Genomic DNA, 113678 nt, shown 5'->3' with positions numbered 1-113678 from the left:
CCTGCTGATGTTCTCGAACATGTCGATGAACACCGGGACCGTCATGGTGAAGGCCAGCACCTTCGGTCTCCTGGTCGACCTGAGGGACGCCACTCAGCGCACGGTCCAGTTCGACATCAACAACGGCTGGACCTGGGGCGGCGGGGCCTGGGGGCATTCCGTCCAGCCCAACGCCAACCTCCTGCCCCTGCTGATCCAGACCTCATGACGCATGCCTGAGCGGGCTATTGGGCCCGCCACTCCGGCCCGACCACCTCGAACCCGCGGGCGACGAGGTTGTCCAGCACGCCGCCCTCTTCGGCCAGCAGGCGGACCGGGGCGACGCCCATGGTCGTGCCGGGCGAGATCATGGAGGTCTCCACCGCCGCCGCCCATTGCTGGTGCAGTTGCGGCGCCAAGTCGGGATCGCCCCACGGCCAGCAGACATTCAGCGCCTGTTCGATCGGCGAGTTGACCACCTCCGGCACGCGGAAGGCCCGCCAGTCGATGGCCCGTTCGCGTGACGATTCAGGCCCGGCTTCGGCGGCGGCGATGGCCCGTTCGGCGCAACGCACGTGGACGGTCTGCGGCGCATTGATCAGGCTGTCGATCATCTCGTCGCCGCGCACCGTGCCGACGGGGCGCATGTCGATGCGGGCGCGGCGGCCTGCGCGGCGCACCACGTCCACGGCGTCCTGCGCCTCGCCGCCGGCGCGGAAGCCCGCCTTGTCCTGCATCAGGTCCAGGCTGGTGAACAACAGGCTCTGGCCGCGCCAGTTCTGGTTCCGCTCGCCCGCCATCAGGGCTTCCAGCCGCGCCTGATAGTCGGGCGACAGATAGGTGGCCGAGGTCTGGCCCTGCGGCATCCGGCCGATGGTGCGCGCGCGCCAGATGACCCGTAGGATGTCGCTGAACGACGCCCGCCCCTCCTGCGGCAACAGGATCAGGTCCGCCTTGGCCGCCGCCTGCTCCAGGGCGTCCGGCTGCCAGGTCACGTCGCGCGGGATGGCCCGGATCGAGCCGACGAGGATCAGGGTCGAGTCGCCCCGCGTCACGGTCCACATCGGCGCGCCGGACCGTCGAGCCAGCACCACCACCTCATCCAGTTGCGCCACGTCCTGCGCGGCGTCAGCGGCGGTCTGGGCCGGGGCGGATGTCGCCACGCCCGACAGGGCCAGAACAACAGCGGCGATAATGGCGACGGATTTCATTCTATGGCCCGTTAGACTTGATGAACGTCAGTATAGCGCAGACAAGATCAGAACACGAAGATGACAACGCTGTAATGATGTCATCGATTTAATCCACCTGTCTGTCTTGTAACTGGAGACAGGCAGTCCGTGCGGTCACACCTCTCGTCACACGACGAGGGGAGTTTCGCAATGACCAGAACCATCCTGATGGCCACGACAGCACTGTTGCTGTCCGCAGGCGCAGCCGCCGCACAGACTCCGCCTTCGCCCACCACCGCCCCGCAAGCCGAGGCCGGACAGCAGGGCGTGCTGGTCTTCCAGCCTGAATTTTTCGCCGACCAACGCCCCACCACCGCGCTGGACATGGTCAACCGGGTGCCCGGCTTCAGCGTCTCCGACGGCGACGGCAGCCGCGGCTTCGAAGGGTCGGTCGGCAACATTCTGGTCAACGGGTCCCGCCCGGCGTCCAAGAACGATTCGGGCTCCAGCGTCCTGGGCCGCACCCTCGCCGCCAACGTCGAGCGCATCGAGCTGATCCGCGGCGGCGCCCCCGGCATCGACATGCAGGGCTTCTCGGTCGTGGTGAACGTCATCACCCGCAGCCAGTCCAGCCAGCAGACCATCGTCACCGGCAACGCCGTCCTGTTCGAGGGCGGACAGGACGTCTACGGCGGCTCGATCCAGTTCACCGCCAAGGACGGCGAGCGGACCTGGGGCTTCACCCTCAGCGACGGCCTGTCGATGAGCGACTCGAACGGCGTCGGCCCGGTTATCCGCCGCGACGGCTCGGGCGCGATCCTCCGCGACGAGAGCTTCTTCAACGACCAGACCGGCGGCGGCCAGTCGGCCCGCGTCAACTACGCCAGCCCCTTCGCCGGCGGCAAGATCGACCTGACCGCCCGCTACGGCGTCAACGACTTCGCCAACATCAACCTGCAGACCTCCCCCACCGTGCGCCGCGAAAGCCGCTATGCGGAAGACGGCAGCAGTGGCGAGTTCGGCGCGGTCTACACCCGTCCGCTGAGCGGCCGGTTCAATCTCGAGACCCGCTTCATCCACGAGTTCAGCGACTACACCGGCGTTTCGACGAACCGCACGACCCTGTCGGGCGTCGACAGCCCGGAACAGCGCTTCGAGTCGGACGGCAATGCGTCGGAAACCATCCTGCGCAGCCTGGTCCGCTTCGAGCAGTCGCCCCGGCTGACGTGGGAGTTCGGCGGCGAGGTCGCCTACAACATGCTGGAGACCGACCAGGCGTTCAGCATCGGCGGGACGAATGTCCCGCTGCCCTCCGCCTCCGTGAAGGTCGAGGAGACCCGCGGCGAGCTCTTCGGCAAGGGCACCTGGCGGCTGCGCGACGACCTGATGGTCGAGGGCGGCCTGCGCATGGAAGCCTCGACCATCACCCAGTCGGGCGACGCCGATCAGGAGAAGAGCTTCTTCTTCCCCAAACCGCGCCTGCTGGCGACCTGGACGCCGATGGCCAACAACCAGTTCCGTCTGCGCTTCGAGCGCGAGGTCGGCCAGCTGGACTTCGGCGACTTCGCCGCCTCGGCCGACCTGGAGGACGAGAATGTCTTCGGCGGCAACATCGACCTGGAGCCGGAGCAGCGCTGGGTCAGCGAACTGACCTATGAGCGGCGTTTCCTGGGCGACGGCATCGTCAGCATCGGCCTGCGCCATGACGAGATCGTCGACGCCATCGACGTCATCCCGCTGGACGACGGCCTGTCGGCGGTCGGCAATATCGGCGACGCCACCCTGGACCAGCTGGCGGTCAACATCCTGGTCCCGATGGACTGGGCCGGCTTCACCGGCGGCCGTCTGGGCTTCCGCAACACCTGGAACAAGACCGAGGTCACCGACCCGACCACCGGCGAGACGCGTCCGATCTCCAACGTCCGGCCCACGCAGGCCTCCGTGACCATCGCCCAGGACATCACGTCGTGGAAACTGCAATGGGGCGGCGCCTGGATCCCGCTGCTGGGTCAGACCAGCTTCGATCCGGACCAGCGCTTCAGCTGGCGCGGGCACGACTATTTCGAGCTGTGGGCCGAGTACAAGCCGACGCCGACCCTGTCGGTGCGGGCCCAGGTCACCCTTTGGGACGACTTCTACCAGGAGCGCATCGCCTATGAGGACCGCGTGACCCGCCCCATCGCCTATGTCGAAACCCGCGCCATCGACCCGCGCACCTTCTGGCAGCTGCGCCTGCGCAAGACGTTCTGAGTTCGGCTCCGGTCCTGTCGCCCCACAGCCGGCCGGAGATCCGATGGCGGCGGAGGTCCCTTACCCTCCGCCGCCCCTCACGGGGCCAAGGGCTCCGACGCCGAGCGGCCGCGCCGCCAGCCTTACCGCCCCGAAAAGCGCCCAAAGAAAAAGGCGGAGCCGCGAGGCTCCGCCTTTTCCGTTTTCAGTGGTCGCCCGTTCAGCCGGTCGTGGTGGCCGAAGGATTGGCGACGTTGCCGTCTTCACGACCCGCGTCCGTCAGCGACGGCCCCGGGTGGTTGCCGGGCTCGTTCACCCCGTTCGACCACTTCGAGATGAAGAAGCTGATCAGGATGAAGAAGACGCCGATGCCCACGCCCCACAGGCCGATGGTCTGGAAGGTGTCCAGCGAGGTCTGCAGCGCGGCCTCGGGATTGGTCACCTGACCACCGACGGTCTCGGTGCCGGCGCGTTTGGCGATCTCGCCCCCGATGAAGTGGGCGATGGCCGAGGCCATGAACCACACCGCCATCATGAAGCTGACGATCGAGGGGACCGACAGCTTGGTGATCTCGGACAGGCCCACCGGCGACAGGAACAGCTCACCCGTCGTGTGCAGCATGTACAGCAGGCCCAGCAGCACCAGCGGGGTGCGGAAGGCGTCGTCCACCATGCCCGAGTTGGCGCCCCACACCACGACCAGGAAGCCGAGGCCGACCTGCATGATGCCGAGGCCGAACTTGATGACCGGGTTCGGGTCCAGCCTGCGCTTGCCGAGGAAGGCCCAGAGGGCCGCGAACACCGGGGCGAAGATCAGGATGTAGCCGGCGTTGAACGACTGGGTCTGGGCGGCGGTGATCGAGGTGTCGATCCACAGGCCCGAGCCGGTCGCAATGCCCGCGGCCGCCAGCTGGGCCGGGGTGCCGTAGGGAATGCCGAACAGCGTGCCCGCCGTGGCGGTCAGCGACAGGTCGACGTTCCGGTCGGCGAACAGGTTCAGCGACGACCCCGCCTGTTCGAACAGGGTGAAGAACACCGCCGAGCCGAAGATCAGCACCATGGCCAGCATCATCCGCTCACGGGCGACCTTGTCGCCGCGCAGCTTGAACACGATGAACCATGTGATGAAGCCCAGCGCCAGAATGGTCGAGGCCAGCAGGCCCTGACCGACGAGACCGTGGTTCGGCACGATGAAGTACAGGGCGCCGACGCCGACGAAGGCCAGCAGATAGATGATCAGTTCGCGGTTCAGGAAGCCGGCGACCGGCTTCTTGATCAGCTCCGGGTTGGGGCTTTCACCCTTGCCCTGCAGCAGCGGCTTGCCGAGCCAGAAGACCACCAGACCCAGCGCCATGCCGATGCCCGCCAGACCGAAGCCCCAGCCCCAGCCGAAATTCTGACCGAGGTAGCCGCACAGCACGGCGGCCCAGAAGGCCCCCAGGTTGATGCCGTAATAGTAGAGGGTGAAGCCCGAATCCCGGCGCGGATCGCCCTGCGGATACAGCTGGCCGACCAGGGTCGAGATGTTCGGCTTCAGGAAGCCGACGCCCATGATGATCAGCGACAGCGCCAGGAAGAACCAGTTCTGGCCCGACGACTTGATGATATCGACCTTCAGTTCGCCCGGAGCGGCGGTCGCCAGCGGCGAACCGGCCGGAGCGCCCGCGACGGTGATGTGGCCGTCCGGCGTCGAGGCGTAGTCATAGCCCTGACCGTCCACGACGACCTGACCGACCTTCTGCTCGCCGCGATCGACGATCTGGACCGGATAGGACTGGCCGCCGACGTTGACGACCTGACGGGCCGGGCTGCCTTCGAAGGCCATCAGGCCGTGGCCCATGACCAGCAGGACCGCGCCGAACATGATCGCCTTGCGGGTGCCGATGTAACGGTCCGCGACGATGCCGCCGATCAGCGGCAGCAGGTACACTAGCGAGCCGTAGGTGCCGTACTGGCCCGACGCCTGGGCGTCCGGGAACAGGAAGTGCTGGGTCAGATAGAAGATCAGCAGACCGCGCATGCCGTAGAACGAGAACCGTTCCCACATCTCGGCGAAGAAGCAGATGATGAGGCCGCGGGGGTGGCCCTTCAGGATCTGAAGAAGCACGGGGATCCCCGTGGCGAGGGTGATGAACACCCCCAGCAAGATGACGATATTCATGCGTGTCCTTTAACTTGCGGGGTGCGATACCCGTTTGCACCGGGCGCGCCTGCGCGGCCCCGCCTCCCCTGACGAAGCCGCGATAGGACCACCGAGCGTATGGGTTTACAAGCCGTAACCCTGTGTGAGAGCGGACGGAAACGTCGCAGGAGTTGATTCCCGGATGCTGACCCGTCGCGCGACCCTCGCTCTCGCAGCCGCCGCGGGCCTTGCCCCCGCCGCCTGTCTGCGCGCGCCCGCACCGCACCGCGGCGACGTGCTCGCCGCCGGCCAGCCCGCCGCCTTGCTGATCTGGGCCGTGGCTCCGGAGCGGATGGCCGGCTGGCCGCGCAAGCCTCCGGCCGAGGCCCTGGCCGCCCTGCCCGCCGCCGCCGCCGCCCTGCCGGAACTGGGCGGGCTGGCGGGGCCGGGACGACAGGCGGACCTCGAGGCCGTCGCCGCCCTCAAGCCCGGCCTGATCCTCGACTATGGCGACACCGACCCGCAGAAGATCGCACTGGGACAGCGGGTGCAGGCGCGCATCAATGTGCCGTGGACTCTGGTCGACGGCGCCCTGACCCGCATTCCCGACGCCTTCCGGCAGGCCGGACGACTGCTGGACGCGGGCGCCCGCGGCGACTCCCTGGCGCAGGAGGCCGAGACGGTGCTGGCGCGCTGGCGCGCCGCGCCGCCGGGACCCGCCTTCTACTATGCGCGCGGCGCCGACGGCCTGGAGACCGGCTTCCGCGGCGCGCTGGCGACCGAGGTGCTGGAGGGCGCCCGCTGGACCAATGTCGCCGTCGGCGGGTCCGACATCGGCCGGGTGTCCCGCGAACAGGTTGTCGCCTGGGACCCCGAGGTTCTGGTCACCCTCGATGAGGGTTTCGCCCGCATGGCGTTGAACGACACGGTCTGGCGTCGCCGCCCGAACGGAGCCCTGCGACGCATCCTGCTGCTGCCGGATCGGCCGTTCGGCTGGATCGACCGGCCGCCCTCGGTGAACCGCCTGCTGGGCTGCGCCTGGCTGGCCTCCCCCGACGACGGCGCGGTGGCCCAGGCCATGCTCAGCCGCCGCCTCTACGGCCTCGCACCCGCCGAGGTCCGCCGCCCGCAATGGCTGCGCTAGGGCCGGTTCCGTCCCGGCTGGTCGCCGCCGGGCTGGCGCTTCTGGCCCTGGTGGTGGCCGCTTCCGTCCTGTGCACCGGCCCGCTCGCGGTCGCCCCCGGCGATCTCGCCGCCGCCCTGTTCGGACGGGGCCCGCCCGAGGCCGAACTGGCGCTGGCCCTGCGCGGGCCACGGCTGCTGGCGGCCCTGACCTGCGGCGCCGCCCTGGCCGGCGCGGGGGCGGGCTTCCAGATCCTGTTTCGCAATCCGCTGGCCTCGCCCGACCTGCTGGGCGTCTCGTCCGGGGCGGGTCTGGGCGCGGCGATCGCCCTGCTGTTCGGCGCCGGCGTCTTCCTGATCCAGACCGCCGCCTTCGTCGGAGGCCTGGCCATCGGCGCCCTGGCCGTGGGCTGCGCGGCCCTGACCCGCGGTGGCGACGGGCGACTGGCCCTGATCCTGTGCGGGGTCGTGGCGGGCGCCCTGGCCTCCGCCGGCCTCGGTCTGGTGGTGACGATCGCCGAGCCCTATTCGCAACTGCCCGCCATCACCTACTGGCTGCTCGGCTCCTTCAGCCGGGCCACCCTGTCGGAGGCCGGCCTGGCCCTGATCCCCGCCGCCGGCGGCGCCGCCGTGCTTCTGTGGCTCGGCTTCCGGCTGGACGTGCTGTCGCTGGGCGATGAGCAGGCGCGGTCGCTGGGCCTGCCCGCCCGTCCGCTGCGGATCGTCGCCCTTTGCGCCGCCGCCCTGATGACCTCGGCGGCCGTGGCGGTGGCGGGCCTGGTCGGCTGGATCGGCCTGCTGGCGCCCCACGCCGCCCGTCTGATCGTCGGTGATCAGGCGGGACGATTGATCCCGTCCGCCATGGCCATGGGCGCCCTGTTCGCGGTGCTGATCGACCGGCTGTCCACGGCCTTCGGCGCGGCGGAACTTCCGGTCGGACTGCTGGCCGCCGCCGTCGGCGCCCCGGGCTTCCTGATCCTGTTCATCGTCAATGCGAGGCGGGCATGAGCCTGATCCTCGAACAGCTTGTCGCCGGGCGGCGCGGCTTCCGCCTGCCGTCGCTGGACCTTGTCCTGGAGCCCGGTCAGGTCGTCGCCCTGATCGGCCCCAATGGCGCGGGCAAGACCACATTGCTCAAGACGCTGGCCGGTCTTCTGGACCCGCAGGATGGCCGGATCAGCCGCTCCGGCGCCGCCGCCTGGTTGCCGCCGCCCGGCGCGGTGTCGGCGGGCTTCTCCGCCCTGCATGTCGTCGCCCTCGGCCGGGCCGGACGTCGGGTCTGGTCCGCCGGCCTGACGCCCGATGATCTCGACGCCGCCCGGGCCGCCCTCACCCGGCTTCAGGTCGCCGGCCTCGCCGACCGCCCCTTCGACCGTCTGTCCAGCGGCCAGCAGCAACTGGTCCTGATCGCCCGCCTGTTCGTGCAGGACGCCGCCGTCTGCCTGCTGGACGAGCCCCTGGCCCTGCTCGATCCCGCCCATGCGCAGCAGGTCGAGACGGCGATCCGCGCCCTGGCGGCCGAGGGTCGCGTCGTCATCGCCTCCACCCACCACCTGCCCTTCGCGGCCCGCGCCGACCGGGTGCTGTCGCTCGGCCCCGACTGGATCGAAGCGGCCACGCCCGCCGCCGCCCTCGCGCCCGACCGGCTGCGCGCCCTGTTCGGGGTCGAGACGACCGGCTGCCCCTGCTGCGGCCACGCCGTGAGCCAAGGGACGGAGGTTCAGACCTCGACCAGATCCAGCCGGCGCTCGACGCGCTCCAGCCGCTGATCGAAATTATCCATGCGGCGGTTGAGGCTGTTCACATTGGCTTCGACGCCGGTCAGCCGCACCTTGATGTGGTGCATGTCTTCCTTGATGTTGGTCATGTCGGTCTCGATACGTCCAAGCTGCGCCTGGATGTTCTGAAGCACCGGAACGACGATGTCGGTCACCTCTGACATGGACGGAACATAGCGTGAAAATGGAGCCTCGCCAATGACACGCTCGATAGCGGCCCTCGCCGCCGCCCTCGCCCTGATCGCCGCGCCCGCCATGGCGCAGGAGCCGCCCCGCTGGTCCTTCGCCATCCACGGCGGCGCCGGCGTGATCGAGCGCGACAGCCTGACGCCCGAACAGGACGCCGCCTATCGCGCCGCCCTGCATCGCGCGCTGGAGGCCGGACAGGCCGTCCTGTCCGGCGGCGGCTCGGCCATGGACGCGGTCCAGGCCGCGATCCAGATCATGGAGGACGATCCGCTGTTCAACGCCGGACGCGGCGCCGTCTTCACCGCCGAGGGCCGCAATGAGCTGGACGCCGCCATGATGGACGGCGCCACCCTGAACGCCGGGTCAGTCGCGGGCCTGACCACCACCCGCCACCCCATCGCCGCCGCCCGCGCGGTGATGGAGCAGTCGCCCCACGTCATGCTGATCGGCCCCGGCGCCGACAGTTTCGCCGCCTCGGTCGGGCTGGAGCAAGTCGATCCGGGCTTCTTCTTCACCGAGCGCCGCTGGCAGGGGCTGGAGCGCGAGTTGCAGCGCCTCAACCTGCCCATCCCGCCGCGTCCCGCCGGCGCCGCGCCGAGCGCCATGGCCGACCTGCCCGCCCCGCCCCTGAACGAGCGCAAATTCGGCACCGTGGGCGCCGTCGCCCTCGACAGTCAGGGCCGTCTCGCCGCCGGCACCTCCACCGGCGGCATGACCGCCAAGCGCTGGGGCCGCGTCGGCGACGTGCCGGTGATCGGCGCCGGAACCTACGCCTCCAACGCCGACGGCTGCGCCGTCTCCGCGACGGGCTCGGGCGAGTATTTCATCCGGGCGACGGTGGCGCGGGACATCTGCGTCAGCACCCGGGCGGGCGCGACCGTGCAGGCCGCCGCTGATACCGAGATCGCCGATGTCGGTTCCATCGGCGGGGACGGCGGCGTGATCGTCATGGGCCGGGACGGAACGCCCGCCTTCGCCCTGAACACCTCCGGCATGTACCGCGGCTCCATCTCCAGCACCGCGCCCGCCGCTGTCGCCATCTACGGCGACGAGGAACTGCGGCCGTGAGCCCCGCCCCCGACCGTCCCGGCATTCCGGTCCCGCCGCCGCTGATCTATCTCGGCTTCATCCTGATCGGCTGGGGCCTGACCCATGTGGTAGCCGACCCCGGCGTCGGCGCGGGCTGGGACGTGCGCCGCTACATCGCCTTCGCCCTGATTGTCGGCGGCTTGCTGCTGGACGGCGCCGCCGTGCAGGGTTTCCGCCGCAAGGGCACGTCGCCCGAGCCGTGGAAGGAAGCCACCGTGCTGGAGACCGAAGGCCCGTACCGGTTCAGCCGCAACCCCATCTACCTCGGCTACGCCATCGCCTACGTCGGCGTGGCCGTGGCGATGAACAGCCTGATCGCCCTGTCGCTGCTGATCCCCTGCATGGTCGTCATCGACCGCTTTGTGGTTCTGCGCGAGGAACACTATCTGTCGCGGAAATTCGGCGCCGCCTATGACGCCTATCGAACGAAGGTGCGGCGATGGCTGTGAACGACGACGAACTGTCCGAAATGGCCATCGAGGAGCTGGACGCCGCCTGCGCCCTGCCCTGGCCCGACATGAAGGCCGTCACCCCCTGGGGCGACAGCTTTGAGGGCGTCGCCCCGTCGGGCCGCGATGTCGAGGTGGAGCGCCGCTATCTGTGGGCACACCAGCCCGAGGGCGCCATCGCCGTCGAGGTCGAGGTGCGCCTGATCGGCGGCCGCGACGGCGCCGAGGCCAAGGCCCTGATCCACCCGCCCGGCTGAATTCCGGGCGCCGTTAACCTTTCCCGTTGCCAAGCGGAGCCGTCCGCGCAGAATGACGTTCGGTCATTCAGCGGGAGCCTCCATGTCCTACGGCGCAGACTTCAGCGCGGCCGATCCGGCCAACGCCCCGCTCGACGCCCCGATCTATCTGGGCGCGGACCCGGTGCTGTGGGGCGCCCTCATCCTGCTGCTGATCGCCGCCGCCCTGCTGGGCTGGTACCTGCGCGGCCAGTCGGGCCCGAAGACGGGCGACGCCTCGTCCTCGATCTGGAAGGCCATCGACGAGGCGGCCAAGGACGCCATGAAGGCCGACGACAATGCGCTCAGGGGCCGGGCCGAGCATCTGCTGGCCGTCATCCGCGGCCGTCTGGGCGCCACCCTGTCGCTGGCGGGGGACGAGACGGGCCTGGCCGCCTGCGTCGTCGCCCTGCGCAAGGCGGTCGCGGGCCAGCGGGCGGACAGGCACGACGACCACGGCGGGCACGCCGACCACGGCCCGCACGACGCAAAGCACGGTGACGCCCACGACGAGGCCCCCGGCAAGGACGGGCACGGGCCGACCTCCAGCGTCGGCGCCGCGGCGGCCAACATCACCATCAACGTCGCGCCGTCCCCGCCGGAAAAGCCCGCCAAGCCCGACCACGGCGGCCATCCGCCGCATCCGCCCAAGGCCCTGACCGTGCGCGAACAGACCGACGCCCTGCGGCTGGCCGTCGCGGCCTTCAACGAGCACTGGCGCCACCGGGACGCCCGCACCGGCGCGCTGCGAGCCGCGCTGGCGGAGCTGTCCGGCGGCTCCGGCGGCCCCCGCCTCAGCCACGACTGATCCGCCACAGACACGGCGCCCGGTTCCTTCCCGAGCGGAAACGGTTTAGGCCTGAGGCATGAAACTCGCCTCGCTCAAGCATGGCCGTGACGGCCGTCTCGTTGTCGTTTCCAGCGATCTCGCCTGGTTCACCGACGCCTTCCTGATCGCCCCCACCCTGCAGGCCGCCCTCGATGACTGGGACCGGGTCGAGCCCGACCTGCGCGCCCTGGCCGAGAGCCTCGAGCACGGCGGCGTGCCCCAGGGCCGCTTCCATGAGCGTGACGCGGCCTCGCCCCTGCCCCGCGCCTACCAATGGGCCGACGGCTCGGCCTATGTGAATCACGTCGAACTGGTCCGGAAGGCGCGCGGCGCCGAAATGCCCGAGAGCTTCTGGACCGACCCCCTGATGTATCAGGGCGGCTCGGACAGCTTCCTCAGCCCCCGCGATCCCATCCCGCTGGCGGACGAAAGCTGGGGCTGTGACCTGGAGGCGGAGATCGTCGTCGTCACCGGCGACGTGCCCCAGGGCGTCACCCGCGAAGAGGCGCTGGCTCACATCCGCCTGGTCGGGCTGGTCAACGACGTCAGCCTGCGCAACCTGATCCCGGCCGAACTGGGCAAGGGCTTCGGCTTCGTCCAGTCCAAGCCCGCCAGCGCCCTGTCGCCCGTTTTCGTCACCCCCGACGCGCTCGGCGATCGCTGGAAGGACGGCAAGCTGCACGGGACGCTGTCGGTCCAGCTGAACGGCGAGGATTTCGGCAAGGCCGACGCCGGCGTCGACATGACCTTCGACTTCGGGACCCTGATCGCCCACCTGGCCAGGACCCGCGCCCTGTGCGCCGGCACGGTCATCGGCTCGGGCACCGTCTCCAACCGCGACGCCGACGGCGGCCCGGGCAAGCCGGTCGCCGAGGGCGGCCTGGGCTATAGCTGCATCGCCGAGGTCCGCACGGTGGAGACCCTCCTCCGCGGCAAGCCCGAGACCGGCTTCCTGAAGCACGGCGACACCGTCCGCATCGAGATGCTGGACGACAAACACCACTCCATCTTCGGCGCCATCGAACAGACCGTCGGTCCGGTCGCGGGCTAGCAAGCCGCTTTACGCCTGCGCCGGACGGCGTAAGGTCCGCCCCGTTTCGCGTCCATGGGGGGACGCGGGCGGGGGACCATCCGGTGACGCAGCAACAGCTCATTCCATTGATCGCCATCGCGGTCGTGATCCTGCTTGTCGTCTTGCGCAATCGCAGGCCGCGCACCCTGCGCCCCGAGTTCATGTGGGTCATGCCGCTGATCGTGGTCGCGTCCATCGGCTTCGGCATCTGGGGCATCAGCATGGGCAGCCAGGGCCAGGCTCCGCTCGAACCCCTGTCGCTGCTGATCCTCGCCGTCGGCCTGGCGCTGGGCTGCGCCTTCGGCTGGCAGCGCGGCAAGATGACCACCATCCACAAGGAGGCCGACGGCACGCTGAAAGCCCAGGCCTCCCCCATCGGCATTCTGATCATCGTCGGCGTCCTGATCCTGCGCCGCACCTCGCAAGGCTATCTGGAAGACCACGCCGCCGACTGGCACGTGAACCCGCTCGCCATCCTTGAGGCCTTCATGCTGTTCGCCGCGGGCATGGTGGTGTTCCAGCGCATTGAGATGTGGATCCGCGCCAACCGCATCCGCCACGGCGAAACCGACGCCCACGCCGAGGTCGAGGCCTGATCCCGACCTCCTGATCCGGCTGACCGCTCCGGCGCCTCAGAATCCGATGGACGCTCGCCGCCGGGTCGATTAGGTCAACCGCTTCTTGCGGGCGTGGTGGAATTGGTAGACGCGCCGGACTCAAAATCCGGTTCCGAAAGGAGTGTCGGTTCGAGCCCGACCGCCCGCACCATCACAAAACTTGTGGCTTCCCGACGCCCTGAACGGCGGTCGCCCCGCGCTGCCGGGCAGACGACGGCGCCCCGATCCGCGGCCTAGCTGCGCGAACGGCCGGCGGCTTCGGCGTTGTGCACGACCGCATTGCGGTAGCGGACGTGTTCGCGGGCCGTCATGCAACGGGGCGCGTCCCAGGCGGGATCGGACGGTCGAACCGCCAGCGCCTCGCGCGCCGTGACGTACACCGGCGCGGCGCCGTGCTCACGGGTGTAGGCGCGGCGGGTCGCGGCGTCGGTTCCGCACACCAGCACCGCCCGGCCCGCGCTGGCGGCTGTCCGCCCTGGCTCACCGGCGCTTACGGGGCCTGCGGAAACACTCAGAATGGCGGCGGTGACGCCGAGGGACGCAACAAGAGCTCGCATTGTCGTTCTCCCAACCCGAAACAATCAGGGTGCGGAACGAATAATGCGCCAATCAGGGCGATTGTAAAGATTGTGCGACAGTCTGAAGTCTGAAATTTGACAGACGCGGCGGTCAGCGCCTGCAGTCGCTTCCCGACACGGCGCCTTCGGCATTCAGCGTCGCATCGGCGTTTTCGACGACGCCCAGGTCGCAAATCGCCAGCTGATGATCGCTCTCAAGCACCGCCAGCCACGAGAAAAGCGGCCCGGACTGCACGCTCGTGGCCTGAAAGCCCAGCCGTCCCGACGGGCTCATGGTCGTCACGACCGTGACGCCGGCGGCTTCCGCGGTGCGGCGAACCAGCGGCTCCAGACCCTCCGCCGGTCGCGCCGGTCCAGACCGCCGGGGGGTCAGGGTCACAGCGGCGACACGCACCGCGGCGAGATCGGCCTCGGCGACCGCGACCCGTTCGGCGGCGGCGTTGCGCCAATCGAGGAGCGGGCGAACCACACACAGCCATACCGCCGTGGCCGCGATCAAAGCCCACATGACAAGCAGCAGCCGGCGTTCGCGCAGGGTCCGGCCGGCCCACCACAGGTAGGCTGCATCCTTCAGACCGCTCATCGACGGGCTCCGATCGTGATGTCGCTGACAACCCGGCCCGCGTCGTCGAGGGTCGCCGTCTCGGTGACCGTCATGCCCAGATCGCCCATGACGCGGCTGACGCCCTGCATGTCGGTATAGTCCCGGTGGCTCACGGTGGCTTTCACGCCCTCCGGCCCGGCCAGGAGCATGTCCAGTTCGGCCCCCTCCACCGACTCGACCGCAGTGAACAGGGCGGCGGCTGCGGCGGTGGCGCCGCCCGGCGGCGGGGCCACGGCGGCGCGTCGTCGCAGCGCCGCGACCGGATCGGCTTCACGCGCCAGCGCCGGGTCCGTCCGCGCCACGACCGCCAGGGCGTCCGCCTCAAGGCGGCCGGCCTTCAGATCATCACGGGCGGCGGCGGCGACCGTCAGGATCAGCGGCGACAGGACCACGGCCACGGCGAGCGCCGCCGCGCGCCGCCAGCCCCGGGTCGCGGCCTGCTCCCGGTCGCCGCCCTGCAGCAGATTGACCAGAGGCGCGCGGGCGGCCGCGACAAGCGCGCGCTCGACGTTGCGCGGGTCCTCGACCGGAACAACGCGGCGCGCGCCGACGACCAGATCGACAAGATCGGGCTGCACCGTCGCAGCGAATCCCCGTCCGCGCAGTGTGACCCCCTCGCCGAAGGTCACGGCGCTGACGTCCGCCTCATCCTCGGGCTCGGCCACGGTCAGCATGTCGGGCAGCAGCACGTCCGCTCGCACGCCGAGGGCATCCAGATAATCGACCCAGGCCTCGAGCAGACCGCGGCTCACCACCGCGACGAGGCGCGGCTCCCCGGCGACCACGGGGCCCAGCGCTGTCGCCACCCGATCCGGCGCCGCCGCCAGTTCGTCGCGAAGACTCCACGCCGCAGCGGCCCGCACCTGGGCCGCGCTTCCGGCCGGCAGGTTCAGCCAGCGCACCATCACGTCCGCGCCCGGCGTCACCGCGACGGTGCGCATGGGCTCGGGCCGCTCGATGGCGTCGACGGTCAGCAGGCCGCGGTCCAGCACCCCTCCGTCGCCGGCGATGATCAGGTAGGGCGCGGACTGCCCCGCCAAGGCGGGGATCAGGATCAGTCGGGTCGGCTTCATTCGTCAGGAGTCCAGCGCTGGATGACGGTCCGCACGGGACCATCCTGGGAAGCGTGCAGCAGTGCGGTGCGGACGGCGCGGCCGCCGGCATAGTCCACATCGACACGCAGGTTGAAGTAGCGGGTGACGACGCCCGTCTGGCTCTCGGCCTCGGCGGGAACCTGTATCGCGGACAGCTTGGGCTGCGCCCAGAAGGCGGCCGTGTCGGGCCAGCCCGCGCGGGGGCGTCCGGCGATGACGGCGCGGGCGGTGTCACGCCCCAGCGCGCCACCGGTCAGCACGGTCAGCAACGGCGCCTGCTCCGGCGTCAGGGTGTTGACGTTGAGCATGGCCGGACGGCTCGTCGGGAGGGCGCAAACCCAAGGCCTCAGCCGGCGATAGAGGTCGGCGTCCATGCCCTTCACCGCCCGCAACTCACTCACCTCGGCCAGCATCACCCCGGCCGTGCGGTAGGGCGTCGCGAGACCGGCATAGGCGCCGTCCTCGGCCCCGAGCGGCAGGGCCACGCTGTCGGCGTCCAGCCAGTCGGTCAGGGCGTCGGTCACGGCCCGCATGCGGCTCTCCGGCGCGCCGACCGCCCGGCCCAGCGCGAGAAACTGCGCCGTGCCCGCCGGCCGCGCGATCAGATCCTCGCCGACACCCTCCACGAGGCTGTTCAGGTTGAAGCAGTTCTGGCCATCGGTGACGACGGCGGTGATCGAGCCCTCGTCGATCGGGAAGCTCATCGGTCGACCGTTCCACTGCGGCTCCAGCGGCGTCCGGCTCGGGCTCGCCTCGATCAGCCGCGCCACCTGACGACGCGCCAGCATCTCGGCGCCCGAGGCGTACCACTGGGCCTGCGTCTGGATCTCGACATTGGTGGCGCGGCGCACCGAGAAGCGCACGTCGTCCAGCACGGCGACCGCCACGACGGACATCACCGCCACCAGCAGCAGAACGGTCAGCAAGGCCATGCCCTCGCGGTCGCCCCTGCGCATCAGCCGCCCCCCACGAGGAACAGCTGCTCGACCGGCCCGTAGCCGTCGAGGGTCAGGCGCAGCCGCACCGCGTCGGGCAGCGGCCGCTCTGGCGTGGTGATGAAGGCGGGCGCCTCGGTCCCGTCACGCAGGAAGGAGACACTTGCCGCCTTCACGCCGCGGTACAGCACCTGCGGCGGGCCGGGGCGGGCGCCGTCCAGATGCGACGAGACGCGCCGCTCCAGTCGTCCGTCAACGACCCGGTACTCGACCCGCTGCAGCGAGGGCCGCCCCTGCTCCCCGGGATTGCTCCAGCCGGCGCGGGTCAGCACCAGCAGCGGATCGGCGGCGGTGGTCGGGCCGGACATCGGCAGCGGCAGGGGACGACCGGTCGGACCGCGCGAGCGGCGTGCGGCGGCCTGACCCAGATCGGCGCGAAGCAGGCTGCGCATCCTCTGCAGGTCCCCGGTCCGGTCCGAGGCGGCCTTCACGGCGAACCGGTTGTCGATCGACTGGCTCAGCACCATCGCGCCCGCCGCCGCGATGAGGGCGAAGATCAGCAGCGAGACCAGCACCTCGACCAGGGTGAATCCGGCGCGGGGGGCGCTCATGCCGCCCGCTCCCGGAACAGGGTGCGCTCCGCCGCCTGCCCCTCGTCCGTCAGCACCCGGATATGCACGCGCTGCAGGCCCGGATCGTCGGTCGCGGCGACCTCGCGTATCCAGCGCCACGAACGGCCCGAAAGGGTGACGCCGCCCGAGGTCTCGCCCTCGTCCAGCCGGGGAGCGATCATCGATTCCACGGCGACGTTCTCCGCCACCACGCCGCCGAGCGTGCGCGTCTCGACCCGCGCCGCCGACCGCGTGTTCTCGCCCGAGAGGTTGAGCAAGGCCATGGCGGCCAGGCTGAACACGGCCAGCGCCACCAGCAGTTCGATCAGGGTGAAGCCGCTGCGCTCAGCCATCGATGGCCACCTCGCCGGCGCCGTCGACGCTGATCCGGCTCTCATGGCCGTCGCGGGCCAGGGTCACGGTGGCGGGGTCGGCGACGCCCGTGGGGTCGAACACCACCCGCACGGGGTCCGACGTCGAGACGCCCTCGCTCCAGCTCTCGTCGCCGAACGGCCCCGCGCTCAGCGGCGCCCATTGCGCGCCGTCGAACGTCGCGAAGCCGTAGCCCTCCGCCGTGGTCGCGACGGCGACCGGGCGATTGGACAGGATCGCCTCCTCGCGCGCCCGGTCCAGACGCGCGGCGAAGCGTTCGGCGTCCTCGGCCACGGACGGCCGCGGATCGGGCGCGCCCAGCACCACGGCCCCCGCCGCCAGCCCGATGATCGCCACGGTCATGAGCAGCTCGACGAGGGTGAAGCCTTGCCGGTTCGCGCCCCGGCTACGCCTGCCAGTTGCCGAGGTCCGCATCATTGCCCTCGCCCCCTTCCTTGCCGTCGGCGCCGAAGGAGAAGATGTCGAACTGGCCGCCGTGCGCGCTCTGGCGGCGGTACTGGTAGGGGTTGCCCCAGGGATCTTCCGGCAGACGGCGAACATAGCCGCCCTGACGATAGCGCTCGGGCTGGGTCAGGCCGCCGGGCGCCGCGACCAGGGCCTGCAGCCCCTGCCCGTCGTCCGGGAAGACGAGGTTGTCGAGGCGATAGGTCTCGACCGCCTGCTCCAGGGTCGAGATATCGGCGCGCGCCTTGCCGACCATGGCCCGGTCCTGGCTCGGCAGGACGTTGATCGCGACCACCGTGGCCAGCAGGCCGATGATCACGATCACCACCATCAGCTCGACCAGGGTGAAGCCGCCCCTGTCGGCGGCCCCGCCTTGCGCGCGCCGCAGCGCGGCCCGGGCGCGGAGGTGAGCCTGTGCGCGCGCGCGCAGGCCCGGGATCATGCCCAGGCGGCGAGCGAGGGCTTGGCGAGCGTCAGGACCAGTAAACATGTTCACTCCGTCACCCCATGGCCAGGGTGTTGATCTGCAGAATGGGCAAAAGGATCGACAGCACGATCATCGCCACCACACCGCCCATGACGACGATGATGGCGGGCTCAAGCAGGCTGAGCATCACCGCTGTGAAGGTGGCGAACTCGCGCTCGAGATAGTCGGCGGCGCGCTCCAGCATCGGCTCCAGCCGGCCGGAACTCTCGCCGGAGGCGGTCATGTAGACGAGGATCGGGGGGAAGACGTCGGCGCGACGCATGGCGGCCGACAGGCCGCCGCCCTCGCGCACGGCGTCAGCCATGGCCTCGGTCGCCTTCCGCAGGGCGCGGTTGTGGACCGTCCGCGCCGTGATGGTCAGCCCTTCCAGAACGGGCAGGCCGGCGGCGATCATGGTCGACAGGGTGCGGGCCATCTTGGCCCCGTGCAGGTCCCGGGTCAGCCGCCCGATCAGGGGCAGGCGCAGCAGGGCCGTATCGGCCTTCAACCGCAGACCGGGATTGCGCAGCGCCGCCGCCCCGCCGACCGCCGCCAGCGCCACGAGCAGAAGCCCGAGCCAGCCCCAGTCGCGCATCAGGTCGGACACGCCGATGACCAGCCGGGTCAGCAGCGGCAGGGTCTGGTTCATGCTGTCGAACTGGTCGACCACCTTGGGCACGACGAACGTCATCAGGGCGCCGATGACGCCCAGCGCCACGATCGCCAGCACGATCGGATAGACCAGGGCGGTGACCACCTTGCCCTGCACCTGCTGGTCGCGCTCCAGCCCGTCGGCGAGGCGCAGCAGGATCGGCTCCAGCGCGCCGGACGCCTCGCCGGCCGCGACCATGGCCCGATACAGCGGCGGGAAGGCCTGCCCCTGCAGCGCCATCGCCTCGGACAGCCGGCGGCCCTCCAGCACCCCGGCGTGCACCCCTTCCAGCACCCGGCGCACGGCCGGACGGTCCGCCTGCAGGGCGATGGTGCGCAGCGCTTCCTCGATCGGCGCCACCGATACCAGTGTCGACAGCTGGCGCGTGGTCAGGGCCAGGGTCTTGGCGTTCAGCTTGCCGGCCTTGCCGACGGCGCGTTCCGACTTCGCCGCCGCCCCGCGCGCGGCGGTGATTTCCAGCGGCATCAATTTGCGCCGCCCCAGAACGGCGCGCGCCGCGCCCTCGTCGGCGGCGGTCAGGGCGCCGCTGACGGTCCGGCCGCCCGGGTCTACCGCCACATAGTCGAACGCCGCCATCAGACCGCCACCTGGGCGGACAGGACGGCCGGCGTCTCATGCGCCGCCGAGGTTTCCTGCCGCGTCACCCGCACGGCCTCCTCGACCGAGGTGACGCCCTCCAGCACCATGGCGCGGGCGCGCTGGCCCAGGGTGGAGCCGTGTTCGAACGCGACGTCGGCGATCGCCTCCTCCTCGGCCTCGGCGGCGATCAGCCGGCGGATGCGATCGTCGACGCGGATGACCTCGTACAGGCCGACCCGGCCCACATAGCCGGTCTGGTTGCAGTGGCCGCAGCCCTGGGGACGCCAGACCGTTGAGCCTGCGCCGATGCCGGCCAGCCGCGCCGTGGCGGCGTCCGCCGGTTCGGCGCGGCGGCAATGGCTGCACAGCCGGCGAACCAGACGCTGGGCCACAATCAGCCGCAGGGTCGAGGCCAGCAGAAAGGGCTCGACCCCCATGTCCCGCAGGCGGGTGATCGCGCCCGCCGCGTCATTGGTGTGCACCGTCGACAGCACGAGGTGGCCGGTCAGCGAGGCCTGCACGGCGATCCCGGCGGTCTCGACGTCCCGGATCTCGCCGACCATGACCACATCCGGATCCTGGCGCAGGATGGCGCGCAGGCCCGCCGCGAAGGTCATGCCGACCTTGGTGTTCACCTGGGTCTGGCCGACGCCGTCGATGGCGTATTCGACCGGGTCCTCGACGGTCAGGATGTTGCGCGTGGCGTCGTTCAGCAGGGACAGGCCGGCGTAGAGCGAGGTGGTCTTGCCCGAGCCCGTCGGCCCGGTGACCAGGATGATGCCGTTGGGCTCGCGCAGGGCTCCCCGGAAGGCCTCCAGGGCGTCGGGCGCCATGCCCAGCATCTCCAGCGTCAGACCGGCCTGATCCTTGTCCAGGATGCGCAGCACCACCCGCTCCCCGGCGCGCGACGGCAGGGTCGAGACGCGGACGTCCAGCGTCTTGCCGCCCAGCGCCAGCGGGATGCGCCCGTCCTGCGGAATGCGCTTCTCCGCGATGTCGAGGCGGGCCATGACCTTGATCCGCGACACCAGCAGCGGGGTGATCCGGGGGCTCAACGACAGGGCTTCGCGCAGCACGCCATCGATGCGCATGCGCACGATCAGGGCGGTCTCGTACGGCTCCAGGTGGATGTCGGACGCGCCGGTGCGCACGGCCTCGGCGATGACGCCGTTGATCAGGCGGATGACCGGGGCGTCGTCGGCGGTGTCCAGCAGGTCTGCGGCGGCCGGAATGTCGTCGATCAGGCCCTCAAGCCCGGCCGGCATGTCCAGGTCATCGCCGTCGGCGGCGTTCAGATGATCGCCGGCATAGACTTCCGACAGCTGGCGATCGAAGGCCGCCTGCCCCAGCCGCTCGATGCGGAGCGTCCGTCCGAGCACGCGGCGGGTCTCGACCAGCGCCATCGGGTCCGCACCCTCGCGCAGGCCGATCACCGCGATCTCGCCGGCGTCCAGCAGGATCACGCCGTGCCGCTTGGCGAAGCCATACGGTAGGGTCGGATTGATCAGGGTGATCACCGCCGGGTCACTCCTGCGAGGCCACGGGCGGCAGGGGCGAGATGACCACCTCGCCAGGGACCAGCGCCGGCGCCGGCGCGACCGGCGGCTGGGTGCGCATGTAGTCGCGCAGCATCTCATCGAGGCTGGGTTCGCGCGTCGGATCGTTGCGCAGTTGCTGGTCGCGCATATAGCCCCAGCGATCCGCGGTCAGCTGCTGGGCGTCGGCCGCCGAGCGGATGATGGTCGGGCGCAGGAAGACCATCAGATTGGTGCGACCGCGCTGGCGGCTGGTCGAGCGGAACAGGCCGCCGATCAACGGCATGTCCCCCAGGCCCGGGATCTTGTCGACCGCCAGCCGGTCGTTCTGGTCCAGCAGGCCGCCGGCCACGGCGATGTCGCCGTCGTCCACCACCAGGGTGGTTTCCAGCTCGCGCTTGTTCAGGACCAGATCGCTGGCCGAGTTTGTCAGGACGCCGTTGATGCTCGACACCTCTTGGCGCAGGTGCAGGGTGATGGAGCCGCCCGCGTTGATCTGCGGTCGCACCACCAGCTTGACGCCGATGTCCTGGCGCTGCGTCGTCCGGAACGGGTTGGAGTTGCCGTCCAGCAGGGTCTCGCCTGTGGTGATGGGCACCTCCTGACCGACGAGGATGGTCGCCTCCTCATTGTCGAGGGTCATCAGCGAGGGGGTCTGCAGCAGGTTGGACCCGGCGTCCGACTTGGCCGCGTTGATGATGAAGCCGAACAGGCCGTTGCCGATCGTGCCGCCCCCGCCGCCGACGAAGCCGTTGGCGCCCAGCAGGGTGTTCAGGGCCAGGTTCTGCAGCTGTTCACGCAACGGATCATCGTCGTCCAGCTGACCCGCGGCGGCTCCGCCGGCGATGGGCAGCAGGGGCACGGCGCTGTCGCTGTAGTTGGTCAGGCCGATGGGATTGCCGTCCTGTCCGGCGATCAGCCACTGCACGCCCAGTTCGCGGACGGCGGTGTCGCTCAGCTCGACCACAATGGCCTCGATCAGGACCTGCTGACGGCGCTGATCGAGCTGGCGAATGACCTCGGCCAGCATCCGCTGGGTGTCCGCGGAGGCCGAGATGACCAGGGCGTTGGCGCCGGGGAAACGGGCGATGGTGGCGCGCTGGCCCGGCGCGGCGGGCGCGACCGGCGCGGCGGCCACCGGGGCGGTCGCCCCGTCAGCGCCGGCGGTGGGAACGGCATTGGCCTGGGCCGCCGTGATCGGCTGGCCGACGATCTGCTGCAGCACCGGCAGCAGCTGTTCGGCATTGGCGTGCTGCAGGAAGATGACCTTGATGTCGTCTGCCGACTCGGCCCGGCGATCCAGGTCCTCGACCAGCGGGCGAACCCGGGCGACGGCGGCGGGGTCCCCGCGCAGGACCAGGGAGTTGGAGCTGTCGACCGGCGTCACCGACACCATCCCCTGTCCGGCCTGCCCGCCCGGAGGGGCCAGGACCGACTGCAGGACGGCCGCGATCTCGCGCGCCGAGGAGTTCTCCAGCGTGATCACCTCGAAGCTGGCGCGATCCACGTCGATCCGGGCGATCAGGGCGCGGATACGGGTCAGGTTGTCGGCGAAGTCGGCGACCACGACGCTGTTGCCGGCGGGATTGGCCAGCACCTGCCCTTGGGCTCCGACCAGGGGGCGAATGGTCTCGGCGGCCGAGGCGGCGTCGATATTGCGCAGCTGGAAGACCTCGGTGGAGAACCGTTCGGAGCCCACGGTGGCCGGTCCCTGCGCCGCGCCTTGCGCCGGGCTGATGCGATAGGCGCCGGACCCCGTCCGGGTCACCACCAGGCCGTTGGCGCGCAGGGTCGACAGGAAGACCTCGAACAGTTCCGACCGCGACAGGGCGCGCTCGCTGGTCACGGTCACCGTGCCGCTGACGGCGGGATCGACGATGAAGGTGCGGCCCGTCATGCGGGCCACGTCCTGGATGAAGGCGCGGATGTCGGCGCCCTGCACGTTCAGGGTCTGGCGCGTGGCGGCCTGGGCCATGGCGGGCTCGGCGGCCAGCGGCCCCTGGGCGATCATCAGCCCGGCCAGCACGGCGCAGACGGCGTTTCGGCTCATGCGGTTCACCGGGCGGTCCTTATGGTGATCGTGCGCACCTGGCCGCCGCGCTCGTAGCGGATTTCGGCCGAGGGGCTGTTGGCGAGGTCGCGGCGCAGGGCCGAGATACGGTCCAGGCTGTTCAGCTCGGTCCCGTTGACGGCGAGGATGACATCGCCGGATTGAAGGCCGGCGGCGCGCACGGCGGCGCCGTCGCCCGTCGCGGAGACGGTGAAGCCATTGACGCCCAGTCCCCGCATCCGGGGGCGCAGCGAGGCCTGGGCCATCAGCCGGGCCGGATCGACCACGACGGCCTGGGCCGAGGCCGGCGCCGCGGCGGGGGCCGGAGGGGCGACGACCTGGGGCGTGGCGGGCGGCGGGGGCGGAGCCGCGGCGCCGACCGGCGTGTCGGCGAAGATCAGGCGGCTCAGGGAGCCGCCGCGCGACAGGATGACATGATCCTCACCCACCGACTGCAGGATCAGGCCGGGCTCGACCGCCTCGCCGGCCCCGACCGAGACCTGGCGACCGTCCGCCAGACCAATGATGGCCGAGCCGCCGCCGGCCCCGTCGGCGCGAACGCCGAACAGACGCATCTGGCTGCTGCCCGTGGCCGTGTCTTCCGCCATGCTGGACTGGCCGCCGGTCCGGAAGAAGGCGTCGAACCGCTGGAAGATGGAGGTGTCCACGGGACGGGGCGTGGCCGGCGCGTCCACGGTGGCGACGGGAGACGTCGGGGCGGCGAACAGCCACACCAGACGCCCGGTCTGCACCAGCAGCACGGCCACCAGCACGCCTTCAGCGAAGGGCCGCAGCCGGCCCGGACGCGCCGCCACATCCTGCGCGAAGGCGCGGGCGGAGGTGCTCCAGTGGCGAAGGACAGCGATCACGAGAGGGACGCCCGGCACGGGCCCCGACGGCCCGAAGCGTTCCTAGACCAATCGTCCGGGTTCGGGCTTCACGGCCCCATGACGGCGCCGCGAACTTGCCGTGACGGTTAGACCGCCAACGGACGAAGCGTCATCGAAAAGGTACAAACGAAAAGGGCCGACTCCGGATGGAATCGGCCCTCTGTCGCTGGATCAGAAGCGGGCGGTCAGGCTGACCGAGCCGCTCGTGCCCAGTTCATAACCGTTGATGATCACCCGATTTCCGAGCTCCTGGTATTCGAGGAATTCCTCGCCCAGCAGATTGCGGAACTCGAACGCGACACCGTATTCGCGACCGGCGTAGTCGAAGTCCTTGCGGAAGACGAAGTCCAGCTGAAGGCCCGGCTCCTGGATCAGGTCGGGTTCGCCCGGACGGCCGCGCGCCGAGGTGCGCTCAGAGACGTAGTTGGCGATCAGGGTCGCCTGCGACCGCGCCGTGTCGTCTTCCCAACCCAGTTGCAGGTTGGCGACGTGCTCGGACTGGCCTTGCAGGCGGCTGCCGTCGACCACGTAGAACGAGGCCGGTTGGGCGACGCCCAGGCTGTTCTGGGTGATGACGGTGTCGCCCGCGTCCACGTTCACTTCGGATTTCGAATAGGTGTAGTTGGCCTGGACCAGCCAGCGCTTGTTGGCGATGAAGTCCATGTCCGAGGCGAACTCGAGATATTTCTTCACCTCAAGCTCGGCGCCCATGATCGTGGCGTTGGGCGCGTTCAGGAAGGTCTGCGAGATCGACGAGCCCTGGTCGACGACGCTCGACTCGATGGGCTTGTCCAGGTCCTTGTAGAACAGGCCGGCGGTCACATACTGCTCGCGGGCGAAGTACCATTCCCAGCGCGCGTCGACGTTCATGATCTCGGTGTCGACGAGGTAGGGGTTGCCGATGAAGGTCCGGTCGCTTTCGACGTCCGTGTACTGCTGCGGGGCCAGTTCGCGGAACTGCGGACGACCGATCGTCTTGGACGCGCCAAAACGAAGCTGCATGTCCTCGGCGAAATTCCAGGTCAGGGTCCCGGCCGGCAGGACGTACTCCTCCTCGATCTCGGTCGGCAGGAAGCCGGTCGAGCCGCCGAACAGGTCGCGCGGGACCACGGTCTGCTCGCCCTGCTCCAGGCGCACGCCGAGGTTCAGGTTCACCAGCGGAATGACCTCCGCCGCGACCTGGGCGTAGGCGGCCTTGACCGTCAGCTGGCCGTCGAAGGCGGCGGCGCCGTTGCTGCCCGTGATTTCCTCGATCTGCAGATACGGCCCGATGTTGATGTCGGAGAACAGGAAGTCGACGCGCGACTCCAGCTGGTCCGGCGACAGGCCGTTCGGGGCGATGAAGCGCAGGGTGCGCTGCTCGGATTCACGATTGTTGTCCGAATAGGCGACGCCGAACGAGAACACGGCTTCGCGGCTGTCGGACAGCGGCAGGGTGTAGTGCACGTCCGCCCCGCCCGAGACGATGTCGTCGTCCAGGGTGCTGAACGAGGTCGCATTGGTCTCGATGTCGTGGATCCAGTCGCCGGCCACGTTCTGGCCGTAGCCGAAGCGGCTCTCGTAGGGGGCGTCGCGCGACGTCCGGGCATAGGCCGCCCGCCAGTCGAACGCCCATTCGCCGGTCGCGCCGAAGGTGTGCTCCCCGGCCAGCTGGCTCGAGAACAGCTGGCGGACGAACCACTCGGTGTAGTCCGTGCGGCGCTGGCCGCCCGACGCGTCGTCGAAGCCGGCTTCGCTGCGGGCTTCCTTGGTCACGTTGCGGACGTAGAGGTTGGTCCACTTCAGGGTGTTGGTGTCGCTGGTCAGGCTGATCGCGCCCAGGAAGTTCAGCGTCAGGTCGTTCTGGTTGGACTCGAAGCCATAGTCGTTGGCCGTGACCAGGGCGCCGCTGTCGATGCGGCCGGTCTGGCGCACGCCGTTGCGGCCTTCCCAGCTGTTGTCATACGAGGCCACGAAGACCCCGCCCAGGGTCCCCATGCCGGTTTCCATGTTCGTGCCGCCGGTGAAGCGCAGGCCGAAATTGGCCGGCGTGGTCTCCCGCTGCAGCAGGCGCAGGGGCGCATTGACCAGCGACTGGCCCATCAGGCGCAGCTCGGCCGCGGTATAGTTGCCCGCCGAAATGCGCTGGCCGCTGCTGAACGCCAGCGAGATCGGGACGGGGACGTCCCGGGTGCCGTCGTCGAAGCCGGTGAAGTCGGTGCGCGAGCCGTAATAGATCAGCCCGTCCTTGTTCGACGTCTCCGTATTGCCGCTGACCGAGGCCTGCATGCTGAAGAAGGGCTCGGCCGGGGTGTTGATGGTCTGCAGGTCGACGACGCCGCCGCCGAACTCGCCGGGGAAGGAGACCGAATAGGTCTTCTGCACCGTCAGGCCCGCCAGCACTTCGGCCGGGAAGAGGTCCAGCGGCACCACGCGTTGCAGCGGCTCGGGGCTCGGCAGGGGCGAACCGTTCAGCAGCGCCGACGAATAGCGCTCGCCCAGACCGCGCACATAGATGAAGCGGCCTTCCACGACCGAGAGGCCCGTGACGCGGGCCAGGGCGCCCGCCGCGTCGGCGTCGCCGGTGCGTTGCAGGTCCTCGGCGGTCACGAAGGCGGCCACCTCCGGGCTTTCCCGGTTCGGCTGCGGAATATAGCGGCCCAGAACGACGACCTCGCCCAGGTTGGTGTCCTGGTCGATGGGCGGGACGGCCTGTGCGGCCGGGGTCTGGGTGGTCGGCGCGCCCTGGGCCAGGGCGACACCCGGCGCGACCAGAGCGGTGGTGGCGAGCAGCAGCCCGCCAAGGGTCATTTTCACGGTCTTCACGGTCAGCGCCTCGAAGGAATCAACGGAAGGGGTCGGTAGCCGGGCGGCGGCGCGAAACGCACCGCCGCCCGTCCATCCGTCGTCAGCAGGTCGAGCCGGCCTGCAGGCCGCAGGTCCAGCCCGCGTACCAGGTGTCCGCGGCGTTGCGGACGGCGCCGATGTAGGTCACGGCGGTGAACCAGCTGTAGATCGCCGGCGCGTTGGCCGGGGTCACGGCGGTTTCGTTGGCGCCGTTGATGAAGAGCAGGCTCTGGGCCGTCAGGGTGGCGCCCGCCGGAGCGGTCATCGTCGAGGTGCCGGCGGCGGTGTTGCCGACGTTCGTGGCGCTGATGAACACCGCCTCGGTGGCCGCCGCGTTGACGTTCGAGTCGTTCTCGTACGGGCGGTTACAGGCGAAGAAGACCGACCGGAAGATCGGGGCGTTGGTCACCGTCTGGGCGTCGTCGAGGTCCAGGCAGGCGGCCGCCGAGGTCGACGGGTTGGTCACCACCGAGTTGATGATGGTGGGCTGGGTGCCGGTGTTCAGCGTCAGCAGGGCGTCGGCGGCCACGGCGGCGTTACGGCCGACGAGGGTGAAGTTCGACACCTTGGGCTGGGCGAAGAAGGCGGTGCCCGACGGGGCGGCCGACCATTCGAAGCCGCGGCTGCCGTTGGTCACGGCCGTGGCGCGCTGGGTGACGATGCCGAACTGGGCCCCGCCGCGCCAGCCGGTGTCGGTGTCCAGGCCGTCGTCGTCCGCGCCGTTGATCACGATGTAGCGCAGGTTGACGTTGCCGCCGAAGATTTCGATGCCGTCGTCCGAGCTGTTGTAGGCCTGGACATATTCAATGGTGGTGCCCGAGCCGACGCCGGCCAGGGTCAGGGCTTGCAACTCGTTGTTAGGCGAGATTTCAAAGCCCGAATATTTGATCTGGACGTAGCGCAGGCGGCCCGAGTTGTCGGCCGTCGAGGCGCCGCCGTAGTTGGCGCTGGTGCCTTCGATCTGGCCGACGCAAGCCGCGTTCGGCGCCGTCACGCCCACCGGGCAAACCGCCGTCGGCGCGCGACCGGCGATGACCACGCCGCCCCATTGGCCCTGCGAGTTCTCGGTCGTCGTGCCTTCCACATTGGCGCGGCTGGTGAAGACGATCGGGTTGGTCGCGGTGCCTTCGGCGAAGATCTGCGAGCCGCGGTTGACCAGCAGGTAGTCCGAGCCGCTCGAGCCGAAGATGCGCACGCCGGCTTCGATGGTCAGGATGCCTTGCTGGCTGCCGGCGACCGGAGCGGCCGGGTCAGCGCCGCGATCGGTGCCGACTTCCGTGCGGCCGCTGATGGAGTAGATGGTGCCGGCGCGCAGCGGAACGGTCAGGTTGCCGATGGTCTGTTGCGGCAGCTGGCAGACGCGCAGGGTGTTGGCGGCGATCAGGCCGACGTTGGCGAAGCCGGTGGGGCAATCCGCGGCAGGCGTGCCGGGCGGGGGCGTGGTCGGCCCGCCGCCGCCGCCGCCGGTGCCGCCGCCGAAGTCGCCTTCTCCGGGCGATGCGACTTCTGACGAGCCGCAGGCGGCCAGGGTCAGGGCGCTGGCGGAAATCGCGAGCAGGGTTGTCAGTCGAAGGCCGGTCATCATTTCCACCGTGTCTGGTCCAAGAGGATCATTCGGCAGGAGGTGCGGGGCGCGCAGCCCCCATTCGCGACCTTGCGTCGCCCCCCTGCCCGGCTCAGTGCCTAGAAGGCGGATATGACAGTGGGGGCGCCGTACGGTGACGGTTCCGGCGCGCTTACGTGAAGTTGTCGTCGCTGTTCGATGAAAGTCCGTCACGGTACGGTGCGATCGTCACAATCCCGCGCTAGTCGCGGTCAGGCGGAACCGCTTTGACGGCTGCTGCCGGCGGGGCCGGCCCAGCCCGGGACAGACATGATCGACCTCACGCCGACCGCCGCCCTCGCCATCGCCCTCTCGGGTGTCGGGCTGCTGGCCGGCAGTTTTCTCGGGCTGGTCAGCCTGCGATTGCCGGACGGGCGAGGGATCGTGGCCGGGCGCTCACAGTGCGGAGGATGCGGCGTCGCCCTCCCGCCCTGGCGGCTGATCCCGTTGGTCAGCTACGCCGTCTCGCGGGGACGCTGCGCCGCCTGCCGCGCCGTTATCCCGGTCCGCTACCCCCTGATGGAAGCCGGCTGCGCCGCAATCGGACTTTGGGCGTCGCTAGGCCAGCCCACACCGCTCGCCGCCCTCCTCACCGCCCTGCTCGGCTGGCAGCTGCTGCTCATCGCGGTCGTCGACGCCGAAAACTTCTGGCTGCCCGACGCCCTGACCCTGCCCCTGCTGGCGAGCGGACTGGCCGCCGCCATGCTTCTGGACGCACAGATCCTGCGTGACGCGGCCATCGGCGCAATCGTCGCCTTCGTCGGCCTGAAGCTGCTCGCGCTCGCCTATCGACGCCTGCGCGGACGCGAGGGACTGGGCGGCGGCGACCCCTACCTGCTCGCCGCCGGCGGAGCCTGGGTCGGCTGGGCCGGCCTTCCCAGCGTCCTCCTGTGGGCCTCTGTCTCGGGCCTCAGCGTCGTTCTGGCCAGACAGCTGGCCGGGCGGAAGGTTTCCGGCGACGATCGCCTGCCCTTCGGCGTCTTCCTCGCCATCGGCGTCTGGCTGACCTGGCTCTATGGACCGCTCGGGCTGGGCTAGCGAAGAACGTTCAGCACCGTCTCTTTCGGCCGGGCCAGCACCGTCCCCCGGGGCGTGCGCACGAACGGCCGTTCGACCAGCACCGGATGCTCGACCATCGCCGCCAGCAGGGTCGCGTCGGACGTTCCGTCGTTCAGCAGCCCCAGCCCCTCGGCCAGATATCCCTTCGTCCGCAACGCCTCGCGCGGCGTCAGCCCCGCCTCGGCCAGCAGCGCCTTCAGCCCCTCGGCGGTCCAGCCGGTCTTCAGGTACGGAACCACCTCCGGCTCGACGCCGGTGTCGCGGATCATCTGCAGCACATTGCGCGAGGCGCCGCAGTTCGGATTGTGGAAGATCGTGACGCTCATGGGCGCCTTATAGCCGCCGACGACGCAGGCGGGCCAACCAGGAAAATCCCCTCATTTCGGTCTTCGCGGTTGCGATTGTCGCACCATGACCGCATCTGCCCCGGATGACCTCCCCCACGTCTGACGCCGCCGCCCCGCCCGCGACCAAGGGACCGGGCTTCCCCGAGTTCGTCTGCCTGATCGCCATGTTCATGGCCCTGAATGCGCTCGCCATCGACTCCATGCTGCCGGCCCTGCCCCACATCGGCGAGTCGCTGAACGTCGTCACCGACAACACCCGCCAGTGGGTCATCACCTCCTACCTGCTGGGCTTCGGCGGCGCCCAGATCGTCTACGGCCCGCTGGCCGACCGCTATGGTCGCAAGCCGGTGCTGATCGGGGGGCTGCTGATCTATGTGGTGTTCGCCGTGGCCTGCGCCTTCGCCCCCACCTTCGAGCTGTTGATCGCGGCGCGGGTCGCCACCGGCGTCGGCGCCGCCGCCACCCGGGTGCTGGCCGTCTCCATCGTGCGCGACCGCTATTCGGGCCGCACCATGGCGCGGGTCATGTCGCTCAGCTTCCTGGTCTTCCTCGGCGTGCCCATCCTGGCCCCGACGGTGGGTCAGCTGATCATGACCGTTGGACCGTGGCGCTGGATCTTCGGCGTGCTGGCCGTGTTCGGCGCGATCGTCCTGACCTGGGCCGTCATCCGCCTGCCCGAAACCCTGCATCCCAATGCCCGGCTGCCGATCAACGCCCGGCGGATCGGCGGCGCCTTCCTCGAGGCCGTCACCAACCGGCAGTCCATCGGCTACACCCTGGCCATGACCTGCATCACCGGGGCCCTGTTCGGCTTCATCAACTCCAGCCAGCAGATCTTCTACGACGTCTTCAAGGCGCCCGAGCTGTTCACCACCGTCTTCGCCGCCGTCGCGGGCGGCATCGCGGTGGCCAGCCTGCTGAACTCGCGCTTCGTGGAGAAGCTGGGCTCGCGCCTGATCTCGCACACCGCCCTGCTCGGCTTCATCGCCATGGCCGCCATCCACACCGCCATCAACCTGACCGGCCACGAGTCGATCTGGACCTTCGCCGTGCTGCAGGCCCTGACCATGTTCTGCTTCGGCTTCATCGCCGGCAATTTCGGCTCCATGGCGATGGAGCCGATGGGCCATATCGCCGGCACGGCCTCCTCGGCCCAGGGCTTCATCTCGACCATCATCGGCTCGCTGATGGGCTTCGCCATCGGCCAGTCGTTCAACGGCTCGGCCACGCCGATGACCCTGGGCTTCACCGTGATGGGCCTGATGGCGCTGGCCTTCGTCCTGTTCGCCGAGAAGGGCCGGCTGTTCACATCCCGGAACCTGCGCCCGGCCTCCGACCCGGCCCAATAGTCGCCCGTCGCAGGGACTTGATCTTTTTCACCCGGCGGGGCGTTGTCCCGCCAGCGAAAGAACATGGCCCGACGCGCCCGCCGCGAACGGCTGAAGGAAGGACTCTGCATGCTTCGGACCCTCGGACTCGTCTCCGCGCTCGCGCTCGCCACCGCCATGGGAGGATGCGCGATGACCGCACCCGGTTCGGATATGCCGCCCCTGCCCGCCTCGGCCACCGCGCCCGTCGTCTATCCGTTCGACAGCCATACCTACGCCCGGCCTGACATCGCCCATGTGCGCCACGTCGCCCTGGACCTCAGCGCCGACTTCGCCGCCCACACCCTGTCCGGCACGGCGACCCTGGATGTTCAGGGCCGTCCCGGCGCGACCGAGGTCGTGCTCGACATCAAGAACCTCGACATCCGCAATGTCGCCGACGCCTCGGGCGCGCCGCTGCGGTTCGTGGTCGGCGACAATGACGCCATCAAGGGCCAGCCCCTGACCGTCCACTTCCCGGCCCTGGCCACCGGCGCGACGCAGAAGATCGTCGTCACCTATTCGACCCGGCCCGACGCCGCCGCCCTGCAATGGCTGACGCCCGCCCAGACCGCCGGCGGCCAGAAGCCCTATCTGTTCAGCCAGGGGCAGGCGATCCTGACCCGCACCTGGGTGCCGACGCAGGACAGCCCCGGCATCCGCCAGACCTATGACGCCCGCATCGTCGCCCCCGACGATCTGGTCGCGGTCATGAGCGCCGAACAGCTGACGCCGCGGGGCGAAGCCGCCGGCGCGGGCCGCAAGGCCTGGCGCTTCCGCATGACCAATCCGATCCCGCCCTATCTGATCGCGCTGGGGGTCGGTGATCTGGAGTTCGCCGCCTTCGACGAGCGCACCGGGGTCTGGACCGAGCCCTCGCGCCTGCGCGCCGCCCATGACGAACTGGTCTCCACCGCCGCCATGGTCGACGCCGCCGAGCAGCTGTACGGCCCCTACCGCTGGGGCCGGTATGACCTGCTGGTCCTGCCGCCCTCCTTCCCGTTCGGCGGCATGGAAAACCCGCGCCTGACCTTCGCCACCCCGACCATCATCGCCGGCGACCAGTCGCTGGTTTCGCTGGTCGCGCACGAACTGGCGCACAGCTGGTCGGGCAATCTCGTCACCAACGCCACCTGGAACGACATGTGGCTGAACGAGGGGTTCACCGTCTATTTCGAGAACCGCATCATGGAGGCCCTGTACGGCCAGGACCGCGCCCTGATGCTGCAATCGCTCGGCTGGGGCGAGCTGCAGGACGAAATGGCCGGCCTGCCGCCCGCCGACACCCGGCTCAAGCTGGACCTCGCCGGCCGCGATCCGGACGAGGGCCTGACCACCGTCGCCTATGAGAAGGGCGCGTCCTTCCTTCACACCATCGAACGCATCGTCGGCCGCGAGCGCTTCGACGCCTGGCTGAAGGGCTATTTCGAGCGCAACGCCTTCCGCCCGATGACCACCGAACTGTTCCTTGAGGACATCCGCACGCATCTGGTCACGACCCGCGCGCTGGAAGACCAGTTGATGATGGACGCCTGGATCTATCAGCCCGGCATGCCCTCCAACTGGCAGCCGCCGGTCTCCAACGCCTTCGTGCCGGTTGACGCGGCGGCCCGCGCCTTCGCCGCTGGCGGTCCGGCCTCGGCCATTCCGTGGGCCAGCTGGTCGACCCAGGAGCGCCAGCGCTTCCTCGCCTGGCGCCAACCGGTCGCGAGCGCGAACGGGCGCTGGCTGACCCCGGCCCAGCTGGCCGATCTGGAATCGACCCTGAAACTCAAGGCCGAGGGCAATGCCGAGATCGTCTTCGCCTGGCTGCAGATCGCGGTGAAGCATCGCTACCAGCCCGCCGTGCCGACGCTGGAGCATTTCCTGACCACCCAAGGCCGCCGCAAATTCGTCCTGCCCCTGTTCACCAGCCTGTGGGCCGAGGGCGACTGGGGCCGTCCCATCGCCACCCGGGTCTACGCCCAGGCCCGCGCCGGCTACCACCCGGTCACCACCGGCTCGGTCGACGCCGTCGTCGGCCGCCCGAACTGACACGTCCGTTTCTGACGCACCGCCCTGCTATAAAGGCCTCCGTCCCTCCGGGCGGGGGCCTTTCCTGTTTGAGTTGGTGTCTTCTCTCTTCTGGCCCCAAACCAAAAAATTCGACTTCCCGAACCTGTGTCCGACGACGCCTTGGCTTCACCGCGCCGCGACACTAGGTTCCGCCCACAAGATCGGCCCCCAAGGGCCGACGCCCTTTCAGGAGACGCCCCATGACCGACGCCGCCCAGATCGACCAGGACAACCCCCTCGGCGTCGACGGCTTCGAGTTCGTCGAGTTCACCGGCCCCCAGCCCGAAGCCATGGTCAGCCGTCTTGAGCTGATGGGCTTCACCCGCACCCATGTGAACCCGTCCACCGGCGCCGTCCGCCTGAAACAGGGCGACATCACCATGCTGGTGAACCTGTCGCCCAAGGGTCAGGCCGCTGAATTCGCGACCGATCACGGCCCCTCCGCCAACGGCATGGCCTTCCGCGTCGCCGATGCGAAGACCGCCTACGAAGGCGCCCTGGCCCGTGGCGCGGTCGCGGCCCCGGACGCCGCCGGCGGCGCGCTGGGCGACGACTACCCCTACATCCTGCAAGGCATCGGCGGCTCGCTGCTCTACGTCATCGACCAGTACGGCGCGAACGGCTCGCTCTACGACGGCTGGACCGAGATCGAAGGCTGGCAGGAAGCCGAGAAGAAGAACTCGGTCGGCCTCGAGATCCTCGACCACCTGACCCACAACGTCCGTCGCGGCCAGATGCGCACCTGGTCCGGCTTCTACAACTCGATCTTCAACTTCGAGGAGCAGAAGTATTTCGACATCAAGGGCAAGGCGACCGGCCTGTTCTCCCAGGCCATGATCGCGCCCGACCGCGCCATCCGCATCCCCCTGAACGAAAGCCAGGACGACAACTCCCAGATCGAGGAATTCCTGCGTCGCTACAACGGCGAAGGCATCCAGCACATCGCCCTGACGACCGAAAACATCTTCGAGACGGTCGAGACGATGAAGGCTCGCGGCGTCGAGTTCCAGGACACCATCGAGACCTATTTCGAGCTGATCGACAAACGCCTGCCCAACCACGGCGAGGACGTGGAGCGGATGCGCAAGAACCGCATCCTGATCGACGGCTCGGACGAGGAAGGCCTGCTGCTGCAGATCTTCACCCAGGACACCTTCGGTCCGATCTTCTTCGAGATCATCCAGCGCAAGGGCAACGAAGGCTTCGGCAACGGAAACTTCCAGGCCCTGTTCGACTCGATCGAGCTGGACCAGATCCGTCGCGGCGTCATCAAGGTCGACGCCTGAATGCAGATGCGGCCGCCGGCCTGGCTGCCCTGGCTCGGCCCCGTCCTCGCGGCGGTGGTCGGCGCCCTGGCGGGTGAATACTGGCTGGGCGGCGGCTTCTGGACGGTGCTGGCCGCGGCCTTGGTCTGCGGCTTCGCCCCCATCATCGGCTACCGCATCTGGCAGTGGCGCTGGCGCCGGAAGAGCTGAGCGGACGGCTGGTTAAGCACACTCCGTATCGCCGCCTTAACGCAACCTATGGAAGCATCACCTTAACGAGGTGATCCTTCATGCAGCTCCTGCTTCAGAACGACATCCTGGAGATGGTCGCCCGGGGCGAGCCGCTGGCCGCCACCGCCGAGGCCTTGTGCATCCGGGTCGAGGCCCTGTTGCCCGGCGTCGCCTGCTCCATCCTCATGGTTGACCCGACCGGCTGCCTGCGCCCGCTGGCCGCGCCCGGCCTGCCCCGCGCCTACTCCGCCGCCTTCGACGGCCTGCCCATCGGCCCCGACGTCGGCTCCTGCGGCGCGGCCATCTATCTGAAGCAGCCGGTCGAGGCGACCGACATCGCCACCGATCCGCGCTGGGCGCCCTACGCCTATCTGCCGCTGGCCATCGGCCTGCGCGCCTGCTGGTCGACCCCGATCATCGGTCGTGATGGCGACGTTCTGGGGGCTTTCGCCTTCTACTTCCGCCAGCCGCGTGCCCATACCTGCCAGGAAGCCGAGATCGTTCAGGCCAGCATCCACCTGTGCGCCATCGCCATGGAGCGGGATCAGCAGGCCGCCGCCCAGTACCGGCTGGCCTATCGGGACATGCTGACAGACCTCCCCAACCGTGCGGCCTTCAACGCCGCCGGAGCCATGCAGGCGGGAGCCGCGCCGTGGGCGCTGCTGCTGATCGACCTCGACAACCTCAAGACCGTCAATGACACCTTCGGCCATCGCGCCGGCGATTGCCTGATCCGCGCCGCCGCCTCGCGCATCCAGAACGCGGCGGGCGCGCACAAGACCTACCGCCTGGGCGGCGACGAGTTCGCCGTCCTGATCGAGCGCCCCTCCGCCGGCGCCCCGGTCGAGGTCGCCAACCGCATCTTGGCGGCCCTGACCGAACCGGTGGATTGCGACGGTCATCTGGCCGCTCCGCGCGCCACCATCGGCTTCGCCACCGCCGACCCAGACGCGGTCGCGGAGGACGTCCGCCAGAACGCCGACTTCGCCCTCTATCACGCCAAGGAAACCCGCCGCGGCGGGGTGATCGCCTATACCCCCGACCTGGGCGGCGCCATGAGCCGACGCCTGACCGCCATCCGGGATGTCGGCGTGGCCCTGCAGGAGGACCGGATCGACGCCCACTACCAGCCGGTCGTGCGGCTCGACACCGGAGAGATCGTCGGGCTGGAAGCCCTGTTCCGGGTGATCACAGCCTCGGGCGAGGTGATCCCCGCGGGCGACTATTTCGACGCCACCACGGATATCTACACCGCCACCCGCCTGACCCACCGGATGCTCGACATCGTCGCGCGCGACGTTCGCGCCTGGCTGGATCAGGGCATCTGGTTCCAGCACGTCGGGGTCAATGTGTCGTCCGCGGACTTCCAGGCGGGCGACCTCCATGAGCTGATCCGTCAGGCCTTCGCCCGCGAGGACGTGCCCCTGCACCACATTATTCTGGAAGTCACCGAGACCGTCTACATGGCGCACGACGGGCTGGTCGCCGGCGAGATCCAGAAGATGCGCGCCAACGGCCTGCGCGTCGCGCTGGACGATTTCGGCACCGGTTTCGCCTCCCTGACCCACCTGCTGTCGGTGCCGGTGGACATCATCAAGATCGACAAGTCGTTCGTCGCCCGCATGGAGCCCGAGAGCCGCAGCGCCGCCATCGTCGAGGGCCTGCTGACCATGGCGTCCAAGCTGGGCATCCGCGTCGTCGCCGAAGGGGTCGAGAGCCAGATGCAGGCCGAACTGCTGCGCACCTTCGGCTGCACCCTGGCGCAGGGCTATCTCTACGCCCGCCCCGTGGATCGCCGGACGATCACCGCCCTGCTCTATGAAAAGGCCCAGAAGCGCGATCCCGACCTGGCCCTCGCCACCGGCCAGGCGCCCGACGACCTGATCGAGGTGCTGGACCGCGAGACGCCGGACGACCAACGGCTGGTCCGCTACGCGATCCTGCTCTGCGGCGAGGACTGGCGGGTCGTGTCCGAGCGTCGCCAGTTCGGACGCTTCCCGACCCGCGCCGCCGCCTTCCAGTGCGCCATGCGGCTGGCGCGTGAGGCCAATGCCTCGGGCGCCACCGTCGAACTGCTTCACGCCGATGCGGGCGGCGAGTTGAAGAGCTTCTACCTGCCCGATCAGGCCGAAACCCTGACGGCGGCCCTGCCCGAAACGCCGCCCCGCCCGACACGGCGGCCGGGGCGCACCCGGGCCGCGGGGTGAGGGGTCACCGTGCCTCCTGTCCTTGTTTCCGTCATCCGTGTCTCACAAATTTCGTCGTCGAATTCCCCGTCGCCCGATCAGTGAAAATCGCGCGATCCCGGCAGCACCCGCACGTTTCGCGGGTGGCGTCCGCGGGCCGGCGAATGGCCGGATCCGGGCGCCGCGTCAGGGCTCAGATGGCCCAGCATCGGCGTCCAGTCCTCCAGGTGCTCGACGACCAGATGGGTCACCCCTTCGGCCGTCTGCACCTTGCCCCGAGCCAGCACCATGCGCGCGCCCATCGCCACCGGCCGCAGCCGCTCGAACACATCCGGCCACAGCACCAGATTGGCGACGCCCGTCTCGTCCTCGACGGTCATGAAACACACGCCCTTGGCGGTGCCGGGCCTCTGGCGCACAAGCACCACCCCGCCGACCACCACCTTGCGATTGTTGGGCAAATCCGCGAGCGCCTTCGCCGGCACAGCCCCGGCCGTCTCCAGCCGGTCCCGCAGATACGCCACCGGATGCCCCTTCAGGGACAGGCGAATGGTCTGGTAGTCGCCGACCACCTCCTCTGACGGGGCCAGTTCCGGCAGGGCCTCGGGTGGACGTCCATCCGCCTCGCGCAGGCCCATGGCCTCGAACAGCGGCGCGCTGGAGGCCGCCGGCGCACCCTTCGCCGCCCACATCCCCTGTCTCCGGCTCAGCTTCAACGAGCCATAGGCATCGGCTTCCGCCAGCCGGTCCATCGCCGCCGGCGTCAACTCCGCGCGCATCCGCAGATCGTCCAGGTCGGCAAAGGGACCCTCGGCCCGCGCCGCCACGATCGCGTCCGCCCACCCCCTTTTGAACCCGTCGATCGAGCGCAGGCCGAGGCGCAAGGCCCGCCTCCGACGCCGGGCACGGGGCTCCAGCGTCGCGTCCCAGTCGCTGGCGTTCACATCGGGGTGGCGGACCTCCACCTTATGCTCCCGCGCGTCACGGACAATCTGGGCCGGGGCGTAGAAGCCCATCGGCTGGCTGTTCAGCAAACAGGCCGCGAAGACATCCGGATACAGCCACTTCACCCAGGCCGAAACATAGACCAGGTGGGCGAATGAACAGGCGTGGCTCTCGGGGAAGCCGTATTCGCCGAAGCCCCGGATCTGGGCGAAACAGTTCTGCGCGAACTCGGGATCATAGCCGCGCTCGATCATCCGGCTGACCATCTTCTCCTCGAAATTCCCGATGGTGCCGTTGTGCCGGAAGGTCGCCATGGCCCGTCGCAGACCGTTGGCCTCGTCGCCGGTGAATTTCGCCGCCACCATGGCGATCTTCATCGCCTGCTCCTGAAACAGGGGCACGCCCAGCGTCTTCCTCAGCACATTGGCCAGTTCGTCCGGGTCCGCCGCCGAGCCCGGCATGGAGAAGCGATAGCTGCCCTTTCCATGCTTCAGTTCATAGGCCCGGCGCTCGGCCCGACGTTGCAGGTAGGGGTGGACCATCTTGCCCTGGATCGGACCGGGTCGGACGATCGCGACCTGCACCACCAGGTCATAGAATTCGCGGGGCTGCAGCCGGGGCAGCATCGACATCTGCGCCCGGCTCTCGACCTGGAACACCCCCAGCGAGTCCGCCTTGCACAGCATGCGGTAAACCCCCCGCCGTTCGGTCGGCACCGCCGCCGTATCCACCAGCCGCCGACCGTAGGTCCCCTCGATCATATGAAACGCGCGCTTCATCGCCGTCAGCATCCCCAGCGCCAGCACATCGACCTTCATCAGCTTCAGATGATCGATGTCATCCTTGTCCCATTCGATGAAGGTCCGATCCGCCATCGCCGCATTGCCGATGGGCACGATCTCCACCAACGGGGTCTGGCTCAGCACGAAGCCGCCGACATGCTGGCTCAGGTGACGGGGGAATTTGATAATCTCGGCGGTCAGCTCCAGCGCCAGCTTCATCCGGGCGTCGTCACGGCTCAGGCCCGTCCGATCGATGTGCTCGTCCTTCACCGCATCGCCCCATGACCCCCAGACGGTGTCGGCCATGCGGGCGGTGACATCCTCCGTCAGCCCCAGCGCCTTGCCCACATCGCGGATCGCCGAGCGGGGGCGATAGTGGATGACGGTCGCGACAATGGCCGCCCGGTCCCGGCCGTACCGTTGGAAGACGTACTGCATCACCTGCTCGCGCCGCTCGTGCTCGAAGTCGACGTCGATATCCGGCGGCTCGGACCGCTCGGACGAGATGAAGCGCTCGATCAACAGTTCCTGTTTCGTCGGATCGACATTGGTGACGCCGAGACAGAAGCAGATCACCGAATTGGCCGCCGAACCCCGCCCCTGACACAGGATCGGATCAGGCCGGGACCGCGCCCACGCGACCACGTCGTGCACCGTCAGAAAGTAGGAGGCGTAGTCCAGAACCTGGATCAGCCGCAGCTCCTTCAGGATCGTCTCTTTCACCGCCAGCGGGACGCCTTTCGGCCAGCGCATTCTCGCGCCTTTCAGCGTCAGGCGCGTCAGCCATCCCTGGGCGGAATATCCGGGGGGAACGGGTTCGTCCGGATACTGATATTTGAGCTCGCGCAGGGAGAAGGTGCAGGCCCGCGCCACCTCCATCGTCCGCGCCAGCGCCGCCTCATGCCCCCGGAACAGGCGCGCCATCTGTGCGGGCGGCTTCAGAAAGCGCTCGCCGTTGGCCTGCAGCCGACGCCCGGCCCTGTCGATGGTCGTGCCCTCACGGATGCAGGTCAGGACGTCCTGCAGCATGCGTCGGTCGGGGTGGTGATAGAGGACGGCATTGGTCGCGATCATCGGCGCCCCGGTACGCTGCGCCATCGCCGCCAGCCGGTTCAGCCTCCGTCGATCGTCACCGCGCCACAGGGGCGAGGCGGCCAGATACAGGTCGTCCGGCCACACCTGTCGCCACGCCGCCAGCCGCGACTCGAACGCCGCATCCGGCTCCGCCGGCGCCGGGACGAGGGCGATCAGTCCCTCCGCCAGTTCAAGCGCCTGTTCAAACGTCAGACGCGTCTCTGCCTTTTCGATCCGCTCGACGTCCGGGTCCACGCCCGGCTGCGGCACGGCTTCGCTCTTCCCCAGCGACAGCAAGCGGCACAGGCGACCATAGGCCGCGCGATCGCGGGGGAAGACCATCAGATCCGTGCCGTCGGTGAACCCCAGTCGCGCCCCGACGATCAGCGGGATATCGACCTCCTCCGCCCCCATCAGCACGCGCACCATGCCGGCCAGCGTATTGCGGTCCGCCACGCCGACCGCCGAAAGCCCCAGAGCCTTGGCCTGATGCATCAGCTCCGCGGGATGGGACGCCCCTTCCAGAAAGCTGAAATTGGTCATCGCTCCCAGCTCGGCGTACGCGATGGTCTCGCTCACGGGAGCACCCCGTGCATCCACCATGACGGCGCACGGCGGTCATCGTCCGGGCCCGAATAGTCCCACCCGTATCGGCCCTCGCGGAACAGCCAGTAGCGACCGCCCTCCCCGTCCTCGACGCGATAGTAGTCGCGGGTGCGGACCTCGCGTCCATCCGGACGAGGCCGCCACCACTCTGGCGACAGCCGTTCCGGTCCTTCGGCGCGAACAATGCGTCGGCTGACACGGCGCCAGATGAAACGGGCGGGCGCCCCTTCCGGCAGGTCGAAGATCGGATCTTGAATGGGTTCGGGCGGGTCGAGCAACAGGATCGGACGGCGCCCCGCTTCGACCTCCGCCGCCATTGGCGTACGCCCCAAGGCCGGGACCAGCCGCTCGGCCCGCTCGGGTATCCAGCTGTCGATCGGCTCGGGCGTCAGGACCCTGTCAGCGCCGAGGCGCGCTGTCAGGCGATCAATCAACAGCGCCAGGCTCTCGGCCTGTTTGGCCTCCGCCTCGCTCTCCAACGCCCCCTGACGCGCCGTCATCGCCTCGGTCACGTCCGCGGTCAGCATGAGGGCGTCCAGACCGAAGCCCAGTTCCAGCCGCCCCAGCCCGGCCTCGCGGAACAGGCGCAGCCAGATCGAGACCTCCCGGCCCGGCAGACCTGTCCGCACACAAAGACTGGTCGTCTGCCCATCCGTCCGGAAGCCGGTCAGGGTCAGGGCGCGCGCCCCTTGTCCGTCCTGTTCGAGCGCGCGTGACAGATCAGCGGCCAGTTCGGGCAACCGAAGCTCCACGCCCGCCATGTCTCCCAACGGTTCCGCGAACGCCTGCCAGACGCGATAGCGGGCGGCCGGACGGATCGTCGTCAGGGCTTCCGCCGCATGACCGCGCGCCTGATCCAGCCGCTTGACCAGACCGATGGCGTCACCGTCGCGGAACCGTTTGGCCAAGCCTGCGCGCGGCATGGCGTACAGGCTGCCGATGGTCTTCAGCCCCAGCCGTCGCGCGCTGGACACGGTGCGATCATCCAGCCGCAGCGCCTCGATCGGCAGGTCCGCCAGCAGGTCGGCGACAGTTTCTTCCGTCGCGATAGGGTCCTGGCCTTCGCCCCACCGCGCCAGCGCCCAGGCCGCTCCCGGCGTCGGGGCGATGGCCACGCGCGCGGTCGTCCCGGTCTCGGCCAGCCGGGTGCGGATCTGGGCCAACAGGGCCGCCTCGCCGCCAAACAGATGGGCCGCGCCCGTCACGTCAAGGAACAGCCCCTCCAGTCCTTCGCCCGGGACATCGAGACTGACGGACGGTGACCACCGCTCCGCCCAGACCGCCAGGGCCTTCAGCGCCGCCTGATCCGCCGCCACATCGCCGGGCAGGCAGTACAGATGCGGGATCATGGCCAGGGCATCGGCCTGGGTCTGGCCTCGCCTCAGACCCAGGGCACGCGCGGCCGGATTCAGGGCGTGAATCACCGCCGCGCCCCGACTGGTCTTCAGGATCAGGGCCAGAGGGGTCTGCGGGTCGAGGGCGGGGTCAGGCGGCGAGGCCGGACGTCGCGCCCGTTCCAGCGATCGGCGCCGGACCGAAACCGGCCAGTCGATCAACCAGACGGAGACGATGCGTCTCATCATCCTGCTCCAGCATCCAGGCGCCGGGGCGTTGACCCCGCCCCCTTGTCATTTCCGCCATCAATCGCGCGCATCCCGGCGCACGCGGGTCATCCACGTCCGCCGTCGACAGGGCCGCCGTGATCCGCCACCGCCGACGCGCCGCGCTGAGCCCGCCCCCATGCCGGGGCAGCATCAGCCCGACCGCGTTCCCATCCTTCGCCGCGAAATCCAGCCGCCGCGTCTGGGCCAGAGAGGCCCCGTCCACCGCCCCCAGCGCCAGCGACACCGCCCCGGACCGCAACGCCTGCTCCAGCGTCCACAGCGCCTCGGCGGCGGTGGAAACAGGCGTCAGGATCAGCGCCGTTCCGGACAGTCCCGGACCATAGGGCCGTCCGTGCTCGCCGAACCATGCCCGCGTCGCCGCCATCAGGACCGGCCGCCCATCCCCCGGCCGCCGCCGCGAGAGGGCGAACAACAGGGTTGCGGCCATGTCTCGCGGGGTCGGCGCGCAAGCCTCTTCCAGAGGCGCGGCAACCTCTGGAAACGGCTCCGGCGATGCGGCGGTGAAGACGGACATGACAGCTCGGGAATGACGGATGTTCATTATTTGTTCCGCTCCGGCCAGAGTCAAACTGGAATCCGTGGACCGACTACGTAACCACCCTTGATTGTAGAACCGGCCCGGCCCCTGCACGTTACTCGTCGAGACCCTGTTCTGGTTCCCGAAACGATACAGCCCGACCATGACCCTCAGAGTGCTTGATCCCAAGGACTACCCCGGCGTGCAGGCGCTTCACCGCAGCGTGGGCTGGCCGGCGCGATCCCTGGCGGGCTGGCGATGGCTGCACGCCAACCCCGCCCGGTTGGACATCGGCGCGCCCGCGGGCTGGATCGCGCAGGGTCCGGACGGCGAGCCCGCCGCTCACGTCGGCAATCTGATCCAACGTTTCCGACTCGGCGAACGCCGCCTGCACGGCGCGACGGGCTTCAACATCATCGTCTCGCCGACCGTGAGAGGGATGAGCCGACAAATGCTGAAGACCTTCACCACCCAGCCGGATGTCTTCGCCCGCTACACCTTCAACGCCAACTCAACGTCCCAGCCCCTCTATGTCCGCCACGGCATGAAGGCCTGGCCGGAACAGACCCATGCGCTGAAGCTGAGCTGGATCGTCGATCCCCTGCCGCTGGCGATCAGCCGTCTGTGGCGCAAGCTATATGATCTGGCGCCCGGCGCCATCGCGGGCATGGGCGAGCAGCTGATGAATGATCGGCTGGGCGGGATGGTTCGTCTTTCCCTGCCGGCGGGCGTCCATCTGCTGACGGACTTCGGCGACGCCTCGCCCTACGCCGCCTTCTGGCAGACGCTGGTGACCGAGGGCCGTATGCTGGCCGACCGCAGCCCGGAAATCCAGCGCTGGCGGTTGCAGGACCCCGACCTGACCCAGCCGCCGCTGATCCTGTCCTTCGAACGGGACGGCGCCGTCGTCGCCTACGCCATGGCCATGATGGCCAAGTCGAACATCCTCGAGCCGGCGGTTCTGGAGATCGTGGACCTGGAGGCGTTGGCCGACCATGCCGATGCCGTGCCGACCCTGATGACGGCCCTCAAGATCGCGGCCCGCGCCATGGGCGCAGCGAAACTGAGGCTGCAGACCGTGACGCCGCAAGCGATGTCGAGGCTGGGCGAATTCGCCCGCACGGCCCGCCACGAGGGGGGCTGGGGCCACTGTCACGTCAGCTTCTCACCGGACGCCCCCGATCCGGCGCTGTGGTCGCCCACCCCTTATGACGGCGATTATGCAATCTGCCTGCGGCCGGTGCCGCTGGACATTAAAGCAAGGGGCGCGTGCGCAATGACGCCGGCTTCAGCGACCGCGTCGAAGGCCTAGGCCTTCCGGGCTTTCAGCTCGTCGCGAATCTCGGCCAGCAAGGCCTCGGTCGGCGTCGGCGCAGGCGGCGTTTCCGGCGCCGGAGCGGCGGCTTGCTCACGACGCAGCTTGTTGACCAGCTTGACCATCAGGAAGATCACGAACGCCACGATCACGAACTGGATCACGGTGTTGATGAAGGCGCCGTACTGGATGGCGACCTTCTCGATCTCCTCGGTCGCGGGATTCTCCGGGACCAGCACCCATTCCAGGTTCGAGAAATCGACCCGACCCAGCAACAGGCCGATCGGCGGCATGACGACCTGTTCGACCAGGCTGGTGACGATCTTGCCGAACGACGCGCCGATGATCACGCCCACCGCAAGGTCAACGACGTTGCCGCGCGCGATGAATTCCTTGAACTCGTTAGCCAATCCCATGGGTATCCTGAATCTAGTCCGTGGCGTTCAGCCGCTCACGCAGCTCCTTGCCGCTCTTGAAGAAGGGCACCGCCTTGGCCGGCACTTCGACCGACTCGCCCGTTCTCGGGTTCCGGCCGGCGCGCGCGGGGCGGCCCCGTACGGAAAAGGCTCCGAACCCGCGCAGTTCCACGCGACCGCCGTCGCCCAGTGCTTCGACCATCCGGCCGAGCACGACATTCACCACGCGCTCAACCTCGGCATGGGTCAGATGCGTGTGTTCAGCCGCGAGCTTTTCGATGAGCTCTGATTTTATCATGCAGGCCCCCGCCCTTTTAAGCCCATCCCGGGCCCATACGGGTGCATCTGAACGCCGGATGCAACCCTACCCTAACGCTCGCGCGGCGGGGGAAAAAGGGCCAAAGCCCCGATCACGGACCGAATTGTGAGTTAACTGTACGGTAACGTACAGTTTTTCCACACCCTGTCAGACAGCAGGCACGAAAAAGGCGGCCGGATCGCTCCGGCCGCCTGATCGCTTTTTCGTCTGTAACGAAGAGGCCTACTCCTTGGAGCCGGCCTTTTCGCGCAGGGCGGCGCCCAGGATGTCGCCGAGCGAAGCGCCCGAGTCGGACGAACCGAACTGGTCGATCGCTTCCTGCTCGTCCTTCATTTCCAGCGCCTTGATCGACACCGAGACGCGGCGCGAGGCCTTGTCGATGCCGGTGACCATGGCGTCGACGCGATCGCCGACCGAGAAGCGCTCGGTGCGCTGCTCGTTGCGGTCACGCGACAGGTCCGACTTGCGGACGAAAGCCGTCGCCGGAGCGTCGTCCTCACCGAACTTGACCTCGATGCCGCCGGTCTCGATCGCCGTCACGGTGACGGTGATCTGCTGGCCCTTCTTGAAGGTGTCGCCTTCCATCGGATCGCCGCCGAGCTGCTTGATGCCCAGCGAAACGCGTTCCTTCTCGACGTCGACGTCCAGGACCTTGGCCTTGACGGTTTCGCCCTTGCGGTAGCGTTGGATGGCTTCTTCGCCCGACACGTTCCAGTCGAGGTCCGACAGGTGGACCATGCCGTCGATGTCGTTGTCGAGGCCGATGAACAGGCCGAACTCGGTGGCGTTCTTGACTTCACCCTCGACGGTCGAGCCGATCGGGTTGGCGGCCACGAAGGCATCCCACGGGTTGTCCTGGGCCTGCTTCAGGCCCAGCGAGATGCGGCGCTTGGAGGCGTCGACGTCCAGCACGACCACGTCGACTTCCTGCGAGGTCGAGACGATCTTGCCGGGGTGGACGTTCTTCTTGGTCCACGACATTTCCGAGACGTGCACCAGACCTTCGACACCGGCTTCCAGCTCCACGAAGGCGCCGTAGTCGGTGATGTTGGTGATGCGGCCCGACATCTTGGCGCCGACCGGATACTTGGCTTCCACGCCGTCCCACGGGTCGGCCTGCAGTTGCTTCATGCCCAGCGAGATACGTTGGGTGTCCGGGTTGATCTTGACGATCTGGACCTTGACGGTGTCGCCAACGGCGAGGACTTGCGACGGGTGCGAGACGCGCTTCCACGACATGTCGGTGACGTGCAGCAGGCCGTCGATGCCGCCCAGATCCACGAACGCACCGTAGTCGGTGATGTTCTTGACGACGCCTTCGCGGACTTCACCCTCTTGCAGCTGGCCGACCAGCTCCGTGCGCTGTTCGGCGCGGGCTTCTTCCAGGATGGCGCGACGCGAGACGACGATGTTGCCGCGCGGACGGTCCATTTTCAGGATGGCGAAGGGCTGTTCCTTGCCCATCAGCGGGGCGACGTCGCGCACCGGACGGATGTCGACCTGCGAGCCCGGCAGGAAGGCCGAGGCGCCGCCCAGGTCGACGGTGAAGCCGCCCTTGACGCGGCCGACGATGGTGCCGTTGACCGGCTGGCCGTCAGCGAAGACGACTTCCAGACGGGTCCAGGCTTCTTCGCGGCGAGCCTTGTCGCGGCTGATGACCGCTTCACCCAGCGCGTTTTCAACGCGCTCGAGGTAGACTTCAACGTTGTCGCCGACCTTCGGGATCACGGCGCCTTCGCCGATGCCGAATTCGCGGGCCGGGATACGGCCTTCGGTCTTCAGACCGACGTCGATGATCAGGATGTCCTTTTCGATGCCGACGACGCGGCCGTGGACAACCTGGCCTTCGCCGAGGTCACGACCCTGCAGGGTCTCATCAAGCAGCGCCGAGAAATCGTCGCGGGTGGGGTTCAGGGTATCGGTCATATAACTCTGGAGTTGGAGGAAAAGGCTTTGCGCGCGACCGGATGGTCCCGCGCGAAGGGGGTTCAAAAAAGGAAATCAGGTCGTCGGGACGCGAGGCTTCAACTCAGCCAGAGCGCCCGCGGAAGCCGAGGATGGGAGCGTTGGATTTGCGAAACGGGTCAGAGACCATGTTTCGCGCGCGCCGCCTCGACGATACGGCGGGCCGCATCGAAGGCGGTCTCTATATCCATATCGGTCGTATCCAGCAAGACGGCGTCGTCAGCCTGCACCATCGGGGCCGCGCCCCGTCCGGCGTCCCGCTCGTCGCGCTTGATGATGTCGGCCAGCATGGCCTCGAAGGCGATGTCGTGTCCGCGCGCCGTCAGCTGCTTCCAGCGGCGGGTCGCCCGCACCTCCGGCGTGGCGGTGATGAACAGCTTGGCCGGCGCGTCCGGCGCGATGACCGTCCCGATGTCACGACCGTCCAGCACGGCGCCGCCCGCCCGGGCCGAGAAGGCCTTCTGGAACGCCAGCAGGGCCGCGCGCACCCCGGGATAGCCCGCGATCCGGCTGGCCGCCTCGCCCGCCTCGCCGCTGGTCAGGCGGTCGGTGTCGGTCAAATCGCCGGCGTCCAGCGCCCGCGCCACAGCTTCGGCCGCCGCCTCATCATCCAGCGACTTGCCCGCATCCAGCAGGCCCACGCCCACGGCGCGGTACAACAGGCCGGTGTCCAGATGCGCCAAGCCGTAGATCGCCGCCAGCCGAGCGGCGATCGTGCCCTTGCCCGAGGCGGCAGGTCCGTCGACAGCGATGATGAGGGGAGCGGTCATTGGCCTGCCGCGATATCGGCCCCAAGGCCGTTCATCAACTCAACAAACCCCGGGAAGCTGGTGGCGATCATGCCCGGCTCGTCGACCGTGACCGCCTCATCGGCGGCGAGGCCCAGCACCAGATGGCTCATGGCGATGCGGTGATCGTGCGCGGTGTGCACCGTCGCGCCGCCCTTTACCGGGCCGCCGGTGACGATGAAGCCCTCGGGCTCCTCCTCCACCTGAACGCCGCAGGCCGTCAGGCCTGCGACCATGAGTGCGATCCGGTCGCTTTCCTTGACCCGCATCTCGCCGATGCCGCGCATCACCGTCTCCCCGTCCGCGAAGGCGGCGACAGCGGCCAGGATCGGGTACTCGTCGATCATGGAGGCGGCGCGATCCTGCGGGACCACCACGCCCTTCAGCTTCGAATGGCGGGCGGTGACGTCGCCGACCTCCTCGCCCCCGGCCATGCGGCGGTTCGTGATGGTCAGATCGGCGCCCATCTCACGCCAGGTTTCGAAGAGCCCGGTGCGCAGCGGATTCAGCATCACACCCTCGACCGTGACCTCCGAGCCCGGAACCACCAGCCCCGCCGCCAGCGGGAAGGCGGCCGACGAGGGATCGCCGGGAACAGCGACGGCGGTCCCGGTCAGCGGCTGGCCGCCCGTGAGGGAGATGACCCAGCCTTCGCCCTGGCCCTCGACGCCGACGTCGGCCCCGAAGGCGCGCAGCATGCGCTCGGTATGGTCGCGGCTCTTCTCCGGCTCGGTGACCGTCGTGACGCCCTCCGCGTTCAGCCCCGCCAGAAGGATCGCCGACTTGATCTGGGCGGACGCGACCGTTTGCACATAGTCGATGGCGGTGAGCCCGCCGCCCGACAGATCGACCGGCAGCCGGTCTTCCGCGGCCTGCCAGTCGAACCGCGCGCCCATATCCGCCAGCGGCCCGGTGACGCGCTTCATCGGCCGTTTGCGCAGCGATCCGTCGCCGTCGAAGGTCGCGGTGATCGGATAGCCCGCCGCCGCGCCCATCAGCAGCCGCACGCCTGTTCCGGCGTTGCCGCAGTCAATGACGCCGTCAGGCTGGCGAAAGCCGCCCTTTCCGGTGATGCGCCAGCGCCCCTCGCCCAGACGCTCGACCGTCGCGCCGAACGCCTCGGCGGCGCGGGCGGTGGCCAGCACGTCGTCGCCCTCCAGCAGACCTTCGACCTCGGTCACGCCGGTCGCCATGGCGCCGAAAATCATCGAGCGGTGCGAGATGCTCTTGTCGCCCGGGGCGCGCACGCAGCCCTTCAGCGCGGGGCTGCGACGGGCGGTCAGATGTGTGATGTTCGACACCCGGCGGTCTCCGAAGGGGCAAGAATGACGCGGGCGCGCGGAGATGGCTTTTGACAGCGGCCCCCAAGGGTGGCAAGGGACGCCCCCGAATTCCCCCCTACCGTGAGAGGCGCCTCCGTGGCTAATCCCGAACTGGGCCAAAAGCAGGTCTGTCCGAACTGCCAGGCCAAATTTTATGATCTGGGCCGTCGCCCGGCTCACTGCCCGAAATGCGCGACCGACTTCGATCCCGAAGAAGCGCTGAAGCTGCGTAACCGCCGCGGCCGTCCGGCCGGCTATCCGGCGGATGACGAGGCCGAAGATCAGGTCAAGGACAAGAAGGCCGAAGGCGACGAAGACGAGGAAGACGACGTCAAGACGCCGGAGATCGACGAGGAAGGCCACGAGCCGATCCTGACCCCCGACGATGAGGACGAAGCCGTCGTCGACCCGACCGAAGAAGCCGGCATGGGTGAAGCGACAGAGGACGACGACGTCCTGGCCGACGACGACGATGACGACTCCGTGCCCTTCATCGAGGACGAGGATGACGACTCGTTCGAGGACGAGATCGGCAAGCCGCAGTCGGACGAGGACTGACCAATTCCGGGCGGATCAGAGCGATCCGATCCGCCCGGAAATCACCCTTCGAACAGCGTTCGAAAAAGGTGAAAATAAAAGGCGAAACCGGGGTTGATCCTGAATCGGCCCTGACATAGGTTCCGCCGCCTCGCCGGGGGTCAACACCAATACCTCGGCGGACTGACCGGCAACGGTTCGGGGCTTTAGCTCAGTTGGTAGAGCGCTTGCATGGCATGCAAGAGGTCAGCGGTTCGACTCCGCTAAGCTCCACCATGAAGGCCCCGCGGGACACCGCGGGGCCTTCTCCAATTCCCGCTCTTGCCGTTGCACGAAACGCTTCCGGGTCCCATCTAGGGATCGAGCCGGCGCCCTGCCGATCACGGGGGGCGCGGACGGCTCGAAAGCCTGCTTCGGGGGCCCGAGACTTGAATACGCGCACCATCCTGTTCGACAGCCCCTTCCTGCTGGGCTTTGACCACACCCGCGCCCTGATCGACCGGGCGCAGCGGGCGGCGGCGGACAGCTATCCGCCCTACAATGTCGAGCAACGCGGCGAGCGGGCCGTTCGCATCACCCTGGCGGTGGCGGGCTTCGGGCCGGATGACCTGATCGTCACCCTCGAAGGTCGCCAGCTGACCATCGCCGGCAAGCGTGAGGACGCAGGGAAGGCCGAACAGGCCTTCCTCCATCGCGGCATCGCCGGTCGCGGCTTTGTACGCAGCTTCGTGCTCGCGGACGGGCTGGAGGTCGAGGACGCGAAGCTGGAGCATGGCCTGCTGCATGTCGACATGAGCCGCCCTGAGGACGTCCAGGTCGTGCGCCGCATTCCCATCACGACGGGCTGAACGCCGTCGTTTTTATCGGTCGCCGCTTTCGGGACCGAACCCATACGCCCCAGTGGCGTTAGCTAATCGAAGGAGGCGGTCATGATGACGCCGGACGTGAAGATGACCCGACAGGATTTCGCCGAACTGGGCGCCCCGGACCTCGTGTACGTGCGCCAGATCCGCGCCGCCGATGTGATGGCCGACACCCCTTCGACGGCGATGCAGAGCCTCGCGGTGGACCCGGAAGCCACGCTGTACGCCGTCCATGGCGCCGATGGTGAGCGGCTGGCTGTGATGATGGATCGCGAGACCGCCTTCGCCACCGCGGTGGCGCACGAGCTGGAGCCCGTGTCGGTTCACTGAACCGATACGGCAGGCGCAGCGCTGCGATACGACAGGCCGATACAGAAATGAATGGAGACGACCGCTAGGCGGCCGTGGCCGGAGCCTTGTCGCGGACGAACAGGGCCCGGATGGCGTCGGGCGTGCGCGCCTGACGCAGTTGTTCGCGCATTTCGGGTGAGCGAAGCGCGCGGGAGACGGCGGCCAGGGCGCGCAGGTGCTCGGCGCCGTCGCTGGGCGGGGCGAACAGTGCGAACAACAGATCGACCGGGCGGTCGTCCACAGAGCCGTAGGCGACGGGGGTGTCCAGACGCACGAAGACCGCGGTCACGCGGCTGACGCCGTCCAAGCGGGCGTGCGGCACCGCGACGCCCGAGCCGAGGCCGGTCGAGCCGAGGGCTTCGCGCTCGAGCAGCGCTTCCAGAACGCGCCCCTCGGGCAGGCCCAGCGCCTGGGCGGCGGCGTCGGCCACCACGTGCAGAGCCTGACGCTTCGACGACGCGCCGCTGCGCAGGACGACGCCGCCGTCCGCCAGCAAATCACCGATGTCCATGGAAACCCCGACTACTCATCATCCCGGGTGGGCGGGCGCCGTTTAGAGCACCCGCCCCCTCGTGGGAAGCACTATGACGTACGACCGTTTACCGAACCGTGTCCGTTGAGTGAGACCGCCTGTCGTTCAGGGTCGATCCAGCCCACGTTGCCGTCCGGCCGGCGGTAGACCACCGACAGGCCGCCGTGGGCGGCGTTGCGGAAGACCACGACCGGGTAGCCGGTCATGTCCAGCTCGGCGACCGCGCGACCGACCGTGATCGTGCGAATTTCCGACTGGGTCTCCGCGATCACCATACCGACGGGCGGGGGGCCGTCCGGGGCGTTGGCGTCGCCGAAGGTTTCGTCCTCGACCTCGTCCGGATTTCTCAGGACGATGCTGCGGGCGACCTCGCGGGCCGCATCCTCGGTCTTTTCGGGCGAAAGGCCCTTGGGACCGATGTGATGGTCCTTGAGGCGGCGCTTGTAACGGCGGACCCGCTTCTCAAGCTTGTCGAGCGAGTCGGAGAAGGCGCCGTGGGCGTCTCCGCCAAGCCCGGTGGTGACGATGGCCTGTCCCGACGCAAGGCGGACCCAACAGTCCACCTTGAAGCCGTAACCGTCCTTCGACACCACGACTTCGGCGTTTTCAGCGCCGCGTTCGAAGTATTTTCCGATCCCGTCTTCGAGTTCCTGGGAGATGCGCGAGCCTAACGCTTCGCCGACATCTACGTGCTTGCCGCTCACTTGGACTTGCATGGTCATAGAACGCGACCGATGCGATTTGGTGTCAACGGAGAACGTCGAATTCGACAGTCACGCTTGCGCGATTGGTCGCATCTCGGCGGGCCGCGGACCGTCGGTCCTTCGGGACCTCCCGACCCGACGCGGCCGGGCGCTTCGCGCAGGCGGCTAGCCGGTCTTCAACATCCGCTTGCGCTCCACGGACGACGGAATTCGCAAGGCTTCCCTGTACTTGGCGACGGTGCGGCGGGCGATGTCGATGCCGGCCTCGCTGAGCAGTTCAACGATGCGGTCGTCGCTGAGGATGTCGCCGTCGCGACCCTCGCCGTCGATCATCGACTTGATCCGGTGGCGGACGGCCTCGGCCGAATGCAGGGCGCCGCCGTCGGAGGACTGTATGGCGGCGGTGAAGAAGAATTTCAGCTCGAACACGCCCCGGGGGGTGGAGACATATTTGTTTGAGGTGACCCGCGAGACCGTCGATTCATGCATGCCGATCGCGTCGGCCACGGTCTTCAGATTGAGGGGGCGCAGAAACTCGACGCCGAAGGCCAGGAAGGCGTCTTGCTGGCGCACGATCTCGGAGGCGACCTTGAGGATGGTCCTGGCCCGCTGATCGAGCGACTTGACCAGCCATGAGGCCTGGGCGGCGCAGTCGGCGACGAAGGTCTTGTCGACATCTGTCCGGGCCGCGCCGGCGACGACGCCGTGGTAGCGCTTGTCCATGATCAGGCGCGGCAGGGTGTCCGAGTTGAGCTCGACCTTCCAGCCGCCGGCCGGGTCGGCGCGGACGTGGACATCGGGAATGACGGTCTGCGCCGGCTCGCCGCCGAAGCCCGCGCCCGGACGCGGCGTCAGCGCCTTCAGCTCGGCGATCATCTCGGCCATGTCCTCGGCGTCGACACCGCACAGCTTGCGCAGGCCGGTCAGATCCCGCTTCGCCAGCAGGTCGAGGTTCTCCAGCAGGGTCGCCATAGCCGGATCGAAGCGATTGCGCTCGATCAGCTGCAGCTCGAGGCATTCGGGCACGGAGCGGGCCATCACGCCGGTCGGTTCGAACCCGTGGCAGGCCGCCAGCACCCGTTCGATCCGCTCGCCGTCCACGCCCAGCCGTTCAGCCGCCTCTGCCAGATCGCCGCGCAGGTAGCCGCCCTCGTCGACCATGTCGATCAGGGTCAGGGCGATGCCGTGGTCTGCGGGCGAGAAGCCGGCCTGCGAGGCCTGGGCCTGCAGATGCTCCCACAGGGTCGTCTCGCGGGTGTCGGGCTGTTCGCGCCCCTCCCCGTCCGGCAGGCCGCCGCCGGAGCCGGCGCGGGACCAGTCGGTGAGGCCGGGCTGGCCGTCGTCGGTGCGATCGGCGCCGCGTTCGCCCGGAGCGGAGTCGCCATAGACATCATCGCCGCGCGCATCGACCGCGTCGCCCGCGTCGCCGCTCCGGCCGTCCTCGAAGGTCATTTCGGCGCGATCGGCGACCTCGATCCGCTCGGGCGTGGCGTCATTGGCTTCGGAGGGATCGCCATCCTCGCGCTGCAGCAGGGGGTTTTTCTCCAGTTCGGCCTCGACGAAAGCCTCCAGCTCGAGGTTCGACAGTTGCAGCAGCTTGATCGCCTGCTGCAGCTGGGGCGTGATGACCAGCCCCTGCCCCTGTCTGATCTCCAGCCTTTGTCCGAGCACGTGGCCTCCCCTTGCCGGGCGAGTGGCCCGGAACTTGCTGTGGCGACCATGTCGCCGAACCGGTTAACAGCGATTGAAGCCGTCCGGAGACCCGACCGCCGCCCCGATCGGACGCGGCCGGGGGGGGGGGGGGGGGGGGGGGGGGGGGGGGCGGGGGGCCGCCCGTCACGGATCGGGGCCAACGCCGCGCAATCGACCGGCTCATCCGCCTCGGGGTCGTCTTCGGGGGTCGGCGCGGGGTCTGGCTCGTCGCATTTCCGCCAGCCCTCGCGGGCGGCGCGCTCCCGCAACGTCCGTTCCTTGAGGCCGTAACGCCAGCAGACCTGTTCGGCGGTATCGCCATCGAGATAGTAGCGCCGGGCGTCCGCCCAGAGTGCGGGCGAGTGAGCGGCGCGACCGCGCGGGGTGGCGATGGAAGCGTCTGGCGGCATGGGGCGATCCTCCTGTCGCGAGGATGATCGCACGCCGGTACGTCAAATTTGGTCGGATGGGGATAGGCGGCTCGGCGGAAGACGTAATGTCGCCCGCAGCGGGGTCAGGTTGTCGACGGCCTTTCAGCGTCGCTGTGGTCACTGTGCCGTCGGGCGAAATCCACGAACGCCTTGAACGCGGCCGGCGGATTTCGTCGGCTGGGATAGTAGAGGCTCAACGGTGGCAGGGTCGGCGTCCAATCCTCAAGCACGCGGACCAGGCGGCCGGCGTCTATGTCGTCCCGTACGTCGGATTCCATCGCCAGAGTGAGGCCGAAAGAGGCCAGCGCCGCAGCGCGTGCGAGGCTCGCTTCATCGAGGGTCAGGACGCCCTCGACATCGATATGGACGCTCTGCCCATCCTTCCGGAACGGCCAGCGGTGGATGGCTCCGTTCGGAAGACGGACGCGGAGGCACGCATGGCCGGCGAGATCCTGCGGGACCACAGGCGTCCCGCGCGCCGCCAGATAGCCCGGCGAACCCACCACGACATTCCGCCGCGCGCGGCCGAGTGGAAGGCCGATCATGTCAACCGGCACATGGTCAGCGCCGCGGATGCCGAAGTCGAAGCCGCCCGCGACGATGTCCACCAGACGGCCTTCGGTGACGACATCGATGTGCACCTCCGGGTGCTCTTGCAAGAACGGCAAGACGAGCCAGGAGAAGATCTCCCGCGCCGCTGTCGGGAAGGCGTTGATGCGCAGCGTGCCCGAAGGCGTGGCCTGCTGACCGCGCGCCATATCCATCGCCGCATGGATGTCCCGCACCGCAGGCGCGACCTGCGCGACAAACTGTTGGCCCGCCTCCGTCAGGGAGACGCTTCTTGTCGTCCGGTTGAACAGCCTGACGCCGAGCGTGCGCTCAAGCTTTCCGACCGCGTTGCTCAACGCGGTGGTCGATACCCCCAGATCCAAGGCAGCCGTGCGGAACTTGCCCAATCGCGCGACCGTCAGAACGGCATCCAGTTCAGTCAGCGCGTTGGCCGGCATTGTCCTGATTTTCGAGATGAGACGTTCCTGATCATCCCGATTATCGCAAGACATGTCCATGGCTACCTTGACTGACAGGGCATCAGCAGCCGTCCCGGCTGCGGATACAGCCAGCAGGAGTGACAATGTCTATCGAACTTCCCTCACCCATCGCCGACTATGTCGCCGCCAACGCGCGGCTCGACCTAGACGGGATGGTCAAGCCCTTCGCCGCCGACGCGGTCCTTCTGGACAACGGCAAACGCTTTGTGGGCCATGGCGAGATCCGCGGTCTGCTTGAAGAGATGGTGGTCGACCTCAAGGCGATCTTCACCCCCGACACAGTCCGACACGAGAACGGTCAGGTCGTGGTCGAAGGGCCGGCGCAGGGCGACTTCAAGGGCAGCCCGATCCACTTCACCTATCGCTTCGACCTCGACGGCGACGCCATCAAGGCCGTGGAGATCACGGCATGAGCGTCCCGTCGAATCCGAACGAGTTCAAGGGCAAGCGCGTCCTCGTCAGCGGCGGGACCAAGGGTCTGGGTCGCGCCACCGTCGATCGCTTCCTGGCCGGCGGCGCCCAGGTGATCACCTCGGCCCGTAGTGCTCTGGAGCCCATGGAGGGCGTCGAGTTCGTCCAGGCGGATTTAGCGACGGCCGAGGGCGCGGAAGCCTTGGCCAAGGCGGCGCTCGAGCGTCCGGGCGGCATCGACATCCTCGCCCACGTGCTTGGGGGTTCGGCCACTCCGGGCGGCGGCTTCGTGGCCCTGACGGACGATCACTGGCTCTCAGAACTGAACCTGAACCTTTTGGCCGCCGTCCGCCTGGACCGTCTGCTGATCCCCCAAATGATCGAACGGGGCTCCGGCGCCGTGGTCCACGTGACCTCCATCCAGTCGGTTCTGCCGCTCCCGGACGCGACCACCGCCTACGCATCGGCCAAGGCGGCGTTGCGGACCTACAGCAAGTCCATCTCCAAGGAACTCGGGCCCAAGGGCGTGCGGGTCAACACCGTGTCCCCCGGCTGGATCATGACCGAGGGGACCGACGTATTCCTCAAGCGCCTCCAGGACGCCAACGGCGGCACGCTCGAAGATGCCCGCCAGCTGGTCCTGAACGGCCTGGGTGGAATCTCCATCGGTCGCGGCGCCGAGCCTTTCGAGGTCGCCGAAGCCATCGCTTTCCTGGCCTCGGATCGCGCAAGCTCGATCCACGGGTCCGAAATCGTCGTCGACGGAGGAACGGTGCCGACAGTCTAGCCCGGAACGGCCGGTGGCGCCCTGAGCGCTCCGATGTCGAGGTCCGCCGCCGCCCCTGAACCACTTCCCCTCGCCCCACGTTAGGTCGTGGGAAGAACTGGAGGCTGGATCATGGTTGCGCGACCGACATGGCAGGGACATCTGAAGCTGTCGCTGGTGAGCTGCCCCGTGGCGCTCTACACGGCGACCAGCAGCACCAATGACGTGCGGTTCCATCTCATCAATCCCGAGACCAACAATCGCATCCGCATGGTGCCGACGGACCCGGACACGGGCCCGATCGAGCGCAGCGATCTGGTGAAGGGGTATGAGGTGTCGAAGGACGAGTACGTCCTGTTCGACGACGCTGATTTCGACAAGGTGAAGCTGGAGAGCACCAAGGCCATCTCCATCGACAAGTTCGTGGACGAGAGCGACATCGACCGCCTGTACTGGGACTCCCCCTTCTTCGTGACGCCCGAGAAGGGCGCGGGGATCGAGGCCTTCGTGGTTATTCGCGACGCCATGAAGAAGCAGGGCAAGGTGGCGCTGGGGTCGCTGGTGCTGCGCGGCAAGGAGCGTCAGCTGGCGCTGGAGGTGCGCGACAAGGGGCTGATCGCCTGGACCCTGAGGGCGCACGACGAGGTGCGCGAGGCCGGTGACTATTTCGACGACATCCCGACCGTGAAGGCCGATGCCGACATGGTCGAGATCGCCACCCGGATCATCGGCCAGAAGGAGGCGGATTTCGACCCGACCACCTTCAAGGACGGTTATGACGACGCCCTGCGCGCGATGATCAAGACCAAGACCAAGGGCGGCAAGGGCACGGTGGAGGCCGCCGAGCCGGAGGACACCAATGTCATCGACCTGATGGCCGCGCTGCGGAACAGCCTGAAGGGGTCGTCGTCTCCCGCGAAGAAGGCGCCGGCCGCGAAGACGACCAAGACGGCGGCTGCGAAAAAGCCGGCGGCGAAGAAGACGCCCGCGAAGAAGGCCGCCGGCAAAAAGGCGGCCTGACGCGTCAGTCCACACCCAGCCGCTTCAGCAGAGGGCGCAGCGAGGTTTCGGCCTTGCGGAAGTCGGCCCACGGATCCGGCTTTTTCAGCAGGGTCGCGGCGTCGTGCAGGGTGAAGGCCTTGGGGTCCAGACCCTTGCGGACCTGCGCCCACGACAGGGGGAAGGCGATCCCCGCGCCCGGGCGCGCGCGCGGCGACCAGGGGGCCACCGCCGTGGCCATCCGTCCGTTGCGCAGATAGTCGATGAAGATCTTTCCGCCCCGTGCCTTCTTGGCGAGGGTGGTCGTGAAGCGGTCGGGATCGTCGCGACGGACCTCTTCCGACACCGCCTTGGCGAAGGCCTTGCACTGGTCCCACTCGACACGGCTGCGACCGTCGGCGCGGATGGGGACGACGACGTGCAGGCCCTTGCCGCCGGTCGTCTTCACGAAGGGCGTCAGGCCCAGCGCTTCCAGCTTCGCCTTTATGGTCTTGGCGGCGGCGATGACGTCTTCAAACGAAAGCCCCTCGTCGGGGTCGAGATCGAAGGTCACCTGCTCCGGGGTTTCGGGATCGCCCGGCTTGCAGCCCCACGGATGGAGCTCCAGCCCGCCCGACTGGCCGATGGCGACCAGTCCACCCGCGTCAACGACGCTGACATAGGGTTTGCGCTCCTTCACATCGATCAGCTTCAGGCGCGGGTTGGAGCCGGGCATGGCGTGGCGCTGGAAGAAGGTCTCGCCCCCGATGCCGTCCGGGGCGCGGATGATCGACACGGGGCGGTCCGCGACGTGGGGCAGGATGCGTTCGGCCGCCATCTCGTAGTAGCGGACCAGATCGGCCTTGGTGATGGCCGGGCGTCCGTCCAGCGCGGGCCACAGCACCTTGTCGGGGCTGGAGATGGCCACGCCGGCGACGACGAGCTTGCCGCCCGGCTTGCGGTTCGGGGAGGGCTCGCCCGGGACCGCGATGGGGGGCACCTGCGTCCCCGCCTTCGGCTTCACCGGGGTCCGGGGCTGTTCCGTCACATCCCTGGCCGGCTTGTCCTCGCGCAGGCCCTTGAAGGCCGCCTGCCGGAGCGTGCCGCTGTCGGTGTAGCCGCCGTGCTCGATCTCCGCGACCAGCACCGGCTTGACCCAGTGCACCGTGTGCGGGCCGGAGCGGCGCTTGGGGGCCTCCTTGCCGACGAAGGGGCTACGGTCTGTGGCCGCTGCCTTCAGGGCGGGCTCCAGCGTCTTCAGCACGGAGGCGGAATAGCCCGTCCCGACCCGGCCCAGATGGCGCAGGCCGTCCTTCTCGCGCACGCCGACGATCAGGGAGCGGAAGCGGCTGCCCTCGGACGTCCAGCCGCCGATCACCACCTCGTCCCCGCCCCGGCATTTCGACTTCAACCAGCTGGACGAACGGCCGTCGCGGTAGGGGGCGTCCAGCTTCTTGGAGATGACGCCTTCCAGATCCATCCGGCAGGCGCTGAGCAGGACGGCCTGACCGGTCGAGCCGAAATGGTCGACGTAGCGGACCCGCTTGCGCGCGCCCTTGGCGATACGGTCGAGGTAGGCCTGCAGGCGCGCCTTGCGGTGCGACAGGGGAAGGTCGCGCAGATCCTCCGCCCCCTCGAACAGCAGGTCGAAGGCGAAATAGACCAGGGTTCCGGTGGCCTGATCGGAGATCGCCGCCTGCAGGGCCGAGAAGTTGGGGCGGTGCTCGGCGTCCAGCGCGCACAGTTCGCCGTCGATCACGGCGTCCGGCCAGGTCGCGGCGTCGGCGGCCAGCTCCGGGAATTTCGCCGTCCAGTCCAGACCGTTACGGGTTCGCACCGTGGCCCGGCCTCCGCCCGTGGAGACCTGCAGGCGGTAGCCGTCGAACTTGATCTCATGCACCCAGCCCGCATCGCCGGGCGGATAGTCGACCGCCTTGCACATCTGCAGCGGCAGGAAGGCGTGGGGCGTGTTGGCCTTGGCCGTGACCGCCGCCCGCGCCTTCGGCTTCGCCGGGGCCTTGCGCGACACCGGCTTTGATGAGGTCCACTGCGTCTTGCCCTCGGCGATCTCGGCCAGGCTGCGACCCGTGGTGACGGAGGCGTCGATCTCCATATTGGCGTCGCCCTCGCCCGGGACGGCGTGCTCGTCCTTCTCCTTGATGAGCAGCCAGTTGTTGCGCTTTGACGGCTTGCCGCGATCGGACTTCAGACGCACCAGGGCCCAGCCGCCCTTCAGCCGCTCGCCCTCCAGCCACATCTTCACCGAGCCCTTGGCGAAATCCGCGTCCAGGGTGTCGGGCGACTGGGGGGTCCAGGTTCCGGCGTCCCACATCTGCACCGTGCCCGCGCCGTAGTTGCCGCCGGGGATGGTCCCCTCGAAGCCGCCGTACTCCAGCGGGTGATCCTCGACCTCGACCGCGAGCCGCTTGACCGCGGGATCGCGCGACGGGGCCTTGGTCACGGCCCAGGACTTCAACACGCCGTCCTGCTCGATGCGGAAGTCGTAGTGTAGCCGGGTGGCAGCGTGGCGCTGGATCAGATAGCGGCGGGTCGCGCTTTTCGCCCGCCCCTTGGCGCCTTTCGGCTCGGGCGTCTCGGCGAAGCGCCGCTTGTTCCGGTAGGTCTCCAGCTCCCCGCGCATGTCGTCGTCCTCACCCGTTCCGGAGCGTCAACGCGCAAGAGGCCGGTTTGATCTGTTCGGCGCGGCGGGACTCAGATCACCGCCTCGACCAGACCACGGGCCTGCGCCTCATTGGCCTCAAGATACCAGTTGTCGGGCGCGCGCTGTAGCACCTCGTCCATGGTGATGTCGGAGCCGCGGATAAGGTTCTCGAAGCCTTCGTTCTGGATGGCGATCGAGTGTTCCAGCTCATGCAGCAGGGCCTTCACCGGGGCGATGCAGGAGGTCAGGGGGCCGCAGACCTGCAGCACCTTTTCCATCTTCCGCTCGTGGATCATCACCCGCGTGCCGCGCGTCAGGTAGCGGTTCTCGCGGGCGAAGAAGCTCATGACGGTGGCGCCGGCGGAATAGATGGCCGCCTTGCCGAGAAAGACCAGACGGCGGTCGGGGCGGTCCTCGCTGTGGAAGCGGATGTCCTCCCCGATCATGCGGGCCACCTCGGGATCGCCGCCGAGGGTGGACAGTTCGGCGACCACCAGACCGGTGACGGGCGCGGCTTCCAGCTGCTGGCGGAAGCGCTCGTACATGGCGTAGTCGACCGCGCCCGCGAGCAGGATTTTCGGGCAGGCGAAATCGCGCGCGCTCAGGGGCCGCGCGAGGTCGGGCGCGGCGACATCGGGGACAGCGGCGACGCTCATCCCTGACGCACCTCATAGCCTCGCGACGCCGCCCAGCTACGGGCTTCGTCCAGCGAGAAGAAGGGGTGCATCTGGTCCCGGACCGAGCCGTGATCGTCGGTCAGCTCACACTCCCACCAGCGGATGGTGCGGTGATCGCGGGTGCGGCGTTCGACGGGGATCAGGACAGCATAGGGGGTCATGGGTCCCTTCCTCTCGAACAGCGGGTCCGATGAACACCCGATCCGGCGGAGCGTTCCTGTGTCGGCTATCGGGCGCAGGCGGGGGGCATGGAACGGGCGCGCGGCGCAACGGTTGGGAGGGCCTCCGAGGGAGGATTTCCAATGCAACGACTTTACATCATGGGCGCCTGCGCGCTCGCCCTGACCGCCGCCGCCTGCCAGCAGGAAACGGGTGGCGCGCCCGACCAGCAAAACCAGGCGGTCAACGCCGTGCAGGACACCGCCGCGGGCGTGACCGGCGCTGTGGCCGGACCGGCGGGCGCCGCGACCCCCGCCATGTTCGTCTCCAATGCGGCCATCGGCGGCATGTATGAGGTCGAGGCCGGGCGCATCGCCGCCGAGCGCTCGACCAACCCGCGCATCAAGGAACTGGGCCAGATGATGGTCACCGACCATACGGCGGCCGGCAATGAGCTGAAGCCGATCGCGGCGGCCGCGAACCTGACCGTGCCGACGGCGCTGGACCAGCGGCATCAGGGCCTGATCGACAACCTGCGCGGCGCCAGCGATCAGGACTTCGACCGGGTCTACCTGCAGCAGCAGGAAGCGGCCCACAACGAGACCGCCGCCCTGCTGGGCAGCTACAACCAGATGGGCGACAACGCGGCCCTGAAGGCCTGGTCCACCAAGACCCTGCCGGTGGTGCAGGCGCATCAGCGGATGGTCGACCAGATGGACGAAGCGAACGCCGACACGGCGCGCTGATCGTATCAGCATGAACTGAAAAGCCCCGGCCGTGGAAGCGGTCGGGGCTTTTTGCTGTCCGGCGGGCGGGGCCGACCGTCAGCCCTGCGCCAACCCGCCGCCCAGTCGCTCGCTCCAGACGTCGAGATTGGCTTCGCGCCCGATCAGGGCCAAGCCCGAGGCGATGGATTCAAACTCGCCGCCGGTCTCGATCCGGTCGGCGCCGAAGCGGCGGCGGAAGATGTCACGGACGGCGGGCACGAACGAGGTGCCGCCAGTGAGGAAGACGCGGTCGATCTGGCCCGGCTGCAGCCCGGAGCGCTGGATGGCGTCATCCACGGCGGTCTCGATCACCGCGAGTTCCGGCGCGATCCAGCCTTCGAACTGCGCGCGACTGACAGGGGTCTCGATCCGGATGGAGCCGGCGACGAAGGCGAAGTCGGCGGTGTCATCGGTGGACAGGGCCATCTTAAGCGCGGCCACCGCCCGGTAGAGCGCGTAGCCGTGATTGTCGTCGAGGACCTCGATCATCCGATCCAGCTTTTCAGGCTCCATGGCCGTGCGGGCCAGGGCGCGGATGTCGCGCATGTCCTTGGACGCCCGCAGCAGGGCCAGCTGGTCCCAGCGCGCAAACGCGGCGTAGTAGCGCTGGGGAATCGGGAGGGTCTTGCCGAAGGTGCGGTATTCGCCGCCCTTGCCCAGCTCGGGCGACACCAGGTTGTCGATGATCCGGTAGTCGAACGCGTCGCCGGCCACCCCGACGCCCGACCGGGCCAGCGCGGTGGACCGGAGGCCTTCGGGCGCACGTTCGAAACGGACGACGGAAAAATCGCTGGTCCCGCCGCCGAAGTCGGCGACGAGCACATTGGCGTCCGTCTGGAGCGTGCGCGCGAAGAAGAAGGCGGCCCCGATGGGTTCGTAGGCGTAGCGGATGTCGGTGAAGCCGAGCCGGGCGAAGGCGGCCTCATAGCGCCGGAGCGCCAACTGTTCATCCGGGGCGCCGCCGGCGAAGGTCACGGGTCGGCCGACGATAACGCGCGCCGGCAGGACCGCCATGTCTTCACCGCCATGGGCGCGCAGGCGCAGCAGGAAGGCGCTGAGCAGGTCCTCAAACTTGTACCGCCGGTTATCGATGACCGTATCGGTGAAGGCGGCGTTGGCGGCGAAGGTCTTGAATGACTGGATGAAGCGCGTCTCCAGCGCGTCCTCGACATAGGCCTCGATAGCCCACGGCCCGGCCTCGACGATGCGTTCCGGGGGCTGATCGCCCGGTCCCTGATGCATCTGGAAACTGAGCGTCGAGCGGAAGGCGGTCACCTGACCGGTGGGCGCATCCAGACGCAGAACGGTCGCCTCGCCATCGGCGCCCGCGATCGCCACGACGGTGTTCGTGGTTCCAAAGTCGATACCCACGGTGGGGGCGATGGCGGAGGTCATTCAGGCGGCTCACGGCGGTGGGCGGCGTTCCTAGCGCAGAAACGTCGACAAAGCTCCCGCGCGATTTTCAGGGCCGCGCGGCCGCATGGGCCGAGGCGAAGGGCATGATGAGGATCCGGCGGCTCAAGCGCCTGCTCTGCGGCGGCGCTGCTCCACGCCGTCGGTGCTCCCCTTCCCCAACGGGGAGGAATGATCGGCTATTTGTACATGTCGCCGAGGTAGACGCGGCGGACTTCGGGGTCGCGGATGACGTCCTCGGCCTTGCCCTCGAACAGGACCGAGCCGCCCGAGATGATCGAGGCGTGGTCGATGATTTCCAGCGTCTCGCGGACATTGTGGTCGGTGATCAGGACGCCGATGCCCTGACCGGCCAGATAGCGGATGACCTGACGAATGTCGGCGATGGCCAAGGGGTCGATGCCGGCGAAGGGTTCGTCCAGCAGCATGAAGCTGGGGTTGCCGGCCAGGGCGCGGGCGATCTCGCAACGACGACGCTCGCCGCCCGACAGGCCCGAGGCCGGGGCGTGGCGCAGGTGGTCGATGCGGAGCTCTTCCAGCAGGCGGCCGGTTTCCTCGGCGATCTTCTGGCGGTCGGTCTGGTGCAGTTCGACGACGGCGCGGATGTTCTGTTCGACCGTCATGCCGCGGAAGATGGAGGCTTCCTGCGCCAGATAGCCCAGACCCATGCGGGCGCGCTGGTACATCGGCTGGGCCGTGATGTCCTCGCCGTCCAGCCAGATGGAGCCGCTGTCAGGCGGGATCAGGCCGGTGATCATGTAGAAGCAGGTGGTCTTGCCCGCGCCGTTGGGGCCGAGCAGGCCCGCGACCTCGCCCCGCTGGACCGTCAGGGAGACGTCGCGGACGACCTGACGCGGACCGAAGGAGCGGGCCAGGTGCTCGGCGCGCAGGCCCGTCGCGCGCGTGGCTTCGACCGGCGCCGGGGCGGCGTCATTGACGTTGAGGGCGGAGAGTTCCTTGCGGGCCACGGGCGCTCCGAGCCGAAGCTCAGTTCCCCCGGTCGGGGTAGAAGACGCCCTGGACGCGGCCGCCGGAGCCGCCTTCCATCTGCGCGGACTCGGTGCGGGTGTTGTAGACCAGCCGCGCGCCGGTGATGACGTTCTCGCCCTGGGTCAGGATGACGTCGCCGGTCAGGATGATGGTGTCGTTGTTGGGCGTGTAAACGGCGCGGTCGCCGCGAATGGTCTGTTCCGGGGTGACGAAATAGACGCTGCCCGAGGCCTCGACGCGGTTGAGCGATCCGTTGGCGACGGCGCCCTCAATCCGGTCGGCCCGAATGCGGTTCTCACCTTGGGTTAGCTCGGCCCGGCCGCGCAGCGACAAGGAGGTGGCGGTGTAGGCGGTCTCATCCGCCCCCCAGAAAATTGGCTGGTCGCCCCGGAAGCTCTGGGCGTCGCCCACGGTCGGCAGGGCCATCAGGCCGATGCCGATCACCACGGCGGTCAGGAGTCTGGTCTTGATCATCAGTTCGATCCCGCCGGGTTGATGGTCCCGCGCACCTTGTTGTCGCCCGTACCACTGAACACGACCCGTTGGCCCTGTTCATAGATCGCATAGGACGAAGCGTTGATGGTTCCAAGAGGGCCGGAGCCCTGAACACCCTTATCACCGGTGACGACGCCGGTGGAGGTGTTCACCACCGCCTCGGGCGTGACGAGGGTAAAGCCGGAGCCGCCGTCGGAAATCCGGACGTTCGGACCGATCGTCACGGTCTTGCCCGCCTCGTTATATTCGCCGCCGTCGGCCGTCAGTGTGGTGACCTTGCGGCCGCCGAGGTTGAGACGCAGCGCCGGGCCGATCAGGCGGAAGCGACCGGTGTTCGGATCGCGCACCGCGCCCTTGGCGCCGACGACGAAGCTGCGGCCCTCGGCGTCCTGACCGTGGAACATGGGGTTGTCGAGGCGGACCTCGCGGCTGGTCCCCGCCTTGCGCTCGACGTCGGACATGACGGTGCGCAGGACGATCCAGCTGACGGTGCCGCCGGCCAGAACGATGATGAGCACCGGCAGGAGGCGACGCAGAAGCTGGACCCGGCGCGAGCGCGAGCGGAAGGCCGAGGCCGTCGCGGCGACGCGCGCCTCGTCCTGGGCGTTACGGGTCTCGACCGGCTCATTGCTCATCAGGCGACGCGCTCTCGCAGGGGCTTACGCATGGGCGAAGATGTCCTGTTCATCCCAGCCGGCCAGATCCAGAGCCGAGCGCGTGGGCAGGAATTCGAAACATTTGCGGGCCAGTTCGGTGCGACCCTCCCGCTCCAGCATCTCGTCCAGCCGGGCGCGGACGGCGTGCAGGTAGAGGACGTCGGAGGCGGCGTAGTCGAGCTGGGCCTGGGTCAGGACGGGCGAGCCCCAGTCGCTGGACTGCTGGGCCTTGGACAGCTCCACGCCGGCGCATTCTCGCACCACGTCCTTGAGGCCGTGACGGTCGGTATAGGTGCGGGCCAGCTTGGAGGCGATCTTGGTGCAGTAGACGGGGCGGGTCTCGACCCCGAGGTGGAGCTGGAACATGCCGATGTCGAAGCGGCCGAAGTGGAACAGCTTGAGCACGTCCGGATCGGCCATGACGCGCTTCAGGTTCGGGCAGTCATAGGCGGGCCGGTTCAGACGCACGACATGGGCGTCGCCGTCGCCGGACGACAGCTGGACCACACACAGGGGGTCGCGGCGGAAGCGCAGGCCCATGGTTTCGGAATCGACGGCCACCACCGGGCCGAGGTCCAGGTCGTCGGGCAGGTCGCCTTCGTGCAGATAAACAGTCATGGGCTGTAGGTAGCGCCTCGCTGCATCGGAGGCGAGGGCAATCACGGCTGACGGAGCCCGGAAAGTGGCTAGTGGTTAGTGGTTAGTGGGTGGCCGGCTCGCTGATCGTGGTCGCCGCGCGCCGTCGCCGGCAGCATCGAACCACTAATCACTAAACACTGGCCACTTCGCCGCACCGGCCTGTCAGGACCGCGCACAGATCAACATCGAGCCAGAAAGAGAAAAGGCGCCGCATCGAACGATGCAGCGCCTTTTCAATAATTGGTGCCCAGAAGAGGACTCGAACCTCCACGACCTTTCGATCACTGGCACCTGAAGCCAGCGCGTCTACCAATTCCGCCATCTGGGCCAAACGTCCGTGCCGCGAGCGGCGTTTCCGTCTGGAAGGCGCGGACCTCTAAGGCAGTGATTGTTGCGGGTCAACAACCTTTTCCGGCATTTTTTGCGTTTGCGTTGCGGGCCGTGCGGCCATCGTCTAATCCCCGCCCCTGCAAGGGTTATCCCGCGCGCCGTCCGCCTTTGGAGTCTGACATGAGCGAAGTCGCCCCCGGCCTGATCACCGTCTTCGGCGGTACGGGATTCGTCGGCAGCCAGGTGGTGCAGGCGCTGGCCCGCCAGGGCTGGCGCATCCGCGTGGCCTGCCGCCGTCCGGACCGCGCCTACAAGCTTCAGACCGCCGGCACGGTCGGCCAGATCAAGGCCGTCCGCTGCGACGCCGGCGACGCCGCCCAGGTGGCTGAAGCGATCCACGGCGCCAATGCGGTGATCAATCTGGTCGGCATCCTGTATGAGACGCCGGGCCGCACATTCGAGACCATGCACGTGGGCGTGTCGCGCACCATCGCCGAGGCCTGCGCCGCCGCCGGCGTGGACCGTCTGGTGCAGATGTCGGCGCTGGGCGTCAGCCCGGAGAGCGACAGCGACTACGCCCGCACCAAGGCCGCCGCCGAGATGGCGGTGCGCGAGGTCAAGCCGGACGCCGTGATCGTGCGCCCGTCGGTCGTCTTCGGCGCCGGCGACGACTTCCTGAACAAGTTCGCCAAAATGGCCCAGATGGCGCCCGTCCTTCCCTTGATCGGCGGCGGCCAGACGAAGTTCCAGCCGGTCTATGTCGGCGACGTGGCCGAGGCCCTCGCCCGCGCGGCGGGCCGCGCCGAGGCCGCCGGCCAGACCTATGAGCTGGGCGGACCGGCGGTGATGACCTTCGAGGACGTGCTGCGTCTGGTGGCGCGCGAGACCTATCGCACGCCGGGCTTCGTGCCCCTGCCCTTCGCCTTGGCGAAGATGCTGGGCTCGCTGGCGCAGATCCCGGCCATCCTCGGCTTCAAGCCGGTGCTGACGAAGGACCAGATGGTCCTTCTGGAAACCGACAATGTCGTGGCCGCGGACGCGCAGGGCCTGGCCGCGCTGGGCATCGAGCCGACCGGCGTCGAGGCCGTGGCGGCCGGCTATCTGTGGCGCTACCGCCGCGGCGGCCAGTTCGCGGAAGCCGCGGCGGCCTGACCGGAGGTCAGAAGCCGCCCGTCACCGCCAGCCCGATCAGACCCACGACCCCCACCGCGATCCGCCACCAGGCGAAGGGCGCGAAGCCGTGCCTGCTGACGAAGTCGAGCAGGAATTTCACCACCGCCAGCGCCGTCAGGAAGGCGACCACGAAGCCGATGCCGATCAGGCCCGCGTCGCTGAAGTCCAGGTCGCCCCAGCTCTTGTATAGATCGTAGGCCACCGCGCCGCCCATGGTGGGCAGGGCGAGGAAGAAGGTGAACTCGGCCGCCGACCGCTTGTCCGTGCCCAGCAGAAGACCGCCCGCGATGGTGGCGCCCGAACGGGACACGCCGGGCACCATGGCCAGACACTGGAAGGCGCCGATGAGGGCGTAGACCCGGAACGGATAGGTGTTCACGTCCAGATATTTCGGGACCGTCTTCATCCGGTCCAGCAGCAGCAGAAGCACGCCCCCGACGATCAGGGCGATGCAGATGATGAGCGGCGATTCGAACAGCACCTGCTTGATCAGATCATAGGCCACCACACCGATGACGGCGGCGGGCAGGAAGGCCAGCAGGACGCCGATGATGAAATGGCGCACGCCGGGATCGAAGGGCCAACGCGTCGCCAGCGTCCACAGGCGGCTGAAATAGACGCTGATGATGGCCAGGATGGCGCCCAGCTGGATGACGATCTCGAACGTCTTGCCGGTGCTCTCGAAGCCCAGGAAATGGCCCAGCAGCAGCAGATGTCCGGTGGATGAGACCGGAATGAACTCGGTCAGGCCTTCGACCAGACCGAGGATGATCGCTGACAGCCAATCCGGCATGAACGCCCCTTGAGAGAACAGTCCGGGTCAGTGCGCGCCCGGTTCCGGCCCCACATAGCGCAGGCGCGCCCGGATAGGCGAGCCGTCCAGTATCTGATCCAGCGCATGGGCCAGAAGGCCCGCGAGCCGGCCGACCAGCAGGATGTCCTGCGCCCCGTCCCGCGGCAGCTCCATGCGACGGGCCGCGGCGGCGAGGGCCAGGGGGAAGCCCGGCGCACTCCCGATCGCCGCCTCGCCGTCGCGCAGCACCCGGGCCAGATCCGGCGGCAGGTCGGCGGCGGCCAGAAGGGCTGCGGCGCGCGGGTCGCCCGAGGGCCAGTCCGGGTCGCCGAAGCCCGCCTGATCGAGATCGCGGGCGGCGTCGGCGGGATGGCGGCGGGCGGCGTTGATCCAGCCCGAGGCCCGCGCGGCCTGGGCCAGCGTCGGGGATGCCGTCACCACGGCCAGACCCGCCAAAGCGGCGGCGGCGGGCGAGGCTCCACCGCCGGCCACGGCGCGGGCGGCGATCACAGCGGCGTCCATGCCCACATCGGCGGACAGGACCAGAGCCCGGCGGATCAGCGCCGCATCCCGCTCGGGCGCCTTCCAGAACCTTGCGAGGCGCTGGTGCAGGAACAGGCGGGGACCGGATCCCGCGACGGCGTCCACGGCCTCGTCCAGCACACGGGCGCATTCGATGCGCAGGGCCTCGGGGTCGCGCGACCGTGTCCCGGCGTCCTCGTCGGCGCGACGCGACAGGGCGGTGAACAGGCGGGCGCGCGCCGAGCCGCCGGGCGTGACGCCGACGCGCGGCCGGATCTCGGCGAAGGGATTGGCGGCGCGGGCGGCCCACAGACAGCGGGACACATCCTCCAGCGTCGCGGTGTCGGACAGCTGGACCGCATCGAGCCCGCGATAGAAGAGCCGGCCCGAGGCGACGACGCTGACCGAGGAAGCCAGATCGGCCTCACCGCGCCCGGCGGGCCCGCGTTCGACGCGATGCGGGGCCTCGCGGTCGTCGACTGGGGCACCGGTCAGACGGTCGATGTCGCGCGCGGCGTAAAGGCTGCGACGGGGGTCCTTGGGGTCAGGACGAGCCGTGATGCGGCCGCGGCTGACGTAGGCGTAGAGCGTCTGGGCCTTGACGCCCAGTCGCCCGAGGGCCTCGCTACGGCCGATCCAGCGTTCGGCGGAGGTGTCCATTGCCGTCTCCTCCGGGCACGATGAACGCCCGGAAACCATAGTTCGGCAGGGAGCATGCGGCGGTTTCGTGACGAACACGCTAACGCCGGTCCGCGCGAACCCTTGGCAGGAACACGGCTTTCCGCGACAAGGCGGACATGAGCGCCTCCTCCCTCGACGACGTCCACGCCGCAACCCGCAGCGTCACACGACTGTCGGTCGCCGTGGCGGTCATCCTGATCGCGCTGAAAGCCTTCGCGCTGGGGGCTTCGGGCTCGGTATCGATCCTCGCCTCGCTGGCCGATTCCTCACTGGACCTGATCGCCTCGCTCGCGACCTTCTTCGCCGTCCGCTGGGCCGCCGCCCCGCCGGACGAGGATCACCGTTTCGGCCACGGCAAGGGCGAAGCGATGGCTGCGCTGGTGCAGGCCGGTCTGGTTTTCGCCTCCAGCGTCTTCATCGGCTGGGAGGCCATCCAGCGCCTGTTCGACCCGCGCCCGGTGACGTCCGGATACTGGGGCGTGGGCATCATCCTGATCTCCATGGGCCTGACCGGTTGGCTGATCTGGCGGCAGAGCCGGGCGATACGGTCCAGCGGCTCGGTCGCCGTGGCCGCCGACCGCGCCCACTACGCCTCGGACCTGGCGGCCAACGCCGTGGTGCTGATCGGCGTCGGATCAGGCGCCTTCCTGTCCGCGCCGGGGCTGGACGCCGCCGCCGGCCTGGTCGTGTCGGTCTGGCTGTTCTGGGGCGCGACGGGGGTGTTGCGCGAGGCGGCCGACCAGCTGCTGGATCGCGCCACGCCGGACAGCGACCGGGCGACGATCACCACCACCATACTGAGCGATCCGCGCATCACCGGCGTCCATCGCCTGCGCACCCGCCAGACCGGGCCGGTGACGGTGATCCAGATGCATGTCGACATGGCGCCGACCCTGACGCTGGCGGAGGCGCACGACATTCTGGACGAGGCGGAAGCGCGACTGCTGGCGCTGTGGCCCTATGCCGACATCATGATCCACCCCGACCCGCGCGGCGCCCCGACAGCCGAGCCGCCGAAAAAGGGGCCTTGGACCTGACGGCCTGATTCCGGACGTTTGGGCGCGATGACTAACGCGCGCTTAACGGCCTTGGGCGCATGGACTGCTGAATGTCCGTCTCGGTTCTGTTTCACTTCGCCTTCGATCCTGCCTCACGCGCCGCGCGACTGGCGCTGGGCGAGGCCAAGGTCGTGTTCGAGGAAGCGGCGGTGCGTCCGTGGGAGCCCGACTGCCCGGTCGCCGGGCTGAACCCGTCCGGGATGCCGCCGGTGCTGCAGACCACGGCCAACGGGCGCGTGCTGACCCTTTGCGAACAGAACGCCATTCTGGGCTGGCTGGAGGACCGCGACCGCGAGCCTTTCCTGCTGTCCGCCGATCCGGGCGAGCGGGGCGAGACGCGGCGGCTGGTCGGCTGGTTCGATCGCCGCTTCACCGATGAGGTCGACGCCGTCCTGCTGCACGAGCGGATGGAGAAGCCGCTTCTGCGGCTGGGGCCGCCCGAAGCCCGGGCGCTGCGGGCCGGGCGTGAGGCGCTGCGCGGCCACCTGTCCATGCTGGAAGCCCTGCTGGGCGAGCGGGACTGGCTGGCCGGCCGGCGTATGAGCCAGGCGGATATCGTGGCCGTGGCCCACCTGTCGATCCTGGACTATTTCGGCGAGCTGTCCTGGGCCAACTATCCGGCGCTCAAGACCTGGTACATGAAGCTGAAGTCACGCCCCTGCTTCCGCACCCTGCTGTCTGACCGCTTCCCGGGTGTGGCGGCGGCGGCGCATTACACCGACCTCGATTTCTGAGGCCGGGCCGCCGCCCTGAAAATGGGCTAGAAGCCGTCGCGAATGGCTGACCCCAAAGACACGATCAGAGCCGCCGCCGCCGACCTCGGCTTCGAGGTCTGCCGGTTCGCGTCGGCGTCCGAGCCATGGAGCGCGGGCGAACGGCTGGCGCATTTCGTCGAGGCGGGGCGGCATGGCGACATGGGCTGGATGGAGACGACGCTGGAGCGCCGGGCCCACCCGACCGCCATGTGGGCGGGCGCCCGCACCGCCATCGTTCTGGGCCTGAATTATGGACCCGAGCACGACCCCCTGCCCGAGTTGGCCGACCGGTCCAACGGCTACATTTCCGTCTATGCGCGCGGTGACGACTATCACGAGGTGATCAAGGGACGGCTGAAAACGCTGGCCGGACAGATCGCGGCGCGGACCGGCAAGGAGGTGAAGGTGTTCGTGGACACCGCGCCGCTGATGGAAAAGCCGCTGGCGCAGCGCGCGGGTCTGGGCTGGCAGGGCAAGCACACCAATCTGCTGTCGCGCAGCCACGGCAACTGGCTGTTCCTGGGCGTGATCCTGAGCGCCGCGGAGTTTGAGCCGGATGCGGCTGAGGCCGAACACTGCGGCAGTTGCACCGCCTGTCTGGACGCCTGCCCTACGCAAGCCTTCCCCGCGCCGTTCCAGCTGGATGCGCGGCGGTGCCTGTCCTACCTGACCATCGAGTTCGCCGGCCCCTGGCCGGAGGAGTTCCGGGTAGCGACGGGCAGCCGCATCTACGGCTGCGACGACTGCCTGGCGTCCTGCCCATGGAACAAGTTCGCGGCCGCCGCGAAGGAGGGCCGGGTGCAGGCGCGCGACAGTCTGGTGTCGCCCCGGCTGGCCGATCTGGCGGCGCTGGACGATCCGTCGTTCCGGACACTGTTTTCGAAGAGCCCGGTCAAGCGGATCGGCCGCAACCGCTTTGTGCGCAATGTCCTTTACGCCGTCGGCAACAGCGGCGACCCGGCGCTGATCCCCGCGGCGCAGGCGCTGCTGGACGACCCTGATCCGGTGGTGCGGGACGCGGCGGAATGGGCCACGTCCCGGCTGGATCAGGATTAGGCGTTCGCGGTCTGGACGACGGCGTGGCCGCCGGGGACGCGGGCGATATCGAGCAGTTTCAGGCGGAAGACCAGCACGCTGTTGGCCGGGATTTCAGGCGAGGACTGCTCGCCATAGCCCTTCTCGGCGGGCAGGTAGATGACCCACTCGTCACCGGCCTTCATATGCTGCAGCGCCTCGGTCCAGCCGCTGACCACGGTGTCGAGGGTGAAGACAGCGGGCTTTCCGCGCTCATAGGAGCTGTCGAACACAGTCCCGTCGGTCAGGGAGCCTTCGTAGTCGACACGGACCAGATCGTTGCTGTCGGGGCTTTCGCCGCCCGCGGGACCGGACTCGATGACCTTGTACTGGATGCCGCCCGGCAGGGTCTGGACCCCTTCCGCCTTCGCGTTCTCCGCGAGGAAGGCCTGACCGGCCGCGAGGTTGGCGTCGGCGTTGCCGCCGGCCGCTTTTGGCGTGCGGTCGCAGGCGGCGAGGGCTGCGATCATGGCCAGCGCCGCAGCGCCCTTAACCCATCCGGAGTTCATAGCCCGCACCTTCAAGTCCCTGTCTGATTTCTTCAGCATGCGCCTCGCCGCGGGTCTCGACCATGATGTCGAATTCCGCGCCCTTGGCCGGCACGTCCAGCGCCAGCCGGTTGTGCACCACGTCGATGATGTTGCCGCCGAGGCCGCCGATCACGGCGCTCATCTTGGACAGCATGCCCGGGCGGTCATCGCCCAGGATGCGATAGACGATCAGCCGCTTCTCGCGCACCAGTTCGCGGTTCAGGACCACGGCCAGCATGCGGGCGTCGATATTGCCGCCGCACAGCACCAGCCCGACCTTCATCCCCCTGAAGCGGTCCGGATAGGCCAGCATGGCCGCGAGGCCGCCCGCGCCGGCGCCCTCGGCGACCGTCTTCTCCAGCGTGGCGTAATAGGCGACCGCCCTCTCGAAGTCCGCTTCCTGACAGACGAGAATATCCTCGACCAGGGGATCGGCGATGGCGAAGGGGATGTCACCGACGGCCTTGATGGCGATGCCCTCGGCGATGGTCTGGCCCCCGCATTTGGGGGTCGCGCCGGTGCGGCGGGCGCTGAACGAGGGGTACATGGCCGCCTCGACGCCGAAAATGCGGATGTCGGGCTTCATCGCCTTGGCCGCCAACGCCGAGCCCGCGATCAGGCCGCCGCCGCCGATGGGAATGATCAGGGCGTCGAGGTCCGGCGCGTCCTCCAGGAACTCCAGCCCGCAAACGCCCTGACCGGCGACGATTCCCTCGTCGTCGAAGGCCGAAACGAAGACGAAGCCTTCCTCATCACGCAGGCGATGCGCCTCCTCGGTGGAGCCCGAGAAGTCCAGTCCCTTGATGACCACGGTCGCCCCGTGCGCGCGGGTGCCGTCCGCCTTCACGAAGGGCGTGCCCTCGGGCATGACGATGGTCACGGGAATACCCAGACGCCCGCCGTGATAGGCCAGGGCCTGGGCGTGATTGCCCGCGCTGGCGGCCACGACGCCGCGCTTGCGCTCATCCGGCGTCAGCTGCAGCAGGCGGTTCAGCGCCCCGCGCTCCTTGAACGACCCCGTGAAATGCAGGTTGTCGAACTTGATCCAGACCTCGGCCCCCGTCAGCTGGGACAGGCGGCGGGAGTGGCGGACGGGCGTCCGGTCGACCTGACCGGCAATCCGGTCCCGTGCGGCCAGAATATCGTCAAACGTGACTGTCATGGACGTCCCCTATAGCCGGTCTCGCGCCGGTTTGTTGCGCGCTTTTGAACCACGCTTCGGACCGTCGCAACCTTGACCTTATGGGGGCGTTGAGGGTCTGATCCGACGTTCGACCCGAGCCCCCACGGAGAGAGCCCATGTCCATCGCCCGATCCCTTCTCATCTTCGGCGCCGTCGCGGCGGCCGGAACCGTTCTGGCGGCTTGCGAGACCGTGCCGTCCGGTCCGTCGGGCATGGCCGGTCCCGCCGCCTTCCGAACCGACGACTTCAACTGGTCCACCGGCTCGGGCCGCGCCTCCATCGAGGGGCGGGTCGACTACCGCCGCGATGGGCAGGCCTTCAGCTGCACCGGCTCGGTCGCCCTGACCCCGGACACCCCCTATACCCGCGCCCGCTTCCGCACCCTGTACGGCTCGACCGACCGGGCTGCGATCCCCGAAGCCATCGTGCGCGCCCGCACCGTGGCCGACCCCAATGCGGATTACCGATCCTTCGTCCGCTCGGCCACCTGCCGGGACGGTGTGTTCGACTTCGTCGGCCTGCCCGCCGGGGGCTGGTTCATCATCGCCCCGGTCAGCGCCGGCGGCGAGCGTGTGGTGCTGATGCGCCATGTGGACACCCGGACGAGCCGAATCGCCGTCACCCTGCCCTGAGACTTCCCAGTTCCGTCTTCCGAGGCCGCGTATCGGGCCGCCCTGGAGAATTAACCATGCGAGCCTGCCTCCTGATCGCCGCCGCCGGTCTGGCCTTGGTCGCGGCGCCCGTCGCCGCACAAACCTGGACCAACGGCGGTTACGGCCATGAATACGGAAACAGCGGCTATTCTGGCGGCTATGATCCGGACGGCGGGCGCTATTACGCCTCGCGCACGCGCTCCAACGCCGTGCCGTCCAATTTCGACTGGCGTAGCCAGCTGGACCGGCCGGGCGACTATCGCTGCGATCGGTTCTGGGACGCCGACCGGGATGATTGCGGCGCCCGCTGGCGCGACCAGCGCGACCGGGTCAGTCCGCAGGCGCGCCGCGAGTATCGCGCTTTGGCGGGCTATCGCTACGAAGACCGCACCTATGGCGACGAGCGGTACAGCCGCTACGGATATGCGCCACGCCGGGGCTACGGGTTGCAATACTACAGCTCGGGCTACGGTTATGGCGGTCATGGCCAGGGCGGCACGGCCTATGAAGGGGCCTATGGCCGTCCGGACGTGGTCTACCCCGGCGGCGGCTATCATGGCGGCGACCGGACCGGCGGGCGTGACGCGCGACGCATGGACTGGTGTCGGGCGACCTACCGGTCCTACGATCCGCGCAGCGGCTATTACCGGGCCTACAGCGGCCAACTGGTGTGGTGCGGCTGATCACCTTACAGGGTTCATCCGATCACGGATGTGTGGGTGAGCGGCGTTCGCCATTTTTTCGCCCGGCCTGACCCGCTTCGCTCAACTTCGCCCCATCCGGGCGCAGTCGAGGGGGAGCGTCATGTCCCAGCACAATATCTCCGGTTCCGAAGTCTTTGGCCCCAAGCCGTTCGTCATCCTGCGCGGCATGAAGTCCAGCGGCCTGCGCCGCCGCAAGAGCGCCCGCACCCTGACCGCCTTTATCGCGGGCGCGGTCGTGGCCGTGGTCGGCGGCGCGGTGGCGCTGGCCGCGACGCTGGGCTCGACGCTCTTCGGCTGAGCCGAAGAACGTCTTTTTGTTGGGCCGCGGTCCGAAGGCTCCGCCTTCTCGACCCGACGCGGCCTGGCGTTTCGCGCCCGCTTGATCCGGCAGCCACACAGGTACTGCGCCACGCGTTTGGCCGGCGCGTAGCGCACGGCCGCGTCGGGTCGGGAGGTCCCCGGAGGGGCCGACGGTCCGCGGCCGGAAATTAGGGCAGCCAGACCATGCGGCGGGTGTGGGCGTCGGCGCCGCGCGCGCGGCTGAACCCGGTGCGGACCTCGCCCGTGTACAGGAAGCCCGCCTTTTCCAGCACGCGACCTGAGGCCGGGTTGTCCGAGAAGTGGCCCGCGACCAGGGCCCGGCGGCTCCATTTGCGGCTGGCCCAGGCGACGCCGGCGTCCAGCGCCTCGGTGGCGTAGCCCCGCCCCCAGTACGGACGCCCGATCCAGTAGCCGACCTCCGGCCCGACATCGCCGTCCTCGAACAGGCCGAGGACGCCGACCGGACCGTGGTCCTCATGCTCGATGAGAAAGGTGCGGGCGCGCGCCGGATCCTGCCCGGCGACCGCCAGCACGAACGACTCGGCGTCCTCGTTGGAGAAGGGATGCGGCATGCGCAGGGTCATGCGCGCGATGGCGGCGTCATTGGCCAGCTGGGCCAGACGCGTCACGTCCTGGGCCTGCGGCGCGCGCAGCGCGAGGCGCCGCGTCTCGACGACGGGAGAGGGTTCGATCACGCACATGACACGCCTCATTCGGAACTCACCACCTCCTTGGAGGGCTCGGGCGGTGTTCGAGGCGGGGAACGAAAACGGGGAGCCTGGTGATCCAGACTCCCCGCGGAATATTTTCCCTGGTCCGGATCGGGGCCCTTGGGGGCCGACGCGATCCGGGTTTTGTTCCGTATCGCTTACTCGGCGGCCGCGGCCTGCTGGGCGTCGTCATTCGCGGCGAGAATCGACACGTAACAACGGCCATTGCCTTTTTTGGTGAATTTCACGGCGCCGTGGGTGAGCGCGAACAGGGTGTGATCGCGGCCCATGCCCATGTTGTCACCCGGGTGGAAGGTCGTGCCGCGTTGGCGCACGACGATGTTGCCGGCCAGCACGCGCTCGCCGCCGAACTTCTTCACGCCAAGGCGTTTCGACTCGGAGTCGCGACCGTTACGCGACGAACCGCCTGATTTCTTGTGAGCCATCGTAACTCTCTTCAGCTTCGCATCCGGCGCCTCCAGGCGCCTGATGCCGTCATTCTATCACAGTCGCGCCCGGAAGGCGCGGGTTCGAAATCCTAGGCTTCGTCGGTCGAAGCGGCGGCGGCCTTCTTGGCCGGGGCCTTCTTCGCGGCCGGAGCCTTGGCGGCCTTGGGAGCCGGAGCGGCTTCCTCGGTCGCTTCAACGCGCGGGGCCAGACCACGGGCGCGAGCGTTCATCTCGAGCTTGGTCAGGACTTCGGTCTTGCCTTCCCACTTGGCGGTTTCGCCGGCGCCTTCGATGCCGGTGATGCGCAGGACCGATTCCATCTGGCGGTGGCCGTTGGTGCGGCGGTAGCCCTGACGACGGATCTTCTTGAAGATCTTGATCTTCTCACCCTTGCGGGTTTCGACCAGCGTCGCGGCGACCGAAGCGCCGTCGATCAGCGGGGCGCCGAGGGTGATGCCCTTGTCGCCGCCCAGCATGAGGACTTCACCGAAGTTGACGGCAGCGCCAGCGTCGCCGTCGAGCTTCTCGACCACGATCACGTCGCCCGGTTGGACCCGGTACTGCTTTCCGCCGGTCTTGATCACCGCGTACATGTTGAAGCCTCAGCGTAAACGCAAAAAAGAATAGCGCCCGGCGGGGACCCCCGGCGGGCGAAGAGCGGCGACATATACGGAAGGGGTCCGTTGAGTCAACGCGGACGGGGAAAAAAGGACGCCGCACGCCGCGTTTCGGGCCTTCAAACAAAAACGCCTGTTTCTGATCTGGCTCCGAAACACCATCCGCATCGGCCTTCCAAACGCGCCGTCGACCAAATCCTCAACGCCGCCCGAGCGATACGTAAAAGTCCATAGACGTCGATCATCCGGCCACGGGCCAACTCGCGCATCACCGCCGCTCGCAGCCTCCCGAAGTCGTGGATTTGAAGAGTTGCCACCTTCAAAGAACTGCGTTCTAGGTTCGCCCGGACCGTTCGCGGGGGACGGGGCGCGCCGGCCGCAAGCCGGACCGCGGATCGCGAGGGTCGCACCCCCGCATCGTGGGAGGGACCACAGCCATGCCGATCCTGTTCACCAACGGCGATAACGAAACCGACGGCGGCGCCCTGGAGCTGGACGGCCTGTCCTACATCACGTCCACGGACGTGGGGGGCACGACCTATGTCTTCGCTGCGGGCGGCGTGGACAACGGCATCAGCGTCTTCTCCCTGGGCGTCAACGGCGCCCTGACCCCTGTCTATAATGTCACCGACAGCGGGGCCATGAACATGGTCGGCGTCAGCGGCCTGACCACTATCACCTCCCAAGGCAACACCTACCTCGTCGCCGCAGGATCGGGCGATAACGGGCTCAGCGTCTTCCGGGTCAGCGTCGGCGGCGCCCTGACGCCGGTTTTTGATGTGACTGACGGCGGGGCCCTGAACCTGGGCGGGGTGTCGCGGGTGACCTCGGCGACCGTGAGCGGGAACGCCTATGTGTTCGCGGCGGGGACCAACGATGACGGCATCAGCGTCTTCCGCGTCAGCGGCGACGGGACGCTGACCTCGGCCTTTGATCTGGCCGACAACGGCACGACGGAGCTGGACGGCGTCAAGGGCATGACCACCGCCGTGATCGGCGGCAACACCTACCTGTTTGTCGCGGGCGGCGTCGATGACGGCGTCAGCATCTTCAGCGTCGCCGCCGACGGCAGCCTGACCAACACCTCGAACGTCACCGACGACGCGACCCTGAGGCTGGACGGGGCCAGCGACGTGGCCACCGCGGTGGTCGGCGGCGTCACCTATCTGTTCGTCACCGGTGCGATCGATAACGGCGTCAGCGTCTTTTCGGTCAACAGCTCGGGCATCATGACCAATGTCGCCAATGTGGGCGACAGCGCCGCACTCCGCCTGGCCGGCGCCTCGGGGATCGCGGTCACCACCGTCGGTGCGACGACCTATCTGACGGTCGGCGGGTCCGAGAACGGGGTCTCGACCTTCCGCGTCAATGCAGGCGGCAGCCTGACGTTCATGGAGAACATTGACGACGCGGGTTCGCGCGAGCTGGCGGGGACGACCACGGCGCACACCGCCTCGGTCAACGGCACGAACTTCATCCTCGCGGGCGGCGCCGTTGATGACGGCCTGAGCACCTTCGGCCTGCGCCCCACCGGCCAGCTCTGGTTCACCACCGAGGGCGGCGACAGCGACACCCGGATCGTGCGGGTCAACAACGACGGCTCCAGCCAGACCGTCAACATCGACAACAGCCCGGCCACCGATCCCCTGCCCAGCAGCTCCATGGCCGATATCGGCCTGGACACCGCCGCCGGCTTCTATTTCGGCATGGCCAACAGCGGCATCTTCGGGGACAACGCCTTCCTGGTCCGTGGCGTGATCGGCAGCTCGGCCGCGCCTACGATCGTCGTCGATTTTTCGGACGACGTGATCACCAACGGCATGCAGGTCGATACGATCAACCACCGCATCTATGTCGGCTACCAGGACGGCAGCGGAGCGGCCCCGGCGAACACGGGCATCCGCGTCTACAGCTACAACCCGCTGACCGGAGCCCTGACCGATAACGGCTTCCTGGTCACCTCCGCCTCCGACACGCGTGGCCAGGAGAGCGGCTTTGACCTGCTGGATCCGATGGACTTCGCGCTGGACGCCACCATCGGCCGGATGTTCTACACCGAGAAGCTGAACGGCGGCGCGACCTCGGTCGGCCTGTTCCGGCTCGACCTGTCCAACCCCAACACCACAACCCAGCTGGTCAGCCAGGCCCAGTTCCCGGACGACGGCTCCAGCGGCTACATCCAGGATGTCGAGGTCGATACGACCACCGACCTAGTCTACTTCACCACCCAGTCCAATGCGCCCTCTCCCGGCGGCGGTTACAACGCCGGCCAGAACGCCATCTGGTACATCAGCGAGAACGCGTCGAGCGGCACCGCCGTCAAGGTGACCCTCGTCGGCGGCCTCGGCAATTTCTATCCCGGCGACATGACGTTCGATCAGAACCTGCGCCAGATCTACGTCGAATCCGAGGGTCAGGGCGGCGTCAGCTCCGATGACGTGATCTTCGTCTTCCAGCTGGACAGTGCGGGCACGACCGCGACCCTGATCAACACCATCACCCCCTCGCCGGCCTTCGGCAGCACAGCCGCCAACATCCAAGGCATGACGTTCGCCAACGTCGCCACCCTGAACGGCATCAACGGCACGGCCTCGGTCATGGCCGAACAGGCCGGCGCGGGCACCGTCGTGCTGACCGGCGCACCGACGATCACCGACTTCAACGGCGGCCACCTGACCGGAGCCTCGGTGCAGATTACCGGCGGCCGTTTCTCATCCAACGAAAACAGCACCGCCGACGACCATCTGGCCTATGGCGCGGCGCTGCAGATCTCCGGCCTGATCGCCGGCACCAACATCACCGTCAGCTGGAACGCGGCGACCGAGACCCTGAACCTTTCCGGCTATGACACCTTCGCCAACTATCAGGCGGCCATGGCGGCGATCCGCTACTACGCCACCGGCGACAACCCCACGAACTACGGGCTGAACACGACCCGGACCCTGACCTGGACGATCCGCGACGGCACGCCGGACATTCCCGCCGGCAGCGTCAACACCGCCTACAGCCAGATCACCCTCGCGGCCGTCAATGACGCCCCGGTCAACGGCACGGTGTCCAACGCGACGGGCAACGAGAACAGCAGCATCGCCGTCACCGGCCTGCAGATCAGCGACGTCGACGCCAACCCGGCGCTGCAGACCATGACGGTGACGCTGAACGTCTCGAACGGCGTCCTCACCCTGCTGACCAATGTCGCCAATGGTCTGACGGCCGGCGACATCACCGGCAACGGCACCGGCGCGGTGACCATCAGCGGCACGCTGAACCAGATCAACGCCACCCTGGCGGGCGTCGGCGGCCTGACCTACCTCGGCGACACCGGCTATTCCGGCACGGACACCCTGACGGTGGTCAGCAATGACGGCGGCGGCGCCGGTTCGGGCGGCGCACAGTCCGACACCGACCTCTATACGATCACCATCATCGGCGCGAACGATGCGCCGGTGGCGACCGGCCCCGCGACCCTCGCCGCGGTCAACGAGGACACCGCGGCGCCGGGCGGCCAGACCGTTTCGACGATCTTCGGTTCACACTTCTCCGACGACAACGGCGACACCCTTGCCGGAGTGGCCATCACCGGCAACGCCGCCTCGAGCCAGGGCGTCTGGCAGTATTTCAACGGCGCCTGGACGACCATCGGCTCGCCCAGCGAGAGCTCGGCCCTGGTGCTGGCGGCCGGGACGCTTGTGCGCTTCCTGCCCGCCTCCAACTTCAACGGGGCCACGCCGGAACTGACCGCCTATCTGATCGACAGCTCGGGCGGGGCGGTGACCACAGGCTCCCTGCTGGACGTCAGCGTCAACGGCGGCGTGACCCCGTACAGCGACACCAGTCTGCAGCTCGGCTCGACGGTCACGGCGGTGAATGACACCCCGACCGTTCCGGGCACGGCCGTCACGGTGGGGGCCACCGAACAGGTCGCGGCGACCCTGCTGGGATCCGTCACGGTGTCCGATGTCGACCTGGGCGCCCGCAACGGCGGCAACGGCGACTTCTCCGGCGCCAGCTTCACCGTCCAGCGCGCCTCTGCCAACGCCTTCGACGCCTTCAGCGTCTCCAGCGGCGGCGGCTTCACGGTCAGCGGCAACGCCCTTCAGGTCGGGGGGCTGACCTTCGCCACCTTCGCCAGCGTCGGCGGCGTCCTGACAATCAGCTTCACCAGCGCGGCGACGACGGCGACCACCGCTCTGGTCAACGACGTCATCAACCACATCACCTACGCCAATACGAGCGATGCCCCTCCCGGCAGCGTGACCCTGAACTATACGCTGAACGACGGCGCGCCCGGCGCCGGCCAGGGCTCCGGCGGGTCAGCCAGCGCCGGCGGTTCCGTCATCGTCAACATCACCGCCGTCAACGACGCCCACACGGGCGGCGCCAGCATTACCGGCACGGTCGCAGAGGACAGCGTCCTGACCGCTGTCGCGACCCTCGCCGATGCCGACGGCATCGGCGCCCTGCACTACCAGTGGCAGCGCGATATCGGCGGCGGCTTCGTCAACGTCGGCGCCGACCAGGCGACCTATACGCTGGGCGACGGCGATATCGGCGGCGTGGTCCGCGTGGTGACCTACTACACCGACGCCGGGGGCACGGTGGAATCGGCGACCAGCGCCGCCACGGCCGTCGTCAGCGCCAGCAACGACGCCCCGACCGGCGGCGTCTCCGTGACCGGGACGGCGACCGAGGATCAGATCCTCACCGCCGACACCTCGACCCTGGCGGACTCCGACGGCATCGGCACGCTTCACTATCAGTGGCAGCGCGACACGGGCTCGGGCTTCGTCAACGTCGGGACCGATGTGTCCAGCTACACGCTCGGCGACGCCGACGTCGGCGGCGTGGTCAGGGTGGTCGTCAGCTACACCGACGGCCAGGGCTTCGCCAACAGCGTGACCAGCGCCGCCAGCGCCACGATCTTCAACGTCAACGACGCCCCGACCGGCGGCGTCTCGATCACCGGCACGGCGACCGAGGATCAGGTCCTGACGGCCGACATCTCGACCCTGGCCGACAATGACGGCCTGGGCACGCTGCACTACCAGTGGCAGCGCGACACGGGCTCGGGCTTCGTCAACGTCGGAACTGATCAGGCGACCTACACGCTCGGCGACGCCGACGTGGGCGGACAGATCCGCGTGGTCGTCTACTACACCGACGTCGGCGGCACGGTGGAGGTCGTCACCAGCGCCACCACCGGCGCCGTCGCCAACGTCGAGGACGCGGCGGTCGCGCAGAACGACGCTTTCTCGACGGTGGAGAGCGCGTCCGTCACCGGCGACCTGTTCGACAACAACGGCTCGGGCGTGGACATCGATGTGGACGGTCCCGCCCTGACCATCGCGGCGGTGAACGGTTCGGCGGCCTCGGTCGGGGCCATCATCACCCTGGCCTCGGGCGCCCTGCTGACGGTCGATGTGAACGGGGTCTACACCTACGATCCGAACGGTCGCTTCAACGCCCTGCCGGGCGCGGGGTCCGGCTCGGTCAACACCGCCACCGACACCTTCACCTACACCCTGGCGGGCGGGAACACCGCGACCGTCACCGTCACCATCAACGGTGAATCCTCTTCGACCGGCGACGTGCTGGTCGGCACCGGCGGTGACGACACCCAGAGCGGCGGCGCGGGCAACGACACCTTCGTCGGCGGCGCGGGCAATGACAGCATCACCGGCGGCGGCGGCATCGACACGGTCACCTACGCCGGAGCGAGCGGCGGCGTCTTTGTGCGTCTGGCCAATGGCGATGCGCCGAGCGACGGCTCCGGCGGCACGGACACCCTGTCCGGCATCGAGAACGTCACGGGTTCGGCCTTCAACGATGTGCTGGCCGGCGACGGGGTGAACAACACCCTGCGCGGCGGCGCCGGCTATGACGTGCTGGTCGGCAATGCCGGAAACGACATCCTGTTCGGCGGCTCCGGTGCGGCGAACGAACTGTACGGCGGTACGGGCGACGACACCTATTATACGGACGCCAACGACACGATCGTCGAACTGTCCGGGGAGGGCGTCGACTCGGTCGTCACCACCCAGAGCGTCTTCCGGCTGGCGAACAACCTGGAGCGTCTGTTCTACCAGGGCTCGGGCGACTTCACGGCGTTCGGCAATGCCGAGAACAACACCCTCGTCGGCGGCGCCGGCAACGACTACCTGAGCGGCGGGGCCGGCTATGACGTCCTGATCGGCGGCGGCGGCAACGACACCCTGCTGGGCGGTAGCGGCGCGGCCAACGAACTGTACGGCGGTCTGGGCGACGACACCTTCATCGTCGACGCGGACGACACCATCATCGAGCAGGCGGGCCAGGGCAGTGACACCGTCCGCACCTCGCTGACGGCGTACAATCTCGGCGCCCATATCGAGAACCTGATCTACACGGGCGTCAGCGACTTCGTCGGCAGGGGCAATGACCTGGCCAACATCGTCAACGGCCGCAGCGGCAACGACATCCTGACGGGCGCCGGCGGCAACGACACCCTGAACGGGGGCGACGGTCGCGACACCGCCGTGCTGCGCGGCGTCGCCGCCGACTACACCATCACCTATGTCTCCGGCTCCACCTGGACGGTCACCGACACCGTCGGCGGTCGCGACGGCGTCGATACGATCACCAACATCGAGGCCCTGGCGTTCAGCGACGGAACCTTCCGCGTCCTGACCCCGCCGCCGCTCGCGCCGGCGCCCGCGCCGATCCTGTCGGACGAGGATGTGGGCGCCCGGCTGGTCCGCCCGGCCCTGTCGAGCGGCGACGTCGCCCTGACCCTCGGCGACGACGACGGGCTGACCCTGCCCACGCTGACCCACGACGACTTCCTGTTCGCCAAGGGCGGCGACCGGGGGCCGCAGGTGCAGCCGGGCCTGCCGGACGGCGGCGAGCCGCTGGTCCTGCCCGCCGAGGATCTCTTCGGTCGCGCGGGCCACAGCCTCACCCCCCAGCCGGAGGTGGACGGAACCATGCTGGTTCATCCCCCGCACGACGACTGGATGCTGTGAGCGATCGCGCGCGGCCGGGGCAGGAAAATTGACGCCGGGGTCGCTCCCGGCCCGGCCTCCAGAAGGCCGCCGCAGCCGCCACACCCGCACTGGTTGCCTGAAAACAGTCGCCCGCAGGGGGAAAGCGCGGCCAAGTTCTAGCGTGACCGTAATCTGCAGTTGCCTACGGACGTCGCTTAAGATTTAGGTAACAATGCGTAGCGTCCGGAGGGGATGCTGCCTGCCTGACGACGCACGCCTGTCAGGCTTCGGGAGGGAAAAGAGATGCCGACGACCTGGACCACTGTGACGGATCCCATCGGGGACACGGGCGCCTTCGACAGCCGCATGATCTTCGGCGACTTCGACGGCGATGGCGACATCGACATCCTTTTCCAGAACGGCAACACCGCCGGCGCCGGCATCGGCTACATGCAGAACAACGGGAACGGGTCGTTCACCACGTTCACCGACGCCACCTCGGCCGGTTCGATCTTCCAGGGCGTGGACCTGTCGGGCCGCCAACTCACCCCGCAAAACTTCTTCGTTCTGGACTTCGATGGCGACGGCGATCTGGACATCCTGGACCGCACGTCCAACACGACGACCTTCTTCCTGAACAACGGCAACGCCGGCTTCACCCGCATGGCCGATCCGATCCCGGACACCGGCAGCTTCGACCAGCGCATGGTCTGGGGCGACTTCGACAACGACGGCGATGTGGACGCCCTCTACCAGAACGGCAACAGCGCCGGAGCGGGCATCGGCTTCCTGCGCAACGACGGCGGCCTGACCTTCACCAACTTCACCAGCGCCGCAGCCGCCGGCACGCCCTTCACCGGCGTTGACTTCATCGGCCTGCAGATCACCACCTCGACCTTCGTGATCGACGTCGATGACGACGGCGACAAGGACATCATCGATCGCGGCACGACCCAGGTGCTGTACCGCAACGACGGCGGCAGCTTCACCCGCACGACCGATCCCCTGGCGGACATCGGCAACTTTGACGCCCGCATGGTCATGGGCGATTTCGACAGCGACGGCGACACCGACGTCATTTACCAGAACGGCAATACCGCCGGGACCGGCTTCGGCTATTTCCGCAATGACGGCGGGACCTTCACCAACTTCACCAGCCTGACCGGCACGCCGTTCGCGGGCCTGGACCTGACCAGCCAGCAGCTGACGACCTGGACCGCCGTGGACATCGACGGCGACGGCGACGTGGACATTGTCGACCGCGACCAGGCCGGCGGCGGTCTGGTGCTGTACCGCCAGAACGGCGCCCCGCCGACCCTGGTTTCCGCCAGCCCGGCCGATAACGCCACCGGGGTGTCGACCACGGCCAACATCACCCTGACGTTCAGCGAAAGCGTCTCCAAGGGCGCCGGCAACATCTATCTGTACCGCGGCGACGGCGTCCTGCTGGAGACGATCAGCGTCGGCTCGGCGCAGGTGACCGGCTCGGGCACGACCTGGACCATCGACCCGTCGGTGACCCTGGCCGGCCTGACCAACTATTACGTCCGCATGGACCAGGAGACCTTCGCCGACGCTGAAGGCGCCGTGTTCGCGGGGATCAACAACAACACGACGCTGAACTTCACCACCCAGTCGACCAACACGGCCCCGACCTTCGGCAATCTGAACGGCGACACGGCGGCGTTCACCGAAGGCACGGCCGTTCGTCTGGACACCGGCGGCAACGCCACCGTCGCCGACGCCGAACAGGCCAATTTCAACGGCGGGACCCTGACCGTCGCCATCACCGCCAATGGCGTCAGCGCGCAGGACGTGTTGGGCGTCGCCAATATCGGCACGGGCGCCGGCCAGATCAGCGTTTCGGGCGCCAACATCTCGTATCAGGGCGTCCAGATCGGCACCTTCACCGGCGGTAGCGCCGGCGCCAGCCTGGTCATCACCCTGGATGGCGACGCCACCCCGGCGGCGACCCAGGCGCTGGTGCGGGCCCTGACCTACAACAACACCTCGGACGCGCCCAACACGGCGAACCGCACCGTCACCGTCAGCCTGACGGACGGCGCCGGCGGGACCAGCGCGACCCAGTCGGTCACCGTCGGGGTGACCGCCGTGAACGATCCGCACACCGGCGGCGCCGCGATCACGGGAACCCAGGCCGAGAACGGCGTCCTGACCGCGGTCTCGACCATCGCCGATCCGGACGGCCTCGGCACGCTGCACTATCAGTGGCAGCGCGATAGCGGCGGCGGCTTCGTCAACGTCGGAAATGACCAGGCGACCTATTCGCTCGGCGACGCCGACGTCGGCGGCGTGGTGCGCGTGGTGATCTACTACACCGACGCCGGCGGCACCGTAGAGTCGGCGACCAGCGCCGCCTCCGCCGCCATCAGCGCCGTCAACGATCCCCATACGGGCGGCGTCTCCGTGACGGGCACGGCCACCGAAAACCAGACCCTGACCGCCGCCTCGACCCTGGCCGACGTGGATGGCCTGGGCACGCTGCACTATGACTGGCAGCGCGACACCGGATCCGGCTTCGTCTCGATCGGCGCGGCGGATCAGTCGACCTACACGCTCGGCGACGCCGACGTCGGCGGCGTGGTCCGCGTGGTCGTCAGCTACACCGACGGCCAGGGCTTCGCGGAATCGGCCACCAGCGCCGGCACTGCCGCCATCGCCAACGTCAATGACGCGCACACCGGCGGGGCCTCGATCACGGGCACGGCGACCGAGGACGGCGTCCTGACCGCCGTCTCGACCATCGCTGACGCGGACGGCCTCGGCACGCTGCACTATCAGTGGCAGCGTGACGCGGGCGGCGGCTTCGTCAACGTCGGCGCCGATCAGGCCACCTATACGCTGGGCGACGACGACGTCGGCGGCGTCGTCCGGGTGGTGATCTACTACACCGATGACCAGGGGACGGTGGAATCCGCCACCAGCGCCGCGACCGCCGCCATCGCCAACGTCAACGACACCCCGACCGGCGGCGTTTCCGTCACGGGGACGGGGACCGAAAATCAGGTCCTGACCGCCGACACCTCCACCCTGGCCGACAACGATGGCCTGGGCACGATCCACTACCAGTGGCAGCGCGATACGGGTTCCGGCTACGTCAACGTGGGCGCCGATCAGGCCACCTACACCCTCGGCGACGCCGACGTGGGCGGCGTTGTCCGCGTGGTCGTCAGCTACACCGACGATCAGGGCACGGCGGAGGCCGTCACGTCCGCGGCCACCGCGGCCATCACGGCCGTAAACGACGCGCACACCGGCGGCGTCTCCCTGACGGGCACGGCGACCGAGAACCAGGTCCTGACCGCCGACACCTCGACCCTGGCGGACGCGGATGGTCTGGGCACGCTGCATTATGACTGGCAGCGCGACACCGGCTCGGGCTTCGTCTCGACCGGCGCGGCCGATCAGGCCACCTACACCCTCGGCGACGCCGACGTGGGCGGCGTGGTGCGCGTGATCGTCAGCTACACCGACGGCCAGGGCTTTGCGGAGACGGCGACCAGCGCCGGCACCGCCGCCATCAGCAACGTCAATGACCCGCACACCGGCGGGGCCACGATCACGGGGACCTTCGCCGAGGACGAGGTGCTGACGGCGGTCTCGACCATCGCGGACGCGGACGGCCTGGGCACGCTGCATTATCAGTGGCAGCTCGACGTCGGCGGCGGCTTCGTCAACATCGGCGCCGATCAGGCGACCTACACCCTCACCGACGCCGACGTCGGCGGCGTCGTCCGCGTGGTGATCTACTACACCGATGACCAGGGCACGGTGGAATCCGCGACCTCTTCCGTCTCGTCCGCGGTCACGGCGACCGACGATGCGCCGACCGGCGGGGTCTCCCTGACCGGCACGGCGACAGAGGATCAGGTCCTGACCGCCGACACCTCGACCCTCGCCGACGCCGACGGTCTTGGGACCCTCCACTACGACTGGCAGCGCGACTCCGGCTCGGGCTTCGTCTCGATCGGCGCGGCCGATCAGGCCACCTACACCCTCGGCGACGCCGACGTGGGCGGCGTGGTCCGGGTGATCGTCAGCTATACGGACGGCCAAGGCTTCGCCAACACCGTGACCAGCGCCGGCGCCGCGGCGATCAGCAACGTCAACGACGCCCTGACCGGCGGCGTCACGATCACCGGGTCGGCGACGGAAGATCAGGTGCTGACCGCCGACGCCTCGACCGTGGCCGACGCCGATGGCCTGGGCACGCTGCACTACCAGTGGCAGCGCGACACGGGCTCGGGCTTCGTCAACGTCGGCGCCGATCAGACGACCTACACGCTCGGCGACGCCGACGTGGGCGGCGTGATCCGGGTCGTGGCCTACTACACCGACCAGAACGGCACGGTGGAATCGGCCACCAGCGCCACCACCGGCGCCGTCGCCAACATCGAGGACGCGGCGGTCGCGCAGAACGACGCTTTCTCGACGGTGGAGAGCGCGTCCGTCACCGGCGACCTGTTCGACAACAACGGCTCGGGCGTGGACATCGATGTGGACGGTCCCGCCCTGACCATCGCGGCGGTGAACGGTTCGGCGGCCTCGGTCGGGACCCAGATCGTGCTGGCCTCGGGCGCCCTGCTGACGGTCAACGCCAACGGCACCTACAGCTACGATCCGAACGGTCGCTTCAACGACCTGCCGGGCGCGGGGTCCGGCTCGGTCAACACCGCCACCGACACCTTCACCTACACCCTGGCGGGCGGCAACACGGCCACGGTGACCATCACCGTCAACGGCGAAGCCTCGGCCACCGGCGACGTGCAGGTCGGCACCGGCGGTGACGACACCCAGAGCGGCGGCGGGGGCAACGACACCTTCGTCGGCGGCGCGGGCAATGACACCATCACCGGCGGCGGCGGGGTCAACACCGTCACCTACAGCGCCGCGCCGACCGGCGTGATCGTCCGCCTGAACCACGGCGACGTGCCCAATGACGGCTTCGGCGGCGTGGACACCATCTCCGGCGTCCAGAACGTGAGCGGCACCGCCTTCAACGACACCCTCATCGGCGAAACCGGTTCGAACACACTGATCGGCGGCGCCGGCTATGACGTGCTGGTCGGCCTGGGTGGAAACGACATCCTGTTCGGCGGCTCCGGCGCGGCCAATGAGATGTACGGCGGCACGGGCGACGACACCTATTATACGGACGCCAACGACACGATCGTCGAACTGTCCGGGGAGGGCGTCGACTCGGTCGTCACCACCCAGAGCGTCTTCCGGCTGGCGAACAATCTGGAGCGTCTGTTCTACCAGGGCTCGGGCGACTTCACGGCGTTCGGCAATGCCGAGAACAACACCCTCGTCGGCGGCGCCGGCAACGACTACCTGAGCGGCGGGGCCGGCTATGACGTCCTGATCGGCGGCGGCGGCAACGACACCCTGCTGGGCGGTAGCGGCGCGGCCAACGAACTGTACGGCGGTCTGGGCGACGACACCTTCATCGTCGACGCGGACGACACCATCATCGAGCAGGCGGGCCAGGGCAGTGACACCGTCCGCACCTCGCTGACGGCGTACAATCTCGGCGCCCATATCGAGAACCTGATCTACACGGGCGTCAGCGACTTCGTCGGCAGGGGCAATGACCTGGCCAACATCGTCAACGGCCGCAGCGGCAACGACATCCTGACGGGCGCCGGCGGCAACGACACCCTGAACGGGGGCGACGGTCGCGACACCGCCGTGCTGCGCGGCGTCGCCGCCGACTACACCATCACCTATGTCTCCGGCTCCACCTGGACGGTCACCGACACCGTCGGCGGTCGCGACGGCGTCGATACGATCACCAACATCGAGGCCCTGGCGTTCAGCGACGGAACCTTCCGCGTCCTGACCCCGCCGCCGCTCGCGCCGGCGCCCGCGCCGATCCTGTCGGACGAGGATGTGGGCGCCCGGCTGGTCCGCCCGGCCCTGTCGAGCGGCGACGTCGCCCTGACCCTCGGCGACGACGACGGGCTGACCCTGCCCACGCTGACCCACGACGACTTCCTGTTCGCCAAGGGCGGCGACCGGGGGCCGCAGGTGCAGCCGGGCCTGCCGGACGGCGGCGAGCCGCTGGTCCTGCCCGCCGAGGATCTCTTCGGTCGCGCGGGCCACAGCCTCACCCCCCAGCCGGAGGTGGACGGAACCATGCTGGTTCATCCCCCGCACGACGACTGGATGCTGTGACGCGATCGCGCGGGCGGCCTGAACGCCGCCCGCGCCTCCGGCTTCAGAACCCCGGCTCAAGAAAAACGGCGCCGGGGCTCGACTGTTATAAAGTAACACGCTAGAGGACGCGCATGTCGCCGTCCGATCTGGAACAACCCATCCTGCTGTCCCTGCTGGGGACGGGCTTCGCGACGGCCTTCCTGCACGCCGCCCTGCCGACCCACTGGCTGCCCTTCGTGCTGGTCGGGCGGGCACAGCGCTGGAACCTGCCGCGCGTACTGGGCGCGGTCAGCGCCGCGGGTCTGGCCCATATCGCCACCACCGCCGTGGTCGGCGGCCTGATCGTCATGGCCGGGCTGGCGTTGGACCAATGGATTTCGGGTCTGCTGCCGCACATCGCGGCGGTGATGCTGTTCCTGTTCGGCGCCTTCTATCTGGCCCGCGCCACCCTGCGCCGCCCCCAGCTGGCGGGCGGCCCCGAGCTGGACCTGCCCGAGCCGTCCGTGTCCCATACCGCCGCCTTCCTGGGGCTGGTGGTGATGATGGCCGTGTCGCCGGGCGAGGTGCTGCTGCCCATCTATCTGTCGCAAGCCACGGAAGGCCTGCTGGTGCTGGGCGCCCTGACGGTGGCCTTCGCCGCGGGAACGGTGGCCGGAATGGCGGTCTTCACCCTGCTGGCCCGGGCCGGATGGTCGGTGCTACGGCTGGAGCGCTGGGCCCGCTACGAGGGCGCCATCCTGGGCGTGGCCCTGATCCTGATCGGTCTGCTGGTGGTCTTCCACCAGCACTGACGGTGAAAGGTTATACATTTACATTCAAGACCTTAGGCGGGGCGCCGTTTGACGGTCCACGCGCCGGGGCCTAAGGACGCGGCATGGCCCACGGACACGATCACGCACACGATCCCCACGATCATGACCATGGCGCCCACGCGGGGCATGGCCACGGCCATCCCCCCCACGGTCCCGGCGGACATCACCACGGGCCGGTGGACACCGGAGACTGGCGCTATGGCGTCGGCCTGATCGTCAATCTGGGGTTTGTCGCGGTCGAGTTCGGCGCCGGAATCCTGAGCGATTCCACAGCCCTGATGGCCGACGCCGGGCACAATCTGTCGGACGTGCTGGGCCTTGCCATGGCGGGGGGCGCGGCCTGGCTGGCGCGGCGCACCGCCGTCGCCGCCAAGACCTATGGCTACGGCAAGGCCACGGTGCTGGCCGCCCTGTTCAACGCCCTGCTGCTGATCTTCGCCTGCGGGGCCATCGCCTTCGAGGCCGTCCGCCGCTTCGCCGAGCCCGCCCCGGTCGGGTCGACCACCATCATGATCGTGGCGGGGATAGGCTTCATCATCAATCTCGGCACGGCCCTGCTGTTCATGAAGGACCAGCACAGGGACCTGAACGTGCGCGGCGCCTATCTGCACATGATGGCGGACGCGGCGGTGTCCATCGGCGTGGTCATCGCCGGTGCGGTGATTTTGCTGACCGGCTGGTCGATCATCGATCCCATCGTCAGCATCCTGATCGTGGTGGTGATCCTGCTGGGCACCTGGGGGTTGCTGAAGGAGTCGGTCAATCTGGCGCTGGACGCCGCCCCGCGCGGGATGGATGTGGCCGCCATCCGCGCCGCCTTCCTCGCGCTGCCGGGCGTCAAGGCGGTGCACGACCTGCACGTCTGGGGACTGTCGACCACGGACACCGCCCTGACGGCGCATCTGGTGCACGACCGCGCCGACGCCGACGTCCTGCTGGCCGAGGCCCAGACCCTGGCCCGCAAACGCTTCGAGATCCGCCATACGACGCTGCAGCTGGAAAGCGGCGTTCTGCCGGATTGTCCGGACTGCTGAGAGCCAGCAGGCAGTGGAGCAACCGGGCCTCGGGCCGCCGGTCGCGCCGGCTCGGCGCCGTTCCGTCGGCGATTGCCCGCGCCTCACTTCCTCGCCTCCCTTCACAAACCCGCCGGGACACGCCATTTGCCGCCCATGACCGACACAGCCTCCGCAAACGCCAAGATCCCCGTCACCGTTCTCACCGGCTACCTCGGCGCCGGGAAGACGACGCTGCTGAACCGCATCCTCACCGAGGACCACGGCAAGCGCTACGCCGTCATCGTCAACGAGTTCGGCGAGATCGGCATCGACAACGATCTGGTGGTCGGCGCGGACGAGGACGTGTTCGAGATGAACAACGGCTGCGTCTGCTGCACGGTGCGCGGCGACCTGATCCGTGTCGTGGCGGGCCTGATGAAGCGCCAGCGTCCGGGCAAGCCCGCGTTCGACGCCATCATCGTGGAGACGACCGGTCTGGCCGACCCTGGACCGGTGGCCCAGACCTTCTTCGTGGACGACGAGGTCAAGGCGAAAACCCAGCTGGACAGCGTTACGGCGCTGGTCGACGCCAAACACGTCATGGCCCGGCTGGACGACTCGAAGGAGGCGCGCGAGCAGGTCGCCTTCGCCGACCGCATCATCCTCAACAAGGTCGATCTGGTGTCGGCGGAAGAGCTGGCCGTGGTCGAGAGCCGCCTGCGCGCGCTGAACCCGCTGGCCCCGATCACCCGCGCCGAACGCGCCAATGTGCCGCTGGACCAGATCCTCAACGTGCACGGCTTCGATCTGGAGCGGATCACCGAGGTCCGTCCGGACTTTGTCAATCCGCCGCACGGCGCCGACGGCCATGTGCACGACGATCACTGCGGGCACGACCACCATCACCACGACCACGCCCATGGCCACGACCATCAGGGTCATGACCACGCGCATGGACACGACCACGACCATGGGCCGCGCGGCCATGCGCACCAGGACGACATCAAGGGCATCGCCCTGTCGCTGGACCGTCCGATGGACGGCGCGAAATTCACCCAGTGGCTGGATCGGCTGCTGGGCGAGCAGGGCCAGAACATCCTGCGCGCCAAGGGCATCATCGAGGTGGCGGGCGAGGATCGCCGCCTGGTCTTCCAGGCCGTGCACATGATCCTGGAAGGCGACCTGCAGAAGCCGTGGGGCGAGAAGGAACGCCGCTGGTCGCGCGCCGTCTTCATCGGCCGCGATCTGGACGAGGCCGCCCTGCGCGCCGGTTTCGAGGCCTGCGCCGCGACCTGACCTCGATTTTCCCGGCCGGGACGGTATAGGACCGCCATGACCAGCTTCCATTTTGACGCCCAGCCTACCGCCGCCCTGTTCGACAGGGACGGCGCGGTCTTCGCTCTTGGCGACGGCGCGGTGCGGTTCGAGGACGGCGCCTTCAGCATCGCCCACGACGGAGCGATCCTGTGCGCCTGCGTCCACCCGTCGGGCGAGGGCGTCGTCACCGGCGGCGACGACGGCCGGGTGATCTGGCACCGCAAGGGCGAGGCCGGCCTGCTGGCCACCGCCAAGGGCGCCTGGATCGACGCCATCGACGCCTCGGCCGAGAGCGGGCTGATTGCTTTCTCGTTCGGCAAAACCCTGTCGGTGATCGACTCGAAGGACGCGGGCTTCCGCCGAGACTTCGTGCATGAGCGCACCGTCTCGGGCGTGGCCTTCGAGCCGAAGGGTCGCCGTATCGCGACCTCGACCTACGGCGGCGCAGCGCTTTGGTTCGCGCGGATCGCGGATCAGAAGCCGACCCTGCTGAAATGGGCGGGGTCGCACACCGGCGTGGCCTTCTCCCCGGACGGCGCCTTCATCGTCACGGCGATGCAGGACAACCAGTTGCACGGCTGGCGCCTCAAGGATCAGAAGAACCTGCGCATGGGCGGCTACCCCGGAAAGGTGAAGTCCGTCAGCTTCCTGTCCAAGGGGCAGTTGATGGCGACCTCGGGCGCCCAGGGGGCCGTGTTGTGGCCCTTCGTCGGCGCCAACGGGCCCATGGGCAAGGAAGCCACCGAGATCGGCTTCGACGAGGGCAGTCTGGTGACCCTGGTCGCCTCCACCCCGAAGGCGGGTCTGCTGGCGGCGGGTCTGAATGACGGGCGCGTGTGGCTGGCCGATCCGGCGGGGCAGGGCCTGAACTTCATCAGGGCCGAAAAGGGCGCCGCCGTTGTCGCCCTGGCCATGAGCCCGGACGCGAAGCGGATTGCCTGGGCGGATGAAGACGGCTTCGCAGGTGTCGCCGACACCTGAATCCCGTTCAGGGATGAATTTTTCAAAGCTCTGAAGAAAACCCGGTCAAGGCGTTCACGGGCGCAAATCCCCGCGACGAAAACCACCATTTCTGCGAGTGGCGCTTCACTTTACCCGTTCAGGGTGTATTAGCGATTCTGCGTTATCCCTCGCATCATGTCGCTTGTCACACCTGTTCCCGGCTTTCTCGGATTGGACATTCCACCTCGCACGGAGGCGCGCGTTCGCCCCGCGGCGCAGCCGGTCTCGATGGCGGATCTTTCCCCTGAAGAATGGCGCATCGTCGCGCTGGCTGAGTGTCCGAAGACCCGGCGGACCATGGCCGATACGATTCTCCAGTCCACGTCCGGCGCCGGAAAGGCGCCCGCATGTCGCGCCCGGTAATCCAAAAGTTCCTGCGGGACCGCCGCGGAAGCGCCGCGGTGGAATTCGCCGTGCTGGCGCCCGTCCTGCTGAGCCTGGTGGCGGGCGGCGTCTTCTACAGCCGCTGGTTCACCGTCGCCGCCCAGACGCAGAACCTGGCCAGCGACGGCGCCCGCGCCGCCGTGGCCGGCATCGACGATGCCGAGCGCAACACGATCGTCAGCAATCTGATGGCCGGCGCCGTGGTGCGTGTGCCGCTGGAGAAGGGCGCCACCCGGACGTGGCGCGCCTCAAGGGACGGCGATCTGTACTCGGTCACGGTGACCACCACCCTCCCCGACTATGACCTGTCGCGCCTCATTCCAATGCCCGACCGCCATGTCACGCGCGGCGCCGTCGTGGTCATTCCGCAGGCCACAGGATGAAGGCGCTGCTGACGCGGCTGCGGCGCGACGAGCGCGGCGGGGTCGGCGCCCTGGCGGTGCTGATGTCGGTGCTGATCATCACCGCGACCGCCGCCGTCATCGACGCCGCCTCGGTGCAGTTCCGCGCCCGCGCCCTCCAAGGACTGGCCGACACCGCCGCGGTCTCCGCCGCCGGCAATCTGAACACCGCCGAGACCACCGTGCACCGCATTCTGGCGTTGAAGAACTCCGGCGCGACGGTTCGCGGCGTGACGCTGGGCGAATACGTCGCGCGCCGCGACGTGCCGATCCCGGAGCGCTTCAACGCGGCCGGACCGATACCCGACGCCGTCCAGGTCGTCCTGCAGGAGGATGTGCGGCTGTTCTTCGGCTCTGTGCTGGGCATCGACTCCGTGCGGGTGCGCAAGACCGCGGTGGCGATCCGCCCCGCCCGCGACGCCGCCGCCTTCTCCATCGGATCGCGCCTGCTGTCGCTGGACCCGCCGCTGGTGAACTCCCTGCTGTCCCAACTGACCGGCCGCCAGATCCAACTGACCGCCCTGTCCTATGACAGCCTGCTGACCTCCAGCCTCGATGTGGACGCCTTGCTGCAGGACCTCGGCAAAAGCCTGTCTGTGGCGGATCGCGAGACCCTGCTGACCCGCAACCTGTCGACCCGCACGCTGGTGGACTCCATGGCCGCGACCACCAGCGGTCAGGCCAGCGTCGCCCTGAAGAGCCTGTCGGCCTCGCTCGGAACCGGAGCCGACCGCAACCTGCGGCTCGACAGCCTGATCGACGTCGCGCCGGGGGTGAAGGGCAGCATCAACGCCAAGGTCCCCGTATGGGATCTGCTCAGCGCCGCCCTGGGCGAAGCCGCCGGGCCGCAGACCATCAGCCTGAACGCCGACGTGGACGCCCCCGTCTCGGCGCAGGTGCGGGTGGCGATCGGCGAGCGCGAACAGAAGTCGGCGTGGCTGACCATCGCTCGCGACGGCACGACCGTGGTCCGCACGGCGCAGGCGCGGGTGCATGTGGACGTCACCACCGCCCATCTGGCCGGACTGGGACGGGTCCATCTGCCGGTCTATGCCGAGATCGCGAGCGGCAAGGCCTCGCTGGCGGCGATCAACTGCCGCGCGGACGAATTCGACGTCATCGCCCGCTCGGGCGTCGCCAGCGTGGCGTTGGGCGAGATCGAGTCAACGCGGCTGTCGGACTTCTCACGCGACGCGGCCCTGTCGCCCGCCGCCGTGCTGGACACCGCCGCGCTGAAGGTCCGCGCCGCCGCCCGCATCAACGTCGGCGATTCCGGCGACACCCGGCTGCGTTTCACTCGCGCGGACATCACCAGCCTGAAGGCCCAGACCATCGGATCGAAGAGCATTCTCGGCACGACCCTGACCAGTCTGGTGGCCAACGCCGATCTCGACGTTCAGGTTTTGGGGCTGGGCATCGCCCTGCCCGGCCTGCCCAACCAGATCCGGAGCATTCTGGCCGGCATCGCCGCACCTCTGGACGCCGTGCTGGAGGAGGTGCTGACGCTGGTCGGCGCCGGGATCGGCGAGGCCGATGTCCGCGCCGCCGGTCTGGAATGCGGCCATAAGGGCTCGCCGCCCATTCTCGCCGCCTGACCCTCTTGCACCGGGCGAGCGGGCCGCTCACCATCAGCGGATGACGGGGGCTCCCAAACCAAGGCGGCGACGGCCGATACTGATCGTGCTGACGGTTCTGCTGGTCGTGCTGGTCGGCGGCGTGGCCCTGTACCGCTTCGTGCCGCCGCCCCAGACCTGGCTGATGACCACCCGGCTGTTCCAGGGCGAGGGCCGCGACTACCGCTGGCGGTCGCTGGACGACATCTCTCCCCGGTTGGTCGATGCGGTGATCGCGTCGGAGGACGCGACCTTCTGCGCCCACTCCGGCTTCGACATGAAGGCCATTGAGCAGGCGCTGAAGACCAATGCGCGGGCCGAAAAGCGCGGCACGGGCCGCATCCGGGGCGGCTCGACCATCAGCCAACAGACGGCCAAGAACGTCTTCCTGTGGCCGGGCCGCGACTGGGTCCGCAAGGGTCTGGAGGCCGGCTACACCGTGCTGATCGAAACGACCTGGGGCAAGCGCCGGATCATGGAGGTCTATCTGAACGTCGCCGAGTGGGGGCCGGGCGTCTATGGCGCCGAGGCCGCCGCGCGGCACTGGTACGGCAAGAGCGCGCGCGACCTGACCCCGCGCGAGGCCGCCCGGCTGGCCGCCATCCTGCCCAGCCCGCGCCGCTACAAGGCCGCTTCGCCCGGCCCCTATATCCGCCGACGCGCCGCGCGCATCCAGGCGGCCATGGGCACGGTGCGCAACGACGGCCTGAACGCCTGCGTGAGCGGTTAAAGGCGCCGCTTGACCTGACGGCCCCGCTCCGGTCCCTTGCCGTCCGAGACGCGGCGGGAGGCCGCGAGGAGGATCCCATGAAGCGTTCCCTGATGACCGCGACCGCCCTTTGCGCGCTCGCCTTCGGCGTCGCCGCCTGCGCCTCGATGGCCCGCGACGCCCATGCCGGAAACGGCGTCGAGACCCCGCAGGCGACGCCTGTCGCCGCAACGGAGGCGTACCCCGTGACCGCCGACGGCGCCGCCGCCTTCGTGGCGGCCGCCGAAACGCGGCTGGCCGCGCTCAGCGAAGAGGCCGCGCGCATCCAGTGGACCCGCGCGACGAACATCACCTACGACACCATGTGGCTGGAGAGCCGGATCAACGCCGAGGTGACCGAAACCCAGGTCTCCCTGGCCAACCAGGCCGCCGCCTTCAACGATGTGGAAGTTCCCGCCGACGTCCGCCGCAAGCTGAACCTGCTGCGGCTGGGCATCGTTCTGCCCGCCCCGAACCGTCCGGGCGCCGCCAACGAACTGGCGGACATCACCACCCGTCTGGACTCAACCTATTCGGTCGGAAAGTTCGACTACCAGGGCCGCCAGATCACGCTGGACGACGCCAATGTCCTGATCGCCGACAGCCGCGACCCGAACGAAACCAAGGCCCTGTACGAGGGGTGGCGCACCATCTCGCCCGTCATGGCCGCCGACTACGCCCGGATGGTCGAGATCGCCAACGAAGGCAGCCGCGAGCTGGGTTTCGCCGACACGGGCGCCATGTGGCGCGCGGGCTACGACATGGACCCGGACGCCTTCGCCGCCGAAACCGATCGCCTGTGGGAGCAGGTGAAGCCCTTCTATGTGAACCTGCACTGCTATGTCCGCGGCCGACTGAACGCCAGATACGGCGATACCGTCCAGCCCGATCGCGGCCCGATCCGTGCCGATCTGCTGGGCAATATGTGGTCTCAGCAATGGGGCAATATCTACGACGTCGTGGCTCCGACCACCGGCGGCGAGAGCAGCTACGACCTGACCAACCTGCTGACGGCGCAGAACTATGACGCCACCCGCATGGTCCGCACCGGCGAGGGCTTCTACACCTCGCTGGGCCTTGATCCCCTGCCCCAGACCTTCTGGGAACGGTCGCAGATCACCCGCCCGCGTGACCGCGAAGTCGTGTGCCACGCCTCGGCCTGGGATCTGGACAATCTGGAGGACATCCGCATCAAGATGTGCACCCAGGTGAACGGCGACGACTTCTACACCGTCCATCACGAGCTGGGTCACAACTACTACCAGCGCGCCTACAAGGATCAGCCCTTCCTGTTCAAGAACGGGGCGAACGACGGCTTCCACGAGGCCATCGGCGACTTCGTCGGACTGTCGGCCCTGACGCCGACCTATCTGAACCAGATCGGCCTGTTGCAGACCACGCCGGGCGAGGCGGAGGACATTCCCTTCCTTCTGAAGATGGCGCTCGACAAGATCGCCTTCCTGCCCTTCGGCCTGATGGTTGACCGCTGGCGTTGGGATGTCTTCTCGGGCGAGACCAGCCCGGCCGAGTACAACACCGCCTGGTCGGCCGACATGCTGAAATATCAGGGTCTGGTCCCGCCGGGACCGCGCCCGGCCGGCGCCTTCGATCCGGGCGCCAAATACCACATCCCGGGCAACACCCCGTACACCCGCTACTTCCTGGCCCACATCTACCAGTTCCAGTTCCAGCGCGCGGCCTGCAAGCAGGCGGGCTGGACCGGGCCGCTGCACCGCTGCTCGATCTACGGCAACGAGGCGGTCGGCGAGCGCTTCAACGCCATGCTGGAGATGGGTCAGTCGCGGCCATGGCCGGAGGCCATGCAGGCCTTCACCGGCGAGACCGGCAACGACGCCTCGGCGGTGGCCGACTACTTCGCCCCGCTGAACGTATGGCTGACCGCACAGAACCGCGGCAAGGATTGCGGCTGGGACGCCTGAAGGCCTGAGGGGACAGGGGCGCCCGGCGGTTCGTCACCGCCGGGTTAACCTTCGCCGTTGATCCTTCCCTTAACCGAACTCCGTCAATATCCGGCGCAAGATCATGGGCGGCTTCCGCCCGCGACGGGGCCGGAACGACAATGAGCATCGGACACTGGATCAGCGAGACCGCCCGTGGCGCGCGCGCCTTCCTGGGCCGTCTGGCGAGCGAGACGCGCGGCAATGTCGCGATGATCTTCGGTCTGAGCCTGCCGGTGCTGATCCTGATGACCGTGGGCGGGGTGGACATCAACCGCGCCTCGACCGTGCGGGTGAACCTCCAGGACGCGCTGGACGCCGCCGCCCTGGCCGCCGCCCGCTCGCCCTATTCGGATGACGCGAACATCCAGCGGGTCGGTCTCGCGGCGCTGAAGGCCAACCTGCAGGCCTATCCGAACATCACCCTGCGCGAGGCCGACACCACCTTCACCCTGCGCAACAGCGAAATCGTGGTCGCCACCTCCAAGGTCGATGTGCAGACGCTGGTCGCCAACATCTTCCTGCCGCCGTACGGCAAGTTCATGGATGACTCCATCCTGGTCGGCGCCCACTCGGAGGTGAACCGTGCGACCAAGGACATCGAGGTGTCGCTGGTGCTCGACATCACCGGCTCGATGGACGGAGCGCGCCTGTCCGACCTTCAGGAGGCGGCCAACGACCTGGTCGACCTGGTGGTCCAGGACAACCAGAACATCAACAAGACCCGCATGGCCCTGGTGCCCTATTCCATGGGGGTCAACGCCGGTTCCTACCTGAACGCCGTGCGCGGCGCCGCGCGCGGCCCGACGAGCATCAGCGGCGCGGCCTGGATGGTGGCCAACAGCCAGAAGACGATCGGCGGCGTCAGCCTGGCCAATCCGGGGGTCCTGACCGTCAGCAGCCACGGCTACGCGACGGGCGATGTCGTCTGGGTCAGCGGGGTCACGGACGCCAACAACGCGGGCAAGAGCGATCTTGCCGGCTGGCTGAACGGAAAAATCTACAAGGTCGTAAAGATCGACAACAACAGCTTCAGCCTGACCACGGTCGCCGGGGCGGCGATCAGCACGTCGAACTATCAGACCTACTCCGCCAACAGCGGCATCACCCGCCGCTGCCTGATCCCGACCTGCGAAGTGGTGGTCACCTCGAACAGCCACGGCCTGAGCACGGGCGAGGACGTGCGCATCGTCAATGTCGGCGGCATGACCCAGGTCAACACGCAGAACAGCGTCATTCCCAGCGGGAACACGGCCTTCTACCGGACCGTGACCAAACAGACCGACTCGACCTTCTCCATCAACGGCCTGGTCGGCCCTGCGGTCCCGGTGTCCAACTACACCTCGTCCAACGGCACGGTGCAGTGCCTGGAGTACGGTTGCTCCAGCTATCTGTTCACCAACAACAATGGCGATCTGCGCGCCTATGACGCCTCCAGTTGCGTCAGCGAGCGGGTCGGTTCGAACGCCTATACCGATGCCTCCGCCTCGACCTCCAAGGTCGCCTTCTCCTACGTCGGCACCACCAATGTCGGCCAGGGCGGGTGCATGACCACGACCTTCACCCCGCTGACGACCAACCGGGACACGCTCCACAGCCGCATCAACGCCTACAAGGCCGAGGGCGGCACCGCCGGGCAGATCGGCGTGGGCTGGGGCTGGTACATGGTCTCGCCGACCTTCGCCTCCATCTTCCCGACGGAGAGCGCGCCCGACCCCTATGGCACCCCGAACCTGCTGAAGGTCGTCATCATCATGACCGACGGCGAGTTCAACGCGGTCTATTACAACGGCGTCCGGGCGCGGGACTCGGGCACGGGCGGCGGTTCGGACGATCGCTGGATCAACCACGACTCCAACAACGGCAGCCCCTTCCTGCAGTCGGTGAACATGTGCAACGCCATGAAGGCGCAGGGCATCATCATCTACACCGTCGGCTTCGACATCGCGGGCACCACGGACAGGACGCCCAATGTGGTCGATACGGCGACAGAGGTCATGCAGGCCTGCGCGACCAACGCGCAGCATGTCTACCTGCCGCAGAACGGCTCGTCGCTGAAGACCGCCTTCGCCGCCATCGGCCGCAGCATCAGCCAGTTGCGCATCTCGAAATAAGCGGGCGCCCCTGTCGGCAGGCGCCGGGGCGTGTAAGGGGCCAACCCCTTCACACGCTCCGGCCAAAGCCGGCGCGCACCATCCTCAGATCAGCCGGATTTCCTTCAGGCGCTGCATCAGGAAATCCTCGGCCATCAAGGGCTGGCCTTCATAGCGGTCGGGATTTTCCGGCGTCACGGTGGACGGCAGGCTCTCGATCACGAAGTCCGGGTTGAAGTGCAGGAAGAAGGGCGTCGAATAGCGGGCGAAGCTGGCCCGTTCCGGCGTCGGGTTGATGACCCGATGGCTGGTCGACGGCAGGACGTGGTTGGTCAGGCGCTGCAGCATGTCGCCTATGTTGACCACCAGCGCGCCCGGCGGCGGAGCGACTTCCAGCCATTCGCCGTCGGCGTCCTTCAGCTGCAGCCCGCGCTCCTCGGCGCCCAGCAGAAGGGTGATGACATTGATGTCCTCATGCGCGCCCGCGCGGACGCCCGAGGCGCCCGCCGCCACCGGCGGATAGTGCAGCATGCGCAGGATCGAGTTCCCGAGCTGGACCTTGTCCGCGAAATAGTCGTCGCCGAGCTTCAGGTAGCGGGCGATGCCGCGCAGCACCTTGGCGCCCAGCGCGTCCATGGCCGCGAACATGCCGTAGACGTGCGGCCGGAAGCCCTCGATCTCGGTCGGCCACACGTTGTCGCGCATGTATTTTCGATAGGGATGGCCCTCCGGCAGCTCGCGGCCGACGTGCCAGAACTCCTTCAGATCGACCGCGGCGGCGCCCTTGGCGGCTTCGACACCGAACGGGGTCAGGCCGCGCGCGCCGCCTGTGCCCGGCTGGTGATACTGGCGCTTGACGTCCTCCGGCAGGGCGAAGAAGGCCTTGGCGTCGGCCAGGGCGTCGCCGATCACCTGTTCATCCAGACCATGGTCGGCGATGACGGCGAAGCCGTAGCGCTTGAATGATCCGCCCAGCGCGTCCGCGAACGCATGGAAGTCGGTGTCGTACAATTTCATCGAAACCGGCTCGAGGGCGCGGCCCGGGGCTTGATCGGCGGTGGAGGCGGGGGCGTCTGCGGTCACGAGGGAACCCTTGTCGATAATCTGGCCGTTTCCATACGCCTTGAGACCCGATCTTGGCAAAGCGAGGACACGAAGGGGAAAACACCCGTTGTTCGTTCAGGAACGGTACAGGCAGGAACCTTGACTGTAAGGTCGCGTTTCAGGGGCCAAGGCCTCACGATCAAAAAGGATTCATCATGCGCGCCAAACTTCTCGTCGCCGGCGTCAGCATCGCCGCCCTGCTGGGCGCCGCCGCCTGCACCACGACCGACCCCTACAGCTCGACCCCGCGTCGCAACAACACCGGCACGGGCGTGATCGCCGGCGCCCTGGGCGGCGCCCTGCTGGGCTATCTGACCAACACCTCCAACTCCGAGGAAGGCCGCAAGAACGCGCTGATCGGGGCCGGCATCGGCGCCCTGGGCGGCGCGGCCGTCGGCCAGTACATGGACCGTCAGCAGCGCGAACTGGAAGCCGAACTGTCCGGCTCGGGCGTCGGCGTGGCCCGTCAGGGCGACAACCTGGTCCTGCGTATGCCGTCGGATGTGACCTTCGCGTCCAACCAGTCGGCGGTGAACAGCCGTTTCTACGCGACGCTGGACGACGTTGCGGCGGTGCTGAACCGCTATGACCAGTCGACCATCGACATCGTCGGCCACGCGGATTCCGACGGTTCGGACGACTACAACCTGAACCTCTCGCGTCAGCGCGCCTCGTCGGTGGCCCAGTATCTGGTCCAGCGCAACGTGCTGGCCGACCGCCTGTACGTCGACGGCCGCGGCGAAAGCCAGCCGATCGCTTCCAACGCCACAGCCGAGGGCAAGGCCCAGAACCGTCGCGTTGAGATCCTGATCCGCCCGTTCCGCGGCTGATCCGGACGTCTTTCGTCAGACCGGAAAGGGCGACGCCGTCGGCGTCGCCCTTTTTTCCGCCGTCACACCGTTCCGTGACTTGCGAACCAGGCGTGTGAAATGCTGGATACGCATCGACCTTCGAGTCGGGGGAAGACGTGCGTCCGGACCATCAGGAATTCACTGAAAGCGTAAAACTGGCGACCCTCGCCGTGCTGTCCGCTGTGCTGACCGCGACCGTGGTCATCGGCGCCGGTCGCGTGCTGATGCCCAAGGCCGATCCCGTCGCCGAGGCGCAGGTTCAGCTGATCCGCACCGTTTCCCGATAGATCAGGCTTACGCCCGGCCGATGGAGGTGTAGCGGAAGCCCCGCGCCCGCATATCGTCCGGGCGGTAGACGTTGCGCAAATCCACGATCACCGGCTGGCGGACCAGCAGCTTGATGCGGTCCAGATCCAGGGCGCGGAACTGGTCCCACTCGGTCAGGATCACCACCACGTCGGCGCCCGCGACCGCGTCATACGGGCCGTCCTTGAAGATGACGCCGTCCAGCAGCTTGGCCGCCTCGTGCATGCCTTCGGGATCATAGGCCTGAACCGTGGCGCCGGCGGCCAGCAGGGCCGGCACCACGTCCAGCGAGGGCGCGTCGCGCATGTCGTCGGTGTTCGGCTTGAAGGTCACGCCCAGCAGGGCGACCGTCTTGCCGTTCAGGTCGCCATCCACGACGGAGGCGACCCGGCCGGCCATGGCCTTCTTGCGCGCGTCGTTCACTTCGACCGTGGTTTCGATCAGGCGCACCGGCGTGCCCGCGTCCACCGCCGTGCGCACCAGCGCCAGCGTGTCCTTCGGGAAGCAGGAGCCGCCGTAGCCGGGGCCCGCATGCAGGAATTTCGAGCCGATCCGGTTGTCCAGGCCGATGCCGCGCGCGACCTGTTGCACATCGGCGCCGACGGCCTCGCACAGGTCGGCCATCTCGTTGATGAAGGTGATCTTCATCGCCAGGAAGGCATTGGCCGCATATTTGATCAGTTCGGACGTGCGGCGGCCGGTGAACAGGATCGGCGTCTCATTCAGGTTCAGCGGACGATACAGCTCGCGCATCAGCGTCTGGGCGCGCGCATCCTCGGTGCCGACCACGACCCGGTCAGGACGTTTGAAATCCTCGATCGCCGCCCCTTCGCGGAGGAATTCGGGATTGGAGACCACGGCGAACTCGGCGTCCGGACGACGCTCGCGGACGATGCGTTCGATCTCGTCACCGGTGCCGACCGGGACCGTGGATTTGGTCACGATCACGGTAAAGCCCTCGATCAGGCCCGCGATCTCCTCGGCGGCGGCATAGACGTAGGACAGGTCCGCATGCCCGTCGCCCCGGCGCGAGGGCGTGCCGACGGCGATGAAGACGGCGTCGGCCGTGCGGATGGCCTCGGCGCCGTCCAGCGCGAAAGACAGGCGCCCACCGCGCACGTTCGAGGCGACCAGATCGTCCAGGCCGGGCTCGAAGATCGGGATCTCACCCTTCTCGAGCCGCTCGATCTTGGAGGGGTCCTTGTCGACGCAGGTCACCACATGGCCGAAGTCGGCGAAACAGGCCCCTGACACCAGGCCCACATAGCCGGTTCCGATCATCGCCACGCGCATGTGGTCCACCCCGTTCAGACAGGTCGTGGAGATAGCGAGCGGGCGCGCCTTTGACCACCCCATGTCCCCGCAAAGCAAAACCGCCGGCCCTCTTTCGAGGACCGGCGGCTCTGTGTCTTGTCTGCCGTCCTTCAGCCCCGAAGGGCCGAAGGGATCGGATCAGCGTCCGGGTTTAGCGGAAGTTGATGCCGATGGTGGCGCGACGGTTCAGCGGCTCGCGAACGCCGTCGGCGGTCGGGCGGGCCAGGGCGGTTTCACCCTTGCCGTCCAGCGAGATCACGCCGCCGTTGACGCCTTGAGCGACCAGGGCGTCAGCCACGGTGCGCGCACGGCGGTTCGACAGGCCGATGTTGTACGCCGCCGAGCCCGAGGTATCGGCGTGGCCGACGATCAGGACGCGGGTCGGACGGCCCGACTTGGCGTAGTTGGCGGCCTGCGTGACCACCGACTGGGCTTCAGCCGTCAGTTCCGAGCGATCCCAGTCGAAGTAGACCACGAACTCACGGTTCGCCTGCACCGCGGGAGGCGGCGGGGGCGGAGGCGGCGGCGGCGGGGGCGGCGGCGGGGGCGGCGGGGGCGGCGGCGGCGGGATGTACGCCGGCTCGTCGGCGCCGAACGCATAGCGCAGGCCCAGGGTCACGGTGTGGCTGTCGTCGTAACGACCGGCGAACGGTCCGCCCAGACCGGCGTCAACGACCGGGTTGATGGCGGCTTCGAACTCCATGTCCGACACCAGGTAGCGATAGGTCAGGTCCAGATGGGCCCGATCGCTGATCGCCCAGGCCACGCCGGCGAGGGCTTGCGCCGCCAGCTTGGTCGAGGAGTCGTCGATGCCGATGGCGGTCGTGCGACGGCCGCCCAGGGTGCCCAGCAGTTGGGTGTCGACGCGGTTGACGCCGGCGCCCAGACCGATGAACGGACGGAAGGCCCACGACTCGTCGCCGAAGTCATAGATCACGTTGGCCATCAGGGTGGTCGACTTGATCTCGCCTTCCGGGCTCGTGCACACGGTGGTCGGCGTGATGTTGCAGACGCCGGTGATGACGCTCGCGTTCGGGTTGGTCACGGAGGCGATGTCGCCACCGTCACGGTAGCCGCCCTCAAGTTCCACGCGCCAGTTCTCGTTGAACCGGTAGCCCAGACGGGCGAACGCCGCCCAGGAGTCGTCGACTTCGAAGTCGAACTGCGGACCCGCCACTTGCGACGTGGTCTCGATGTCGCCGATCGTGTGGTAACCGGCGTCAATAGCACCGTACCAGCCGTTCGGCTCGGCAGACGCAGCGCCGGCTGCGAACAGCCCCGCAATCGCGACGCCGGCGAGAAGTTTCACCTTCATCATATCCCTCACTCAGGTTTGCCCGATGGGCCACGTCTACACGTGCCCGCTCAGCAGGCCTAACCACAATGTATGGTCGGGGTTCCCTAATCTGGCTGCGAATGCGGCGACTGTGGCGCCGTTTCAACACATTAGCCGGGTTTCGCGGGCCAAAACGCCTGCTAGGAGAAACTCTCCAAAGGGAGAAAGTTCAAATGTCGATGCGATTTGACGGCCGGGTAGCCATTGTCACCGGCGCGGGCGGCGGATTGGGCCGCGAACATGCTCTCGCCCTGGCCAAACGTGGCGCGAAAGTGGTCGTCAACGATCTGGGCGGCGCCCGGGACGGCTCGGGCGGCTCGGCGACCGCCGCCGAGGCCGTGGTCGCGGAGATCGAGGCCCTGGGCGGCGAAGCCATCGCCAACGCCGCCTCGGTCACGGACTTCGCCGCCGTCGAAGCCATGGTGAAGGCCGCGATGGACAAGTGGGGCCGGATCGACATCCTCGTGAACAACGCCGGCGTCCTGCGCGACAAGACGTTCGCCAAGATGGAGATCGCCGACTTCCAGTTCGTGATGGACGTGCACCTGATGGGCGCGGTGAACTGCACCAAGGCGGTCTGGGAGATCATGCGCACCCAGAACTATGGTCGCATCGTCATGACCACCTCGTCCTCGGGCCTGTACGGAAACTTCGGCCAGTCGAACTACGGCGCGGCCAAGATGGCGCTGGTCGGCCTGATGCAGACCCTGTCCATCGAGGGCGCCAAGAACGACATCCGCGTCAACTGCCTGGCCCCGACCGCCCATACCCGCATGACCGAGGATCTGGGCGCCGCCCTGCCGCTTGAGGCGCTGGGGCCGGAACTGGTGTCGCCGGGCGTGCTGTATCTGGTCAGCGACAACGCCCCCAGCCGCTGCATCCTGGCGGCCGGCGCGGGCGGTTTCGAGCGCGCCTATGTCACCATCACCCAAGGCATCCATGCCGTCGGCGAAGACGCCGCCGAACAGATCGAGGCCCGGTTCGCCGAAATCTCGGATCGCACCGGCGAGATCGTCCCCGACATGGGCGCCGCCCAGGGCATGATCGAACTGACCAAGGCCCAGAAGGCTCATTCCTGAGAAGGGCGCGCCTCCGGCGCGGCGCCTACGTTCGGCCCGCGGGGCCTCACTGCTTGAGGCGCAGGGAGGTTCCGGGCCGGACGGGATTGCGTTGACGCCACGGCAGGAGCCTAGACTATTCACCAGTCGCTGAACCGGCCGACAGAAGCCGGGGGCAAGTCCAGAGGAAACCGCGCTCAAGCAGCGAGCGACCGCGTCGCGAGCGATAGCGCTCTTAAGAGAGAATCCAGATGTCCCGCGAAGCCGTCATCGTCTCCACCGCCCGCACCCCCATCGGCCGCGCCTATCGCGGCGCCTTCAACGACACCCAGGCCCAGCAACTCGGGGCCCACGCCGTGAAGCACGCCGTGGCCCGCGCCGGCGTCGAACTGGCCGAGATCGAGGACGTGGTCATGGGCGCCGCCCTGCAGCAGGGTTCGACCGGCACCAATGTCGCCCGCCAGATCGCCCTGGCCGCCGGCCTGCCCTCCACCGTTCCCGGCATGTCGCTGGACCGCCAGTGCGCCTCGGGCCTGATGGGCATCGCCACGGCCGCCAAACAGGTCATCTTCGATCAGCAGAAGATGGCCGTCGGCGGCGGGCTGGAATCCATCTCCCTGGTCCAGAACCAGCATATGAACCTCTACCGCGGCAAGGACGAGGAGCTGCTGAAGCTGTCCCCGCACATGTATATGTCCATGCTGGAAACCGCCGAGGTCGTGGCGCGTCGCTACAACATCAGCCGCGACCGTCAGGACGAGTACGCCCTGCAATCCCAGCAGCGCACCGCCGCCGCCCAGGCCGCCGGCAAGTTCGACGACGAAATCGTGCCGATGACCACCACCATGCTGGTCGTGGACAAGGCGACCGGCGAGACTTCGAAGAAAGAGATCACTCTCTCGAAGGACGAGGGCAACCGCGCCGACACCACGCTGGAAGGCCTGAAGTCGCTGAAGCCCGTGTTCGGCTCCGGCGAGGAAATCCAGCAGGGCGAGTTCATCACCGCCGGCAACGCGTCGCAGCTGTCGGACGGCGCCTCGGCCTGCGTGATCATGGAAGCCGGCGAGGCCGTGAAGCGCGGCCTGCAGCCGCTGGGCGCCTACCGCGGCATGGCCGTGGCGGGTTGTGAGCCGGACGAGATGGGCATCGGCCCGGTCTACGCCGTGCCCAAGCTGCTGAAGCGTCACGGCCTCACCGTCGATGACATCGGCATCTGGGAGCTGAACGAAGCCTTCGCCGTGCAGGTGCTCTATTGCGCCGACACGCTCGGCATTCCGATGGACTGGCTGAATGTCTCGGGCGGCGCCATCTCGATCGGCCACCCCTACGGCATGTCGGGCGCCCGGATGACCGGCCACGTCCTGATCGAAGGCAAGCGTCGCGGCGCCAAATACGGCGTCGTCACCATGTGCATCGGCGGCGGCATGGGCGCGGCCGGCCTGTTCGAGATTTATTGAGAAGCGGCCATTCCTCCCCTCAAGGGGAGGTGGCGCGGCGCGACTTCGCGCCGTGAAGAAGGGGCGCCGGCGGGACACGCCGTCGCCCCTTCTTCGCTTTCTGACCGAGGGGCGCTCCAACGCCCCTCCCCCCTCCTTCGCCTACGGCTTCGGACGGTGCCCCTCCCCCGTCGGGGGAGGAACGGGCGCCGGCTTTCCGCTCGCGATCCAGGCCGCCTTTTCGGCGTCCATCTTCGCCTGCCAACGACTGCGCAGGACGGCGGGGCGGCCGGGGTAGCGGTCCTCCAGAAACTCCGCGGAGACGACCCGATCCGTGCGGAAGGTGCGGAAGTCATCGCGGCTCTCACACCAGCCGACCAGCAGCCGGGTGGTCTCACGGTAGCCGATCAGGCAGGGCCAGATGACCCGCACGGTTTCGCGTCCCTGTTCATCGGCATAGTGAAGCCGCAGCTTGCGGCCCGAGTGGATCCAGCCCCGCACCTGGGCCATGTCCAGCGCGTCGGCCTTGCGCGCGTCTTCCCATACCGGCGGCCCGGCGACGGCCGGCTCGAGCAGAACGGGGCGCAGTCGCTCCGGCACGGTCACGGCGATCTTGGCGATCAGGTCGCGGGCGGCCCGGGCCAGCGCCGGATCACCCCGCGACGCCACCCACTGCGCCCCCAGCACCGCGGCCTCGATCTCGTCCGAGGTCAGCATCAGCGGCGGCATGTCGAAGCCGCCCTCCAGCACATAGCCCAGCCCGGCCTCGCCCCGGATCGGCACCCGTTGCGCCATGAGGGTGGCGATGTCGCGGTAGATCGACCGCTTCGATGTTTCCAGCTCCGTCGCGATGGCGTCGGCCGTCACCGGCCGGGACGACCGCCGCAGCACCTGGATAATCTGGAACAGCCGGTCGGCGCGTCTCATGGGGTTTTTCCTGTGGGCTGGCGCTCACGACGCGGTCGCTCGCTGCTTGCGCCCGAATGCGTGGGCGAACGCTCGGCTCACGGAGCCTCACTGCCTCTTCTGAACCCTCGCTGCTGACAACATGCTGGCAGCAGGGTGGCAGTAGATCAACCTGCACCGGCGGCGAGGGGCCGCCGGCTTCGGGAGAGACGATATGTTGACGCTGTTTCACGCTCCGTGGTCCCGGTCTTCGCGACTGGTGTGGCTGATCGAGGAGCTCGGGGCCGACGCCCGGATCGAGTATTGCGACATCGTCCGCGGCGACGGCAGCGGGGCGCGCGACCCGAAAAATCCGCACCCTGACGGCAAGGTCCCCGCCCTTCTGCACGACGATGTTCTGATCACCGAGTCGGGAGCGGTCGCGGTTTATCTGTCGGGCCTCTACCCCGAAGCCGGGCTGGGCTTCGCGCCCGGCGCGCCGCAGCGCGGCGTGTTGTTGAGCTGGATGTTCTGGGCCGCGGGCGAGATGGAGCCGGCGCTGTGGGGCAAGATCAGCGGCGCGGTCGACACCGACCCCGCGGCGCGACTGCGCTATCAACAGGTCATGGACCGGTTGATCGAGGCCCTGTGGGAAGGGCCGTGGCTGATGGGGGACCAGTTCACGATCGCCGACATCATCATCGGCAGCGCCCTGGGTTGGGGTCGCCAGCATCTGCCGGACAGCCCGGTGTTCGACCGTTATCTGGACCGGCTGAACCAGCGCCCGGCCCGAATCCGCGCCGAGGCGCGCGACGGCGACATTGCGGCCACGCGAGCCGCCTGATCGTCAGGCCGCGTGGGCGGCGGCGTTGTCACCATCGCCGTTCGCGGGCCGCTCGATGGCGCGCAGGCAGCCGACGAAGTCGTCCCGCCAGACGCTGACGTCGGTGTCGCGCACGACCTGCATCAGCGCCGCCCATTTCCGTTTGCGCTCCTCCAGCGGCATGTCCAGCGCCCGCTTGATGGCGTCGGACAACTCTTCGCGGCTGAACGGATTGACCAGCAGGGCCTCGCCCATCTGTTCAGCGGCCCCGGCGAAGCGCGACAGCACCAGCACGCCGGGGTCGTCCGGGTTCTGGGCCGCCACATACTCCTTGGCCACCAGGTTCATCCCGTCCCGAAGCGGCGTCACCAGCCCCACCCGCGCAGCGCGATAGATGCCCGCAAGCTGGTCCCGACGGTAGGTCCGGTTCAGGTAGCGGATCGGCTGCCAGTCCATGTCGGCGAACTCGCCGTTGATCCGGCCCGCGAGGGCGTCCAGCCGCGCCCGGATGTCCTGATAGGTGTCGACGTCGTCGCGGCTGATCGGCGTGACCTGCAGCAGGAAGACCTCGCCGCGCTTTTCGGGGTTGTCCGTCAGGAACTGCTCATAGCCCAGCAGCCGCTCCTCCAGTCCCTTGGAATAGTCGAGACGATCGACGCCCACCATCATCGAGCGGAAGGCCGCTGACGCCGCCATCCGGTCGTAGGTGCGTCGTCCGAACACCGAGTTCCGCGCCTGCAGGAAGCCGTCCACATCGATGCCGATGGGGAAGACCCCGGTCTGGATGGTCTTGCCGAACGCCTCCAGCGCATCGTTGGGTAACAGCTTGCCGTTCACACTGGGCTCCGACGCCACATAGTCGCGGAACAGGTCCAGCCACTCGCGGGTGTGGAAGCCGATCAGGTCGTAGTCGAACATCGACTCCACCAGCCGCCGATGGTGCGGCAGGGTCACCAGCAACTGCCGCGCGGGCCAGGGCGTATGCAGGAAGAAGCCGATCCGGTTCCGGATCCCGCGCCGCCGCAGGTCCCGGGCCAGCGGGATCATGTGGTAGTCGTGGATCCAGATGACGTCGTCCGGCTCGATAAGCGGCGCCAGCACATCGGCGAACCGGGCGTTGGTCCGCTCATAGCCCTCGCCGTACGACCGCTCGTAGGCCGCCAGATCGGTCCGGTGGTGGAACAGCGGCCACAGGGTCTTGTTGGCGTAGCCGTTGTAATATTCGTCGACATCCTGGGCCTCGAGATCGACCAGCGCGACGGTGACGCCGGCGCGGTCCTCGATCTGCAGTTCGCCGGTGAACTGTTCGACGGTTTCACCCGACCAGCCGAACCAGAGACCGTCGTATTTCCGCAGGGCCGCGGAGAGAGCCATGGCCAGGCCGCCCGCCGAGCCGGAGGCGGGGTCTTTCGGGGCCGAGACCCGATTGGAGACGACGATCAATCTACTCATGGGACAGTCTCACCGGACATCCGTCCACGAACGGCTCAGCAGCACGGCGCAGTTGATGATCCCGACCAGCGAGTAGGTTTGCGGATAGTTCCCCCACAACTCGTCGTCGCCCAGCGAAATGTCCTCGCTCAACAGGCCGGCGTGGGTCCGGCGGCTCAACATCTGTTCGAAGATTTCCCGCGCCTCGTCGGTGCGGCCGTTCTGGTGCAGGGCCTCGATGAACCAGAAGGTGCAGAAGTTGAACGCCGTCTCCGGCTCGCCGAAATCGTCCGGCTCCACATAGCGGAACAGGTAGGGGCCCTTCTTCAGGTCGCGTTCGATGGCGTCGAAGGTGGCGACCTGACGCGGGTCCATGGCGTCCAGGAAGCCCAGATCGGTCATCTGCAGCAGGCTGGCGTCCAGCTCGCGGTTGCCGAAGCTGGCGGCGAACCGGCCTTCGTCAGGCAGGAAGGCTTCCTTCTCGATCCGCTCCCGGATCACTTCGGCCCGCTCCCGCCAGACGGCCGACCGGTCCTTCAGGCGGAGATGGTCCGCAGCCTTGGCCAGGCGGTCACAGGCGGCCCAGCACATCACCGACGAATAGGTGTGCACCCGGGCGATGGTCCGGAACTCCCACAGGCCGGCATCGACCTGATCATGCATGGCGAAGGCGCGCTCGCCGACCTTCTCCAGCGCATGGAAATCCTCGATCGTACCGGGTCGCAGCAGGCGCTGGTCATAGAAGGCCTGCACCAGCGGCAGAACGATCTGTCCGTAGACGTCGTGCTGCAGATGCTCGCGCGCCTGATTGCCGACGCGCACGGGCTTCATCCCGCGATAGCCAGCGACCGTCTCGGTGATCCGCTCGTCGATGTCCTCTTCCAGACCAACGCCATAGACCGGCTGAACATGCCCGCCCGCAGACTGGTCGACCAGATTGCGCAGATAGCCGAGGTAGTTCTCCAGCAGGTCCACCGCGCCCAGCCGGTTCAGCGCCCGCACCACATAATAGGCGTCGCGGATCCAGCAGTAGCGGTAATCCCAGTTGCGCCCGCTCTCGGGGAATTCGGGCACCGAAGTCGTCAGGGCCGCGACGATGGCCCCCGTCTCCTCATAGGCGCAGAGCTTCAGGGTGATCGCGGCGCGGATCACCGCCTCCTGATAATCCAGCGGCAGGTACAGCTTGCGCACCCAGTCCTGCCAGTAGGCCACGGTGCGATCCAGCGCCGCCGCCACCCCGGGACCGACGTCCTGGTCATAGCCTTCATCCGGGCCGAGGAAGAAGGCGTGGGCCTTTTCCAACCGGAAGGTGCGTTCGTTCAGGATGTGCGACACCGGACAATCCGTCGTCAGCCGCAGGATGACGTCCGTGCACAGATAGCGGATGTGGTTGGAGCCGTTGGTCCGCTCCGCCGGGCGCGCGCCCCAGTCGGCGGAGGGGCGCAGGCGCACCTTGATCCGGGGCGAACCCTCCAGCGGACGGACGATACGGCCGAAGGCCAGGGGACGATAGGTACGGCTGTGCTTGGGATGGCGCGGGGCGAAGTCGATGATTTCGACCGACGCGCCATCTTCCGCCGTCAGCACGGTCCGAAGCACCGGCGTGTTGCGGATATAGGCCTGATCGACCCGCGTCTGGCCCTCAAGCTCGATGTCCCAGAAGCCGTGCCCGGGGTCATTGCCGTCCATCAGGGCCGAGAACACCGGGTCGCCGTCCACGCGCGGGGCGCAGGCCCAGACATAGCGCCCGCGGCGATCAATCAGGGCGCTGATGGAGCAGTTGCCGACGGGGGCGAGGTCCAGATCCGGTTGGGTCATGCGTCCGCCTCCAGCAGTTCAAGCCAATCCAGCACCGCCATCACGCCCGGCAGGCCGTAGCGGGCGGCGGTCTCGCGCGGCGGCCCGACCAGCACGCCGAAGCCGCCCAGTTCGGTCGCGGCGCGGAAGCCGTCCTCAT

The 113678-nt window shown here is 68.5% G+C and carries 100 protein-coding genes and 3 tRNA genes (2 of these 103 only partly in view); 50 read left to right on the top strand and 53 right to left on the bottom strand.

Translation table 11 applies throughout. From position 1 onward, the window contains the following. A protein-coding gene (locus tag ACW174_RS08800) for a hypothetical protein (protein WP_492014052.1) crosses the window boundary here: on the top strand, window positions 1–208 show its final stretch. 470 nt of this gene lie to the left of the window's left edge; only the last 208 of its 678 coding nucleotides appear in the window; the start codon falls outside the window, past its left edge; the stop codon is at window positions 206–208. 16 nt (window positions 209–224) lie between these two features. Here ACW174_RS08800 and ACW174_RS08795 read toward each other — a convergent pair whose 3' ends face one another. Next, entirely contained in the window at window positions 225–1190 is a 966-nt protein-coding gene (locus ACW174_RS08795) for a TraB/GumN family protein (protein WP_492014051.1), read from the bottom strand. A 171-nt stretch (window positions 1191–1361) separates the two neighbouring features. On the opposite strand from ACW174_RS08795, the gene ACW174_RS08790 reads away from it, so the two are divergent. After that, the gene (locus tag ACW174_RS08790; protein WP_492014050.1) at window positions 1362–3401 is read left to right on the top strand and encodes a TonB-dependent receptor plug domain-containing protein; all 2040 of its coding nucleotides are present in this window, start codon (window positions 1362–1364) and stop codon (window positions 3399–3401) included. A gap of 199 nt (window positions 3402–3600) precedes the next feature. Here the strand turns inward: ACW174_RS08790 and ACW174_RS08785 are convergent, their stop codons facing one another. Further along, window positions 3601–5541 carry a peptide MFS transporter gene (locus ACW174_RS08785; RefSeq protein ID WP_492014049.1) on the bottom strand — a complete coding sequence of 647 codons (1941 nt, stop codon included), beginning with the start codon at window positions 5539–5541 and terminating at the stop codon, window positions 3601–3603. 163 nt (window positions 5542–5704) lie between these two features. Here ACW174_RS08785 and ACW174_RS08780 point away from each other — a divergent pair, with 163 nt between their 5' ends. The 3 genes from ACW174_RS08780 to ACW174_RS08770 are packed head-to-tail and all read left to right on the top strand — an operon-like array spanning window position 5705 to window position 8393. Then, window positions 5705–6646, top strand: coding sequence for a TroA family protein (locus ACW174_RS08780; protein WP_492014048.1), 942 nt, complete (start codon window positions 5705–5707; stop codon window positions 6644–6646). Further along, entirely contained in the window at window positions 6634–7632 is a 999-nt protein-coding gene (locus ACW174_RS08775) for a FecCD family ABC transporter permease (protein WP_492014047.1), read from the top strand. Before ACW174_RS08780 ends, ACW174_RS08775 begins: the two co-directional genes overlap by 13 nt. Next, window positions 7629–8393, top strand: coding sequence for an ABC transporter ATP-binding protein (locus ACW174_RS08770; protein ID WP_492014046.1), 765 nt, complete (start codon window positions 7629–7631; stop codon window positions 8391–8393). Before ACW174_RS08775 ends, ACW174_RS08770 begins: the two co-directional genes overlap by 4 nt. On the opposite strand, the gene ACW174_RS08765 is transcribed toward ACW174_RS08770, so the two are convergent. Then, complete coding sequence (locus ACW174_RS08765; RefSeq protein ID WP_492014045.1) at window positions 8345–8566, bottom strand: hypothetical protein; 222 nt, start codon at window positions 8564–8566, stop codon at window positions 8345–8347. The two genes, ACW174_RS08770 and ACW174_RS08765, sit on opposite strands and share 49 nt — an antisense overlap. Window positions 8567–8600: 34 nt before the next feature. Between ACW174_RS08765 and ACW174_RS08760 the strand changes: the two genes are divergently transcribed. The 7 genes from ACW174_RS08760 (at window position 8601) to ACW174_RS08730 (ending at window position 13073) form a co-directional block, all read left to right on the top strand. Beyond that, window positions 8601–9659 (top strand): isoaspartyl peptidase/L-asparaginase family protein, encoded by a 1059-nt coding sequence (locus ACW174_RS08760; RefSeq protein ID WP_492014044.1) that lies wholly within the window; start codon window positions 8601–8603, stop codon window positions 9657–9659. Then, complete coding sequence (locus ACW174_RS08755; protein WP_492014043.1) at window positions 9656–10129, top strand: methyltransferase family protein; 474 nt, start codon at window positions 9656–9658, stop codon at window positions 10127–10129. Before ACW174_RS08760 ends, ACW174_RS08755 begins: the two co-directional genes overlap by 4 nt. After that, on the top strand, window positions 10120–10386 hold the full coding sequence (locus ACW174_RS08750; protein ID WP_492014042.1) for a hypothetical protein: 267 nt from the start codon (window positions 10120–10122) through the stop codon (window positions 10384–10386). The genes ACW174_RS08755 and ACW174_RS08750 overlap by 10 nt, the downstream gene beginning before the upstream one ends. A gap of 82 nt (window positions 10387–10468) precedes the next feature. After that, window positions 10469–11212 carry a hypothetical protein gene (locus ACW174_RS08745; protein ID WP_492014041.1) on the top strand — a complete coding sequence of 248 codons (744 nt, stop codon included), beginning with the start codon at window positions 10469–10471 and terminating at the stop codon, window positions 11210–11212. A gap of 58 nt (window positions 11213–11270) precedes the next feature. Next, window positions 11271–12284, top strand: coding sequence for a fumarylacetoacetate hydrolase family protein (locus ACW174_RS08740; protein ID WP_492014040.1), 1014 nt, complete (start codon window positions 11271–11273; stop codon window positions 12282–12284). 83 nt (window positions 12285–12367) lie between these two features. Beyond that, entirely contained in the window at window positions 12368–12901 is a 534-nt protein-coding gene (locus ACW174_RS08735; protein WP_492014039.1) for a CcdC protein domain-containing protein, read from the top strand. Window positions 12902–12988: 87 nt separating this feature from the next. Beyond that, window positions 12989–13073: transfer RNA gene (locus ACW174_RS08730), tRNA-Leu, on the top strand. Window positions 13074–13155: 82 nt separating this feature from the next. On the opposite strand, the gene ACW174_RS08725 is transcribed toward ACW174_RS08730, so the two are convergent. The 14 genes from ACW174_RS08725 to ACW174_RS08660 all read right to left on the bottom strand — a co-directional run bounded on the left by ACW174_RS08725 (window position 13156) and on the right by ACW174_RS08660 (window position 28185). Further along, entirely contained in the window at window positions 13156–13479 is a 324-nt protein-coding gene (locus ACW174_RS08725) for a hypothetical protein (RefSeq protein ID WP_492014038.1), read from the bottom strand. Window positions 13480–13591: 112 nt separating this feature from the next. After that, the gene (locus ACW174_RS08720; protein ID WP_492014037.1) at window positions 13592–14083 is read right to left on the bottom strand and encodes a type II secretion system protein M; all 492 of its coding nucleotides are present in this window, start codon (window positions 14081–14083) and stop codon (window positions 13592–13594) included. Continuing rightward, on the bottom strand, window positions 14080–15177 hold the full coding sequence (gene gspL, locus ACW174_RS08715) for a type II secretion system protein GspL (protein ID WP_492014036.1): 1098 nt from the start codon (window positions 15175–15177) through the stop codon (window positions 14080–14082). Before gspL ends, ACW174_RS08720 begins: the two co-directional genes overlap by 4 nt. Next, entirely contained in the window at window positions 15174–16154 is a 981-nt protein-coding gene (gene gspK / locus ACW174_RS08710) for a type II secretion system minor pseudopilin GspK (RefSeq protein ID WP_492014035.1), read from the bottom strand. Before gspK ends, gspL begins: the two co-directional genes overlap by 4 nt. Next, on the bottom strand, window positions 16154–16744 hold the full coding sequence (gspJ, locus tag ACW174_RS08705; protein ID WP_492014034.1) for a type II secretion system minor pseudopilin GspJ: 591 nt from the start codon (window positions 16742–16744) through the stop codon (window positions 16154–16156). The genes gspK and gspJ overlap by 1 nt, the downstream gene beginning before the upstream one ends. Then, window positions 16741–17097 (bottom strand): type II secretion system minor pseudopilin GspI, encoded by a 357-nt coding sequence (gene gspI / locus ACW174_RS08700; RefSeq protein ID WP_492014033.1) that lies wholly within the window; start codon window positions 17095–17097, stop codon window positions 16741–16743. The genes gspJ and gspI overlap by 4 nt, the downstream gene beginning before the upstream one ends. Then, complete coding sequence (locus ACW174_RS08695; protein ID WP_492014032.1) at window positions 17090–17479, bottom strand: GspH/FimT family pseudopilin; 390 nt, start codon at window positions 17477–17479, stop codon at window positions 17090–17092. Before ACW174_RS08695 ends, gspI begins: the two co-directional genes overlap by 8 nt. 43 nt (window positions 17480–17522) lie before the next feature. Then, complete coding sequence (gspG, locus tag ACW174_RS08690; protein ID WP_492014031.1) at window positions 17523–18071, bottom strand: type II secretion system major pseudopilin GspG; 549 nt, start codon at window positions 18069–18071, stop codon at window positions 17523–17525. Between the two features lie 10 nt (window positions 18072–18081). Beyond that, window positions 18082–19296, bottom strand: a complete 1215-nt coding sequence (gspF, locus tag ACW174_RS08685) for a type II secretion system inner membrane protein GspF (RefSeq protein ID WP_492014030.1) — start codon at window positions 19294–19296, stop codon at window positions 18082–18084. Then, window positions 19296–20816, bottom strand: coding sequence for a type II secretion system ATPase GspE (gene gspE, locus ACW174_RS08680; protein ID WP_492014029.1), 1521 nt, complete (start codon window positions 20814–20816; stop codon window positions 19296–19298). Before gspE ends, gspF begins: the two co-directional genes overlap by 1 nt. Window positions 20817–20823: 7 nt before the next feature. Continuing rightward, on the bottom strand, window positions 20824–22884 hold the full coding sequence (gene gspD, locus ACW174_RS08675; RefSeq protein WP_492014028.1) for a type II secretion system secretin GspD: 2061 nt from the start codon (window positions 22882–22884) through the stop codon (window positions 20824–20826). Window positions 22885–22889: 5 nt separating this feature from the next. After that, window positions 22890–23753, bottom strand: a complete 864-nt coding sequence (locus tag ACW174_RS08670) for a type II secretion system protein N (protein WP_492014027.1) — start codon at window positions 23751–23753, stop codon at window positions 22890–22892. A gap of 192 nt (window positions 23754–23945) precedes the next feature. Beyond that, on the bottom strand, window positions 23946–26579 hold the full coding sequence (locus ACW174_RS08665; RefSeq protein WP_492014026.1) for a TonB-dependent receptor domain-containing protein: 2634 nt from the start codon (window positions 26577–26579) through the stop codon (window positions 23946–23948). Between the two features lie 82 nt (window positions 26580–26661). Next, window positions 26662–28185, bottom strand: coding sequence for a beta-helix domain-containing protein (locus ACW174_RS08660; protein WP_492014025.1), 1524 nt, complete (start codon window positions 28183–28185; stop codon window positions 26662–26664). A 288-nt stretch (window positions 28186–28473) separates the two neighbouring features. Between ACW174_RS08660 and ACW174_RS08655 the strand changes: the two genes are divergently transcribed. Further along, on the top strand, window positions 28474–29241 hold the full coding sequence (locus ACW174_RS08655; protein WP_492014024.1) for a prepilin peptidase: 768 nt from the start codon (window positions 28474–28476) through the stop codon (window positions 29239–29241). On the opposite strand, the gene arsC is transcribed toward ACW174_RS08655, so the two are convergent. Continuing rightward, window positions 29238–29588 (bottom strand): arsenate reductase (glutaredoxin), encoded by a 351-nt coding sequence (arsC, locus tag ACW174_RS08650; protein ID WP_492014023.1) that lies wholly within the window; start codon window positions 29586–29588, stop codon window positions 29238–29240. The genes ACW174_RS08655 and arsC overlap by 4 nt on opposite strands. Before the next feature lie 104 nt (window positions 29589–29692). On the opposite strand from arsC, the gene ACW174_RS08645 reads away from it, so the two are divergent. The 5 genes from ACW174_RS08645 (at window position 29693) to ACW174_RS08625 (ending at window position 36734) form a co-directional block, all read left to right on the top strand. Further along, window positions 29693–30958, top strand: coding sequence for a multidrug effflux MFS transporter (locus ACW174_RS08645; protein ID WP_492014022.1), 1266 nt, complete (start codon window positions 29693–29695; stop codon window positions 30956–30958). Window positions 30959–31129: 171 nt separating this feature from the next. Continuing rightward, window positions 31130–33010 carry a M1 family metallopeptidase gene (locus ACW174_RS08640; RefSeq protein ID WP_492014021.1) on the top strand — a complete coding sequence of 627 codons (1881 nt, stop codon included), beginning with the start codon at window positions 31130–31132 and terminating at the stop codon, window positions 33008–33010. A 221-nt stretch (window positions 33011–33231) separates the two neighbouring features. Beyond that, window positions 33232–34317 (top strand): 4-hydroxyphenylpyruvate dioxygenase, encoded by a 1086-nt coding sequence (gene hppD / locus ACW174_RS08635; protein WP_492014020.1) that lies wholly within the window; start codon window positions 33232–33234, stop codon window positions 34315–34317. After that, window positions 34318–34506 carry a hypothetical protein gene (locus tag ACW174_RS08630; RefSeq protein WP_492014019.1) on the top strand — a complete coding sequence of 63 codons (189 nt, stop codon included), beginning with the start codon at window positions 34318–34320 and terminating at the stop codon, window positions 34504–34506. 80 nt (window positions 34507–34586) lie between these two features. Further along, entirely contained in the window at window positions 34587–36734 is a 2148-nt protein-coding gene (locus ACW174_RS08625) for an EAL domain-containing protein (protein ID WP_492014018.1), read from the top strand. A gap of 77 nt (window positions 36735–36811) precedes the next feature. Here ACW174_RS08625 and ACW174_RS08620 read toward each other — a convergent pair whose 3' ends face one another. Genes ACW174_RS08620 through ACW174_RS08610 form a run of 3 tightly spaced genes read right to left on the bottom strand, consistent with a single transcriptional unit; the run spans window position 36812 to window position 42259 of the window. Continuing rightward, window positions 36812–40117, bottom strand: coding sequence for an error-prone DNA polymerase (locus ACW174_RS08620; RefSeq protein ID WP_492014017.1), 3306 nt, complete (start codon window positions 40115–40117; stop codon window positions 36812–36814). Beyond that, window positions 40090–41700, bottom strand: a complete 1611-nt coding sequence (locus tag ACW174_RS08615; protein WP_492014016.1) for a Y-family DNA polymerase — start codon at window positions 41698–41700, stop codon at window positions 40090–40092. The genes ACW174_RS08620 and ACW174_RS08615 overlap by 28 nt, the downstream gene beginning before the upstream one ends. Further along, entirely contained in the window at window positions 41606–42259 is a 654-nt protein-coding gene (locus ACW174_RS08610) for a hypothetical protein (RefSeq protein ID WP_492014015.1), read from the bottom strand. Before ACW174_RS08610 ends, ACW174_RS08615 begins: the two co-directional genes overlap by 95 nt. Window positions 42260–42425: 166 nt before the next feature. Here ACW174_RS08610 and ACW174_RS08605 point away from each other — a divergent pair, with 166 nt between their 5' ends. Beyond that, a complete protein-coding gene (locus ACW174_RS08605) occupies window positions 42426–43574 on the top strand; it encodes an N-acetyltransferase (RefSeq protein ID WP_492014014.1) in 1149 nt (382 codons plus the stop codon). Here the strand turns inward: ACW174_RS08605 and mscL are convergent. The 5 genes from mscL to aroA all read right to left on the bottom strand — a co-directional run bounded on the left by mscL (window position 43571) and on the right by aroA (window position 48273). Then, complete coding sequence (mscL, locus tag ACW174_RS08600; RefSeq protein WP_492014013.1) at window positions 43571–43993, bottom strand: large-conductance mechanosensitive channel protein MscL; 423 nt, start codon at window positions 43991–43993, stop codon at window positions 43571–43573. The genes ACW174_RS08605 and mscL overlap by 4 nt on opposite strands. Window positions 43994–44006: 13 nt before the next feature. Then, window positions 44007–44291, bottom strand: coding sequence for an integration host factor subunit beta (locus tag ACW174_RS08595; RefSeq protein ID WP_492014012.1), 285 nt, complete (start codon window positions 44289–44291; stop codon window positions 44007–44009). A 243-nt stretch (window positions 44292–44534) separates the two neighbouring features. After that, window positions 44535–46238 carry a 30S ribosomal protein S1 gene (gene rpsA / locus ACW174_RS08590; protein WP_492017224.1) on the bottom strand — a complete coding sequence of 568 codons (1704 nt, stop codon included), beginning with the start codon at window positions 46236–46238 and terminating at the stop codon, window positions 44535–44537. Window positions 46239–46396: 158 nt separating this feature from the next. Then, complete coding sequence (gene cmk, locus ACW174_RS08585; protein WP_492017223.1) at window positions 46397–47047, bottom strand: (d)CMP kinase; 651 nt, start codon at window positions 47045–47047, stop codon at window positions 46397–46399. After that, window positions 47044–48273 (bottom strand): 3-phosphoshikimate 1-carboxyvinyltransferase, encoded by a 1230-nt coding sequence (gene aroA, locus ACW174_RS08580; protein WP_492017260.1) that lies wholly within the window; start codon window positions 48271–48273, stop codon window positions 47044–47046. Before aroA ends, cmk begins: the two co-directional genes overlap by 4 nt. A 210-nt stretch (window positions 48274–48483) precedes the next feature. On the opposite strand from aroA, the gene ACW174_RS08575 reads away from it, so the two are divergent. The 4 genes from ACW174_RS08575 to ACW174_RS08560 all read left to right on the top strand — a co-directional run bounded on the left by ACW174_RS08575 (window position 48484) and on the right by ACW174_RS08560 (window position 50117). After that, on the top strand, window positions 48484–48945 hold the full coding sequence (locus tag ACW174_RS08575; RefSeq protein ID WP_492017222.1) for a TIGR02300 family protein: 462 nt from the start codon (window positions 48484–48486) through the stop codon (window positions 48943–48945). A 179-nt stretch (window positions 48946–49124) separates the two neighbouring features. Then, a tRNA-Ala gene (locus tag ACW174_RS08570) sits at window positions 49125–49200 on the top strand. Between the two features lie 152 nt (window positions 49201–49352). Beyond that, complete coding sequence (locus ACW174_RS08565; RefSeq protein ID WP_492017221.1) at window positions 49353–49772, top strand: Hsp20 family protein; 420 nt, start codon at window positions 49353–49355, stop codon at window positions 49770–49772. A gap of 84 nt (window positions 49773–49856) precedes the next feature. Then, entirely contained in the window at window positions 49857–50117 is a 261-nt protein-coding gene (locus tag ACW174_RS08560) for a DUF1150 family protein (RefSeq protein WP_492017259.1), read from the top strand. Window positions 50118–50181: 64 nt separating this feature from the next. On the opposite strand, the gene ACW174_RS08555 is transcribed toward ACW174_RS08560, so the two are convergent. The 4 genes from ACW174_RS08555 to ACW174_RS08540 all read right to left on the bottom strand — a co-directional run bounded on the left by ACW174_RS08555 (window position 50182) and on the right by ACW174_RS08540 (window position 54630). Beyond that, window positions 50182–50649 carry a PTS sugar transporter subunit IIA gene (locus ACW174_RS08555; protein WP_492017220.1) on the bottom strand — a complete coding sequence of 156 codons (468 nt, stop codon included), beginning with the start codon at window positions 50647–50649 and terminating at the stop codon, window positions 50182–50184. A 71-nt stretch (window positions 50650–50720) separates the two neighbouring features. After that, the gene (gene hpf, locus ACW174_RS08550; protein WP_492017258.1) at window positions 50721–51386 is read right to left on the bottom strand and encodes a ribosome hibernation-promoting factor, HPF/YfiA family; all 666 of its coding nucleotides are present in this window, start codon (window positions 51384–51386) and stop codon (window positions 50721–50723) included. Between the two features lie 153 nt (window positions 51387–51539). Then, window positions 51540–53045, bottom strand: coding sequence for an RNA polymerase factor sigma-54 (gene rpoN, locus ACW174_RS08545; RefSeq protein ID WP_492017219.1), 1506 nt, complete (start codon window positions 53043–53045; stop codon window positions 51540–51542). Window positions 53046–53580: 535 nt separating this feature from the next. After that, entirely contained in the window at window positions 53581–54630 is a 1050-nt protein-coding gene (locus ACW174_RS08540) for a LysR family transcriptional regulator (protein ID WP_492017218.1), read from the bottom strand. Here ACW174_RS08540 and ACW174_RS08535 point away from each other — a divergent pair. From ACW174_RS08535 to ku, 3 genes are all read left to right on the top strand, one after another. Beyond that, the gene (locus tag ACW174_RS08535; protein WP_492017217.1) at window positions 54630–54959 is read left to right on the top strand and encodes a nuclear transport factor 2 family protein; all 330 of its coding nucleotides are present in this window, start codon (window positions 54630–54632) and stop codon (window positions 54957–54959) included. The genes ACW174_RS08540 and ACW174_RS08535 overlap by 1 nt on opposite strands. After that, window positions 54956–55744 carry an SDR family oxidoreductase gene (locus ACW174_RS08530; RefSeq protein WP_492017216.1) on the top strand — a complete coding sequence of 263 codons (789 nt, stop codon included), beginning with the start codon at window positions 54956–54958 and terminating at the stop codon, window positions 55742–55744. Before ACW174_RS08535 ends, ACW174_RS08530 begins: the two co-directional genes overlap by 4 nt. Before the next feature lie 111 nt (window positions 55745–55855). Continuing rightward, complete coding sequence (ku, locus tag ACW174_RS08525; RefSeq protein ID WP_492017215.1) at window positions 55856–56743, top strand: non-homologous end joining protein Ku; 888 nt, start codon at window positions 55856–55858, stop codon at window positions 56741–56743. 4 nt (window positions 56744–56747) lie between these two features. Here the strand turns inward: ku and ligD are convergent, their stop codons facing one another. From ligD to ACW174_RS08510, 3 genes are all read right to left on the bottom strand, one after another. Then, entirely contained in the window at window positions 56748–59342 is a 2595-nt protein-coding gene (ligD, locus tag ACW174_RS08520; RefSeq protein ID WP_492017214.1) for a DNA ligase D, read from the bottom strand. Between the two features lie 71 nt (window positions 59343–59413). After that, a complete protein-coding gene (locus ACW174_RS08515; RefSeq protein WP_492017213.1) occupies window positions 59414–60019 on the bottom strand; it encodes a ClpP family protease in 606 nt (201 codons plus the stop codon). Then, window positions 60016–60201, bottom strand: a complete 186-nt coding sequence (locus ACW174_RS08510; RefSeq protein ID WP_492017212.1) for a hypothetical protein — start codon at window positions 60199–60201, stop codon at window positions 60016–60018. The genes ACW174_RS08515 and ACW174_RS08510 overlap by 4 nt, the downstream gene beginning before the upstream one ends. Before the next feature lie 141 nt (window positions 60202–60342). Between ACW174_RS08510 and ACW174_RS08505 the strand changes: the two genes are divergently transcribed. Then, the gene (locus tag ACW174_RS08505) at window positions 60343–60945 is read left to right on the top strand and encodes a DUF4142 domain-containing protein (protein ID WP_492017211.1); all 603 of its coding nucleotides are present in this window, start codon (window positions 60343–60345) and stop codon (window positions 60943–60945) included. 78 nt (window positions 60946–61023) lie between these two features. Here ACW174_RS08505 and ACW174_RS08500 read toward each other — a convergent pair whose 3' ends face one another. The 6 genes from ACW174_RS08500 to ACW174_RS08475 all read right to left on the bottom strand — a co-directional run bounded on the left by ACW174_RS08500 (window position 61024) and on the right by ACW174_RS08475 (window position 65487). Beyond that, on the bottom strand, window positions 61024–62361 hold the full coding sequence (locus ACW174_RS08500) for an Hsp70 family protein (protein WP_492017210.1): 1338 nt from the start codon (window positions 62359–62361) through the stop codon (window positions 61024–61026). 197 nt (window positions 62362–62558) lie between these two features. Then, a complete protein-coding gene (lptB, locus tag ACW174_RS08495; RefSeq protein WP_492017209.1) occupies window positions 62559–63347 on the bottom strand; it encodes an LPS export ABC transporter ATP-binding protein in 789 nt (262 codons plus the stop codon). Window positions 63348–63366: 19 nt separating this feature from the next. After that, entirely contained in the window at window positions 63367–63843 is a 477-nt protein-coding gene (locus tag ACW174_RS08490) for an LptA/OstA family protein (RefSeq protein ID WP_492017208.1), read from the bottom strand. Then, window positions 63843–64499: an LPS export ABC transporter periplasmic protein LptC gene (lptC, locus tag ACW174_RS08485; protein ID WP_492017207.1), complete on the bottom strand. Its 657-nt coding sequence runs from the start codon at window positions 64497–64499 to the stop codon at window positions 63843–63845. The genes ACW174_RS08490 and lptC overlap by 1 nt, the downstream gene beginning before the upstream one ends. A 24-nt stretch (window positions 64500–64523) precedes the next feature. Continuing rightward, window positions 64524–65138 (bottom strand): ribonuclease D, encoded by a 615-nt coding sequence (locus ACW174_RS08480; RefSeq protein WP_492017206.1) that lies wholly within the window; start codon window positions 65136–65138, stop codon window positions 64524–64526. Between the two features lie 262 nt (window positions 65139–65400). Continuing rightward, a tRNA-Leu gene (locus ACW174_RS08475) sits at window positions 65401–65487 on the bottom strand. 182 nt (window positions 65488–65669) lie between these two features. On the opposite strand from ACW174_RS08475, the gene ACW174_RS08470 reads away from it, so the two are divergent. Further along, on the top strand, window positions 65670–66641 hold the full coding sequence (locus ACW174_RS08470; RefSeq protein ID WP_492017205.1) for a complex I NDUFA9 subunit family protein: 972 nt from the start codon (window positions 65670–65672) through the stop codon (window positions 66639–66641). A 7-nt stretch (window positions 66642–66648) separates the two neighbouring features. On the opposite strand, the gene ACW174_RS08465 is transcribed toward ACW174_RS08470, so the two are convergent. Together ACW174_RS08465 and ACW174_RS08460 are read right to left on the bottom strand one after the other, a co-directional pair. Further along, window positions 66649–67455, bottom strand: coding sequence for an undecaprenyl-diphosphate phosphatase (locus ACW174_RS08465; protein WP_492017204.1), 807 nt, complete (start codon window positions 67453–67455; stop codon window positions 66649–66651). A gap of 27 nt (window positions 67456–67482) precedes the next feature. Further along, window positions 67483–68637, bottom strand: coding sequence for a citrate/2-methylcitrate synthase (locus ACW174_RS08460; RefSeq protein ID WP_492017203.1), 1155 nt, complete (start codon window positions 68635–68637; stop codon window positions 67483–67485). Between the two features lie 137 nt (window positions 68638–68774). Between ACW174_RS08460 and ACW174_RS08455 the strand changes: the two genes are divergently transcribed. From ACW174_RS08455 to queG, 3 genes are all read left to right on the top strand, one after another. Next, complete coding sequence (locus tag ACW174_RS08455; RefSeq protein WP_492017202.1) at window positions 68775–69695, top strand: cation diffusion facilitator family transporter; 921 nt, start codon at window positions 68775–68777, stop codon at window positions 69693–69695. A gap of 71 nt (window positions 69696–69766) precedes the next feature. Then, on the top strand, window positions 69767–70450 hold the full coding sequence (gene fzlA / locus ACW174_RS08450; protein ID WP_492017201.1) for an FtsZ-binding protein FzlA: 684 nt from the start codon (window positions 69767–69769) through the stop codon (window positions 70448–70450). A gap of 42 nt (window positions 70451–70492) precedes the next feature. Then, window positions 70493–71527 carry a tRNA epoxyqueuosine(34) reductase QueG gene (gene queG, locus ACW174_RS08445; protein WP_492017200.1) on the top strand — a complete coding sequence of 345 codons (1035 nt, stop codon included), beginning with the start codon at window positions 70493–70495 and terminating at the stop codon, window positions 71525–71527. Here queG and bamJ read toward each other — a convergent pair. Beyond that, a complete protein-coding gene (bamJ, locus tag ACW174_RS08440) occupies window positions 71524–72054 on the bottom strand; it encodes a BamJ family beta-barrel-assembly machinery protein (RefSeq protein ID WP_492017199.1) in 531 nt (176 codons plus the stop codon). The genes queG and bamJ overlap by 4 nt on opposite strands. Continuing rightward, entirely contained in the window at window positions 72035–73237 is a 1203-nt protein-coding gene (locus ACW174_RS08435; protein WP_492017198.1) for a threonine ammonia-lyase, read from the bottom strand. Before ACW174_RS08435 ends, bamJ begins: the two co-directional genes overlap by 20 nt. A gap of 137 nt (window positions 73238–73374) precedes the next feature. Between ACW174_RS08435 and ACW174_RS08430 the strand changes: the two genes are divergently transcribed. The 3 genes from ACW174_RS08430 to ACW174_RS08420 all read left to right on the top strand — a co-directional run bounded on the left by ACW174_RS08430 (window position 73375) and on the right by ACW174_RS08420 (window position 74913). Then, on the top strand, window positions 73375–73890 hold the full coding sequence (locus ACW174_RS08430) for a hypothetical protein (protein WP_492017197.1): 516 nt from the start codon (window positions 73375–73377) through the stop codon (window positions 73888–73890). Window positions 73891–73946: 56 nt separating this feature from the next. After that, window positions 73947–74594, top strand: a complete 648-nt coding sequence (locus ACW174_RS08425) for a BA14K family protein (RefSeq protein ID WP_492017196.1) — start codon at window positions 73947–73949, stop codon at window positions 74592–74594. A gap of 121 nt (window positions 74595–74715) precedes the next feature. Continuing rightward, complete coding sequence (locus ACW174_RS08420; RefSeq protein ID WP_492017195.1) at window positions 74716–74913, top strand: hypothetical protein; 198 nt, start codon at window positions 74716–74718, stop codon at window positions 74911–74913. Between the two features lie 190 nt (window positions 74914–75103). Here ACW174_RS08420 and ACW174_RS08415 read toward each other — a convergent pair whose 3' ends face one another. From ACW174_RS08415 to rplU, 3 genes are all read right to left on the bottom strand, one after another. Then, window positions 75104–75637, bottom strand: a complete 534-nt coding sequence (locus ACW174_RS08415) for a GNAT family N-acetyltransferase (protein ID WP_492017257.1) — start codon at window positions 75635–75637, stop codon at window positions 75104–75106. 167 nt (window positions 75638–75804) lie between these two features. Then, entirely contained in the window at window positions 75805–76092 is a 288-nt protein-coding gene (gene rpmA / locus ACW174_RS08410; protein WP_492017194.1) for a 50S ribosomal protein L27, read from the bottom strand. A 92-nt stretch (window positions 76093–76184) separates the two neighbouring features. Further along, on the bottom strand, window positions 76185–76688 hold the full coding sequence (gene rplU, locus ACW174_RS08405; protein WP_492017193.1) for a 50S ribosomal protein L21: 504 nt from the start codon (window positions 76686–76688) through the stop codon (window positions 76185–76187). 461 nt (window positions 76689–77149) lie between these two features. Here rplU and ACW174_RS08400 point away from each other — a divergent pair, with 461 nt between their 5' ends. From ACW174_RS08400 to ACW174_RS08350, 11 genes are all read left to right on the top strand, one after another. After that, entirely contained in the window at window positions 77150–83713 is a 6564-nt protein-coding gene (locus tag ACW174_RS08400) for a cadherin-like domain-containing protein (RefSeq protein WP_492017192.1), read from the top strand. Window positions 83714–83977: 264 nt separating this feature from the next. Next, the gene (locus tag ACW174_RS08395; RefSeq protein WP_492017191.1) at window positions 83978–89872 is read left to right on the top strand and encodes a beta strand repeat-containing protein; all 5895 of its coding nucleotides are present in this window, start codon (window positions 83978–83980) and stop codon (window positions 89870–89872) included. Between the two features lie 113 nt (window positions 89873–89985). Then, the gene (locus ACW174_RS08390; RefSeq protein ID WP_492017190.1) at window positions 89986–90645 is read left to right on the top strand and encodes a hypothetical protein; all 660 of its coding nucleotides are present in this window, start codon (window positions 89986–89988) and stop codon (window positions 90643–90645) included. An 83-nt stretch (window positions 90646–90728) separates the two neighbouring features. Continuing rightward, the gene (locus tag ACW174_RS08385) at window positions 90729–91700 is read left to right on the top strand and encodes a cation diffusion facilitator family transporter (RefSeq protein WP_492017189.1); all 972 of its coding nucleotides are present in this window, start codon (window positions 90729–90731) and stop codon (window positions 91698–91700) included. Between the two features lie 135 nt (window positions 91701–91835). Continuing rightward, the gene (locus ACW174_RS08380; protein ID WP_492017188.1) at window positions 91836–92957 is read left to right on the top strand and encodes a CobW family GTP-binding protein; all 1122 of its coding nucleotides are present in this window, start codon (window positions 91836–91838) and stop codon (window positions 92955–92957) included. Between the two features lie 36 nt (window positions 92958–92993). After that, window positions 92994–93959 carry a WD40 repeat domain-containing protein gene (locus tag ACW174_RS08375; RefSeq protein ID WP_492017187.1) on the top strand — a complete coding sequence of 322 codons (966 nt, stop codon included), beginning with the start codon at window positions 92994–92996 and terminating at the stop codon, window positions 93957–93959. A gap of 422 nt (window positions 93960–94381) precedes the next feature. Further along, window positions 94382–94747: a TadE/TadG family type IV pilus assembly protein gene (locus ACW174_RS08370; protein ID WP_492017186.1), complete on the top strand. Its 366-nt coding sequence runs from the start codon at window positions 94382–94384 to the stop codon at window positions 94745–94747. Then, complete coding sequence (locus ACW174_RS08365) at window positions 94744–96360, top strand: TadG family pilus assembly protein (RefSeq protein ID WP_492017185.1); 1617 nt, start codon at window positions 94744–94746, stop codon at window positions 96358–96360. The genes ACW174_RS08370 and ACW174_RS08365 overlap by 4 nt, the downstream gene beginning before the upstream one ends. Window positions 96361–96400: 40 nt before the next feature. Next, window positions 96401–97108 (top strand): monofunctional biosynthetic peptidoglycan transglycosylase, encoded by a 708-nt coding sequence (mtgA, locus tag ACW174_RS08360; RefSeq protein WP_492017184.1) that lies wholly within the window; start codon window positions 96401–96403, stop codon window positions 97106–97108. A 77-nt stretch (window positions 97109–97185) separates the two neighbouring features. Then, window positions 97186–99066: a M2 family metallopeptidase gene (locus ACW174_RS08355; protein ID WP_492017183.1), complete on the top strand. Its 1881-nt coding sequence runs from the start codon at window positions 97186–97188 to the stop codon at window positions 99064–99066. 140 nt (window positions 99067–99206) lie between these two features. Then, window positions 99207–101198, top strand: a complete 1992-nt coding sequence (locus ACW174_RS08350; RefSeq protein ID WP_492017182.1) for a TadE/TadG family type IV pilus assembly protein — start codon at window positions 99207–99209, stop codon at window positions 101196–101198. An 84-nt stretch (window positions 101199–101282) separates the two neighbouring features. Here the strand turns inward: ACW174_RS08350 and ACW174_RS08345 are convergent, their stop codons facing one another. Continuing rightward, entirely contained in the window at window positions 101283–102194 is a 912-nt protein-coding gene (locus ACW174_RS08345; protein WP_492017256.1) for an isopenicillin N synthase family dioxygenase, read from the bottom strand. Between the two features lie 242 nt (window positions 102195–102436). Here ACW174_RS08345 and ACW174_RS08340 point away from each other — a divergent pair, with 242 nt between their 5' ends. Further along, entirely contained in the window at window positions 102437–103111 is a 675-nt protein-coding gene (locus tag ACW174_RS08340) for a YiaD family glycine zipper/OmpA-like lipoprotein (RefSeq protein ID WP_492017181.1), read from the top strand. Between the two features lie 137 nt (window positions 103112–103248). After that, the gene (locus tag ACW174_RS08335; protein WP_492017180.1) at window positions 103249–103419 is read left to right on the top strand and encodes a hypothetical protein; all 171 of its coding nucleotides are present in this window, start codon (window positions 103249–103251) and stop codon (window positions 103417–103419) included. Window positions 103420–103426: 7 nt separating this feature from the next. On the opposite strand, the gene ACW174_RS08330 is transcribed toward ACW174_RS08335, so the two are convergent. Further along, window positions 103427–104731: a UDP-glucose dehydrogenase family protein gene (locus tag ACW174_RS08330; protein ID WP_492017255.1), complete on the bottom strand. Its 1305-nt coding sequence runs from the start codon at window positions 104729–104731 to the stop codon at window positions 103427–103429. Window positions 104732–104903: 172 nt separating this feature from the next. Next, window positions 104904–106067 (bottom strand): OmpA family protein, encoded by a 1164-nt coding sequence (locus ACW174_RS08325; RefSeq protein WP_492017254.1) that lies wholly within the window; start codon window positions 106065–106067, stop codon window positions 104904–104906. Window positions 106068–106261: 194 nt separating this feature from the next. Here ACW174_RS08325 and ACW174_RS08320 point away from each other — a divergent pair, with 194 nt between their 5' ends. Both ACW174_RS08320 and ACW174_RS08315 read left to right on the top strand, forming a co-directional pair. After that, window positions 106262–107167 (top strand): SDR family NAD(P)-dependent oxidoreductase, encoded by a 906-nt coding sequence (locus ACW174_RS08320; RefSeq protein WP_492017179.1) that lies wholly within the window; start codon window positions 106262–106264, stop codon window positions 107165–107167. 230 nt (window positions 107168–107397) lie between these two features. Continuing rightward, the gene (locus ACW174_RS08315) at window positions 107398–108603 is read left to right on the top strand and encodes an acetyl-CoA C-acyltransferase (RefSeq protein ID WP_492017178.1); all 1206 of its coding nucleotides are present in this window, start codon (window positions 107398–107400) and stop codon (window positions 108601–108603) included. 141 nt (window positions 108604–108744) lie between these two features. Here the strand turns inward: ACW174_RS08315 and ACW174_RS08310 are convergent, their stop codons facing one another. After that, complete coding sequence (locus tag ACW174_RS08310) at window positions 108745–109509, bottom strand: helix-turn-helix transcriptional regulator (protein ID WP_492017177.1); 765 nt, start codon at window positions 109507–109509, stop codon at window positions 108745–108747. Window positions 109510–109702: 193 nt separating this feature from the next. Here ACW174_RS08310 and ACW174_RS08305 point away from each other — a divergent pair, with 193 nt between their 5' ends. Next, window positions 109703–110311: a glutathione S-transferase family protein gene (locus tag ACW174_RS08305; protein WP_492017176.1), complete on the top strand. Its 609-nt coding sequence runs from the start codon at window positions 109703–109705 to the stop codon at window positions 110309–110311. A 3-nt stretch (window positions 110312–110314) separates the two neighbouring features. Here ACW174_RS08305 and ACW174_RS08300 read toward each other — a convergent pair whose 3' ends face one another. The 3 genes in view from ACW174_RS08300 to otsB are tightly spaced (at most 9 nt apart) and all read right to left on the bottom strand, a layout consistent with a single transcriptional unit that may run on beyond the window. Next, window positions 110315–111742, bottom strand: a complete 1428-nt coding sequence (locus ACW174_RS08300; protein ID WP_492017175.1) for an alpha,alpha-trehalose-phosphate synthase (UDP-forming) — start codon at window positions 111740–111742, stop codon at window positions 110315–110317. A 9-nt stretch (window positions 111743–111751) separates the two neighbouring features. Further along, on the bottom strand, window positions 111752–113539 hold the full coding sequence (locus ACW174_RS08295; protein ID WP_492017174.1) for a glycoside hydrolase family 15 protein: 1788 nt from the start codon (window positions 113537–113539) through the stop codon (window positions 111752–111754). Next, window positions 113536–113678, bottom strand: the 3' end of a protein-coding gene (otsB, locus tag ACW174_RS08290; protein WP_492017173.1) for a trehalose-phosphatase. The gene runs 646 nt beyond the window's last position; only the last 143 of its 789 coding nucleotides appear in the window; the start codon falls outside the window, past its right edge; it ends in the stop codon at window positions 113536–113538. The genes ACW174_RS08295 and otsB overlap by 4 nt, the downstream gene beginning before the upstream one ends.

The sequence above is a fragment of the Brevundimonas sp. AVps31 genome (genome assembly GCF_058681355.1).
The sequence above is the reverse complement of the archived record's forward strand: the minus strand, read 5'-3'. Positions and strand labels throughout refer to the sequence as shown.

What these genes read in the sequence shown, in the direction of transcription:
- gspG (WP_492014031.1), bottom strand. Translation starts at nt 18,071, where the DNA reads ATGTTTACTGGTCCTGACGCTCGCCAAGCCCTCGCTCGCCGCCTGGGC.
- ACW174_RS08560 (WP_492017259.1), top strand. Translation starts at nt 49,857, where the DNA reads ATGACGCCGGACGTGAAGATGACCCGACAGGATTTCGCCGAACTGGGC.
- ACW174_RS08760 (WP_492014044.1), top strand. Translation starts at nt 8,601, where the DNA reads ATGACACGCTCGATAGCGGCCCTCGCCGCCGCCCTCGCCCTGATCGCC.
- gspI (WP_492014033.1), bottom strand. Translation starts at nt 17,097, where the DNA reads ATGGCTGAGCGCAGCGGCTTCACCCTGATCGAACTGCTGGTGGCGCTG.
- ACW174_RS08605 (WP_492014014.1), top strand. Translation starts at nt 42,426, where the DNA reads ATGACCCTCAGAGTGCTTGATCCCAAGGACTACCCCGGCGTGCAGGCG.
- ACW174_RS08490 (WP_492017208.1), bottom strand. Translation starts at nt 63,843, where the DNA reads ATGATCAAGACCAGACTCCTGACCGCCGTGGTGATCGGCATCGGCCTG.
- ACW174_RS08620 (WP_492014017.1), bottom strand. Translation starts at nt 40,117, where the DNA reads ATGGTGGATGCACGGGGTGCTCCCGTGAGCGAGACCATCGCGTACGCC.
- ACW174_RS08425 (WP_492017196.1), top strand. Translation starts at nt 73,947, where the DNA reads ATGCGAGCCTGCCTCCTGATCGCCGCCGCCGGTCTGGCCTTGGTCGCG.
- ACW174_RS08340 (WP_492017181.1), top strand. Translation starts at nt 102,437, where the DNA reads ATGCGCGCCAAACTTCTCGTCGCCGGCGTCAGCATCGCCGCCCTGCTG.
- ACW174_RS08345 (WP_492017256.1), bottom strand. Translation starts at nt 102,194, where the DNA reads ATGAAATTGTACGACACCGACTTCCATGCGTTCGCGGACGCGCTGGGC.
- aroA (WP_492017260.1), bottom strand. Translation starts at nt 48,273, where the DNA reads ATGATTTTCGGCGCCATGGCGACCGGCGTGACCGAGGTCGAAGGTCTG.
- ACW174_RS08555 (WP_492017220.1), bottom strand. Translation starts at nt 50,649, where the DNA reads ATGGACATCGGTGATTTGCTGGCGGACGGCGGCGTCGTCCTGCGCAGC.
- ACW174_RS08765 (WP_492014045.1), bottom strand. Translation starts at nt 8,566, where the DNA reads ATGTCAGAGGTGACCGACATCGTCGTTCCGGTGCTTCAGAACATCCAG.
- ACW174_RS08310 (WP_492017177.1), bottom strand. Translation starts at nt 109,509, where the DNA reads ATGAGACGCGCCGACCGGCTGTTCCAGATTATCCAGGTGCTGCGGCGG.
- ACW174_RS08500 (WP_492017210.1), bottom strand. Translation starts at nt 62,361, where the DNA reads ATGACCTCCGCCATCGCCCCCACCGTGGGTATCGACTTTGGAACCACG.
- ACW174_RS08745 (WP_492014041.1), top strand. Translation starts at nt 10,469, where the DNA reads ATGTCCTACGGCGCAGACTTCAGCGCGGCCGATCCGGCCAACGCCCCG.
- ACW174_RS08355 (WP_492017183.1), top strand. Translation starts at nt 97,186, where the DNA reads ATGAAGCGTTCCCTGATGACCGCGACCGCCCTTTGCGCGCTCGCCTTC.
- arsC (WP_492014023.1), bottom strand. Translation starts at nt 29,588, where the DNA reads ATGAGCGTCACGATCTTCCACAATCCGAACTGCGGCGCCTCGCGCAAT.
- gspJ (WP_492014034.1), bottom strand. Translation starts at nt 16,744, where the DNA reads ATGAGCGCCCCCCGCGCCGGATTCACCCTGGTCGAGGTGCTGGTCTCG.
- ACW174_RS08435 (WP_492017198.1), bottom strand. Translation starts at nt 73,237, where the DNA reads ATGACAGTCACGTTTGACGATATTCTGGCCGCACGGGACCGGATTGCC.
- ACW174_RS08770 (WP_492014046.1), top strand. Translation starts at nt 7,629, where the DNA reads ATGAGCCTGATCCTCGAACAGCTTGTCGCCGGGCGGCGCGGCTTCCGC.
- cmk (WP_492017223.1), bottom strand. Translation starts at nt 47,047, where the DNA reads ATGACCGCTCCCCTCATCATCGCTGTCGACGGACCTGCCGCCTCGGGC.
- ACW174_RS08375 (WP_492017187.1), top strand. Translation starts at nt 92,994, where the DNA reads ATGACCAGCTTCCATTTTGACGCCCAGCCTACCGCCGCCCTGTTCGAC.
- bamJ (WP_492017199.1), bottom strand. Translation starts at nt 72,054, where the DNA reads ATGAACTCCGGATGGGTTAAGGGCGCTGCGGCGCTGGCCATGATCGCA.
- lptC (WP_492017207.1), bottom strand. Translation starts at nt 64,499, where the DNA reads ATGAGCAATGAGCCGGTCGAGACCCGTAACGCCCAGGACGAGGCGCGC.
- ACW174_RS08625 (WP_492014018.1), top strand. Translation starts at nt 34,587, where the DNA reads ATGCAGCTCCTGCTTCAGAACGACATCCTGGAGATGGTCGCCCGGGGC.
- queG (WP_492017200.1), top strand. Translation starts at nt 70,493, where the DNA reads ATGGCTGACCCCAAAGACACGATCAGAGCCGCCGCCGCCGACCTCGGC.
- ACW174_RS08655 (WP_492014024.1), top strand. Translation starts at nt 28,474, where the DNA reads ATGATCGACCTCACGCCGACCGCCGCCCTCGCCATCGCCCTCTCGGGT.
- rplU (WP_492017193.1), bottom strand. Translation starts at nt 76,688, where the DNA reads ATGTACGCGGTGATCAAGACCGGCGGAAAGCAGTACCGGGTCCAACCG.
- ACW174_RS08505 (WP_492017211.1), top strand. Translation starts at nt 60,343, where the DNA reads ATGCAACGACTTTACATCATGGGCGCCTGCGCGCTCGCCCTGACCGCC.
- ACW174_RS08300 (WP_492017175.1), bottom strand. Translation starts at nt 111,742, where the DNA reads ATGAGTAGATTGATCGTCGTCTCCAATCGGGTCTCGGCCCCGAAAGAC.
- ACW174_RS08385 (WP_492017189.1), top strand. Translation starts at nt 90,729, where the DNA reads ATGGCCCACGGACACGATCACGCACACGATCCCCACGATCATGACCAT.
- ACW174_RS08380 (WP_492017188.1), top strand. Translation starts at nt 91,836, where the DNA reads ATGACCGACACAGCCTCCGCAAACGCCAAGATCCCCGTCACCGTTCTC.
- ACW174_RS08365 (WP_492017185.1), top strand. Translation starts at nt 94,744, where the DNA reads ATGAAGGCGCTGCTGACGCGGCTGCGGCGCGACGAGCGCGGCGGGGTC.
- ACW174_RS08460 (WP_492017203.1), bottom strand. Translation starts at nt 68,637, where the DNA reads ATGGACACCTCCGCCGAACGCTGGATCGGCCGTAGCGAGGCCCTCGGG.
- ACW174_RS08615 (WP_492014016.1), bottom strand. Translation starts at nt 41,700, where the DNA reads ATGAGACGCATCGTCTCCGTCTGGTTGATCGACTGGCCGGTTTCGGTC.
- gspF (WP_492014030.1), bottom strand. Translation starts at nt 19,296, where the DNA reads ATGGCGGCGTTCGACTATGTGGCGGTAGACCCGGGCGGCCGGACCGTC.
- ACW174_RS08420 (WP_492017195.1), top strand. Translation starts at nt 74,716, where the DNA reads ATGTCCCAGCACAATATCTCCGGTTCCGAAGTCTTTGGCCCCAAGCCG.
- fzlA (WP_492017201.1), top strand. Translation starts at nt 69,767, where the DNA reads ATGTCCGTCTCGGTTCTGTTTCACTTCGCCTTCGATCCTGCCTCACGC.
- gspD (WP_492014028.1), bottom strand. Translation starts at nt 22,884, where the DNA reads ATGAGCCGAAACGCCGTCTGCGCCGTGCTGGCCGGGCTGATGATCGCC.
- ACW174_RS08390 (WP_492017190.1), top strand. Translation starts at nt 89,986, where the DNA reads ATGTCGCCGTCCGATCTGGAACAACCCATCCTGCTGTCCCTGCTGGGG.
- ACW174_RS08320 (WP_492017179.1), top strand. Translation starts at nt 106,262, where the DNA reads ATGTCGATGCGATTTGACGGCCGGGTAGCCATTGTCACCGGCGCGGGC.
- ACW174_RS08515 (WP_492017213.1), bottom strand. Translation starts at nt 60,019, where the DNA reads ATGAGCGTCGCCGCTGTCCCCGATGTCGCCGCGCCCGACCTCGCGCGG.
- ACW174_RS08430 (WP_492017197.1), top strand. Translation starts at nt 73,375, where the DNA reads ATGTCCATCGCCCGATCCCTTCTCATCTTCGGCGCCGTCGCGGCGGCC.
- ACW174_RS08315 (WP_492017178.1), top strand. Translation starts at nt 107,398, where the DNA reads ATGTCCCGCGAAGCCGTCATCGTCTCCACCGCCCGCACCCCCATCGGC.
- ACW174_RS08660 (WP_492014025.1), bottom strand. Translation starts at nt 28,185, where the DNA reads ATGATGACCGGCCTTCGACTGACAACCCTGCTCGCGATTTCCGCCAGC.
- ku (WP_492017215.1), top strand. Translation starts at nt 55,856, where the DNA reads ATGGTTGCGCGACCGACATGGCAGGGACATCTGAAGCTGTCGCTGGTG.
- ACW174_RS08790 (WP_492014050.1), top strand. Translation starts at nt 1,362, where the DNA reads ATGACCAGAACCATCCTGATGGCCACGACAGCACTGTTGCTGTCCGCA.
- gspL (WP_492014036.1), bottom strand. Translation starts at nt 15,177, where the DNA reads ATGAAGCCGACCCGACTGATCCTGATCCCCGCCTTGGCGGGGCAGTCC.
- ACW174_RS08465 (WP_492017204.1), bottom strand. Translation starts at nt 67,455, where the DNA reads ATGCCGGATTGGCTGTCAGCGATCATCCTCGGTCTGGTCGAAGGCCTG.
- ACW174_RS08720 (WP_492014037.1), bottom strand. Translation starts at nt 14,083, where the DNA reads ATGAGCGGTCTGAAGGATGCAGCCTACCTGTGGTGGGCCGGCCGGACC.
- mscL (WP_492014013.1), bottom strand. Translation starts at nt 43,993, where the DNA reads ATGGGATTGGCTAACGAGTTCAAGGAATTCATCGCGCGCGGCAACGTC.
- ACW174_RS08640 (WP_492014021.1), top strand. Translation starts at nt 31,130, where the DNA reads ATGACCGCACCCGGTTCGGATATGCCGCCCCTGCCCGCCTCGGCCACC.
- ACW174_RS08325 (WP_492017254.1), bottom strand. Translation starts at nt 106,067, where the DNA reads ATGAAGGTGAAACTTCTCGCCGGCGTCGCGATTGCGGGGCTGTTCGCA.
- ACW174_RS08695 (WP_492014032.1), bottom strand. Translation starts at nt 17,479, where the DNA reads ATGACCGTGGCGATCATCGGGCTGGCGGCGGGGGCCGTGGTGCTGGGC.
- mtgA (WP_492017184.1), top strand. Translation starts at nt 96,401, where the DNA reads ATGACGGGGGCTCCCAAACCAAGGCGGCGACGGCCGATACTGATCGTG.
- ACW174_RS08535 (WP_492017217.1), top strand. Translation starts at nt 54,630, where the DNA reads ATGTCTATCGAACTTCCCTCACCCATCGCCGACTATGTCGCCGCCAAC.
- ACW174_RS08780 (WP_492014048.1), top strand. Translation starts at nt 5,705, where the DNA reads ATGCTGACCCGTCGCGCGACCCTCGCTCTCGCAGCCGCCGCGGGCCTT.
- ACW174_RS08530 (WP_492017216.1), top strand. Translation starts at nt 54,956, where the DNA reads ATGAGCGTCCCGTCGAATCCGAACGAGTTCAAGGGCAAGCGCGTCCTC.
- ACW174_RS08470 (WP_492017205.1), top strand. Translation starts at nt 65,670, where the DNA reads ATGAGCGAAGTCGCCCCCGGCCTGATCACCGTCTTCGGCGGTACGGGA.
- ACW174_RS08740 (WP_492014040.1), top strand. Translation starts at nt 11,271, where the DNA reads ATGAAACTCGCCTCGCTCAAGCATGGCCGTGACGGCCGTCTCGTTGTC.
- ACW174_RS08795 (WP_492014051.1), bottom strand. Translation starts at nt 1,190, where the DNA reads ATGAAATCCGTCGCCATTATCGCCGCTGTTGTTCTGGCCCTGTCGGGC.
- ACW174_RS08785 (WP_492014049.1), bottom strand. Translation starts at nt 5,541, where the DNA reads ATGAATATCGTCATCTTGCTGGGGGTGTTCATCACCCTCGCCACGGGG.
- ACW174_RS08725 (WP_492014038.1), bottom strand. Translation starts at nt 13,479, where the DNA reads ATGCGAGCTCTTGTTGCGTCCCTCGGCGTCACCGCCGCCATTCTGAGT.
- rpmA (WP_492017194.1), bottom strand. Translation starts at nt 76,092, where the DNA reads ATGGCTCACAAGAAATCAGGCGGTTCGTCGCGTAACGGTCGCGACTCC.
- ACW174_RS08630 (WP_492014019.1), top strand. Translation starts at nt 34,318, where the DNA reads ATGCAGATGCGGCCGCCGGCCTGGCTGCCCTGGCTCGGCCCCGTCCTC.
- ACW174_RS08350 (WP_492017182.1), top strand. Translation starts at nt 99,207, where the DNA reads ATGAGCATCGGACACTGGATCAGCGAGACCGCCCGTGGCGCGCGCGCC.
- ACW174_RS08305 (WP_492017176.1), top strand. Translation starts at nt 109,703, where the DNA reads ATGTTGACGCTGTTTCACGCTCCGTGGTCCCGGTCTTCGCGACTGGTG.
- ACW174_RS08455 (WP_492017202.1), top strand. Translation starts at nt 68,775, where the DNA reads ATGAGCGCCTCCTCCCTCGACGACGTCCACGCCGCAACCCGCAGCGTC.
- ACW174_RS08415 (WP_492017257.1), bottom strand. Translation starts at nt 75,637, where the DNA reads ATGTGCGTGATCGAACCCTCTCCCGTCGTCGAGACGCGGCGCCTCGCG.
- rpsA (WP_492017224.1), bottom strand. Translation starts at nt 46,238, where the DNA reads ATGACCGATACCCTGAACCCCACCCGCGACGATTTCTCGGCGCTGCTT.
- hppD (WP_492014020.1), top strand. Translation starts at nt 33,232, where the DNA reads ATGACCGACGCCGCCCAGATCGACCAGGACAACCCCCTCGGCGTCGAC.
- ACW174_RS08645 (WP_492014022.1), top strand. Translation starts at nt 29,693, where the DNA reads ATGACCTCCCCCACGTCTGACGCCGCCGCCCCGCCCGCGACCAAGGGA.
- ACW174_RS08775 (WP_492014047.1), top strand. Translation starts at nt 6,634, where the DNA reads ATGGCTGCGCTAGGGCCGGTTCCGTCCCGGCTGGTCGCCGCCGGGCTG.
- ACW174_RS08610 (WP_492014015.1), bottom strand. Translation starts at nt 42,259, where the DNA reads ATGTCCGTCTTCACCGCCGCATCGCCGGAGCCGTTTCCAGAGGTTGCC.
- ACW174_RS08330 (WP_492017255.1), bottom strand. Translation starts at nt 104,731, where the DNA reads ATGCGCGTGGCGATGATCGGAACCGGCTATGTGGGCCTGGTGTCAGGG.
- ACW174_RS08395 (WP_492017191.1), top strand. Translation starts at nt 83,978, where the DNA reads ATGCCGACGACCTGGACCACTGTGACGGATCCCATCGGGGACACGGGC.
- ACW174_RS08750 (WP_492014042.1), top strand. Translation starts at nt 10,120, where the DNA reads ATGGCTGTGAACGACGACGAACTGTCCGAAATGGCCATCGAGGAGCTG.
- ACW174_RS08595 (WP_492014012.1), bottom strand. Translation starts at nt 44,291, where the DNA reads ATGATAAAATCAGAGCTCATCGAAAAGCTCGCGGCTGAACACACGCAT.
- ACW174_RS08400 (WP_492017192.1), top strand. Translation starts at nt 77,150, where the DNA reads ATGCCGATCCTGTTCACCAACGGCGATAACGAAACCGACGGCGGCGCC.
- ACW174_RS08480 (WP_492017206.1), bottom strand. Translation starts at nt 65,138, where the DNA reads ATGACTGTTTATCTGCACGAAGGCGACCTGCCCGACGACCTGGACCTC.
- gspK (WP_492014035.1), bottom strand. Translation starts at nt 16,154, where the DNA reads ATGCGCAGGGGCGACCGCGAGGGCATGGCCTTGCTGACCGTTCTGCTG.
- ACW174_RS08510 (WP_492017212.1), bottom strand. Translation starts at nt 60,201, where the DNA reads ATGACCCCCTATGCTGTCCTGATCCCCGTCGAACGCCGCACCCGCGAT.
- hpf (WP_492017258.1), bottom strand. Translation starts at nt 51,386, where the DNA reads ATGCAAGTCCAAGTGAGCGGCAAGCACGTAGATGTCGGCGAAGCGTTA.
- ligD (WP_492017214.1), bottom strand. Translation starts at nt 59,342, where the DNA reads ATGCGCGGGGAGCTGGAGACCTACCGGAACAAGCGGCGCTTCGCCGAG.
- ACW174_RS08295 (WP_492017174.1), bottom strand. Translation starts at nt 113,539, where the DNA reads ATGACCCAACCGGATCTGGACCTCGCCCCCGTCGGCAACTGCTCCATC.